Source organism: Micromonospora sp. NPDC005299 (genome assembly GCF_042872345.1).
Classification (GTDB): Bacteria; Actinomycetota; Actinomycetes; order Mycobacteriales; family Micromonosporaceae; genus Micromonospora.
Genome location: NZ_JBIAKG010000013.1, coordinates 1 through 89,034 on the forward strand (window position 1 = coordinate 1; position 89,034 = coordinate 89,034).

86 protein-coding genes are annotated in these 89,034 nt (G+C 73.0%); 52 read left to right on the plus strand and 34 right to left on the minus strand.

What is annotated here, in order from left to right; genetic code table 11:
• Positions 1 to 2,704 precede the first annotated feature (2,704 nt).
• The gene (locus tag ACFYPD_RS28620) at positions 2,705 to 3,661 is read left to right on the plus strand and encodes a sulfotransferase family protein (RefSeq protein WP_387120016.1); all 957 of its coding nucleotides are present in this window, start codon (positions 2,705 to 2,707) and stop codon (positions 3,659 to 3,661) included.
• 13 nt (positions 3,662 to 3,674) lie between these two features.
• Here ACFYPD_RS28620 and ACFYPD_RS28625 read toward each other — a convergent pair whose 3' ends face one another.
• The 3 genes from ACFYPD_RS28625 to ACFYPD_RS28635 all read right to left on the minus strand — a co-directional run bounded on the left by ACFYPD_RS28625 (position 3,675) and on the right by ACFYPD_RS28635 (position 5,238).
• Positions 3,675 to 3,872, minus strand: coding sequence for a hypothetical protein (locus ACFYPD_RS28625; protein WP_387120019.1), 198 nt, complete (start codon positions 3,870 to 3,872; stop codon positions 3,675 to 3,677).
• 68 nt (positions 3,873 to 3,940) lie between these two features.
• Positions 3,941 to 4,495, minus strand: a complete 555-nt coding sequence (locus ACFYPD_RS28630; protein ID WP_387120022.1) for a hypothetical protein — start codon at positions 4,493 to 4,495, stop codon at positions 3,941 to 3,943.
• Between the two features lie 83 nt (positions 4,496 to 4,578).
• On the minus strand, positions 4,579 to 5,238 hold the full coding sequence (locus tag ACFYPD_RS28635) for an HNH endonuclease family protein (protein ID WP_387120025.1): 660 nt from the start codon (positions 5,236 to 5,238) through the stop codon (positions 4,579 to 4,581).
• Between the two features lie 213 nt (positions 5,239 to 5,451).
• On the opposite strand from ACFYPD_RS28635, the gene ACFYPD_RS28640 reads away from it, so the two are divergent.
• Entirely contained in the window at positions 5,452 to 7,278 is a 1,827-nt protein-coding gene (locus tag ACFYPD_RS28640) for a glycoside hydrolase family 15 protein (RefSeq protein WP_387120028.1), read from the plus strand.
• A gap of 200 nt (positions 7,279 to 7,478) precedes the next feature.
• Entirely contained in the window at positions 7,479 to 7,658 is a 180-nt protein-coding gene (locus tag ACFYPD_RS28645; RefSeq protein ID WP_151462895.1) for a hypothetical protein, read from the plus strand.
• A 94-nt stretch (positions 7,659 to 7,752) separates the two neighbouring features.
• Here ACFYPD_RS28645 and ACFYPD_RS28650 read toward each other — a convergent pair whose 3' ends face one another.
• The 3 genes from ACFYPD_RS28650 to ACFYPD_RS28660 form a co-directional block, all read right to left on the minus strand.
• Positions 7,753 to 9,000, minus strand: coding sequence for an RNA polymerase sigma factor (locus ACFYPD_RS28650; protein ID WP_387120031.1), 1,248 nt, complete (start codon positions 8,998 to 9,000; stop codon positions 7,753 to 7,755).
• Between the two features lie 3 nt (positions 9,001 to 9,003).
• Positions 9,004 to 9,405 carry a YciI family protein gene (locus ACFYPD_RS28655; RefSeq protein ID WP_387120034.1) on the minus strand — a complete coding sequence of 134 codons (402 nt, stop codon included), beginning with the start codon at positions 9,403 to 9,405 and terminating at the stop codon, positions 9,004 to 9,006.
• An 89-nt stretch (positions 9,406 to 9,494) separates the two neighbouring features.
• On the minus strand, positions 9,495 to 10,310 hold the full coding sequence (locus tag ACFYPD_RS28660; RefSeq protein ID WP_387120037.1) for a class I SAM-dependent methyltransferase: 816 nt from the start codon (positions 10,308 to 10,310) through the stop codon (positions 9,495 to 9,497).
• Positions 10,311 to 10,361: 51 nt separating this feature from the next.
• Between ACFYPD_RS28660 and ACFYPD_RS28665 the strand changes: the two genes are divergently transcribed.
• From ACFYPD_RS28665 to ACFYPD_RS28675, 3 genes are all read left to right on the plus strand, one after another.
• Entirely contained in the window at positions 10,362 to 10,574 is a 213-nt protein-coding gene (locus ACFYPD_RS28665) for a hypothetical protein (RefSeq protein ID WP_387120040.1), read from the plus strand.
• A 139-nt stretch (positions 10,575 to 10,713) separates the two neighbouring features.
• Complete coding sequence (locus tag ACFYPD_RS28670; protein WP_387120494.1) at positions 10,714 to 11,493, plus strand: neutral zinc metallopeptidase; 780 nt, start codon at positions 10,714 to 10,716, stop codon at positions 11,491 to 11,493.
• A 114-nt stretch (positions 11,494 to 11,607) separates the two neighbouring features.
• On the plus strand, positions 11,608 to 12,255 hold the full coding sequence (locus tag ACFYPD_RS28675; RefSeq protein WP_387120043.1) for an HAD family hydrolase: 648 nt from the start codon (positions 11,608 to 11,610) through the stop codon (positions 12,253 to 12,255).
• A gap of 6 nt (positions 12,256 to 12,261) precedes the next feature.
• Here the strand turns inward: ACFYPD_RS28675 and ACFYPD_RS28680 are convergent, their stop codons facing one another.
• The 6 genes from ACFYPD_RS28680 to ACFYPD_RS28705 all read right to left on the minus strand — a co-directional run bounded on the left by ACFYPD_RS28680 (position 12,262) and on the right by ACFYPD_RS28705 (position 19,205).
• Positions 12,262 to 12,636, minus strand: a complete 375-nt coding sequence (locus ACFYPD_RS28680; protein ID WP_387120046.1) for a carboxymuconolactone decarboxylase family protein — start codon at positions 12,634 to 12,636, stop codon at positions 12,262 to 12,264.
• Between the two features lie 100 nt (positions 12,637 to 12,736).
• The gene (locus ACFYPD_RS28685) at positions 12,737 to 15,286 is read right to left on the minus strand and encodes an ABC transporter permease (RefSeq protein WP_387120049.1); all 2,550 of its coding nucleotides are present in this window, start codon (positions 15,284 to 15,286) and stop codon (positions 12,737 to 12,739) included.
• Positions 15,286 to 16,053 carry an ABC transporter ATP-binding protein gene (locus ACFYPD_RS28690; protein WP_151462883.1) on the minus strand — a complete coding sequence of 256 codons (768 nt, stop codon included), beginning with the start codon at positions 16,051 to 16,053 and terminating at the stop codon, positions 15,286 to 15,288. Before ACFYPD_RS28690 ends, ACFYPD_RS28685 begins: the two co-directional genes overlap by 1 nt.
• Positions 16,054 to 16,311: 258 nt before the next feature.
• A complete protein-coding gene (locus ACFYPD_RS28695) occupies positions 16,312 to 16,995 on the minus strand; it encodes a response regulator (protein ID WP_387120052.1) in 684 nt (227 codons plus the stop codon).
• A 28-nt stretch (positions 16,996 to 17,023) separates the two neighbouring features.
• Positions 17,024 to 18,217: a sensor histidine kinase gene (locus ACFYPD_RS28700; RefSeq protein ID WP_387120055.1), complete on the minus strand. Its 1,194-nt coding sequence runs from the start codon at positions 18,215 to 18,217 to the stop codon at positions 17,024 to 17,026.
• Between the two features lie 76 nt (positions 18,218 to 18,293).
• A complete protein-coding gene (locus ACFYPD_RS28705; protein WP_387120058.1) occupies positions 18,294 to 19,205 on the minus strand; it encodes a RecB family exonuclease in 912 nt (303 codons plus the stop codon).
• Positions 19,206 to 19,430: 225 nt separating this feature from the next.
• Here ACFYPD_RS28705 and ACFYPD_RS28710 point away from each other — a divergent pair, with 225 nt between their 5' ends.
• The 3 genes from ACFYPD_RS28710 to ACFYPD_RS28720 all read left to right on the plus strand — a co-directional run bounded on the left by ACFYPD_RS28710 (position 19,431) and on the right by ACFYPD_RS28720 (position 22,179).
• Positions 19,431 to 20,489, plus strand: a complete 1,059-nt coding sequence (locus tag ACFYPD_RS28710; protein ID WP_387120497.1) for a M50 family metallopeptidase — start codon at positions 19,431 to 19,433, stop codon at positions 20,487 to 20,489.
• Positions 20,486 to 21,442: a tRNA (adenine-N1)-methyltransferase gene (locus ACFYPD_RS28715; protein ID WP_387120061.1), complete on the plus strand. Its 957-nt coding sequence runs from the start codon at positions 20,486 to 20,488 to the stop codon at positions 21,440 to 21,442. The genes ACFYPD_RS28710 and ACFYPD_RS28715 overlap by 4 nt, the downstream gene beginning before the upstream one ends.
• Positions 21,443 to 21,606: 164 nt before the next feature.
• The gene (locus tag ACFYPD_RS28720; protein ID WP_387120063.1) at positions 21,607 to 22,179 is read left to right on the plus strand and encodes a hypothetical protein; all 573 of its coding nucleotides are present in this window, start codon (positions 21,607 to 21,609) and stop codon (positions 22,177 to 22,179) included.
• 50 nt (positions 22,180 to 22,229) lie between these two features.
• Here ACFYPD_RS28720 and ACFYPD_RS28725 read toward each other — a convergent pair whose 3' ends face one another.
• A complete protein-coding gene (locus ACFYPD_RS28725) occupies positions 22,230 to 22,523 on the minus strand; it encodes a ferredoxin (RefSeq protein WP_387120066.1) in 294 nt (97 codons plus the stop codon).
• 177 nt (positions 22,524 to 22,700) lie between these two features.
• On the opposite strand from ACFYPD_RS28725, the gene arc reads away from it, so the two are divergent.
• The 6 genes from arc (at position 22,701) to prcA (ending at position 28,816) form a co-directional block, all read left to right on the plus strand.
• The gene (gene arc, locus ACFYPD_RS28730) at positions 22,701 to 24,482 is read left to right on the plus strand and encodes a proteasome ATPase (RefSeq protein WP_387120069.1); all 1,782 of its coding nucleotides are present in this window, start codon (positions 22,701 to 22,703) and stop codon (positions 24,480 to 24,482) included.
• 170 nt (positions 24,483 to 24,652) lie between these two features.
• Positions 24,653 to 26,170, plus strand: coding sequence for a depupylase/deamidase Dop (gene dop, locus ACFYPD_RS28735; protein WP_387120072.1), 1,518 nt, complete (start codon positions 24,653 to 24,655; stop codon positions 26,168 to 26,170).
• 106 nt (positions 26,171 to 26,276) lie between these two features.
• On the plus strand, positions 26,277 to 26,483 hold the full coding sequence (locus tag ACFYPD_RS28740; protein ID WP_073836803.1) for a ubiquitin-like protein Pup: 207 nt from the start codon (positions 26,277 to 26,279) through the stop codon (positions 26,481 to 26,483).
• A 104-nt stretch (positions 26,484 to 26,587) separates the two neighbouring features.
• Positions 26,588 to 27,157, plus strand: a complete 570-nt coding sequence (locus tag ACFYPD_RS28745; protein ID WP_387120076.1) for an endonuclease VII domain-containing protein — start codon at positions 26,588 to 26,590, stop codon at positions 27,155 to 27,157.
• Positions 27,076 to 27,915: a proteasome subunit beta gene (prcB, locus tag ACFYPD_RS28750; RefSeq protein ID WP_387120079.1), complete on the plus strand. Its 840-nt coding sequence runs from the start codon at positions 27,076 to 27,078 to the stop codon at positions 27,913 to 27,915. The genes ACFYPD_RS28745 and prcB overlap by 82 nt, the downstream gene beginning before the upstream one ends.
• A gap of 64 nt (positions 27,916 to 27,979) precedes the next feature.
• On the plus strand, positions 27,980 to 28,816 hold the full coding sequence (prcA, locus tag ACFYPD_RS28755; RefSeq protein WP_387120081.1) for a proteasome subunit alpha: 837 nt from the start codon (positions 27,980 to 27,982) through the stop codon (positions 28,814 to 28,816).
• Between the two features lie 35 nt (positions 28,817 to 28,851).
• Here prcA and rfbB read toward each other — a convergent pair whose 3' ends face one another.
• Positions 28,852 to 29,829, minus strand: a complete 978-nt coding sequence (rfbB, locus tag ACFYPD_RS28760) for a dTDP-glucose 4,6-dehydratase (protein WP_387120084.1) — start codon at positions 29,827 to 29,829, stop codon at positions 28,852 to 28,854.
• A gap of 118 nt (positions 29,830 to 29,947) precedes the next feature.
• On the opposite strand from rfbB, the gene pafA reads away from it, so the two are divergent.
• From pafA to ACFYPD_RS28790, 6 genes are all read left to right on the plus strand, one after another.
• Entirely contained in the window at positions 29,948 to 31,306 is a 1,359-nt protein-coding gene (gene pafA, locus ACFYPD_RS28765; protein WP_151462864.1) for a Pup--protein ligase, read from the plus strand.
• Between the two features lie 64 nt (positions 31,307 to 31,370).
• Complete coding sequence (locus ACFYPD_RS28770; protein WP_387120087.1) at positions 31,371 to 31,592, plus strand: hypothetical protein; 222 nt, start codon at positions 31,371 to 31,373, stop codon at positions 31,590 to 31,592.
• A 103-nt stretch (positions 31,593 to 31,695) separates the two neighbouring features.
• On the plus strand, positions 31,696 to 32,817 hold the full coding sequence (locus ACFYPD_RS28775) for a winged helix DNA-binding domain-containing protein (RefSeq protein ID WP_387120090.1): 1,122 nt from the start codon (positions 31,696 to 31,698) through the stop codon (positions 32,815 to 32,817).
• 132 nt (positions 32,818 to 32,949) lie between these two features.
• Positions 32,950 to 33,567, plus strand: a complete 618-nt coding sequence (locus ACFYPD_RS28780; RefSeq protein WP_387120093.1) for an IS607 family transposase — start codon at positions 32,950 to 32,952, stop codon at positions 33,565 to 33,567.
• A gap of 95 nt (positions 33,568 to 33,662) precedes the next feature.
• Complete coding sequence (locus ACFYPD_RS28785; RefSeq protein WP_387120096.1) at positions 33,663 to 34,976, plus strand: RNA-guided endonuclease TnpB family protein; 1,314 nt, start codon at positions 33,663 to 33,665, stop codon at positions 34,974 to 34,976.
• 16 nt (positions 34,977 to 34,992) lie between these two features.
• Positions 34,993 to 35,541 (plus strand): carboxymuconolactone decarboxylase family protein, encoded by a 549-nt coding sequence (locus tag ACFYPD_RS28790; protein WP_387120500.1) that lies wholly within the window; start codon positions 34,993 to 34,995, stop codon positions 35,539 to 35,541.
• 6 nt (positions 35,542 to 35,547) lie between these two features.
• On the opposite strand, the gene ACFYPD_RS28795 is transcribed toward ACFYPD_RS28790, so the two are convergent.
• Together ACFYPD_RS28795 and ACFYPD_RS28800 are read right to left on the minus strand one after the other, a co-directional pair.
• On the minus strand, positions 35,548 to 36,633 hold the full coding sequence (locus ACFYPD_RS28795) for a DUF3866 family protein (protein ID WP_387120099.1): 1,086 nt from the start codon (positions 36,631 to 36,633) through the stop codon (positions 35,548 to 35,550).
• Between the two features lie 59 nt (positions 36,634 to 36,692).
• Complete coding sequence (locus ACFYPD_RS28800; RefSeq protein WP_387120101.1) at positions 36,693 to 37,700, minus strand: cation diffusion facilitator family transporter; 1,008 nt, start codon at positions 37,698 to 37,700, stop codon at positions 36,693 to 36,695.
• Between the two features lie 151 nt (positions 37,701 to 37,851).
• On the opposite strand from ACFYPD_RS28800, the gene ACFYPD_RS28805 reads away from it, so the two are divergent.
• The 5 genes from ACFYPD_RS28805 to tatC all read left to right on the plus strand — a co-directional run bounded on the left by ACFYPD_RS28805 (position 37,852) and on the right by tatC (position 41,607).
• Entirely contained in the window at positions 37,852 to 38,850 is a 999-nt protein-coding gene (locus tag ACFYPD_RS28805; protein ID WP_387120103.1) for a helix-turn-helix transcriptional regulator, read from the plus strand.
• Complete coding sequence (locus tag ACFYPD_RS28810) at positions 38,847 to 39,854, plus strand: helix-turn-helix transcriptional regulator (protein ID WP_387120106.1); 1,008 nt, start codon at positions 38,847 to 38,849, stop codon at positions 39,852 to 39,854. Before ACFYPD_RS28805 ends, ACFYPD_RS28810 begins: the two co-directional genes overlap by 4 nt.
• 10 nt (positions 39,855 to 39,864) lie before the next feature.
• Positions 39,865 to 40,113 (plus strand): hypothetical protein, encoded by a 249-nt coding sequence (locus ACFYPD_RS28815; RefSeq protein WP_387120110.1) that lies wholly within the window; start codon positions 39,865 to 39,867, stop codon positions 40,111 to 40,113.
• 217 nt (positions 40,114 to 40,330) lie between these two features.
• Complete coding sequence (gene tatA, locus ACFYPD_RS28820; protein WP_387120113.1) at positions 40,331 to 40,633, plus strand: Sec-independent protein translocase subunit TatA; 303 nt, start codon at positions 40,331 to 40,333, stop codon at positions 40,631 to 40,633.
• Positions 40,634 to 40,653: 20 nt separating this feature from the next.
• Complete coding sequence (gene tatC, locus ACFYPD_RS28825; RefSeq protein ID WP_387120116.1) at positions 40,654 to 41,607, plus strand: twin-arginine translocase subunit TatC; 954 nt, start codon at positions 40,654 to 40,656, stop codon at positions 41,605 to 41,607.
• A 76-nt stretch (positions 41,608 to 41,683) separates the two neighbouring features.
• Here the strand turns inward: tatC and ACFYPD_RS28830 are convergent, their stop codons facing one another.
• Positions 41,684 to 42,253, minus strand: coding sequence for a TOPRIM nucleotidyl transferase/hydrolase domain-containing protein (locus tag ACFYPD_RS28830; RefSeq protein WP_387120119.1), 570 nt, complete (start codon positions 42,251 to 42,253; stop codon positions 41,684 to 41,686).
• An 85-nt stretch (positions 42,254 to 42,338) separates the two neighbouring features.
• Between ACFYPD_RS28830 and ACFYPD_RS28835 the strand changes: the two genes are divergently transcribed.
• Complete coding sequence (locus tag ACFYPD_RS28835; protein ID WP_387120122.1) at positions 42,339 to 42,734, plus strand: hypothetical protein; 396 nt, start codon at positions 42,339 to 42,341, stop codon at positions 42,732 to 42,734.
• 27 nt (positions 42,735 to 42,761) lie between these two features.
• Here ACFYPD_RS28835 and ACFYPD_RS28840 read toward each other — a convergent pair whose 3' ends face one another.
• A complete protein-coding gene (locus ACFYPD_RS28840) occupies positions 42,762 to 43,646 on the minus strand; it encodes an ABC transporter substrate-binding protein (RefSeq protein ID WP_387120125.1) in 885 nt (294 codons plus the stop codon).
• 164 nt (positions 43,647 to 43,810) lie between these two features.
• Here ACFYPD_RS28840 and ACFYPD_RS28845 point away from each other — a divergent pair, with 164 nt between their 5' ends.
• From ACFYPD_RS28845 to ACFYPD_RS28860, 4 genes are all read left to right on the plus strand, one after another.
• Complete coding sequence (locus tag ACFYPD_RS28845) at positions 43,811 to 44,188, plus strand: SCP2 sterol-binding domain-containing protein (protein ID WP_387120128.1); 378 nt, start codon at positions 43,811 to 43,813, stop codon at positions 44,186 to 44,188.
• Positions 44,185 to 46,236: a glycogen debranching N-terminal domain-containing protein gene (locus ACFYPD_RS28850; RefSeq protein WP_387120130.1), complete on the plus strand. Its 2,052-nt coding sequence runs from the start codon at positions 44,185 to 44,187 to the stop codon at positions 46,234 to 46,236. Before ACFYPD_RS28845 ends, ACFYPD_RS28850 begins: the two co-directional genes overlap by 4 nt.
• A 163-nt stretch (positions 46,237 to 46,399) precedes the next feature.
• Positions 46,400 to 47,098: a hypothetical protein gene (locus tag ACFYPD_RS28855; protein ID WP_387120133.1), complete on the plus strand. Its 699-nt coding sequence runs from the start codon at positions 46,400 to 46,402 to the stop codon at positions 47,096 to 47,098.
• A gap of 138 nt (positions 47,099 to 47,236) precedes the next feature.
• Positions 47,237 to 48,280 carry a zinc-dependent alcohol dehydrogenase family protein gene (locus ACFYPD_RS28860; protein WP_387120136.1) on the plus strand — a complete coding sequence of 348 codons (1,044 nt, stop codon included), beginning with the start codon at positions 47,237 to 47,239 and terminating at the stop codon, positions 48,278 to 48,280.
• Positions 48,281 to 48,303: 23 nt separating this feature from the next.
• Here the strand turns inward: ACFYPD_RS28860 and ACFYPD_RS28865 are convergent, their stop codons facing one another.
• Positions 48,304 to 49,047 carry a hypothetical protein gene (locus ACFYPD_RS28865; protein ID WP_387120138.1) on the minus strand — a complete coding sequence of 248 codons (744 nt, stop codon included), beginning with the start codon at positions 49,045 to 49,047 and terminating at the stop codon, positions 48,304 to 48,306.
• A 95-nt stretch (positions 49,048 to 49,142) separates the two neighbouring features.
• Between ACFYPD_RS28865 and ACFYPD_RS28870 the strand changes: the two genes are divergently transcribed.
• A complete protein-coding gene (locus ACFYPD_RS28870) occupies positions 49,143 to 50,069 on the plus strand; it encodes a diacylglycerol kinase (RefSeq protein ID WP_387120140.1) in 927 nt (308 codons plus the stop codon).
• Here ACFYPD_RS28870 and ACFYPD_RS28875 read toward each other — a convergent pair.
• Both ACFYPD_RS28875 and ACFYPD_RS28880 read right to left on the minus strand, forming a co-directional pair.
• Positions 50,032 to 50,997, minus strand: a complete 966-nt coding sequence (locus ACFYPD_RS28875) for a DMT family transporter (RefSeq protein WP_387120143.1) — start codon at positions 50,995 to 50,997, stop codon at positions 50,032 to 50,034. The two genes, ACFYPD_RS28870 and ACFYPD_RS28875, sit on opposite strands and share 38 nt — an antisense overlap.
• Positions 50,998 to 51,082: 85 nt before the next feature.
• The gene (locus ACFYPD_RS28880) at positions 51,083 to 51,847 is read right to left on the minus strand and encodes an HAD family hydrolase (protein WP_387120146.1); all 765 of its coding nucleotides are present in this window, start codon (positions 51,845 to 51,847) and stop codon (positions 51,083 to 51,085) included.
• Positions 51,848 to 51,933: 86 nt separating this feature from the next.
• Here ACFYPD_RS28880 and ACFYPD_RS28885 point away from each other — a divergent pair, with 86 nt between their 5' ends.
• The gene (locus ACFYPD_RS28885) at positions 51,934 to 54,735 is read left to right on the plus strand and encodes a DEAD/DEAH box helicase (protein WP_387120149.1); all 2,802 of its coding nucleotides are present in this window, start codon (positions 51,934 to 51,936) and stop codon (positions 54,733 to 54,735) included.
• A gap of 33 nt (positions 54,736 to 54,768) precedes the next feature.
• Here the strand turns inward: ACFYPD_RS28885 and ACFYPD_RS28890 are convergent, their stop codons facing one another.
• Positions 54,769 to 55,692: a 5'-3' exonuclease H3TH domain-containing protein gene (locus ACFYPD_RS28890; protein ID WP_387120152.1), complete on the minus strand. Its 924-nt coding sequence runs from the start codon at positions 55,690 to 55,692 to the stop codon at positions 54,769 to 54,771.
• A gap of 90 nt (positions 55,693 to 55,782) precedes the next feature.
• Between ACFYPD_RS28890 and ACFYPD_RS28895 the strand changes: the two genes are divergently transcribed.
• Genes ACFYPD_RS28895 through ACFYPD_RS28905 form a run of 3 tightly spaced genes read left to right on the plus strand, consistent with a single transcriptional unit; the run spans position 55,783 to position 58,252 of the window.
• A complete protein-coding gene (locus ACFYPD_RS28895) occupies positions 55,783 to 56,244 on the plus strand; it encodes a MarR family winged helix-turn-helix transcriptional regulator (protein WP_387120155.1) in 462 nt (153 codons plus the stop codon).
• The gene (locus tag ACFYPD_RS28900; protein WP_387120503.1) at positions 56,241 to 57,119 is read left to right on the plus strand and encodes a haloalkane dehalogenase; all 879 of its coding nucleotides are present in this window, start codon (positions 56,241 to 56,243) and stop codon (positions 57,117 to 57,119) included. The genes ACFYPD_RS28895 and ACFYPD_RS28900 overlap by 4 nt, the downstream gene beginning before the upstream one ends.
• Positions 57,120 to 57,178: 59 nt before the next feature.
• Positions 57,179 to 58,252: a DUF4037 domain-containing protein gene (locus ACFYPD_RS28905; protein WP_387120157.1), complete on the plus strand. Its 1,074-nt coding sequence runs from the start codon at positions 57,179 to 57,181 to the stop codon at positions 58,250 to 58,252.
• A gap of 54 nt (positions 58,253 to 58,306) precedes the next feature.
• Here ACFYPD_RS28905 and ACFYPD_RS28910 read toward each other — a convergent pair whose 3' ends face one another.
• Positions 58,307 to 59,152: an MBL fold metallo-hydrolase gene (locus ACFYPD_RS28910; protein WP_387120160.1), complete on the minus strand. Its 846-nt coding sequence runs from the start codon at positions 59,150 to 59,152 to the stop codon at positions 58,307 to 58,309.
• 54 nt (positions 59,153 to 59,206) lie between these two features.
• On the opposite strand from ACFYPD_RS28910, the gene ACFYPD_RS28915 reads away from it, so the two are divergent.
• Positions 59,207 to 59,578: a winged helix-turn-helix transcriptional regulator gene (locus tag ACFYPD_RS28915; RefSeq protein ID WP_387120163.1), complete on the plus strand. Its 372-nt coding sequence runs from the start codon at positions 59,207 to 59,209 to the stop codon at positions 59,576 to 59,578.
• Positions 59,579 to 59,584: 6 nt separating this feature from the next.
• On the opposite strand, the gene ACFYPD_RS28920 is transcribed toward ACFYPD_RS28915, so the two are convergent.
• The gene (locus tag ACFYPD_RS28920; RefSeq protein WP_387120166.1) at positions 59,585 to 60,847 is read right to left on the minus strand and encodes an MFS transporter; all 1,263 of its coding nucleotides are present in this window, start codon (positions 60,845 to 60,847) and stop codon (positions 59,585 to 59,587) included.
• A gap of 83 nt (positions 60,848 to 60,930) precedes the next feature.
• Here ACFYPD_RS28920 and ACFYPD_RS28925 point away from each other — a divergent pair, with 83 nt between their 5' ends.
• Positions 60,931 to 61,821 carry a winged helix-turn-helix transcriptional regulator gene (locus ACFYPD_RS28925; protein WP_387120169.1) on the plus strand — a complete coding sequence of 297 codons (891 nt, stop codon included), beginning with the start codon at positions 60,931 to 60,933 and terminating at the stop codon, positions 61,819 to 61,821.
• On the opposite strand, the gene ACFYPD_RS28930 is transcribed toward ACFYPD_RS28925, so the two are convergent.
• The gene (locus ACFYPD_RS28930) at positions 61,818 to 62,381 is read right to left on the minus strand and encodes a GNAT family N-acetyltransferase (protein WP_387120171.1); all 564 of its coding nucleotides are present in this window, start codon (positions 62,379 to 62,381) and stop codon (positions 61,818 to 61,820) included. The two genes, ACFYPD_RS28925 and ACFYPD_RS28930, sit on opposite strands and share 4 nt — an antisense overlap.
• Positions 62,382 to 62,428: 47 nt before the next feature.
• Between ACFYPD_RS28930 and ACFYPD_RS28935 the strand changes: the two genes are divergently transcribed.
• The 5 genes from ACFYPD_RS28935 to ACFYPD_RS28955 all read left to right on the plus strand — a co-directional run bounded on the left by ACFYPD_RS28935 (position 62,429) and on the right by ACFYPD_RS28955 (position 68,180).
• A complete protein-coding gene (locus ACFYPD_RS28935; RefSeq protein WP_387120174.1) occupies positions 62,429 to 63,019 on the plus strand; it encodes a TetR/AcrR family transcriptional regulator in 591 nt (196 codons plus the stop codon).
• Positions 63,020 to 63,228: 209 nt separating this feature from the next.
• Positions 63,229 to 64,368 carry a PHB depolymerase family esterase gene (locus ACFYPD_RS28940; RefSeq protein ID WP_387120177.1) on the plus strand — a complete coding sequence of 380 codons (1,140 nt, stop codon included), beginning with the start codon at positions 63,229 to 63,231 and terminating at the stop codon, positions 64,366 to 64,368.
• A gap of 213 nt (positions 64,369 to 64,581) precedes the next feature.
• On the plus strand, positions 64,582 to 67,167 hold the full coding sequence (locus ACFYPD_RS28945; protein ID WP_387120180.1) for a discoidin domain-containing protein: 2,586 nt from the start codon (positions 64,582 to 64,584) through the stop codon (positions 67,165 to 67,167).
• A gap of 111 nt (positions 67,168 to 67,278) precedes the next feature.
• Entirely contained in the window at positions 67,279 to 67,401 is a 123-nt protein-coding gene (locus ACFYPD_RS28950) for a 50S ribosomal protein L36 (RefSeq protein ID WP_091265774.1), read from the plus strand.
• 5 nt (positions 67,402 to 67,406) lie between these two features.
• Entirely contained in the window at positions 67,407 to 68,180 is a 774-nt protein-coding gene (locus ACFYPD_RS28955) for an SDR family oxidoreductase (RefSeq protein WP_387120183.1), read from the plus strand.
• Here the strand turns inward: ACFYPD_RS28955 and ACFYPD_RS28960 are convergent.
• From ACFYPD_RS28960 to ACFYPD_RS28975, 4 genes are all read right to left on the minus strand, one after another.
• The gene (locus tag ACFYPD_RS28960) at positions 68,140 to 68,901 is read right to left on the minus strand and encodes a glycosyltransferase family 2 protein (RefSeq protein ID WP_387120186.1); all 762 of its coding nucleotides are present in this window, start codon (positions 68,899 to 68,901) and stop codon (positions 68,140 to 68,142) included. The genes ACFYPD_RS28955 and ACFYPD_RS28960 overlap by 41 nt on opposite strands.
• A 97-nt stretch (positions 68,902 to 68,998) precedes the next feature.
• A complete protein-coding gene (locus ACFYPD_RS28965) occupies positions 68,999 to 69,634 on the minus strand; it encodes a YdcF family protein (protein WP_387120189.1) in 636 nt (211 codons plus the stop codon).
• Between the two features lie 53 nt (positions 69,635 to 69,687).
• Positions 69,688 to 69,963, minus strand: a complete 276-nt coding sequence (locus tag ACFYPD_RS28970; RefSeq protein ID WP_387120192.1) for a DUF4873 domain-containing protein — start codon at positions 69,961 to 69,963, stop codon at positions 69,688 to 69,690.
• Positions 69,960 to 70,676, minus strand: a complete 717-nt coding sequence (locus ACFYPD_RS28975) for a TetR family transcriptional regulator (protein WP_387120195.1) — start codon at positions 70,674 to 70,676, stop codon at positions 69,960 to 69,962. Before ACFYPD_RS28975 ends, ACFYPD_RS28970 begins: the two co-directional genes overlap by 4 nt.
• A gap of 48 nt (positions 70,677 to 70,724) precedes the next feature.
• Between ACFYPD_RS28975 and ACFYPD_RS28980 the strand changes: the two genes are divergently transcribed.
• Positions 70,725 to 71,627, plus strand: coding sequence for a diiron oxygenase (locus tag ACFYPD_RS28980; protein WP_387120198.1), 903 nt, complete (start codon positions 70,725 to 70,727; stop codon positions 71,625 to 71,627).
• Between the two features lie 44 nt (positions 71,628 to 71,671).
• On the opposite strand, the gene ACFYPD_RS28985 is transcribed toward ACFYPD_RS28980, so the two are convergent.
• The 4 genes from ACFYPD_RS28985 to ACFYPD_RS29000 all read right to left on the minus strand — a co-directional run bounded on the left by ACFYPD_RS28985 (position 71,672) and on the right by ACFYPD_RS29000 (position 74,436).
• Positions 71,672 to 73,114, minus strand: a complete 1,443-nt coding sequence (locus tag ACFYPD_RS28985) for a cellulase family glycosylhydrolase (RefSeq protein WP_387120506.1) — start codon at positions 73,112 to 73,114, stop codon at positions 71,672 to 71,674.
• 130 nt (positions 73,115 to 73,244) lie between these two features.
• Positions 73,245 to 73,529, minus strand: coding sequence for a BON domain-containing protein (locus ACFYPD_RS28990; protein WP_387120509.1), 285 nt, complete (start codon positions 73,527 to 73,529; stop codon positions 73,245 to 73,247).
• Positions 73,529 to 74,125, minus strand: coding sequence for an STAS domain-containing protein (locus tag ACFYPD_RS28995; RefSeq protein ID WP_387120200.1), 597 nt, complete (start codon positions 74,123 to 74,125; stop codon positions 73,529 to 73,531). The genes ACFYPD_RS28990 and ACFYPD_RS28995 overlap by 1 nt, the downstream gene beginning before the upstream one ends.
• Positions 74,122 to 74,436, minus strand: coding sequence for a hypothetical protein (locus ACFYPD_RS29000; protein WP_387120203.1), 315 nt, complete (start codon positions 74,434 to 74,436; stop codon positions 74,122 to 74,124). The genes ACFYPD_RS28995 and ACFYPD_RS29000 overlap by 4 nt, the downstream gene beginning before the upstream one ends.
• Before the next feature lie 154 nt (positions 74,437 to 74,590).
• Between ACFYPD_RS29000 and ACFYPD_RS29005 the strand changes: the two genes are divergently transcribed.
• The 6 genes from ACFYPD_RS29005 (at position 74,591) to ACFYPD_RS29030 (ending at position 83,773) form a co-directional block, all read left to right on the plus strand.
• Positions 74,591 to 75,265 carry a response regulator transcription factor gene (locus tag ACFYPD_RS29005; RefSeq protein ID WP_387120206.1) on the plus strand — a complete coding sequence of 225 codons (675 nt, stop codon included), beginning with the start codon at positions 74,591 to 74,593 and terminating at the stop codon, positions 75,263 to 75,265.
• Complete coding sequence (locus ACFYPD_RS29010; protein ID WP_387120209.1) at positions 75,262 to 76,611, plus strand: sensor histidine kinase; 1,350 nt, start codon at positions 75,262 to 75,264, stop codon at positions 76,609 to 76,611. The genes ACFYPD_RS29005 and ACFYPD_RS29010 overlap by 4 nt, the downstream gene beginning before the upstream one ends.
• Positions 76,608 to 77,168 carry a GerMN domain-containing protein gene (locus ACFYPD_RS29015; protein WP_387120212.1) on the plus strand — a complete coding sequence of 187 codons (561 nt, stop codon included), beginning with the start codon at positions 76,608 to 76,610 and terminating at the stop codon, positions 77,166 to 77,168. The genes ACFYPD_RS29010 and ACFYPD_RS29015 overlap by 4 nt, the downstream gene beginning before the upstream one ends.
• A 155-nt stretch (positions 77,169 to 77,323) precedes the next feature.
• On the plus strand, positions 77,324 to 78,136 hold the full coding sequence (locus tag ACFYPD_RS29020) for a SigB/SigF/SigG family RNA polymerase sigma factor (RefSeq protein ID WP_387120214.1): 813 nt from the start codon (positions 77,324 to 77,326) through the stop codon (positions 78,134 to 78,136).
• A gap of 223 nt (positions 78,137 to 78,359) precedes the next feature.
• Positions 78,360 to 82,868 (plus strand): HAMP domain-containing protein, encoded by a 4,509-nt coding sequence (locus tag ACFYPD_RS29025; protein WP_387120217.1) that lies wholly within the window; start codon positions 78,360 to 78,362, stop codon positions 82,866 to 82,868.
• A 167-nt stretch (positions 82,869 to 83,035) separates the two neighbouring features.
• Positions 83,036 to 83,773, plus strand: a complete 738-nt coding sequence (locus ACFYPD_RS29030) for a VOC family protein (RefSeq protein ID WP_387120220.1) — start codon at positions 83,036 to 83,038, stop codon at positions 83,771 to 83,773.
• Between the two features lie 111 nt (positions 83,774 to 83,884).
• On the opposite strand, the gene ACFYPD_RS29035 is transcribed toward ACFYPD_RS29030, so the two are convergent.
• Positions 83,885 to 85,921, minus strand: a complete 2,037-nt coding sequence (locus ACFYPD_RS29035; RefSeq protein ID WP_387120223.1) for a glycosyl hydrolase family 28-related protein — start codon at positions 85,919 to 85,921, stop codon at positions 83,885 to 83,887.
• A gap of 249 nt (positions 85,922 to 86,170) precedes the next feature.
• Here ACFYPD_RS29035 and ACFYPD_RS29040 point away from each other — a divergent pair, with 249 nt between their 5' ends.
• Together ACFYPD_RS29040 and ACFYPD_RS29045 are read left to right on the plus strand one after the other, a co-directional pair.
• On the plus strand, positions 86,171 to 87,172 hold the full coding sequence (locus ACFYPD_RS29040; RefSeq protein ID WP_387120226.1) for a LacI family DNA-binding transcriptional regulator: 1,002 nt from the start codon (positions 86,171 to 86,173) through the stop codon (positions 87,170 to 87,172).
• A 346-nt stretch (positions 87,173 to 87,518) separates the two neighbouring features.
• The gene (locus tag ACFYPD_RS29045) at positions 87,519 to 88,898 is read left to right on the plus strand and encodes an ABC transporter substrate-binding protein (protein WP_387120230.1); all 1,380 of its coding nucleotides are present in this window, start codon (positions 87,519 to 87,521) and stop codon (positions 88,896 to 88,898) included.
• Positions 88,899 to 89,034 lie beyond the last annotated feature (136 nt).

Sequence of the window (89,034 nt, forward strand, 5' to 3'; positions counted from 1 at the left end):
CTGGGAGGTCCGCGACGACATCCACGAAGCCTTCCTCACCCTCGCCTGCGCCATCATCTGCTGGCGACGACTCCAACGCTCAAAGAGTTAGGAGCCCTTAGGCCCGTTCGGCCGGGCAGCTGGCCAAGCCGTAGCCGTCGACAGCGTCACGCAGGTCCTGGTACCGATGTGTCACGCAGGTCCCGAGACCGGACAGAGCAGGTGATGAGCAGGTGTGAAAACTTTCTGTACGGGTTCAAGGCGGCCGGCTTCGCAGGCCGCTCGCGCCGCCGAACCTGGGCCGGGCCGATGGCCCGCCGCCGCGCCTCTGGCCTTCGGCCGCCCGCGCGTCGGTGATAGCCCGCCGGCGGCGCGACATACGAAGAAGCCCCGGGCCGCCATGATCGATGCCAGTTCCGGGGCTTCACGTTGGTCGAGACACAGGCGGTGCCTCCGGCGGGGCGCTCGGGCGCTCTGGATGGTGGCGCCATCCCGACAACCTCCGTCCGGGCAAAGCCGAGCAGGTGGGGCCTGCCCGGTCAAGGTCGTTCAGACAGTGGGGTGCTCCACCTTGACCGGGCAGGCCCCACCCACTCCACAGGTGTGCGGACGAAGGCCGACGGGATGGCTAGGAGGCGGAAGTCGATGCTCGGGTTCGGTTCTTTGTTCAGAGCAGCGGCCGTCATGGTCGGCGGCCGACAGGGTGGCCATGGGTGGGTGGCTACGGCCGTCGAACGAGCGAGTTCTTTGGTAGGTCTATGCGATGACTTCTCATAAAGTCGAGCAGTCTATCGGTATCGATGTCCATCGAAAGCCCCTCCGGCGGGTCACACTCCGTATAGAACATCCCGAGGGGCGGAGATAGCACAACGATAGGAGAATCGGCGGGGGTCATCACGACCTGATCAATATTTCCCTGATCGTCATGTACAGCAAAAAGCCTCATCATGTTGTACTCCTCTAGATCCAAGTAACCAAGTAGTTTAGCCATACGCTTCGTACGGGCTGCGTCGGATGTGTATTGACGAGGACGTAATTAAGGTTAAGGTTTGGGTTTCCTGTTGGAGTGGCGTTGGTTACTACATTAACGTCCCTCGCGCTAACTGACATCACTGTAGGTGGTTGGGTTTCGAAGGCGTGAGGGGTGACAGATATCGTGACGGTTCCCCTTCCGCTCGCCAAGATTCCCGTGGAGATAGGAATCCTGTCCCCCGGATTAAGTGGAGTGACCCCCGCCCAGCGGCCTTGGTGCATGGCAAAATTTGGCATGCGACACCCACCCTTTCTCGTGTTGGATGTTCGAATTTAGTCCTGATCAGACGCACTTGCAGACGGGTAGCTTAACCAGCGACCCTGGCGTGCCGTGTGGAATCGACCGAGAATCTGAGGCGGCAGGGGCTTTCGGGTATCAGGTTGTGGAGGAAGCACCGCGGGCCGTGGTCGCGCGGCACGGCCGCTGGGGTGACGAACCGGATCCACGGTCGACTGCGTCCCGTACTGGCCGTGCGTCTAGCCTCGAGTGAGGATGAAGCTGGTGCCGACGATCGCCGGCTGTGCGACTGGCGGCCTGACCTCGGAGAAGCTTGACCGTCGGTAAAGATCATCGGGTACAGATCCACTACAACTGAGAGCAATCACTAGCGGTAGAGGCTGGCAAGTGTCGGCAGGTTCGACACTGGCCAGGGCGTCGATCGGCCCGACTGATGATGCTCTCTTGCTACCGTGGGTGTAAGGGTTTCAAATCCCCGGAGGGGTCCGCCGCCATGGATCGGCGTCCGCGCCGCCGCTAACGTGGCTCCCGTGACGAGGGAGGTTGAGCCGGAGGTGCAGCGGCTTCGGGACCAGGCGCTGACGAACGTTGGTCGCGCATCTGGCCGGACTCCGCTCCGATCCGCCGTGTACCACCTGACGAGAGGTCGGATCGACAGACGCCCACGGTATTCCGTCGGCCAGCTCCCGACCCTCGGGACGCCCTGGCAGGACACCGTCTCCGGCCGGTACTTCGGATGGCGCTGTAGGGAGGCGAACCTGAACGGCCGGTTGGCCTTTGTGGTCGAGTACATCGTGTGCCAGTACTGCCAGGCGGCCTGGGTGGACAAGCCGTACACGGCTGAGGAGTACCAACGGAAGGGGCTTGCCTCAACCGCCTTGAGGGCGCTTCGCGAAGAGAACCCGGGGCTGAGATGGTCCACGGGCAGCGGGCATATGAGAGACGCAAGAGCCTTCTGGGCAGCTGTCGGTATGGGCGTTCCTGGCGGGTACGAGGAGCGCGAATTGTGCGAGCACATCGACAGGCACGGGGGAGTGAAGCCACCCTGGTTGCTCAGGCGGCAGCGCCGACTCAGAGCGAGTGATCGCCGACTCCGTGGCTGATCGACCGAGCGTCCAGGCTGTCGGGAGGCACGGACTGTGGCACCAAGATCATGCCGTCGGCAGGCCGTCGAAGGTGGACCAGTAGCAACGAAGGCTGACCAACGTTGACTGCCTGAGTCCCAGGTCGGGAGGCGTGAAGCCCGCTTTGATCGCCTCTGCCTGACACCGAGATCAATGCAACGCCAAGTGATCACCGCGGGCGCTCTGACCTGCTTGACGATTTCCCAGCACATGCGTGAAGGCGGCCGTCCGGCACGCACTCGGCGCGGCGGGTGCGGGTCCGGAACGTAGCAGCGGTTGAAGGGGATAAATGGCTTGCACAGGCGCCGGGCTGAGAGTTTGACTGCTCGCCATGCCTTCCCCCTCACCGATCTTCGTTGCGGGTACGGGTCGTTCGGGAACCTCACGGATCGCCGACATCATCGGCGAACATCCGCTGATCCATCGGATTCCCATGGAGACCCGGTTTCTCATCGACCCGGGTGGCCTGCGGGACCTGGCCGACGCGCTCACCGATCGATACGACCCCACCGTCGGTGAGGACGCCCTGCACCGGCTGAGCGACTTTCTCACCGTACGAGTGCCCGGCCGGCGCGACGATCGCGGCAAAACCGTTCCCGAACTCGTCGGCGAGCGGCGCTACCGGGACGCGGTGCAACAGCTCTGGCCGCAGTTGATCGCGTTTACATACGACGAACCTGCGCCCGCGGAAGGCTTCGGGAACGCCGACCGGCCTGCCGGGCCGTTCGAGCCGCTGAGCCGTCGGCGGGTACTTCCCAGGTATTTCAGCGACCGGGGCGAACTGCTCGGGATCTTGCGGGGCCTGATCGACACCATGTTCGGCGGAGCAGCCGCCGACGCGGGCAAGCCGACCTGGTGTGAGAAGACAGCGTTCAACCTGCTGTGCATGGAGTTCCTCTGGGAACTGGTCCCCGAAGCGACCATCGTGCACATCAAGCGTCACCCGGTCTCAGTGCTCGCGTCCCACCTGGCCCAGCCCTGGGCACCGCCCACCGTCGACGGCGCGCTCGCCTACCTCAAGCCGGTCTACCACCGATGGCTCACCTGGAAGAACACGGTCGACCTGACGGGCCGGCGATACATCGAGGTGAAAGCAGAAGATTTCGCAGCCGACTGGCCCGGGCAGCGCCGCGCCCTGTTCGAACGGCTCGACGTCGACGACTTCGCCACCCCTTCAACGTTTCAGTCGCACAAGCTGACGAACCGCAACAACCAATTCGACCACGAAACCCGCGAGCTCATCGAAGAAGCACTCGGCAAGATCATCCCGGCCATGGGCTATGAGTGACGGCTCCGGCTCTTCACCTTGACGACGCCGCGGACAACTCGGAGTTGCGCCACCTCAACACCCATCCGCCCTCGGGTGTCCCGAAGCCCCCTCGAAGCAGGTCGTTGAAGGCATCCAGGGTGCCTCGCCAGGTGTAATGGCAGAGCAGCCGGGAGAACTCGCGAGCGAAGCCGTCGAAGTCGGAGAAGTGGGCGCCGTCGATCACCAGCACCGGAAGGTCATCGCTTGGTCGGGGTCATGATCCAGGTAGTGGGCCGCCTACCCGTGCGGGAGTCGGGGTCACTCGCGGGTGAGGCCGGGTGGTAGCGCGTCCTGGTCGGGTGTGACCCGGCGGGCGTTGGCCAGGGGGTCGTGCTGGAGGGCGTCGATCAGCCGGTCCGACCCGCCGACGCAGGTCCAGGCGTCGTCCCAGAGTGCGGAGACCAGCCAGGACCGGTCGGCCGGGAAGAAGAGGTCGGGCAGCCATCCGTCCCCTCGCATGTGGCCAGAGCGCCAGGTGAGGGCCTGCTCCGGTCCGGCCTCGACCAGCACGTACCGCCAGTCCCAGTAGAGCGGCACCGTCGGGGCGCGGGGGAAGACGATGTCGTGGGCGCCGGTGTCGAGGTAGCCCAGCCACCAGGGCTGCTCCGGGGTGTGCGCCCTGAGGTCGTCGACGAGGGCGCGTTCGTAGGCGGCGGCGGGGATGTCGTCGCTCCGCCAGGTGGTGGCGTAGGCGTCGAAGACGGGCGGGATGGCGGTGGTGATCGAGAGACCGGTGGTGGTGTGGCCGCTGATCCAGTCCACGTCGGCGGCGGTGCCGATCCGCCACTCCCGGCCGTGCTTCATCGCCCGCATGCTCCCATTCAAGCGCGGGACGTTGAGATCTTGGAGAGTTGCCGTTCGGTACGAACGTCAACTCCCCAAGACTCAGGCGAGCGTCAGTACGCGTAGGTGACGGAGACGGTGGTGGCGGGGCAGTTGTTCGCCCAGCTGGTCAGGGCGCTCTTCTCGGCGCTGTCCACGGTGAGCCGCCACCGCACCTTCACCGCGACCCACTCGCCGATATAGCGGCAGCGGGCGGAGGCGTACGACGGCAGCCAGGTGGCCGGGTCCTGGTCGCCCTTGGCCTGGTTGACGTTGTCGGTGACCGCCGCCAGCGCCCGGGCGTCGCCCAGGTCGTTGGCGTACGCCTGGCGGCGGCTGGTGGTCCAGTTGCGGGCGCCGGAGTCCCAGGCCTCGGCGAGCGGGACCATGTGGTCGATGTCCAGGTCGCCGGTGAGCGTCCAGTAGGCGTTGTCGTAGTAGGAGTACCAGCGGCCCCCGGAGAGGGTGCAGGTGCCGCTGATCGTGGGTTTGGTGGTGGCCTCGGCCTGGAGGACCTCGTTGCGGGTGTTGCAGCCGTCGCCGTCGGCGTCGATCCAGTGTGGGAAGAGGTCGCGGTCGTAGCCGGTGCGGACCTCCGTGGCGACGGGGAGGCCGGCGACGGCGGTGGTCAGGGAGGCGGAGTAGCCGGCGGCTGAGGTGGGCGGGGTGGGGCCGAGGGTGGCGGCCAGGATCGCGGCGAGGCTGATGGCCGTGGCGCGCAGCGTGCGGGTCATGGGACTCCATCCGAATGGGATTGGCAGGTGGTGGCACCCATATAGACAGAGATAGAAGTAACGGTCTAGATCAAGTTCCGTGAACAGTGGATGGCCGGAACCGGACGTACGCCGCTGCCGGGGCGGAACCGGACGCGCCGGCGGCCGCTCAGGTGTGTGCCGGCGGGGCAGGGGTAGACGCCGGGCAACGGCGAGACGAGGTGGGAGGTCCCGGTGGACTCGTACCCCGCGGTGGAGGACCACGGCCTGATCGGCGACCTGCAGACGGCGGCGCTGATCACGAAGGACGGCACGCTGGACTGGTTCTGCGCCCCCCGGTTCGACTCGCCGAGCATCTTCGGCGGCCTGCTCGACCGCCATCGCGGTGGCCACTTCCAGGTCTCGCCGGAGGGCGTCGACTACACCAGCAAACAGCTCTACCTCCCCGGAACCCCGATCCTCATCACCCGCTTCCTCAGCGCCGACGGAGTCGGCGAGCTGGTGGACTTCATGCCGGTGGCGGGCGACCGGGCCACCGACCACCACCGGCTGGTCCGCATGCTGCGGGTGGTGCGCGGCAGCATGCGGTTCCTGGTGGACTGCCGCCCCCGGTTCAACTACGGACGGGACCCGCACGAGCTGGAGGTGCACCCGGCCGGCACGGTCTTCCGCAGTCCCGGGCTCTCGCTCACCCTGAGCACCGTCCGCTACGCCGACCAGCTCGAGCAGAACGAGCGCCGGCGGAGCGAGGAGGGCGTCTGCGTCGTCGTCACCCTGGATGAGGGCGAGGCCGGCGGCGTGATCCTGGAGACGGACTCCCCGGAGCCGCCGCGTTCCTATTCGCCCGAGGAGGCGCGCGAGATGCTCGAACAGACGCGCGACTTCTGGCGGCGCTGGCTCAGCCGCTCGCACTACACCGGGCGATGGCGGGAGATGGTGGAGCGGTCGGCCATGACGCTCAAGCTCATGACGTACGCGCCGACCGGCGCGCTGATCGCCGCCCCCACCGCCGGGCTGCCCGAACGGGTGGGCGGCGAACGCAACTGGGACTACCGCTACACCTGGATCCGGGACGCGTCGTTCTCCGTGCACGCCCTGCTCAGCCTGGGCTTCACCGAGGAGGCCTGGCAGTACCAGCACTGGGTCGACGACCGGATCCGGGACGCCGAGGCGAGCGGCGTGCCGTTGCAGATCATGTACCGCGTAGACGGCTCACCCGACCTCACCGAGGAGGTGCTCGACCACCTCGAGGGCTACCGCGGGTCCGCGCCGGTGCGGATCGGCAACGGCGCGGCGAACCAACTGCAACTCGACATCTACGGCGAGATGCTCAACGCCGCGTACCTGGGCAACGATCACGGCCTGAAGGACTCGCACGAGGGCTGGCGGAACCTGGTCGGGATCCTGGACTGGCTCTGCGCGCACTGGGACCAGCCCGAGGACGGGATCTGGGAGACGCGGTCCGGCCGCCAGGACTTCACCTACGGGCGACTGATGTCGTGGGTGGCGCTCGACCGAGCGATCCGACTGGCCCACCGGCACGGCCGACCCGCCGACGTCGCCAGGTGGACGCAGGCCCGGGACCGGATCTACGAGCAGATCATGACGCGCGGCTACGACCCGCGACGGCGCGCCTTCGTGCAGCACTACGGCACCCACCTGCTCGACGCGTCGCTGCTCGCCATGCCGTCGCTCGGCTTCGTGGCGCCCACCGACCCGATGTGGCAGACGACGCTGCGGGCCATCGACGCCGAACTCGTCTCCGACAGCCTCGTCTACCGCTACGACCCGGCCGCCACGGCGGACGGCCTCTCCGGCAGGGAGAGCACCTTCACCATGTGCACCTTCTGGTACGTGCAGGCCCTGGCGGAGTCCGGCCGGCTCGACGACGCGCAGTTGACCTTCGAGAAGATGCTCACCTACAGCAGCCAGGTCGGCCTCTACTCCGAGGAGATCGCCCCGACCGGGGAGCAGGCCGGCAACCTCCCGCAGGCGTTCAGCCACCTCTCCCTCATCAGCACCGCGGCGAACCTCGACCGGCTCCTCGACGCCCGCGGCTGACCGCCGGGCGGGAGAAACCCGCTGTGTGGCCCGCCCGCGCCCGCTACGGTGACCGGAGTACGGGTTACCGGCCCGGCCCGGGCGGGTAAGCGCCCCCGACCCGCAGCGCGTGCCGCGGCCACCGTCCACGGGGGCGCAGCCCGGGAGATGCGGCTGTGACGTCCGAGGACGAGCATGGGGGTACGACGAAAGGGGCGGACATGACCGACGACATCGCTTCGAAGGTTCCGCCGGACCCGGCCCCCGTGCTGAGCGCGCCAGCGGGTCCACCACAGGTCGGGCCGCCGAGCAGCCTGGACCTGTGGGCCCGGGCGCAGACGCTGCACCGCTGCTTCGGTGACGACGACGGCGAACCGCACATCATGCGCGGCCTGGACTGAGGCCCCGCCACATCGCAGGCGCCCCGGCCCGGGGCGCCCGGATCCGCGCGTCTGGACAGTGGACGGACGTCGCCCCGGCCCCGGGGCCTCCCGTTCAACCGGCAGTGGGCGGGCCCAGCCGGGCCGCACGGGCGTGCAGGTAGCGCTGCTGGGCCAGGTTCATCGACCGGCGGGCCGCCGCCAGGTACGCCGCCCGGGCCGCGTCCGGCTCCCCGGCCAGCTCCAGCAGGTGCGCCCGGGCCGCGTGGCGGCGGTGGTCCTCGGCGACCCGGCGGTCGGTCCCCAGCGCGTCGAGCAGCGCCAGGCCGGCCCGCGGACCGCGCGCCATGGCCACCGCCACGGCGTGGTTCAGCCGGACCACCGGGTTGTCGTGCAGGGTCAGCAGCATCTCGTAGAGCGCGACGATCTGCGGCCAGTCCGTCGCCTCGACGCTGGGCGCCTCGTCGTGCAGCGCGGCGATCGCCGCCTGGAGCTGGTACGGCCCGACCACTCCCCGGGGCAGCGCGGCGGCGACCAGCGCCGTCCCCTCGGCGATCTGCCCGGCCCGCCAGCACCGCCGGTCCTGCTCGGCGATCGGCACGAGCGTCCCGTCCGGACCGGTACGCGCCGGCGTACGCGCGTCGGTGAGCAGCATCAGCGCCAGCAGCCCGGCGACCTCCGCGTCGTCGGTGAGCCGGTGCAGCAACCGGGCCAGCCGGATCGCCTCGGCGCACAGGTCGGGCCGGTGCAGCCGCTCCCCGGCGGTGCTCGCGTACCCCTCGTTGAAGATCAGGTAGAGCACGTGCAGCACGGCGTCGAGCCGGGCGGCCCGCTCCGGGCCGGCCGGCGGGGCGAACGGCAGCCCGCTGTCCCGGATGCGCTGCTTGGCCCGGGTGATCCGCCGGGTCATGGTCGCCTCCGGCACCAGGAACGCCCGGGCCACCTCGGCGGTGCTCAACCCGCCGACCGCGCGCAGCGTCAGCGCGATCTGCCCGGCCGGCGGCAGCGCCGGGTGGCAGCAGAGGAACAGCAGGACAAGGCTGTCGTCGGCGTCGTCCGGCACGCTGTCCGCGGGCGGCGCCAGCCAGCGGTCCGCCGGCGCCTCCCGGGCCACACCGTCCTCCCGGCGGCGCCGGGCCTGCTCGGCCCGCAGCAGGTCGGTCAGCCGGCGGGACGCCACGGTGATCAGCCACGCCTTCGGGTCGTCCGGCAGCCCGCCGTCCGGCCAGCGGGTGGCGGCGGTGAGCAGCGCCTCCTGGGTGGCGTCCTCGGCGGTGTCGAAATGCCCGTACCGGCGGACCAGCGCGCCGAGGACCTGCGGCGCCAGGGCACGCAGCAGATCCTCGACGCGCGCGACGGGCACCGGTCAGCCCTGGAGTTCCTCGATGCCGTCCACGACCGGCCGCACGTCGACGTACTCGCCCTCGGCGTCCGGGTTGACGAACCGGGCGGCGATCTCGGTGGCCCGGTCGAAGCTGGCGCACTCGACCATCGTGTAACCGGCCAGCACCTCCTGCGTCTCGGCGTACGGGCCGTCGGTCACCACGGGCGCGCCGCCGCGCAGCCGGACCCGGCGGGCGTGCACCGGCGCGGACAGCCCCTGCGCGTCGACGAGTTCGCCGCTCTCGGCCATGTCCTTGTGCACCGCCTCCATGTGGGCGTGCATCGCGGCGAGCTGCTCCGGGCTCATCGGTGGCCGGTCGCCGGGCCGCCCGGCCATGACGTCGTAGTCCCGCTGGCTGCCGTAGAGCATGATCAGGTATTTCATGGTGTCTCCTCTCGGCCGGCGCCCCGCGGCGCCGCTCACCCGGGACGTCGGAGCCGCGCAGCCGCCCCGGACACGAGCCTAGGGGCGGATCAGCCGACCCGGCCCGAGGCGAGCAGCGCGGCGGTGGGCAGCGCCAGGTTGCCGTCGGCGTGCCGGTAGGGGGCGGCGAGCCGGTCGTACTCCCCGCGGACCCGCTCGCGCACGGCCGTCGGCTGCCGTTGCAGCATCAGGCCGATGGTGCTGATGCCGGCCGCCGGGCCGGCCCACCAGTCCTCCGGGTCGGTGCGGTGCGCCCAGGTGAGTGTCTCGGAGCGGACGTCGGCCAGCCCGGCCGCGGCCAGCAGCCCGGCGAGGCCCGCCTCGGTGCGGGGGAAGTCCCGCTCGGGCGCGACCCGGGGCAGGTCGGGCGGTGTCGCGACGCCGGCCGCGGCGAGGGCCTCACCCCAGAGCCGTTGCAGCGGCGGGTGCGGGGACGGCCAGGCGGTCACCGCGACCCGGCCGCCGGGGCGGACCACCCGGCGCAGCTCGGCCAGGCCGGCGGCGGGGTCGCCGACGTGGTTGAGCACGAAGCTCGCCACCGCCGCGTCGAAGTCGCCGGGCGGGAACGGCAGCCGCGGCAGCGCGGCGGCGCGGACCTCGGCGCCCGGCGCGGCCCGCCGGGCCGCGTCGAGCATGCTCGGCTCCGCGTCGACCGCCACCACCTCGGCGCCGCGGCCCAGGGCCAGCGCGGCGACGGTGCCCGGCCCGGTGCCCACGTCGATCACCCGCCGTCCGGCCCGCACCCCCGCCGCGTCCAGCAGCGCGTCCGCCGGGTACGCGCAGAGCCGGCCGAAGCTGCGCGCGTACGCCTCGGCGCGGCCCGCCCACCGGGACCGTTCGTGCGCGTCGAAATCGGTGTCGATCACCGCCGCAGCGTAGCGGTGACCGGGGGTGCGGGGCGGGCCTACAGTGGCGGCATGACGACGTTGCTCGTGACGCTGGCGGTGGTGGCCGCGGTCGTGGCCGTGATGGTCGGGTTCGTCTCCTGGCGGGACCGGCGGCGGCGTGCCACCGAGGAGGATCCGGCGGCGGTCCGGGCGGCCCGGGGGGAGCGGCACCGGCGGGCGGCCGAGCGGGAGCACGTGCAGCACGACGGCTGGAACAACGGCGGCCACGGCTTCACCGGCTGACGCCGTACGGCGCGGCGCAGCACCGGCGCCCAGCGGCTTGTGACCCGGTGGCCGCCGTTCACCGCCCCGACTGAACGAAGGCCGGCGCGCGCACGTGATTCCCCGGTGGGCATCAACGGCGCACGGTCGGGGTACTGCGCTGACACAGCGGAGCAGCCGGGAGGCAACGGTGGGGGAGAAGGCGGGACGTCGGCGGCCGGGACCCCTCGCCGGGCTGCTGGTGGCCGTGGTGGTGGCGGCCGGCTGCATGGGCGGCGGGCTGGACCAGGGCGAGCCGGAGCAGCCCCGCCCGCGGCAGAGCGGCCGGCCGGCCTCCCCTGGAGCGGACTCGACCCGGGCGGACGGCACCACGAGCGTGGCCGAGTTCAAGCAGGACTTCTCCGACGCCGTGGGCATCGCCCAGCGCTACTGGACGGACCGGTTCCGGGCCTCGGGCAAGCAGTTCCAGCCGATCCGGCGGGTGGTGCCGTACACCAGGTCCGGTGAGGTGTCCTGCGGCGGCGAGGGGCTGCCCCGCAACAACGCGGTCTACTGCTCGGCGGGCGACTTCATCGCCTACGACGTGAACTGGTCGGTGGGGGCGTTCCGGCAGGTCGGCGACGCCTTCCTGTTCTACCTGCTCGGCCACGAGTACGCCCACGGCGTCCAGGTCCGCCTCGGCATCCGCTACAACTTCACCATCCAGCAGGAGTTGCAGGCGGACTGCATGGCGGGGGCGTACATCGGCGACAACGTGCGCTCGGGGACGCTGACCCTGGCCGAGGGCGACCTGGACGAGTTCCGGGAGGGGCTGCTGGCGGTCGGCGACGACCCGGACCAGCCCTGGTTCGCCGAGGGCTCGCACGGCACCGCCGAGCAGCGCACCGACTCGTTCTTCCGCGGCTACGAGAATTCCCTGGACGCCTGCGGCCTCGGCTGATGTCGCAGGTCACCCTCGCCGGGGACGATGACCGCCCGGCGCGGTCCGGCTGAGAGGATCGCCGGGTACGCGCATCCGAGGAGGCCCCCGCTGAGCAGCAGACACCCCGCCGCCGTGCTCTTCGACATGGACGGCACCCTGGTCGACAGCGAGAAGCTCTGGGACGTCGCGCTGCAGGAACTCGCGGCGTTCTACGGCGGTGAGCTCTCCGAGGCGGCTCGCAAGGCGATCATCGGCACCAGCATGGCCGCCTCGATGCGGATCGTGCACGACGACCTCGGCCAGCCGGAGCGGGACCCGCAGGCCAGCGCCGAGTGGATCAACGCCCGGATCCTGGAGCTGTTCCGCAGCGGGCTGCGCTGGCGGCCCGGGGCGATGGCCCTGCTGCGCGCGGTCCGCGCCGCGGACATCCCCACCGCCCTGGTCACCTCCAGCGGCCGTCCGCTGGTCGAGGTCGCCCTCGACACCCTGGGCCGGGACAGCTTCGACGCGGTGGTCTGCGGCGACGAGGTGGGCGCGGCCAAGCCGCACCCGGAGCCGTACCTGACCGCGGCGCGGCTGCTCGGTGTGCCGATCGAGCGGTGCGTGGCGATCGAGGACTCGCCGACCGGGGTGGCCAGCGCGCTGGCCGCCGGGGCCGCCGTGCTGGCCGTACCCGCCGAGGTGCCGCTGGCGCCCGCGGACGGCGTACACCAGGTGGAGAGCCTGACCGCGGCGGACCTGGAGCTGCTCTCCGCCCTGCTCGGCGAACGCCCCGCCTGACGTCGGTCAGTCGGCCTCGCCGAACACCTCCACGGCGATCTGGTAGCTGTCGAACGCCCGCGCGGCGCCGGCGTAGGCGGCCAGGTGGATGAACACCTCGACGATCTCCTCCCGCGTCACCCCGGAGTGCAGGGCGATCCGCAGTTGTCCGCGCAGCGGCTCGTGGGTGCCCAACGCCGCCGCGATCGCCACCGACACCAGGCAGCGGGAGCGCAGGTCCAGGCCCTCGCGGGGCCACACGTCACCGAAGGTGTGCAGGGTGGCCAGCCGCCGGAAGTCCGCGCCGACGGCGGGTTCTCCGGGACCGAGCGGCAGGGTGAGCGGCTGGCCGAGCAGCCCCTCGGCGTTCTCCAACGCCCGCGCGTAGGCGTCCTCCGTCACACCCTCACCCCCGTGGCCCGAGTCTGGCAGAGGGCGGGGAACCTCGACGGTGAAACGGCCCCTGCCACACGCGGTGGCAGGGGCCGTCGTGCGTGCCCGGTCAGTCGTGGGCGATGGCGCCCAGCACGTTGATCCGCGCGGCGCGGATCGCGGGCAGCACCGCGGCCACCACGCCGATGATCGCCGCCAGGACCAGGAAGGTCACCATCTGGCTCCAGGGCAGGACCAGGTCGGTGATGCCCTCGTCCTTGAGCGCCCGGACCACGGCCGCGCCGAGGCCGGTGCCGACGACGACGCCGAGCAACGCGCCGAAGATCGAGATCACCACCGCCTCCACGGTGATCATCCGCATGGTCTGTGCCCGGCGCAGGCCGATCGCCCGCAGCAGCCCCAGCTCCCGGGTGCGCTCCAGCACCGACAGGGCGAGGGTGTTGATGATTCCCAGCACCGCGATCACGATGGCCAGCGCCAGCAGGATCTGGATCATCCGCAGCGGCGTGTCCAGCTGGCTGGTCTGCTGCTTGATGAACGCGGCCCGGTCCGCCACCGACACCTCGGGGCTGTCGGCGAGCAGCCGCTCGATCTGCGGCTGTACCGCGGCGACCGAGGTGCCCGGGGCGAGCTGCACGAAGCCCTGGATGGGCTGCGGGATGGCGAAGTCGGTGGCCGCCTGCGGCGGCAGCACCACCGGGTTGGTCAGCTGGGAGCTCTCGTAGATGCCGCTGACCGTGTAGGTGCGGGCCTCGCCCCGGGACAGCTGCACGTTCACCGTCGAGCCGACCGACAGGTTGCGTGACTTGGCGGTGTCCGAGCTGAGCAGCATCTGGTCCGGGCTCAGCCGGCTGATGTCACCGGCGTTCGCCTTCGCCCCGAAGATCCGCTCCAGCGCGGCCACGTCGCTGGACGCGGCCACCCAGGTCCGCTGACCGTTCATCGTGGCCATGTCGCCGTACTCGCCGTCGACCAGTCGCACCCCGGGGATGGCGGCGGCCTTCTCCAGCACCGCCGGGTCGAAGCTCGCCGGGCGGGGGCCGCTCTGGGCGCCGGAGATCACCAGCTCCGCCTTGATGGTGTCCTCGGCCAGGGCGCTGATGCTGCCCTTGGCCGAGTCGAGGATCACCGTCACCCCGGTCACCAGCGCGATGCCGACCATCAGCGCGGCGGCCGTGATCGCGGTGCGGCGGGGGTTGCGACCGGAGTTGAGCTTGCCCAGCTTGCCCGGCACCGACCAGGCGAAGATCGTGCCCAGCAGGGCGACGACCGGCCGGCTGATCAGCGGGGTCAGCAGCGCCACGCCGATGAACGCGAACAGCACGCCGCCCAGGATGGTGGCGAGGGTGTTGTCGCCGGCGTGGCCGCCGAGCCCGAGGAAGAGCAGGCCCGCGCCGATCGCGGTGACCACGGAACCGCCGACGGTCACCTTGGTCAGCGGCCGGTCCGGCGTGGCGACGTCCTGCATGGCGGCGATCGGCGGGATGCGCGAGGCGCGCAGCGCGGGCAGCAGCGCCGCCACCACCGTGATCACCAGGCCCACCGCGAAGGCGCCGATGACCGCCGCGGGCGGCACGCCCAGCCCGGCCAGGGTGAGCCCGCCGGCGAGCTTGCCGAACAGGTACGCCAGCAGCGCGCCGACCCCGATGCCGGCCGCGAGCCCGAGCACCGAGGCGATCAGGCCGACCGCCACGGCCTCCAGCACCACCGAGCCGATGACCTGCCGCCCGCTCGCGCCGATGGCGCGCATGAGCGCCAGCTCGCGGGTGCGCTGGGCCACGATGATCGAGAAGGTGTTGAGGATCAGGAAGGTGCCGACCAGCAGCGCCACCGCGGCGAAGCCGAGAAGGATCTTGTTGAAGAAGGACAGGCCCTCCTTCAGGCCGGCGGACGCGTCGTCCGCGAGCTGCTTGCCGGTCTTCACCTCGTAGTCCGCGCCCAGCGAACGGGCCACCTGCTCGCGCAGCGCCTCGGGCGTGGTGCCGCCGGCGGCCTGCGCGGTCACGTTGGAGAACACGCCCGGCTTGCCGAGCATCAGCTGCTGGGCGACCGGGGTGGTGAACGCCACCTCGTTGACCCCGCCGACCGAATCCCGGCCGCCGCTGTAGCCGAAGACACCGACCAGGGTGAACTCCTTCTTCGGCGCCAGGGTCAGCACGCCGACCCGGTCACCGACCTTGACCTTGGCGGCGTCGGCGAGCGCGACGTTGACCACGATCTCGTCGTCGGCCTGCGGGGCGCGCCCCTCGCGCAGCCTCACCAGGTCGCTCTCGCCGAGCCAGTTCTCGCCCAGCTGCGGCGGGCCGAACGAGGTGACCACCTTGCCGTTGCTGCCGATCAGCCGGGCCCCGTCGGCGTTGACCACGCCCCGGACGTCGGCCACGCCCGGCACCGCCTTGACCCGGTCGACGACCGACGCGGGCACCGGGGCGGCCACCTGCTCGCCCTCGACCTCGGACAGGGCGACCTTCGGCTTCCCGGCCACGTTGACGTCGACGTCGGAGAACGCGTCGGAGAAGACCGCGTCGAAGGAGCGGCCGAGGGTGTCGGTCAGCACGAACGCGCCGGAGACGAACATGACGCCGAGCACCACCGCCAGGCCGGACAACAGCAGGCGCAGCTTGCGCGCCAGCAGGCTCTTCAGAGTGGCCCGGAACATCAGTTGCCCACCTCGGCCGGCGCGTCGAGCTTCTTCATGGTGTCCAGCACCGTGTCGGCGGTCGGCTCGATCAGTTCGGAGACGATCTCACCGTCGGCGAGGAAGACGACCCGGTCGGCGTACGCGGCGGCGGTCGGGTCGTGGGTGACCATGACGATGGTCTGGCCGTGCTCGCGGACCGAGTTGCGCAGGAAGTTGAGCACCTCGGCGCCGGAGCGGGAGTCCAGGTTGCCCGTCGGCTCGTCGGCGAAGATCACCTCGGGGCGGGCGACCAGGGCCCGGGCGCACGCCACCCGCTGCTGCTGGCCGCCGGAGAGCTGCGCCGGGCGGTGCCCGAGCCGCTCCCGCAGGCCCACCGTGTCGATCACGGTGTCGTACCAGGCCGGGTCGGGCTTGCGGCCGGCGATCGACAGCGGCAGCAGGATGTTCTCCTGAGCGGTCAGCGTGGGCAGCAGGTTGAACTGCTGGAAGATGAAACCCACCTTGTCGCGGCGCAGCTTCGTCAGGCCGGCGTCGCCCAGCCCGGTCACCGTGGTGTCACCGATCATGACGGTGCCCCGGGTCACCGAGTCCAGGCCCGCCAGGCAGTGCATCAGCGTCGACTTGCCCGAGCCGGACGGGCCCATGATCGCGGTGAACCGGCCCCGCTCGAACTCGGCGCTCACCCCCCGCAGCGCGATGACCTGCGCCTCGCCGCTGCCGTACACCTTCCACACGTCGCTGGCCCGGGCCGCGGCCTGCGCCTGCTGCCCTACCGTCGCGGTCACGTCATCTACCTCTTCCGTCAGCCTGCTGATCCGCACCGCCCCCGCTGGTCGGTGCGGCTGTTCCCATCCTCGGTGCCGCCGGGCGCGGATCCGTCCACCCCCGGGCGGACCCGTCGCCGGAATTTCCGTTGGGGTCACCCCCGAGGCCGGCTCAGGGTGATCCCTGACCGGCCGGCGCCGCCGACGCTAGGACCTCACGTCGCGTCATGGTCAACCCCGCCGCGCCGCCGATGGTCACGGTAGGTGACCGGTGCCACCTCACCCGCCGGGACGGACCAGGCCGGTCTCGTACGCCAGCACCACCGCCTGCACCCGGTCGCGCAGCCCCAGTTTGGTCAGCACGTGACCGACGTGGGTCTTCACGGTGGTCTCGCTCACCGACAGCTCCCGGGCGATCTCGGCGTTGGACAACCCGCGCGCCACCTGCACGAGGACCTCCCGCTCCCGCTCGGTCAACGCATTCAACGCCTTCGGCGGGGTGGCCGCCGGATCGGGCAGCACGTCGGCGAAGCGGTCCAGCAGCCGGCGCAGGATCCGCGGCGCCACCACCGCCTCCCCGGCCGCCACCGTCCGGATCGCGGTCACCAGGTCCTCGGCCGGCACGTCCTTGGCCAGGAAGCCGCTGGCCCCGGCGCGCAGCGCGCCGACCACGTACTCGTCCAGGTCGAAGGTGGTGAGGATGAGCACCCGCACCGGCAGGCGGGCGTCCACGATCGCGCGGGTGGCCGCCACCCCGTCCATCCGCGGCATCCGGATGTCCATCAGCACCACGTCCGGCAGCAGCCGCCGAGACAGCTCCACCGCCTCCACCCCGTCGCCGGCCTCGGCCACGATGTCCAGGTCGTCCTCGGTGCCCAGCACCATCCGGAAGCCGGTACGCAGCAGCGGCTGGTCGTCGGCGAGCAGGATCCGCACCGGTCGGCCGGCGGTGCTGTCGGTCATCGGTCTCCCTCGTTCGGCCGGGTGCCGGTCACGCCGGGACCGCCCCGGCCGACTCCAGCGGAATCCGCGCGTACACCCGGAAGCCGCCGCCCGGCCGCGGGCCGGTCCGCAGGACCCCACCGTAGAGGGCGACCCGCTCCCGCATGCCGACCAGACCGTGCCCGATCCGGTCGGCCGTCGGCGCCGGGCCGCGCCCGGTGTCGGTGACCTCCACCGCCAGGAAGCCGGGGGTGACCGTGAGCCGGACCAGCGCGGTGGCCCGGCCGGCGTGCTTGAGCGCGTTGGTCAGCGCCTCCTGCACGATCCGGTAGACGGTCAGCGCCACCCCGTCCTCCATCGGCCCGGGCGTGCCGTCGACCCGCAGCGTGACCGGCAGCCCGGCGTCGCGGACCTGCTCGATCAGGGCCTCGATGCCGGTCAGCCCCGGCTGCGGGGTCAGCTCGGCGGCCGGTTCGGCGTCGGTGCGCAGCACGTCCAGCAGCCGGCGCAGCTCCCGCAGGCTGGCCCGGCCGGTCTCCTCGACCGTGGCCATCGCCTCGTCCGCCGCGTCCGGGTCCCGGCGCAGCACCCGGCGCGCCCCGGTGGCCAGCACACCCATCACGCTGACATGGTGGGCCACCACGTCGTGCAGTTCCCGGGCGATCCGGCGCCGCTCGTCGGCGACCGCCTGTTCGGTCAGCGACCGCTGGGTGGCCTCGGCGACCCGGGCCCGCTCCCGCAGCATCCGGGTGGACTGCCGGCGGGCCTGCACCGCCCGACCCACCGCGAACGCCACCGAGGCGGTGAGCAGGTTGTTGAGCACCAGCACGCCGGGGCCCATGTCGAGCACCCCGTCCAGCGGCGCGACCACGTTCGCCAGCACCACCGGCACCCAGAGCAGCAGCGCGGCCAGGAAGGCCGAGCGCAGCGGCCGGTGCGCCGCCATGGTGTAGGTGAGAACGATAAAGGTCAGCCCCTGGGTGGTGGGCGCCAGCGCGAACAGCACCGGCACGGCCAGCGTGGCCACCGCCGCGCCCACCGCCGGCCACGGGGCGACCCGGCGGATCACCACCGGGGCGGCGCAGAGCACGCTCCAGCCCAGCGCCGCCCAGAGCTGCTCGGGCCGCAGCTCCCGCGGGGTCAGCAGCAGGAACGCCGCGTCCACGAGCGCCAGCGCGACAGCCGTGCCGGCGTCCACGGCCAGCGGCCGGTCCCGCGCCCACGCGCCTAGCCGGTTGGTCATGCCCCGACGCTAGCCGCCGCCCGGCGCGGGCCCTCGTCGCCGATGCCGAACCCGGCCTCCTCCGCGAGGAGGAGTCTCACTCGTCCGCGCCGGGGGCGGCCGGCCGGGACCGGGCGTCGGTCAGCGGGTCGGCCGGCCCGGCCACCGGGAACGGCGGCGGCGTGCCGCCGAAGCTCGGGCACAGCGCCTGGTGGCTGCACCAGTCGCAGAGCCGGCTCGGCCGGGGCCGGAAGTCCTGCCGGGCGGTGGCCTGCTCGATCGCCTGCCACAGCGCCACCACCGTGCGCTCGAAACGCAGCAGCTCCTCGGCGTCGGGGGAGTAGTCGCACACCTCGGCGTCCTTGAGGTAGAGCAGCCGCAGCACCCGCGGCACCACCCCCCGGGTCCGCCACAGCACCAGGGCGTAGAACTTCAGCTGGAACAGCGCCCGCGCCTCGAACGCCTCCCGCGGGGCGCCGCCGGTCTTGTAGTCGACCACCCGCAGCGCGCCGTCGGGCGCCACGTCGAGCCGGTCGAGGTAGCCCCGGATGAGCAGCTCGTCGTCGACCACCGCGGAGATCAGCGCCTCCCGCTCGGCCGGCTCCAGGCGGCGCGGGTCCTCCACCGCGAAGTAGCCCTCCAGCAGCGCCGCCGCCGAGCGCAGGAACCCGTCCACCGCGGCCGCGTCGCCCTCGGCGAACAGCGTGGCCAGCTCCGGCTGCTCGGTGACCAGCCGGTCCCACTGCGGGGCGACCAGGTCGCCGGCCGACTCCGGGGTGCGGGCCCCCGCCGGCAGGTCGAACAACCGCTCCAGCACGGCGTGCACCAGCGTGCCCCGGACCTGCTCCACGGTGGGTCGCTCGGGCAGTCGGTCGATGCTGCGGAACCGGTAGAGCAGCGGGCAGGTCTTGAAGTCGGCCGCCCGCGACGGCGACAGCGACGCCCGCACCCTGGCCGGTGTCTCCGCGCTCGGATCGTGCTGGGTGTCGATCACCGGTTCCGCCGTCATGCCCGGAAGGTTAGGGCACCGGTGTGACAGGGCGGCCGTCGCCGCACCGGGGCATGATCGGCGCCGCTGTGCCGTCCTTCGATCGCGACTGCGGGGCTCGCAGAACCGGCTCACTCCTCGCGCTCACGTAGCATCGGGCCGGTGGAGCAGCGGTCCCGCCCGTCGCGCCGGCCCGGGCTGACCCTCGGCCGGGTCTTCGGGGTGCCGCTGCGCGCCGACGCCTCGATGCTGCTGCTCACCGTGGTCGTCACGGTGCTCTACGCCGCGCTGGCCCGCCGCCAGCTCGACCTCGGCCACCTGGGCGGCTACCTGGTCGGCCTCGGCTTCGTGGTCTCCCTGCTCGGCTCGGTGCTGCTGCACGAGCTGGGGCACGCGCTGACCGCCCGGCACTACGGCATCGGTGTGCGGGGGATCACCCTGGAGCTGCTCGGCGGCTACACCGAGATGGACCGGGACGCCCCCAGCCCCAAGGTCGACCTGCTGGTCTCCCTCGCCGGCCCGGCCGTCTCGGCGGTGCTCGGCGCCGGTGCCGTCGCCGCCACCGTGGCCCTGCCCGCCGGCACCCTCGCCCACCAGCTCGCCTTCCAGCTCGCGGTCAGCAACGTCGTGGTCGCCGTCTTCAACAGCCTGCCCGGGCTGCCCCTGGACGGGGGCCGGGCGCTGCGCGCCGCGGTCTGGGCGGTCACCCGGGACCGGCACCGGGGCACCGAGGTGGCCGGCTGGATCGGCCGGGCCGTGGCGGTCGCCACCGTGGCCCTGGTCGTGCTGCTCACCCTGCGCCGGGCGCTCGCCCCGCTCGCCCTGCCGTTGATGCTGCTGGTCGCGGTGACCCTCTGGCGGGGCGCCGGCCAGTCCATCCGGATGGCCCGGATCGGCCGCCGCCTGCCGCTGGTCGACCTGGCCCGGCTGGCCCGCCCGCTGCTGCCGGTGCCCACCGGCACCCCGCTCGCCGAGGCGCAGCGCCGTCGCGCCGAGGGGGCCACGCCCGACGCCGCGCTCGCCGTGGTCGACTCCGCCGGCCGCCCGGTCGCCCTGGTCGACCCGGCCCGCGTCGCCGCCGTACCCGCGGAACGGCGGCCGTGGCTCGCGGTGGACGCGGTGGCCCGCGGCCTGGACAGCGTGCCCGCGCTGCCGGTCGGCGCGGACGGCGAGCGGGTGCTGGAGACCGTGCGGACCCACCCGGGCGCACAGTACGTCGTGACGGCAGGCGAAGATGTGGTCGGCGTCCTGCACATCGCGGATCTCGCCCAGCTCCTCGAACCCAAACGGAAGACGAACACGTGACCGCAGATACCTCCACCGTCCCGGCGCTGCCTCCCGTCCACCGGGGGCCGTTCCGCCCCGGCGACCGGGTCCAGCTGACCGACCCGAAGGGCCGGATGCACACCGTGACGCTGGAGCCCGGCAAGGAGTTCCACACCCACCGGGGGATCCTCAGCCACGACACGCTGATCGGCCTGCCCGACGGCAGCGTGGTCACCACCGCCGGCGGCGGCACCGCGTTCCTGGCCCTGCGGCCGCTCCTGTCCGACTACGTGCTCTCCATGCCGCGCGGCGCCCAGGTGATCTACCCGAAGGACTCGGCGCAGATCGTCGCCATGGGCGACATCTTCCCCGGCGCGAAGGTCCTGGAGGCCGGCGCCGGCTCCGGCGCGCTCTCCTGCTCGCTGCTGCGGGCCGTCGGCACCGACGGGGAGCTGCACTCCTTCGAGGTGCGCGACGACTTCGCCCAGATCGCCCGGCGCAACGTCGAGGCGTTCTTCAACGGCCCGCACCCCGCGTGGCGGCTGCACGTCGGCGACGTCGCCGACTGCACCGAGACCGGCTTCGACCGCATCATCCTGGACATGCTCACCCCCTGGGAGATGCTCGACATGGTCGAGCGGGCCCTCGTTCCGGGTGGCGTGCTGATCGGCTACGTGGCCACCACGCCGCAGCTCTCCGAGCTGGTGGAGGCGCTGCGCGAGCGGGGCGGCTGGACCGAGCCGCGCGCCTGGGAGTCCCTGGTCCGCGACTGGCACGCCGAGGGGCTCGCGGTCCGGCCCGACCACCGCATGATCGCGCACACCGCCTTCCTGGTCTCCGCGCGCAAGCTCGCCCCCGGGGTCACCGCCCCGCCGCGACGCCGCAAGCCCAGCAAGGGCGCCGAGGCGTACGCCCAGCGCCGCGACGCGCTGCGCGCTGCCGAGGCGGCCCGGCGGACGGCCGCCGAGGGCGAGGAGCCGGACCGGGCGTGACCCCGCGGCGCGGACGGGTATGAGCGGGCGGATCATGGGTCCCGGCGGGGACGACACCGAGCGGGTGGAGACGGTGGCATGAGCGAGCGGATCGGGGCACGCGGCGGGCGCCGCGCCCGCCCCGGCGGTCCGGACCGGCGGCGCACGGGCCGGGAGGCGGCGGCATGAGCAACCCGGACTACGGCAACGGCGACCTGCCCGCCGTGTTCCCCGACTGGTCGCCCTACACCGACCTGGAGTCGGCCGCCCGGGCCTACCTGCGCGACCCCGACATCGCCCTGGACGCCCTCGGCGGGGTGCTGCGCGGCGCCTCCGTGCTCGGCTTCACCCTGGAACGCTTCGTCAACGAGGTCAACGGGGTGTGGCAGGAGGTCGTCGTCTGCGACGGCAGCCGGCTGGTGCTCTGGCACGGCGAGGACGTCCCGCCGGGGGAGGGGCCGCCCGGCTCGATGACCTCCTCGCTGCGGGTGGTCCCGGTCTCCACGGTCACCGAGGTGGGCTGCCGACGGCGGCTCACCCGCGCCGAGACCGGCGAGGTCCGGGTCGACAGCATCGACGTCTACCTGCTGCTCAGCTCGCTGGACGAGGCGCCGCCCAGCGACGAGATGACCGGCGCGCCCCGGCACGACGCGCTGCGCTTCGGCAAGACCCTCGACGACGGCGGCGCCGGGCAGATCGCCCGGCTGGAGGAGTTCGCCCGGCTGGTCGCCTCGGTCGTCGGCCGCCCGATGCTCTGAGAGACACCGCGGGCCGGGGACCCCGTCCCCGGCCCGTCGGGTCCGTCAGCTCAGTCGTCGGCCTCCGGGCCGGCCACCTCCGCGCCGTCACCGGCGCGCACCACGTGGATGCACTCGCCCGGGCACTCCTTCGCGGAGTCGATCACCTCGAGGCGCAGGTGCTCCGGCACGTCCACCCGGGCGCCCGGGGCCTGGCGCAGCTCGCCGTCCGACCCCTTGACGTACGCGAGGCCGTCGACGTCGAACTCGAAGACCTCCGGCGCGTACTGCACGCACAGCCCGTCACCCGTGCACAGGTCCTGATCCACCCAGACCTGCAGCTGGTCCGTCGCGACGTCGGTCACGAAGCACCCCCCATGTTCTCCCGTCCCACGCTCCGACGGTACCCGAACGCCCGTACCCGCCCGACGACCAGCCCTTGGCGATCAAGCTTCGGTGACGAGCGCGTTGCGGAGGACCGAATCGGGCTCATAGCGGCTAGTGTTAGGTCAGAACGTTCAAGCCCCCCGGGGAGGTGGGACGTGGCACGCAGCGACGACGCGGACTCGCGCGCCGCACGGTGGGAGAAGGAGGCCCACGATCTCTCCACGCAGGTTGCGTTCCTTCAAGAGGAACTCGCCCTGGTGCGGCGCAAGTTGACCGAAAGCCCCCGACACGTCCGGCAGCTCGAGGAGCGGCTGGCGGCCACCCAGGCGCAGTTGGCGCGGCTGACCGAGAACAACGAACGGCTCGTGAGCACCCTCAAGGAGGCTCGCGCGCAGATCGTGACGCTCAAGGAGGAGATCGACCGCCTCGCCCAGCCGCCGAGCGGCTACGGCGTCTTCCTGGCGAAGCACGACGACGGCACGGTGGACGTCTTCACCGGCGGGCGCAAGCTCCGGGTGGCCGTCTCGCCCTCGCTCGAGGTCGAGGAGCTGCGGCGGGGCCAGGAGGTCCTGCTCAACGACGCCCTCAACATCGTCGACGCGTTCGGCTACGAGCGGGTCGGCGAGGTCGTGATGCTCAAGGAGATCCTCGCGGGTCCCGACGGCGCGCCGGGCGACCGGGCGCTGGTGGTCTCGCACTCCGACGAGGAGCGGATCGTGCACCTCGCCGAGACCCTGATCGGTTCGCCGATCCGGGCCGGCGACTCGCTCATGATCGAGCCCCGCTCGGCCTACGCGTACGAGCGGATCCCGAAGAGCGAGGTCGAGGAGCTCGTCCTGGAGGAGGTGCCCGACGTCGGCTACACCGACATCGGTGGCCTCCACTCGCAGATCGAGCAGATCCGCGACGCGGTCGAGCTGCCCTTCCTGCACGCCGACCTGTTCCGCGAGCACCAGCTCCGGCCGCCGAAGGGCATCCTGCTCTACGGGCCGCCCGGCTGCGGCAAGACGCTGATCGCCAAGGCGGTGGCCAACTCGCTGGCCAAGAAGATCGCCGAGCGGCGGGGCGAGGAGAAGCACACCAGCTTCTTCCTCAACATCAAGGGCCCCGAGCTGCTCAACAAGTACGTCGGCGAGACCGAGCGGCACATCCGGCTGATCTTCCAGCGGGCGCGGGAGAAGGCCGGCGAGGGCACCCCGGTGATCGTGTTCTTCGACGAGATGGACTCCGTCTTCCGCACCCGCGGCTCCGGTGTCTCCTCCGACGTGGAGAACACCATCGTCCCGCAGCTGCTCAGCGAGATCGACGGCGTGGAGGGCCTGGAGAACGTCATCGTCATCGGCGCCTCCAACCGGGAAGACATGATCGACCCGGCGATCCTGCGCCCCGGCCGGCTCGACGTGAAGATCAAGATCGAGCGGCCGGACGCCGAGGCGGCCAAGGACATCTTCTCCAAGTACATCCTCTCCGGGCTGCCGCTGCACGCCGACGACCTGGCCGAGCACGGCGGCGACCCACAGGCCACCGTGGCGGCGATGATCGACGCGGTCGTGCTGCGGATGTACTCGGAGACCGAGGAGAACCGCTTCCTCGAGGTCACCTACGCCAACGGCGACAAGGAAGTCCTCTACTTCAAGGACTTCAACTCCGGCGCGATGATCCAGAACATCGTCGACCGGGGCAAGAAGATGGCCATCAAGGAGTTCCTCACCTCCGGGCGCAAGGGTCTCCGGCTCCAGCACCTCCTCGACGCCTGCGTCGACGAGTTCCGCGAGAACGAGGACCTGCCCAACACCACCAACCCTGACGACTGGGCCCGCATCTCCGGCAAGAAGGGCGAGCGGATCGTCTACATCCGCACGCTCGTCTCCGGCGGCAAGGGCGCCGAGGCCGGCCGGTCCATCGAGACCGCCAGCAACACCGGCCAGTACCTGTAGTCCGACGGCACGACGGAGGCCCGCGGCGCACCGCGCCGCGGGCCTCCGCGCGTCCGCGCCGGGCGCCGCCACACCGGATGCCCCGGGCCGCCGCGCCCCCTTCCCGCGTGACGGCGACTACGCTCGACGTGACGGGGGGACCGGGACGGGCGAGCGGAGCGGGCAGGTCGATGAGCGTTAGACGGATCATGGGCACCGAGGTCGAGTACGGCATCTCCGTGCCCGGCCAGGCCGGAGCCAACCCGATGGTCACCTCCTCCCAGGTGGTCAACGCCTACGGGGCGCGGCCGGAACTCAACCGGGGCGGCCGGGCCCGCTGGGACTACGAGGAGGAGTCGCCGCTGCGCGACGCCCGCGGCTTCACCTACTCCGGGGCGGCCTACGACCCGGCCGAGGCGCTCGCCGACGAGGATCTCGGGCTGGCCAACGTCATACTCACCAACGGCGCCCGCCTCTACGTCGACCACGCGCACCCGGAATACTCCACGCCCGAGGTGACCAACCCCCTCGACGTGGTGCGCTGGGACAAGGCCGGTGAGCGGGTGATGGCCGAGGCGTCCAAGCGGGCCGCCACCATCCCGGGCACCCACCCGATCCACCTCTACAAGAACAACACCGACAACAAGGGCGCCAGCTACGGCTCCCACGAGAACTACCTGATGCGGCGGCAGACCCCGTTCGCCGACATCGTGGCGTACCTGACGCCGTTCTTCGTCACCCGGCAGATCGTCTGCGGCGCCGGCCGGGTCGGCATCGGCCAGGACGGCGGCCAGAGCGGCTTCCAGATCTCCCAGCGCGCCGACTTCTTCGAGGTCGAGGTGGGGTTGGAGACCACCCTCAAGCGGCCGATCATCAACACCCGCGACGAGCCGCACGCGGACGCCGACAAGTACCGCCGGCTGCACGTCATCATCGGCGACGCCAACCTCTCGGAGATCTCCACCTACCTGAAGGTCGGCACCACGGCGCTGATCCTCACCATGATCGAGGAGAAGGCGCTCGGCCCGGACCTGGGCATCGCCGACCCGGTCAGCGAGCTGCGGGCGGTCAGCCACGACCCGTCGCTCAAGCACCTCATGCGGATGCGCGACGGCCGCAAGCTGACCGCGCTGGACGTGCAGTGGGCGTACCTGGAGCGGGTCCGGTCCTTCGTGGACGACCGCTACGGCGCCGACGCGGACGCGCAGACCACCGACGTCCTCGACCGGTGGGAGAGCGTGCTGGACCGGCTCGGCCGCGACGCCTTCGAATGCGCCGACGAGCTGGACTGGGTGGCCAAGCTGCGGCTGCTGGAGGGCTACCGGGAGCGGGAGAAGCTCGGCTGGGGCTCGCACAAGCTCCAGCTGGTCGACCTGCAGTACTCGGACGTGCGGCCGGAGAAGGGGCTCTACCACCGGCTGGTGCAGCGGGGCTCGATGAAGACCCTGCTGACCGACGAGCAGACCCGCGCGGCGATGACCGAGCCGCCGGAGGACACCCGGGCCTACTTCCGTGGCCGCTGCCTCGCCCAGTACGCCTCCGAGGTGGTCGCCGCGAGCTGGGACTCGGTGATCTTCGACGTGGGCCGGGAGTCGCTGGTCCGGGTGCCGATGATGGAGCCCGAGCGGGGCACGCGTCAGCACGTCGGGTCGCTCTTCGACCGCTGCGATACCGCCAAGGACCTGCTGGAGATGCTGACCGGCGGCTGAGCCGGATGACGGAAGGCCCGTCCCGTGCCGGAACCCGGCGCGCGACGGGCTTTTCGTCGTCCGCGCGAGGTAAGTTGATCGCAGGCGATCGTGCAGGAGGCACACCATGGCGACCCAAGAAGGCGGCCAGACCCAGTCCGGCAAGTCCCACGAGGAGGTCGAGGAGGTCACCGCGCAGGCCAACCCCGAGGTTGCCGAGCGGCACGCCGAGATCACCGAGGACGTCGACGACCTGCTCGACGAGATCGACTCCGTCCTGGAGGAGAACGCAGAGGAGTTCGTGAGGGGGTATGTGCAGAAAGGGGGCCAGTGAGGCTTATGTCCGATTCGCCGGAGGCTTCCCACAAACTTTGCCCTCAGTGTGGCCGGTCGCTGCCGATATCGGCGTTCCACCGCAACCGGCGCCGTCCGGATGGTGTGGCGTTCTACTGTAAGACCTGCGCGGCGGCGCGCTCCGAGGCGAGCCGCCGCAAGCGCGGGATCACGCCGCAGAAGAAGGCCTCCGTGCCGGTCGCCGACGGCCTGAAGTGGTGTCCTGACTGTGAGCAGATCAAACCGGTTGAGGACTTCCCTCGCACCACCAGAGGGAGCGGGCGGCACAGCTACTGCAAGCCGTGCCACAACGCTCGCGGCAATGAGACCAAGCAACGGCTCTACGGCGGCAATCGTGAGTACCACCTGCGGCGGCGGTACGGGATCGGGCAGAAGGAGTTCGACGAGCTTCTCGCCGAGCAGGGTGGCGTGTGCGCGATCTGCGGGTCACCCGACCCGGAACACCTGGACCACGATCATCGCACCGGATGGGTGCGCGGGATACTCTGCTTCAACTGCAACGGTGGTCTTGGCCAGTTCAAGGACAGCCCCGAGAGTCTGGCCAGGGCGATCACGTACCTGAGAGGAACCACGTGGCAGCGGGTTTTGATCCATCCGGGCGTCTTCCAGATGTGTTCACCAACGCGGGGACGTCCTCCTTCACAGCGTTCCTGAGCAAGGTGGCTCCCGAGATGCTGCCCGGCCGTCGGCCGCTGCCGCCCGGCATGGCCGCCGACATGGCGCCGCACGCGACGACCATCGTGGCCATCTCGGCCAGCGGTGGCGTGGTGATGGCCGGCGACCGGCGCGCCACGATGGGCAACCTGATCGCCCAGCGCGACATCGAGAAGGTTCACCCGGCCGACGCGTACTCGCTGGTCGGCATCGCGGGCACCGCGGGCATCGGCATCGAGCTGATGCGACTGTTCCAGGTGGAGCTGGAGCACTACGAGAAGATCGAGGGCGCGATGCTCTCGCTCGACGGCAAGGCCAACCGGCTGGCCTCCATGATCCGGGGCAACCTGGGCGCCGCGATGCAGGGCCTCGCCGTGATCCCGCTCTTCGCCGGCTTCGACCTGGCCGCCGCCGACCCGGTCCGGGCCGGGCGGATCTTCAGCTTTGACGTGACCGGCGGTCCCTACGAGGAGACCGGCTACGACGCGATCGGCTCCGGCTCCTTGTTCGCCAAGTCCGCACTGAAGAAGCGGTTCCGGGCGGGCCTGTCGATCGACGACGCGACGCGGCTGGCCGTGGAGGCGCTCTACGACGCGGCCGACGACGACACCGCGACCGGTGGCCCGGACCTGACCCGGCGGATCTACCCGGTGGTGATGACCGCGACCGCCGAGGGCACCCGCCGGCTCACCGACGCCGAGACGGCGGCGATCGCGGAGGGCGTGGTGTCCGCCCGGATGGAGAACCCGGGCGGCTGACCCCGCTCCCACCGCACCTGAGTCAGCAGTCCCGCAGTACAGCGCCCGAAGGAGAACCGCCGCCGTGGCCATGCAGTTCTACGCCTCGCCCGAGCAGATCATGCGCGACCGCTCCGAGCTGGCCCGCAAGGGCATCGCCCGGGGCCGCAGCGCGGTGGTCCTGAGCTACGAGGGCGGGGTGCTCTTCGTCGCGGAGAACCTGTCCAGCACCCTGCACAAGGTCAGTGAGATCTACGACCGCATCGGCTTCGCCGCGGTGGGCCGGTACAACGAGTTCGAGAACCTGCGCCGGGCCGGGGTGCGGATGGCCGACCTGAACGGCCTGAGCTACGACCGGCGGGACGTCACCGGGCTGGGCCTGGCGAACGCGTTCGCGCAGACGCTGGGCGCGATCTTCACGGAGCAGTCGAAGCCGTTCGAGGTGGAGATCTGCGTCGCCGAGGTGGGTGCCACGCCGGACGACGACGCGCTCTACCGGCTGACCTACGACGGGTCGGTCAACGACGAGCCGGGCCGGATGGCGATGGGCGGCCAGGCCGAGGCGATCACCGGGGTGCTGAAGAACGAGCACCGGCCGGAGATGTCGCTGGCGGAGGCGGTCCGCGCCGCGATGAAGGCGCTGAGCAGCGTCGGCGGCGAGGGCGGGGCGGCCCGCACGATCGCGGCGAACCAGCTGGAGGTGGCGGTCCTGGACCGGCGCCGGGTGGGGCGGACGTTCCGGCGGATCACCGGCGCCGCGTTGACCGCGCTGCTGGAGGGCGACGAGAGCGCTGACGCGGCGCCGGCGGCGGGGCGGGCGAAGACCCCGACGGTGCCGACCGCGGAGGCGAAGAAGCCGACCACGTCGGCGGGCTCGGCGGACCTGGAGGGCCAGCCGCAGGAGGAGCAGCCCGAGGAGTGACGCCGGCCGGCTGCCGGGCCCCGAGCCCGGCCCCGTCAGCGGTGCGGCTTCAGCGTGGTCCACCAGGCGCGGTTGGCCCGGTACCAGTCGACGGTGGCGGCCAGCCCGTGGTCGAGGTCGACCGTGGGGGTCCAGCCGAGTTCGCGCCGGGTGGTGGCGCAGTCCAGGGCGTACCGGCGGTCGTGGCCCTTGCGGTCGGCGACCGGCCGGACCCGCTCCCAGCCGGCGCCGCAGGCGGCGAGCAGCCGGCCGGTGAGGTCCCGGTTGGTGAGTTCGGCGCCGCCGCCCAGGTGGTAGATGCCGCCGGGCCGCCCGCGGGTCTGGGCGAGCGCGACGCCGTGGCAGTGGTCGTCGACGTGCAGCCAGTCCCGGACGTTGCCGCCGTCGCCGTAGAGGGGCACGTCGTGCCCGTCGAGCAGGTTGGTGACGAACAGCGGGATGATCTTCTCTGGGTACTGGTAGGGCCCGTAGGTGTTGGCGCCGCGGGTGACCACGACGTCGAGTCCGTGGGTGCGGTGGTAGGCCAGCGCGAGCAGGTCCCCGGCGGCCTTGCTGGCCGAGTACGGGGAGCTGGGGTCCAGCGGGGCCTGTTCGGTCCAGGCGCCGGTGGTGATGGAGCCGTACACCTCGTCGGTGGAGACGTGGACGAAGCGGCGCACGCCGTGGCGCAGGGCGGCGTCGAGCAGGGTCTGGGTGCCGACCACGTTGGTGGTGACGAAGTCGGCGGCGGCGGCGATGGAGCGGTCCACGTGCGACTCGGCGGCGAAGTGCACGACGACGTCGTGGCCGGCGACGGTGGCGTCGACCAGGGCGGCGTCGCGGATGTCGCCGCGGACGACCCGCAGCCTCGGGTCGGCGCGGACGGGGTCGAGGGCGCCCTCGGTGGCGGCGTAGGTGTAGGCGTCGAGCACGGTGACGGCGTCGGCGGCGAGGTCCGGCTCGGCGCCGGTGAGCAGCCGCCGGACGTACGCCGAGCCGATGAAGCCGGCGCCGCCGGTGACGAGGATTCTCACGGCAGGGACCGTACCCGGCGGTGGGATGTGCGAACGCGGGGAATGCCCGGCCCGGTGCGGATGAGACCGCTGGGTTGAGCGCTGCCCATCTGGGGCCCCGGGCGGCTAATGTCACATCATGGAGCGGCGAATCTTCGGCCTCGAAACCGAGTACGGCGTCACCTGCACCTATCGCGGGCAACGCCGACTGTCCCCCGACGAGGTCGCGCGGTACCTGTTCCGGCGGGTGGTGTCGTGGGGCCGGTCGAGCAACGTCTTCCTGCGCAACGGAGCCCGCCTCTACCTGGACGTGGGCTCGCATCCGGAGTACGCGACGCCGGAGTGCGACTCGGTGACCGACCTGGTGGCCCATGACCGGGCGGGGGAGCGGATCCTGGAGGGGCTGCTCGTCGACGCCGAGAAGCGGCTGCACGACGAGGGCATCGCGGGTGAGATCTACCTGTTCAAGAACAACACCGACTCGGCCGGCAACTCGTACGGCTGCCACGAGAACTACCTGGTGTCCCGGCACGGCGAGTTCGGCCGGCTGGCCGACGTGCTGATCCCGTTCCTGGTCACCCGGCAGTTGATCTGCGGCGCGGGCAAGGTGCTGCAGACGCCGCGCGGCGCGGTCTACTGCCTGTCGCAGCGGGCCGAGCACATCTGGGAGGGCGTCTCCTCGGCGACCACCCGCAGCCGGCCCATCATCAACACGCGGGACGAGCCGCACGCCGACGCCGAGCGCTACCGGCGGCTGCACGTCATCGTCGGCGACTCGAACATGAACGAGGTCACCACGCTGCTGAAGGTCGGCACGGCCGACATCGTGCTGCGGATGATCGAGGCCGGGGTGGTGATGCGGGACCTGACGCTGGAGAACCCGATCCGGGCGATCCGCGAGGTGTCCCACGACATCACCGGCCGGCGCAAGGTGCGGCTGGCCTCCGGCAAGGAGGTCTCGGCGTTGGACATCCAGCAGGAATACCTGGCCAAGGCGACCGAGTTCGTGGAGCGCCGCGGCGGCGACCAGACCGCGAAGCGGGTCGTCGAGCTGTGGGGGCGGGTGCTGCGGGCGGTGGAGACCGGCGACCTGGACCCGGTGGCCCGCGAGATCGACTGGGTGACGAAGCTGCGGCTGATCGAGCGCTACCAGCGCAAGCACGACCTGCCGCTGTCGCACCCGCGGGTGGCGCAGATGGACCTGGCCTACCACGACCTGCGGCGCGGCCGGGGCCTGTACGGGCTGCTGGAGCGGCGCGGCGAGGTGGACCGGGTGGCCACCGACCCGGAGATCTTCGAGGCGAAGGAGACCCCGCCGCAGACCACCCGGGCGCGGCTGCGCGGCGAGTTCATCCGGCACGCCCAGGAGAAGCGGCGGGACTTCACCGTGGACTGGGTGCACCTGAAGCTGAACGACCAGGCGCAGCGCACGGTGCTGTGCAAGGACCCGTTCCGGGCGTACGACGAGCGGGTGGAGCGGCTGATCGCGAGCATGTGACCGGCGGGTGGGCGGCCGGTGCGGGGGCGCCGGCCGCCGGGCCCACGGGTACGCTGGCGTCGCGATGAACACTTCCGAACCTGCCGGCCGCCCGGGCCGCGACACGTCCGCCGGCCGCGACCGCGGCACCGAGAAGCTCAACTGGGTCGAGCGGCGCCGGGAGAAGATCCGCGCCGAGGTCGAGCGCAACCGCCGCGGCGAGTTCACCGTGCCGACCTGGGTGCTGGCCGCGGCGCTGGTCGTGATCGTCGTCGCCTGGCTGGCGTTGATCTTCTTCGCCGGCTGAGCCGGGGGCCACGGCCGGCGATCCGGTCGGGGGTGGGCGCTAGCCTCCTCGCGAACGGGAGCCGGTTCCCCGCCCTCCCGTCCGCCGGCGGGAGGAGTCGCGAGTGCCGAGGCGGAGCATGTCGGCCGGAGTGCCGCTGCTGTCCCGCCGGGCGCTGAACCGGGCCACCCTTGCCCGGCAGCTTCTGTTGGACCGGGCCCGCGTGCCGGCGATGGACGCAGTGCGCCGGCTGGTGGGGTTGCAGGGCCAGGTGCCGACCGCGCCCTACGTGGGGTTGTGGTCCCGGGTCGCCGGGTTCCGCCGCGACGACCTGACCGGGTTGCTGTCGCGACGCGAGGTGGTCCGGGCGACCACCCTGCGCGGGACGTTGCACGTGATCGCGTCCGACGACTACCGGTGGCTGCGTCCGCTGCTGCAACCGCTGATGGCGCGCCTGCAACGGCAGTTCATGGGCCGGGCGACGGGGGGCGTCGATCCCGCCGAGCTGGTGGCGTACGCCGCGGAACTGCTGGCGCGGGAGCCGCTGAGCCGCACCCGACTTCGGGAGCTGCTGGCGCGGCGCTGGCCGGACCCGGACCGTTCCGCCCTGCTGCACTCGGTGCAGTACCTGCTGCCGCTGGTGCATCTGCCGCCGGCCGGCACGTGGGGCGGTCGGGTGGACGGGCCGTGCGGGCTGGCCGAGGGCTGGCTCGACAGGCCGCTGGATGCGGCGGATCCCCTCGTCCTGGTCCGCCGCTACCTGGCCGCGTTCGCGCCGGCGGGCGTGCCGGACGTGCAGGCCTGGTCCGGGCTGACCCGGTTGGCCGAGGTCGTGGAGCCGCTCCGGGGCGAGCTGCGGGTGTTCCGCGACGAGCAGGGGCGGGAACTGTTCGACCTGCCGGACGCGGAGCGACCCGACCCGGACGCGCCGGTCCCGCCGCGGCTGCTCCCGGAGTACGACAACCTCCTGCTGTCCCACGCCGACCGCACCCGGGTGCTCGGTGACGCGGAGCGCCGGCGGGTGATCAGCCCGGCGGTGGCTGCCACCGTACTGGTGGACGGGTTCGTGGCCGGCACGTGGACGCTCGCGCGGCGGGGAGATGCGGCAACGCTGGAGGTGCGGCCGTTCCGCCCGCTCGCCGCGGCGGACCGGGACGCGCTGGCCGAAGAGGCGGAAAAGCTGCTCGCCTTCGCCGCTCCGGAGCTGCCGGACCGGAGGGTCCGGGTCTCCGAGCCGGGGCCTTGACGAGTCACCGCCCCCATGCTCGTCTATGGCTCGCGGGGAAGCCGAGACATGCCGCCGGGTTCCCCGGCCGACGACCAGGGAGCAGCTACTAGTGGTTGCTTTCCTTTCTAGAGCTGTCCACACTGGATTGCCGTGGGTGGTGTGTATCGGATCGGCGAGTTCGCCAAGCGGGTGGGCCGTTCGGTGAGCACGGTGCGCCGGTGGGAGGCGGAGGGCCGGATCACGGTCCGTCGTCTGCCGTCTGGGCAGCGGTATTTCGACGATTCGGATGTGCGCAGGGTGCTGCAGCCGGGCTTCGACGTCGACCGGCGGAAGGTTGTGGTGTACTGCCGGGTCTCGTCCCCGGGTCAGAAGGCCGACATGGCCTCGCAGGTGGCGGCGATGCAGCAGTTCTGCCTCGCTCGTGGTCTGGCCGTGGACGAGTGGATCAGCGAGGTCGGCGGCGGGATGGACCTTCGCCGCGAGAAGTTCCTGGCGTTGATGGACGCCGTCGACCGGGGTGAGGTCGCCACGCTGGTGGTGGCGCACCAGGACCGGTTGACCCGGTTCGGGTTCGGCTTGCTGGAGCACGTGGCGGCACGCGGCGGCTGCGAGATCGTCGTGGCCAACCAGGAGTCCCTGTCCCCGCAGCAGGAGTTGGTCGAGGACCTCCTGGCCGTCGTGCACACCTTCTCGGACCGGCTGGGCGGTTTGCGCCGCTACGAGAAGGAGTTAGAGAAGGCGGACTTGACCATGGAGGGCGACCGGTGAAGGTCACCCGGATCGCCTACTCGACCCGACTGAACCCGGGTAAGTACGCCGCCCTGGCGGAGCAGGCCCGCAGGTCGGGCCGGGTGCGCAGCGAGGTGTGGCAGCGCTACGGCTCCATCAACGGGGCCGGCCTGCGGGACCGGCAGGTGCGCGACCGGTGGCTGGCCGACGGCACGCATGTGCAGTTCGCCGTGTTGGCCAATGCGTGGAAGGAAACCGTCCGCGACGCCATGGCCGACATCGGGGCGAACCTGGCGGCGGCCAAGGTGCAGGTGCGGCGGGCGATCAGCCGACGCACCACCGACCCGGCTGAGCGTAGGCGGATGTTCACCGCGCTGAAGGCCGACCAGTGGGCTGAGGATCCGTTCCTGTCTCGGCAGATGCGCAAGCATTGGAGGCGGGGCCGCAACCGTACGCACGATCAGATCGTGGTGCGCGCCGACAGGTACCACAGCGCCGTCGATGGGCGGGGACGGTTGTGGCTGGCGATTCCCGGTCTCGAGCCCCGCAAGATGGTCAGGATCCCGCTGTCCACGACCGTCGCCCCGACCGGGACGCTGCGGCTGATCTTGCGCGGCGGCCGCGTCGAGGTGCACTACCAGATCGACGCGGCGCAGATGCGGTCGTCGCAGCGAGCATGCGGCGAGGCGACGACCGGCGTGGACAAGGGCTACACCGAAGCCCTCACCGACTCCAACGGCCAGCCCCACGGCTTAAAGCTCGGCGTGCTGCTGTCCAGCGAGTCGGACCGGTTGAAGGAACGAAACCGGCGTCGGGCGAAGCTCCGCTCAATCGCCAACAACGCCGCGCTGCGTGGCGACTGCGCGAAAGCGCACCGGATCAAGGCCAATAACCTCGGCACGATCAAGCGGGACCGGCGGGCCGCCCGACATCGAGCGCGGGTGCGTACGGAGGTCTTCACCGCGGTGCACGAGGTCGTGGACAAGGCCGCCACCGTGATCGCCGAGGATCTCACCAAACGCTTCACCGGCCGCAAAACCCTTCCTAAGAACATCAACCGGCGTCTCGCCGCGTGGACCAAAGGAGTCACCGCCGAGGCCCTGAAAAGCGTGTCGGAGCGCAGAGGTTCTGCGCTCGTACATGTCAACGCCGCCTACACCTCACAAACCTGTCACCGCTGCGGCCGGCTCGGCCGACGCAGCGGGGACCGGTTTCACTGCACTCCGTGCGGGGTGGTGTGGCAGGCCGACGTGAACGCCGCGATCAACATCCTGCACCGAGCCGGCGACCCCGACATCGCCCTGCACACCCCACACCACAAGGTGAAGCAGATCCTGCAGGACCGGACCGATCGCCACCGGACCAAACTGCCGGTCCAGGACTCCAACCCAGCCACCACCGGGCGGAGAGCGAACCATCCGAACCGCTCAACTATGAGCAACAAGTAGGAAGCAGCGTGACGTCATCGCACACATCGACCTCGGTCTGGACGAGCAGGCCCACCCCGGCATCAACGGGCTGGCCCGCTACCGCCCGGAGACCGCCAAGCCACTGCTCGACCTCGCCGACACGTTGCTGCACGCCCCGCATCCCACGTTGACGGCGGGGGAGCGGGAACTCATCGCCGCGTACGTCTCCGACCTGAACGCCTGCACGTTCTGCTGCTCGTCGCACTCGGCGTTCGCCGCCGCCCAGCTGCCGGCCGGGATGCCGCTGGTGGAGCAGGTCCGCCGGGACCTGGACGGAGCGCCGGTCGGGGAGAAGCTACGGGCGCTGCTGCGCATCGCCGGGGCGGTGCAGCGCGGCGGCCGGAAGGTCACCACCGGGCTGGTCGAGGCCGCCCGCGCCGAGGGCGCCACCGACCTGGAGATTCACGACACCGTGCTGATCGCCGCCGCGTTCTGCATGTACAACCGCTACGTCGACGGCCTGGGCACGGTGGCGCCGGCCGACCCGGCGGGCTACACCCGGGCCGCGGGGCACATCGTCGCGCACGGCTACGGGGCGCGCTGAGCCGTCTCAGCCGAGCAGGCGGGCCGCGTGGCGGCCGGCGGCGGCCGCGGCCAGGAAGTAGGCATGGTCGCCGTCGAGCCCGCGCCCCATCGTCGACAGGCCGACCGGGCTGGCCCGCAGCGCCGCGTCCAGGCCGCCGGTGGGCACGGTGACGATCCGGTGCCGTGCCGCGAGCGGGGCCAGCGCGGCGCCCACGTCGGCCGCGAGGGTCGGGTCGAGGCCGTCCGGCACGACCAGCTCCGCGGCGGCCAGAGCGACCCGGCCGTACGCGGTGAGGCTGTGGTGGGAGACGCCGCGGTGCCGGGGGCGGGGGTCGGCGTCGGAGATCCGCAGCGAGCCGACCGGCCGCCCGCCCAGCGTGGCGACCGCGTTGACCGCCTCGCCGACGGCCACCCCGGAGAAGCCCCAGCGGGTGCCGGTGCCGAGGTTGCCGGGCCCCTGGGCGACGATCGTGACGTCGGCGCCCAGCACGTGCCGCGCGGCGAGCAGGCCGCTATGCAGGGTGCTCGCCTCCAGGTCGCCGCCGAACGCCTGGCCCACGCTGACCGTGCCGGCCAGGTGCCCGGCGAGCCCGGCGAGGGTGCGGGAGAACCAGGCCGGCAGCGCCCCGCCGTCGGTGAGCAGGTAGGCCACCCGGGCGTCCGGGGCGTCGGCGTGGACGCCGGCCAGGATCGCCGGCAGCGCGGAGTGCAGGTCCGCGGTGACCACCGGCATCCCGTCGACGGACTCCGCGGCGGCCAGCCGCGCGTGGTGCGGAGAGGCCTCCTCGTCGACGCCGAGCAGGATCGGCTGCAGCGGGGTGTAGCGGGCCTTGACCAGGTGCCCGGCGTCGCGGGTGTCGGCGGCCTGCGGCGGGTCGGCGGGGAGCCGGTCGGGCAGGGCGACGACGAGGGCGTAGCCGCCGGTGCCGAGGCCCATCAGCAGGGCGCCGGCGTTGAGCAGCACCCGGTCGCCGGGCTCCGGGTCGCCGACCAGCGCCGGGTAGGCCAGGGCGCGCATCCGGCCGCCGTCGGGCAGGTCGACGTCGAGTTCGGCGGCGCCGGCCCACCGTCGCCGTACCGCCGTGACCGTGCCGGACCGCCATCGCACCATGCCGGCACGCTATCGGCCGGTGCCGGGACCGGCGGCGGCCGGGTCGGGCCGCCCGCGGGTCAGGGCACCCCGCCCGACTCCTGGTCCACCGCCCGCTCGTCCTCGTCCTGGGTGGTCCGGGCCCGATGCCCGGCGCTGCCGCGCATCGACCTGGTCGGGTCGAGGAAGACGTACCCGATCTCCGGGAACCGGTCGGTGAGCCGCCGCTCGGCCTCGTCGGCGGCGGCCTCGATGTCGGCGCCGGTGGCGTCGTCGTGGAAGTCGACCTTGGCGGCGACCAGGATGTCCTCCGGGCCGAGGAACATGGTCATCAGGGTGTCGATCCGGTCCACCGCGGGCAGCCCGGCCAGTTCGTGCTCGATCTGCCGGTGCACCCGGTCGGACACGGCCCGGCCGACCAGCAGCGAGATGTTGCTGCGGGCCAGGATGCCGGCGACCACCAGCAGCAGCACGCCGATGAGGATCGAGGCGACGCCGTCGTAGAGTTCGTCGCCGGTCAGGTGCGACAGCGTGAGCCCGGCGGCGGCGAGCAGCAGGCCGATCAGGGCGGCGCTGTCCTCCAGGAAGACCGCCTTGACCGTGGTGTCGGCGGTCAGCCGCAGGTAGCGGCGCGGGGTGGCCCGCCAGCGCCGGGACTCGTTGCGGACCTGCCGGACCGCCCGGGCCAGCGACACCGACTCGATGGCGAAGGAGATCGCCAGCACGAGGTACGAGGTCAGGTAGTTGCCGGTGTGCTCGTGCACGAGGATCGTGGTGACGCCGTGGGTGATGGCGAAGCCGGCGCCGACCACGAAGGTGAACAGCGCGGCGAGGAACGCCCAGACGTAGCTCTCCTTGCCGTACCCGAAGGGGTGCCGGGTGTCGGCGGGCCGTGCCCCGCGGCGCAGCGCCAGGTAGAGCAGCACCTCGGTGGTGGTGTCGGCAACCGAGTGGGCGGCCTCGGAGAGCATCGCCGCGGAGCCGGAGACCAGGCCCGCGACGAGCTTGGCGACCGCGATGGCGAGATTCGCCACGCCGGCCACCACGACCGTGCCGACGCTCTCGCTCTTGACCCCCGCCTCCGCCATGGGCTCACCCTATGGCCGCCGCCAGCCCGCCGCCCGGAGAGCGAGGCGGGCCCGGGGCGGTGTGGTGCGGATCGCCTCCGCGGCGGGACTCCCGCGCGCCGTGCCCGCGCGGGTGCCCGCTGCGGACGTGCGGGCTGCTAGCGTTCTCCACGTGTCGCGGACCCGTACCGAACGCCTGGTCAACCTGGTGATCTGCCTGCTGTCCACGCGACGGTTCCTGACCGCCGCGCAGATCGCCGCGACCGTGCCCGGCTACGAGCACGATCCGGACGACGCCAAGGACCACGAGGCCTTCCAGCGCAAGTTCGAGCGGGACAAGGCCGAGCTGCGGGAACTCGGGGTGCCGCTGGAGACCGGCACGGCCAGTGTCTTCGACGCCGAGCCGGGCTACCGGATCGCGCCCCGCGAGTACGCCCTGCCCGACATCCCTCTCGAACCGGACGAGGCCGCCGCCGTGGGCATCGCGGCACGGCTGTGGCAGCACGCCGGCCTGGCCGCCGCCGCCTCGTCGGGGCTGGCGAAGCTGCGCGCCGCCGGCATCGACGTGGACCCGCAGGCCACGCTGGGTCTGGAGCCGATGGTCACGGTCGACCCGGCGTTCGCTCCGCTGACCGCGGCCGCGCGCGACCGGCGCGAGGTCAACTTCGACTACCGGGTGCCCGACCGGGACGCCCCGACCCGCCGCCGGGTCCAGCCGTGGGGCGTGGTCTGCTGGCGCGGCCGCTGGTACGTGGTCGGCCACGACCTGGACCGGGCGGCGACCCGCTGCTTCCGGCTCTCCCGCGTGGTGGGCGCGGTCCGGGTGACCGGCCGGCCCGAGGCGTACGAGCCGCCCGCCGGGGTGGACCTGATCAGTCACGTGGCCCGCTGGTCGGGGCCGGTGGAGCGGACCGGCCGGGCCAGCGTGCTGGTCGCTCCCGGCCGTGCCGCGGGGCTGCGCCGCTGGGCGGTGGAGACCGACACCGGGCCGGACGGTGACCGCCTGGTCCTGCCCTACGCCGACGCCGACTACCTCGCCGGCCAGATCGTCGGGTACGGCCCGGACGTGCGGGTGCTGGAGCCGCCGGAGGTCCGCGAGGCGGTCATCCAGCGGCTGAAGGAGATCGCGGCCCGCCACGACGACCTGGCCGTGGCCGGGGGTGCCCGGTGACCCGCCCGGCGGCCCGCGGCGGTCGCGCCTCGGCGGACCGGCTGGCCCGGCTGCTCAACCTGGTGCCCTACCTGCTGGCCCGCCCCGGCATCGAGATCGCCGAGGCGGCGCACGACCTGGGGGTGACCGAGAAGCAGCTCCGCGAGGACCTGGAGCTGCTCTGGGTGTGCGGGCTGCCCGGTTACGGCCCCGGTGACCTGATCGACATGGCGTTCGACGGCGACCGCGTGACCATCACCTACGACGCCGGCATCGACCGCCCGCTGCGGCTCACCCCGGACGAGGCCCTGGCTCTGGTGGTGGCGCTGCGGATGCTCGCCGAGACGCCCGGGATCGCCAACCGGGAGGCGGTCGAGCGGGCCCTCGCCAAGATCGAGAGCGCCGCCGGTGACCTGGCCGGCGCCCCGGTCGAGGTGCGGCTGCCCGGCGACACGGCCCGGGCCCGCGAGCTGCGCGCCGCCGTGGAGCGCGGCCGGGCGCTGCGGATCACCTACTACACGGCCGCCCGGGACGAGACCACCGAGCGCACCATCGACCCGCTGCGGATGCTGATGGTCGGCGGCCGGGCGTACGTGGAGGCGTGGTGCCGCCGGGCCGAGGGGGTCCGGCTGTTCCGGGCCGACCGGATCGACGCGGTCACCGAGCTGGCCGAGCAGGCGGTGGTCCCGCCGCAGGCCCGCCCGCACGACCTCAGCGACGGGGTGTTCCGCCCCTCGCCGGACCTGCCGCTGATCTCTCTGCGGGTCGGCCGGGGCGAGCGGTGGATCACCGAGTACTACCCGTGCGAGCGGGTCGAGGCCGACGGCGAGCAGTGGCTGGTGTCGCTGCGGGTCACCGACCTGGGCTGGGCCCGCCGGTTCGTGCTCGGGCTCGGGCCCGACGTGACGGTGGTCGCGCCGACCGAGCTGGCCGAGCAGGTGCGGGCCCAGGCGGTCGCCGCGCTCGACGCGTACGCCACCCCGGTCGACCGCGCCGACCCGGCGGTGGCCGGCGTCACCCAGTAGGCTGACCGCCGTGGTGACGTGGATCGTGCTCGGGGTCGTGCTGTTTGCGCTGATCGTGCTGGCCCTGGCGGTCCAGCCGGTGCTGGCGCGCCTGCCCCGGCTGCGCCGCACGGCGCTGGCCCTGCAACGGCGCCAGGCCGACGCGGAGGCGCTGCGGTCCGCCGCCGAGGAACTCCAGGCCCGGGCCGAGTCGCTCCAGGAGCGGGTGGCCGTCGCGCAGGACCGGATGACGTTGATCAAGGCTCGGCGCGGAAAGTGATCGACGGCGGTCGGTCCGCTGCTCGGTAGCTGCGCGTTCGCGGCCGAATCCGCGCACGATTGCGCCCCCGTGGGTGGTTGACGGGACACTCCGGGTTGGCCGAGACTTCACCGACCAGGCCCGCAACCGGGGCCTGGCAGGGTGGCAACGGTCTTCGAGGCACGTACGATGGGCTGCGACCACCCCCCTCACCGACACAGAGCGACTGGAGCTTCCCATGGGTGCCCTCAAGCCGTGGCACATCGCCGTACTCGTGGTCGTGCTGATCCTGCTCTTCGGCGCGAAGCGGCTCCCCGACGCGGCCCGCTCGCTGGGCCGTTCGCTGCGGATCATCAAGGCCGAGACCAAGAGCCTGCACGACGATGACCGTGACCTGGCCGAGAAGGCCGACGCGCAGACCGCCTACCAGCCGCTCCCGCCGCAGCAGCAGGTCGCGCAGCCGCAGCAGCAGTTCGCCCCGCAGCCGCAGCAGCCGGTCGCCCCGCCGGTCGACCCGGTGCAGCGCGTCCGCGAGAACTGATCCGAGAGGGCCCCACCACCGTGGCCTTCGGGTTGAAGAAGCGCGGCCCGAGCACGTTCGAGCGGGCCGCCGACGGCTCGATGACGCTCATTGAGCACGTCCGTGAGCTGCGTAACCGGCTGTTCCGCGCGTCGCTGGCCGTCGTCGGCGGCCTGATCGTCGGCTTCTGGCTCGCAGATCCGGTCTTCCTGCTGTTGAAGCGGCCGTACTGCCGACTGCCCGACACGACGAACGCGCTGGGCCAGTGTCAGGACCTGCTGGCGCTCGCACCGACGACCGGGTTCGTGCTGAAGCTGAAACTCGCGCTCTGGCTCGGCCTGATCATCGGTGGGCCGGTCTGGCTCTACCAGCTCTGGGCCTTCATCGCCCCGGGTCTGCACCGTCACGAGCGCAAGTGGGCCTACGTCTTCGTGGCGATCGCCGCGCCGCTGTTCGCCGCCGGCGCGGTGCTGGCCTACTTCGTGGTCGACAAGGGCCTCAGCTTCCTGATGGAATCCGGAGTGGGCGGGCTGTCGAACCAGTTCGAGGTCACCGCGTACATCGGATTCATCACGAACATGATCCTGCTGTTCGGGGTGGCGTTCGAGTTCCCGCTGATCCTGCTCATGCTCAACTTCACCGGCGTGGCCACCGCCCGCCGTCTGTTGAGCTGGTGGCGCGTGGTGATCTTCGTGTCCTTCGCGTTCGCCGCGATCGCCACGCCGGACCCGGGTCCGTTCGGCATGACGTTGCTGGCCACCGCGCTGTCGCTGCTCTACTTCGTCGCGGTCGGGGTGGCCTTCGTCAACGACAAGCGGCGGGGGCGCGGCCGGGAGCTCTACTCGGGCGTCGCCGACGACGAGGTGTCGCCGCTGGACCTGTCCGTCGAGCCGGTCGGGGCCGCCGGCGGGGTCGAGGCGACCGCCCCGATCGGGACGCCCGAGCCGATCGCCACCCCGGCGCCGATCGAGCGCCGCTACGACGACATGACCTGACCGGCGCCGCCGGGCAGCACTTCACGCGAACGCCGTTCCCACTCGGGGGCGGCGTTCGCGTGTGTCACCGGGCGGATCAGAGCAGCGCCAGCAGCTGGTCCAGCGGCGCCGGGGTGCGGGCCGGGTCGAGGGCGTCGGCGAGCAGCGTCGCGTACTGGCTCTTGCGGCCGGACCGGGTGCCGATGAACCGGTGCAGCTGTCCGGCGAGCGGCCGCCCCTGCTGGGCGGGCTGCCGCTGGAAGCGCCGCAGCGACCGCAGGTCCCCGGCGGCCTCGACGAGCTGCTCGACCCGGGCCGTCCCGAGCGCGCGGATCAGTTCGTCCTCCAGGTCGGCGCGGCAGGCGTGGAAGCCGAGCCGGGCGATCCCGGCGGGGGACAGGGCGGTGCCGCGGGCCGCCAGGACCCGCCGGACGTATCCCTCCTCGCCGACGTCGTAGAGGCCGGTGACCCGGCGGCCGGCGAACAGGTCGAGGAAGTGCCGGAGGTTGGTCACGCCGCCCATCGGCACCACGGCCACCCCGGTCAGGGTGCGGCCCTGCCGGCGCGCCACCGCCTCGATGGCGCAGCGGTCACTGGCCCCCTCGACCAGCACCACGGTGCCGGCGGCCAGGCCCGCCGCGTCGGCCAGGGCGCTGCGCAGGTCCACGTCGCCACCCTGCCCGCCCGGGCAGCGGGCGGCAACCGGGTTTCCGACCCACCGGGAGCCCCGATGGGTCGGCATACTGGCGGCCGTGATCGACAACGACCGGGCGGGCCGCCCGGACCTGCCCTCGGCGCTGCGCTTCCTGACCGAACTGGTCGCCTGGGTCGCCACCCCGTGGGCCCTCGCCCCGCACTCCGCCGTGCTGGCGGTCGCCTCGGTGGTGCTGCTGATCGGCCTGCCCACCGTGTTCGCCACCCCCGGCGACAAGCGGCAGGTGATCGTGCCGGTGCCCGGGCTGGTCACCGTCGCGCTGGTGCTGCTGCAACTGGTCGCCGCCGTGCTCGGGGCCTGGGCGGCCTGGCCGCGGCCGGTCGCGGTCGCGGTGACCGTGCTGGCCGCGACCACGGTGGTGACCGAACTGCCCCGCTGGCGTCGGCTGGCGCCGCTGGCCCGCGACGGCCACCCGGCCCGCCGAACCGCCTGACCCCGCCCGCGGTTGCCGGCCGCCCGGTCAGGCCACCCGGCGGGCCGCGTCCGGCGGCGGGGCCGGGACGGCGTCCGGGTGCAGGATCGCCGCGATCGCCTCGGCGCCGTCGACCAGGCGCGGGCCGGCCCGCACGACCAGCCCGTCCGCGTCCAGCGCCCACACCTCCGCGCCGGGGAAGTGCGCGGCCACCCCGGCGGCCTGCGCGGCGGCCCCGTCCAGGTGGAATCCGCACGGCGTGACCAGCACCACCTCGGGCTGGGCGGCCCGGAGCGCCGCCCAGGTGGTCGGTGTGGAGTGGGCCCCGGGGTGGGTCGCCACCGGCTCGCCACCGGCGGCCTCGACCAGGTCGGGGATCCAGTGCCCGGCGCCGAACGGCGGATCCACCCATTCCACGACCGCGACCCGCCGCCGGGGTCGGCCGGCCACCGCCGCGCGGAGCGCCGCGAGCCGCGCCCGCAGCCCGTCCACCAGGGCCTCCGCCCGGTCCGGCACCCGGGCCGCCGCGCCCACCGCCAGGATCGTGCCCAGCACGTCCGCCAGGGTGTACGGGTCGAGCGACAGCACCTCCGCCCGGCAGCCGAGGTGGGCGACGGCGTCCGCCACCCGGCCCGACGGCAGGGCACAGACCTGGCACAGGTCCTGGGTGAGGATCAGGTCCGGGTTCAGCCCGGCCAGCGCCCCGGCGTGCAGGGTGTACAGGTCCGCGCCGGCGGTGAGCTGGCCCTTGACGTAGGCGTCGATCTCGCCGGGGCTCATGGCCCGGGTGTCCCGGCCGCCCACCACGACCGTGGTGCCGGCCCGGTACGCGGGCGGCACCGCGCACTCGAAGGTGACCCCGACCAGGTCGTCGCCGAGCCCCAGCGCGTAGACGATCTCGGTGGCCGAGGGGAGCAGGGAGACCAGGCGCATCCCGCCATCCTGCCGGCCTCCGCACTTCCCCCGATCCCCGGGTCCGTGCCGGGCTCCGGCGTTAGTCTGGGGCGGCGCCCGAGGCGGTGCGGACGCATCCGTCGTCGCGGCCGTCCGAGCATCGGTGCCGGCGGCGCGACGGCCCTCTTCCGGGAGGCGGTGCGGTGTCCGATCCGATCGAGGCGTTCTTCGCGCAGCTCAACCGGCAGGCACCCGAGCGGTTGCAGCGCCGCACCGCCGGCACGATCCGGTTCGAGCTGGAGGGGACCGACGGGCTCGACGTCTGGCACCTGACCATCAACCACGGGCGGCTCGCGGTGGAACGCCGCGCCCGGTTCGCCGACACGGTGATCCGGACCCGGCGGGACTTCTTCCTCCGGATGGTCCGGGGGGAGGCCAAGCCGCTCCCCGCCTGGCTGCGCAACGACATCACCGCCGAGGGGAATTTCCGGTTCGTGGTGCTGCTGGAGCGGCTCTTCACGGCGCCGCCCGGAGCGCGGCATCCGCGGGCCCGCGCCGCGGAGCGCGGGGAGCCCGGATGAACCCGAACCTGGTCCGCGTGCTGGACGGCAACGTCTTCGTGCTCAGCGAGGACAACGGTGACATCGAGGCGACCGCGGCCAATCCGGTCGGCTTCTTCGACTTCGACACCCGGTTCCTGTCGGTCTGGCGCCTCACCCTGGACGGCGAGCGGTTGACGTCGCTCTCCATCGCCGAGCGGGATCACCTCCAGCTCCGGTTCTTCCTGGTCCCGGGCGCCCCGACGCATTACGTGGACGCCAAGTCGTCGCTGATCCGGGAGCGGGCGATCACCGGCGGCGCCTTCGAGGAGCGGGTGACGGTGTTCAACCACCACCACGAGCCGGAGGAGTTCACCGTCCGGCTCGACGTGGGCAGCGACTTCGCGCCCGTCCTGCGTGCCGTCACGGAGCGCACGCCGCCGGGGCGGCTCTACCAGCGGATCGAGGAGCGCGGACTGTGCCTCGGCTACCAGCGGGAGAGGTTCCAGCGGGAGACGGTGGTGACCAGCAGCGAACCGGTGCGGGTGGACGAGCAGGGTTTCACCTGGACGGTGTGGCTGGCGCCCAAGCAGGCCTGGACGACGACGCTGCGGGTGCGGGGGTTGGTGCTGCGCCCGGACGGTTTGGACGTCCGGGACCGGTTGGAGCGGCGGCCTCGGGCCGGCGCCGAGGAACGGCAGGACGACCTGACCGGGTGGCTGTCCCGGACGCCGCAGCTCAGTTGCGACTGGGAGGCGCTGACCGAGATCTACCGGCGCAGCCTGGTGGACCTGGCGGCGCTGCGCTATTCGCCGCTGACCCTGCCCGACCAGGTGATGCCCGCCGCGGGCCTGCCGTGGGCGGCCACCATCACCGGCCGGGACAGCATCCTGACCAGCTTCATGGCGTTGCCGGTCGCGCCGGAGCTGGCCTCGGCGACCGTGCGGATGCTCAGCATCGACCAGGGCACCGTGCTCGACGACTTCCGCGACGAGGAGCCCGGCAAGATCCTCCGGGAGTTCCGCTACGGGGAGATGGTGGCCTTCGAGGAGAGCCCCCAGTCCCCGTACTACGGCACTGCCGACGCCACCCCGCTCTACGTGATCCTGCTCGACGAGTACGAGCGGTGGAGCGGCGACGTCGACCTGGTGCGGGAGTTCGAGGACGAGGCCCGGGCGGCCCTGCGGTGGATCGACGAGTACGGCGACCTGCTCGGCGACGGCTACGTCCGGTACCTGCGGCGCAATGAGCGCTCCGGGGTGGCGAACCAGGGCTGGAAGGACTCGCCGGAGGCGATCTGCTTCGCCGACGGACGGCTGCCCGACCCGCCGCTGGCCACCTGCGAACTCCAGGGGTACGCGTACGACGCGAAGCTGCGCGGCGCGCGGATGGCCCGGGAGTTCTGGGGCGACCCGGCGTACGCCGACCGGTTGGAGCGGGAGGCCGCGGCGCTGCGGGAACGCTTCGACCGGGACTTCTGGATCGCCGACCGGGGCTACTACGCGCTAGCCCTGGACGGCGACGGCGGGCAGGTCGACGCGCTGGCGTCCAACATGGGCCATCTGCTGTGGAGCGGCATCGTGCCGCCGGAGCGGGCGGCGCAGGTGGCCGCCCACCTGGTCGGGCCCCGGCTCTTCTCCGGCTGGGGCATCCGCAGCCTGGCCACGGAGCAGGAACGGTACAACCCGCTCGGCTACCACGTCGGTTCGGTGTGGCCGTTCGACAACGCACTGATCACCTGGGGGCTGCGCCGGTACGGCTTCGCCGAGGAGGCGGGGCGGATCGCCGAGGCCATGGTGGACGTCTCCCGGTACTTCCACGGCCGGCTGCCCGAGGCGTTCGCCGGCTATCCCCGCGAGCTGACCGAGTATCCGGTGAACTTTCCGACCGCGAACAACCCGCAGGCGATGGCGACGGCCGCCCCGTTCCTGCTGCTGCGTGCCCTGCTCGGACTGGAGGCGGCCGGCGAGCACCTGCTGATGACGCCGCGGGTGCCGGCCCGGTTCGGCCGGGTGGAAATGCTCGACGTGCCGGGTCGGTGGGGGCGGCGGGACGTGATCGGCAGCGGGCTGGCGCACCTCGGCCGCTGACCCGCCTCAGCGGGTGGCCGAGGTCGGGCCAACCTGTCCCCTTGCCAGGACGGCCGGCCCGCTTAGACTCTCCTGACTCCGCCGAAGTCCCCCCGGGCGGTGTGCCGGGGTGGTTGTCGGCGTCCGTCCTGGTCAGCACGCTGACCTCCGCCCCGGAGAGCCGATGAAGAGCCGTACCGCCGCCGTCGTGGCCGCGATTTGCGCCACCGCCGCCCTCACCGCCTGCGGTGACGACGACCCCGCCCCCACGGGTGTCGAGGTCCCGGTGACCGCCACCGACACCAGTTGCGAGGTCGCCACCACCCTCTTCAATCCGGGCGCGGTCACCTTCGCGGTGACCAACCGGGGGCAGCAGGCCACCGGGGTCTACCTGTACGGCCGTGAGGGGGACGGGTTCACCAAGGTGGTCGCTGAGGCGGCGGACGTCGCGCCGGGGAAGACCGGGGACCTGCGCGCCACCCTCGCCACCGGCTCGTACGAGGTCGCCTGCAAGCCCGGCCGGCAGGGCGACGGCGTGCGAAGCCGGATCACCGTCTCCGACGACGGCACCGTGGCCAGCGCCGCGGCCGAGACGGCGTACGACCGGGAGGTCGCCGTCGAGCTGACAGCGGCCGCGATCACCGGCGCCGACGGGCTGCTCGCCGAGCCCGGCGAGAAGATCCAGTTCCGGGTGACCAACAAGACCACCGGCGCCCGCACGCTGGACGTGCTCAAGCCGGACGGCAAGCGGGCCGCCCAGGTCAAGGCGGAGCCGAACGGCACGGCGCAGGTGGTCGTGACGTTCGGCGGCGTCGGCACCTGGACGCTGAAGGTCAAGGGCGACGGCGCCGCCGCCGTGACCAGGCGGCTCGTGGTGCGCTGACCGGTGAGCCCCGCCACGCGGCTGGCGGAACGGGTTCGCGGCGTCTCCCGGGCGGTCTAGTGTTCGCCCGGGGCCGCCGGCCCCGCCGCCGGCCGCACCGGCTCGGCACCGCTCCGCTCACCGGGAGGACCCCCGCCCATGCGCGCCACCGTGATTCACGGCCCGAACGACATCCGGGTCGAGGAGGTGCCGGACGCCGCCGTCCGCAACCCCACCGACGCCGTCGTCCGCACCGTGCTGGCCTGCATCTGTGGCAGCGACCTGTGGGCGTACCGGGGGGTGGTCCAGCGGCAGCCGGGGCAGCGCATCGGGCACGAGTTCCTCGGCGTGGTGGAGGCCGTCGGCGCCGAGGTCGGCTCGGTGCGGGTCGGCGACTTGGTGGTGGCGCCGTTCGTCTGGTCCGACGGGACCTGCGACTTCTGCCGCGAGGGGCTGCACACCTCCTGCCCGCACGGCGGTTTCTGGGGTTCCGTCGGCTCCGACGGCGGCCAGGGCGAGGCCGTCCGGGTGCCGCACGCCGACGGCACCCTGGTGAAGCTGCCCGCCGAGGCGGCCGGCGACCAGCGGCTGCTCACCGCGCTGCTGGCGCTCTCCGACGTGCTGGCCACCGGGCACCACGCGGCGCTCGCCGCCCGGGTCCGCCCCGGCGCCACCGTCGCCGTGGTGGGTGACGGCGCGGTCGGGCTCTGCGGGGTGCTCGCCGCGAAGCGGCTCGGCGCGGAGCAGATCATCGCGCTGGGCCGACACGCCGCCCGCACCGACATCGCCCGCGCCTTCGGGGCCACCGACGTGGTCGCCCAGCGGGGTGAGGAGGCGATCGCGGCGGTGCGGGAGCTGACCAAGGGGCAGGGCGCCCACGCCGTGTTGGAGGCGGTCGGCACCGAAGAGTCGATGCGGACCGCGATCTCCATCGCCCGTGACGGCGGTGCGGTCGGCTACGTCGGCGTGCCGCACGGCGGCAGCGCCGGGGTGGACATCCGGCAGATGTTCGACCGCAACGTGACCCTCGCCGGCGGCGTCGCGCCGGCCCGTGCGTACATCCCGGAGCTGCTGGCCGACGTGCTGGACGGCGCCATCGACCCGTCTCCGGTCTTCGACCGGTCGGTGACCCTCGACGGGGTGCCGGACGGCTACCGGGCGATGGACGAGCGGACCGCGCTGAAGGTGCGCATCACCTTCTGACCGGCGCGCCTCCCGCGGGGGCGTCAGCGCTGGTAGTGGCCGAACTGGCTGCTCAACGCCAGCCCGGTCGAGCAGCGCAGCTCCCCGGGGGCGAGCTGGGTGTGCGACGGCCGCCACGTCTCGACGCCCTGTGCGGTGACCCGGGCCAGCAGGCAGTCGTACTGGGCGGCGCGCAGGGCCACCGCGACGGTGCCGCCGGCGGCGGCGACCTCCCGCTGCACGGCGGGATCCAGCCCGAGGGCGTCCACCGCGGCGCGGACGGCGGCCTCGTCCGGGCCGGCGGCCCCGAGGGCCCGCTTCAGGCGGGCGTCCACGCCGCTCAGCGAGGGGTCCGGCCGGATCGGCAGCGGGTCGCCCGCCGGGCAGTCGATGCCGTCGTCGCGGCTGTCCCGCTCGGGGCCCAGCCGAAACCGGAAGCAGACCTCCTCGTCCCCCTCGACCACCGTGCCGTTGCCGTTGACCCCCTGGCCGTGCCCGGTGACCCGGAGGACCAGCGTGACCCCGGTCTGCCAGTGCGTCTCGCCCTGGACCTGGAGCACGGCCACCGCGGGCTCCTGCGCGGCGGTGTGCGCGTAATCCGTTGCCCGGTAGAGGTGGTCGCGCTCGAAGCGTGCCTGGACCCGGTCGACGGTCTTGGTCGCGTCGGCCACCGCGCTGTCGTGCCAGGCCGGCTCGACCGGGCGCTGCGCCCACCAGAGCCCGGCGGCCAGCAGGAGCGGGGCGAGCGCGATCGGGGCGGCGACGGCGAGCAGGGTTCGGGTGCGCATCACGGGGAGTATGCCGGGCGCTCACCCGCGCCGCCGCCCCGTCGATCGCGAACAGGGGTGTCTCCCCTGGTGAGCGGGGTGGCTCGTGTCGTACCGTGCTCGCCGTGACCGCGCACGATCTTGTCCCGCCCGGCCCGGTGGCCGTGCTCGCCAACCCGACGGCCGGCCGGGGACGGCACCGTGGCCTGCTGCCCCAGCTGCTGGAGCGGCTGGGCGGCGCCGGCCGGCCGGTCGAGCTGCTGCGGGCGCGTACCCCGGAGGAGGCGGAGGCGGCGTGCCACGCGGCGGTCGCGGACGGCGCCGGGGCGCTGGTCGCCGTCGGCGGGGACGGCACGGTGCACCGGGCGTTGCAGGCGGTCGGCGGCACGACGGTGCCGTTCGGCCCGGTGCCCGCCGGCACCGGCAACGACTTCGCCGTCGACACCGGCTTCCCGGCCGACCCTCTCGCCGCGGTGGAGGTGATCGCCGACGCGCTGCGCGCCGGCCGCACCCGCCCCGTCGACCTGGCCCGGCTGACCACCCCCGGCGGCGGCGACCGGTGGTACGGCGCCGTGCTTGCCGCCGGCTTCGACGCGATCGTCAACGAGCGGGCCAACCGGATGCGCTGGCCGCGCGGCCCGCGCCGCTACGACCTGGCCATCCTGGTCGAGCTGGCCCGGCTGCGGCCGCGCCGCTACCGGCTGCGCCTCGACGGCGCCGAGCACGAGGTGGACGCCGTGCTGGTGGCGGTCGGCAACACGGCCAGCTACGGCGGCGGCATGCGGATCTGCCCCGACGCGGATCCGAACGACGGCCTGCTGGACGTCGTGGTGGGCGGTCGCTTCGACCGGCGAACGCTGATGCGGGTCAAGCCCCGGATCTACCAGGGCACCCACGTCACGCACCCGCTGGTCCGCAGCTACCGGGCCCGGACCGTCGAGCTGGACGCCGAGGGCATCACGACGTACGCCGACGGGGAGCGGGCCTTCGACCTCCCGGTGCGGGTCAGCGCGGTGCCGGCGGCGGTGCGGCTGCTGCGCTGACCAGCGCGCCGCCCTCGGCGCCCGCCACGTCGGGCGGCGGCGCGGTTGCCGGGGCGCCGGCGCGTACCGCGCCGATGCTCGCGGCGATCACCAGGCCGATGGCGAGCACCTCCACCGGGTGCAGCGCCTGGTCGAGCACCAGCCACCCGGCCAGCGCGGCGATGGCCGGCCCGAGGCTCATCAGCACGGCGAAGGTCGCCGTGGGCAGCCGCCGCAGCGCCAGCAGCTCCAGGGTGTACGGGAGCACCGAGGCGAGCAGGGCCAGCCCGGTGCCGAGCCCGAGCACCGCCGGGTGCCAGAGCCGGCCGCCCGAGCCCACCAGCCCGATCGGGAGGGTGACCAGCGCGGCGACCGCGAGCGCGAGCGCCAGCCCGTCGGCCCGGGGGAACCGCCCACCGACCCGGGCCGAGCAGACGATGTACGCCGCCCACAGCGCGCCCGCGACCAGCGCCAGCGCGGCGCCGACCGGGTCCAGCCGGTCGAACCCGCCCTGCCCGAGCAGGGCCACCCCGGCCAGCGCCAGCCCGGCCCAGCACCAGGCGGCCAGCCGCCGGGCGGTGACCACGGACAGCGCCAGCGGGCCGAGCACCTCCAAAGTCACCGCCGGTCCCAGCGGGATCCGCTCGATCGCCTGGTAGAAGATCGAGTTCATGCCGGCCAGGGCCAGCCCGAAGGCGAGCACGGCCGCCCAGTCGCCCCGGGCGTGCCCGCGCAGCCGGGGGCGGCACACGGCCAGCATCAGCAGCGCGCCGATGGTCAGCCGCAGGGTGACCGCCCCGGCCACCCCGGTACGCGGAAACAGCAGCGCGGCCACGGCCGAGCCGAACTGCACCGACAGCGCCCCGCCGAGCACCAACCCGACCGCGCCGAGCCGGCCGCCGGAGAGTCGTCCGGTGACCCGGGCACGAAAGGAGCGGTCGGCCGTCATGCCGTTACGCTAGCGCCGCTGGTCAGCTCCGGCGCCGCCGGGCGGCCGACCGCCCGGCACGCGGCATCCGACGCGAGCGGTGCGGTCAGTTCCGAAGCGCGAGGTCGAGCACGGCGCCCAGGCCGTTCGGTCGGCCGGGGTCGGCGCCGGGCAGCACCAGCACCTCGCAGCCCGCCGCCACGGCCCCCGCGTCGGCGGGGCTGTCGCCCACCATGAGCGCCCGCTCCGGGTCGACGCCGAGCATCCCGCAGGCCCGCAGGAAGATCCCCGGGTCCGGCTTGCAGCGTCCCACCTCGTACGACAGGGCCCAGGCGTCGATCAGCCCGTCCAGCTTCCACGCGGCGAACAGCGGCCGGAGGTCGAAGCCGATGTTGCTGACCAGCGCCACCTTCACGCCGGCCTCCCGGAGCGCGAGCAGCACCGGCTCGGTGTCCGGGTACGGCACCCAGCCCTCGGGGATCAGCACCCGCTCGTAGAGCGCGTCGGCGAACCCGTCGATGCCGGCCTCGACCGTCTCGGCCAGCCCGGTGTAGGCGCCCCGGTGGGCGTGCGGGTAGAGATCCCGGTCGGCCCAGAGCTCGGCCAGCCGGGGCGGCACCCGGGCCGGCTGCGGTCCGCCGGCGCGGCCGGCGGTGAGCAGCCGGTCGGCCAGCGCGGTGGCCCGCACCCGCTCCAGCTCGACCCCGCAGGCCGCCGCGGCGGCGAGCACCCACTCGCGGGGCTCCTCCACCTGCGCGAGGGTGCCGTGGAAGTCGAAGAGCACCGCCTCGACGGGGCGACGGGACGGGCTCGGGCGGACGGCGTCGTCCGCGCCGCTCGAGACTCGGGGCGGTTCGGCATGATCCGGCACGTCGTGCACCCTACCGACCCGCTCCGACCCACCTGCCGGACGGCCTTGGCCGGTGGTCGTCGTCCCCAGCGATTAATCTTGGGGACATGTCGAGCCCCGCCGAGCGGTACGCCGCGGCGCGCCGCCGGGCCGCGCAGGCCTCCGCCTTCCCGGCCCTGGACGAATTCGCTCTCGATCTGGGGTTCGACCTGGACGACTTCCAGCGGGAGGCGTGCGAGGCCCTGGAACGGGGAAGCGGCGTGCTGGTGTGCGCGCCGACCGGCGCCGGCAAGACCGTGGTGGGCGAGTTCGCCGTACACCTGGCACTGCGCGGCACGCCCGGGAAGCCGGCGGCGGCCGACGGCGGCGGGGGTCCGACCATCCGGCGCAAGTGCTTCTACACCACGCCGATCAAGGCGCTCTCGAACCAGAAGTACCACGACCTGGTCGACCGCTACGGCGCCGAGCAGGTCGGCCTGCTCACCGGCGACAACGCGATCAACGGCGACGCGCCCGTGGTGGTGATGACCACCGAGGTGCTGCGCAACATGCTCTACGCCGGCTCGGCCACCCTGGAGGGCCTGGCCTACGTGGTGATGGACGAGGTGCACTACCTCGCCGACCGGTTCCGCGGCGGCGTCTGGGAAGAGGTGATCATCCACCTGCCCGCCTCGGTCACCCTGGTCTCGCTCTCCGCCACCGTCTCCAACGCCGAGGAGTTCGCCGACTGGCTGGTCACCGTGCGCGGGGAGACCGCCGTGGTGGTCAGCGAGCACCGCCCGGTGCCGCTCTGGCAGCACATGCTGGTCGGCAGGCGGATGTTCGACCTGTTCCACGACGCCGACGCGGCCCGCAAGCACGACGTCCACCCCGAGCTGCTGCGCTACACCCGGGACACCGTGCGCCGGCTGGAGCTGGGGGAGGGGCGCAGCGCCGGCCCCGGCGCGGGCCGGCGCGGACCCCGCTGGCGCGGCCCGATGCGCCCCGACATCGTCGAGCGGCTGGACCGGGAGAACCTGCTCCCGGCGATCCTGTTCATCTTCAGCCGGGCCGGCTGCCAGGCCGCCGTGCAGCAGTGCCTCGCCGCCGGGCTGCGGCTCACCTCGCCCGAGGAGCGCACCGAGATCCGCCAGGTGGTCGAGTCGCGGATCACCGCCATCCCGGGCGAGGACCTGACCGTGCTGGGCTACTGGGAGTGGCTCGACGGGCTGGAGCGGGGGCTCGCCTCCCACCACGCCGGCATGCTGCCCGCGTTCAAGGAGGTCGTCGAGGAGCTGTTCGTGCGCGGCCTGGTCAAGGCCGTCTTCGCCACCGAGACCCTCGCCCTGGGCATCAACATGCCGGCCCGCTGCGTGGTGCTGGAGCGCCTGGTCAAGTTCAACGGCGAGGCGCACGTCGACCTCACCCCGGGCGAATACACGCAGCTCACCGGACGGGCCGGCCGGCGCGGCATCGACGTCGAGGGGCACGCCGTGGTGGTCTGGTCGCCGGAGACCGACCCCCGCCACGTCGCCGGCCTCGCCTCCACCCGCACCTACCCGCTGCGGTCCAGCTTCCGGCCCTCCTACAACATGGCCGTCAACCTGGTCGGCACCGTCGGCGCGGAGCCGGCCCGGGCCCTGCTGGAGTCGTCCTTCGCGCAGTTCCAGGCCGACCGGTCGGTGGTCGGCCTGGCCCGGCAGGTGCAGCGCAACACCGAGACCATCGAGGCGTACGGCGCCGAGGCATCCTGCCACCAGGGCGACTTCGACGAATACTTCGCCCTGCGGGTGGCCATCGCCGACCGGGAGCGCGCCATGGCCCGGCAGGGCCAGACCCAGCGGAAGGCGGCGGCCGTCGCCTCGCTGGAGCGGCTGCGGGTGGGCGACGTGATCCGGGTGCCCTCCGGCCGGCGGGCCGGGCTGGCGGTGGTGCTCGATCCGGCCACCGGCGGTTTCGGCGAGCCCCGCCCGCTGGTGCTGACGCAGGACCGGTGGGCCGGGCGGGTCAGCCCGGGCGACTTCACCACCCCGGCGGAGGTGCTCGCCCGGATCCGGGTGCCCAAGCACTTCAACCCCCGCTCGCCGGCGGCCCGACGCGACCTGGCCGCCGAGGTCAGCGGCACCGGGCTGGACCGGCACGGCGGCCGGCGGGGCGGGCGGTCCCGGCAGACGGTCGGCGAGGACCACCAGCTCAGCCAGCTCCGCACCGAGCTGCGCCGGCACCCCTGCCACGCCTGCCCCGACCGCGAGGAACACGCTCGCTGGGCCGAGCGGCGGCGCCGCCTGGAGCGCGACACCGAGGAGCTGCGCCAGCGGGTGGCCGGGCGCACCGGTTCGCTGGCGCGCACCTTCGACCGGATCGTCGCGCTGCTCACCGCGCGCGGCTACCTCTCCGCCGACGGCGAGGTCACCGACGCCGGCCGGATGCTCGGCCGGATCTGGACCGAGGCCGACCTCCTGGTGGCCGAGTGCCTGCGCCGCAAGGTGTGGGACGGGCTCTCCCCGGCCGAGCTGGCCGCCGCCGTCTCGGTGGTGGTCTTCGAGGCGCGCCGCGACGTCGACGAGCGGGCGTCCATGCCGCGCGGCGCGGTCGTCGACGCGGTCGACGAGACGCTGAAGCTGTGGGGCGACATCGAGGCGGACGAGGCCTCCCGCGGCCTGGCGGTCACCCGCGAGCCGGACCTCGGCTTCGCCTGGCCGATCTACCGCTGGGCGCGCGGCGAGGCCCTCGCCAAGGTGCTCGCCAGCGGCCACCAGATCGACGGCGAGATGCCGGCCGGCGACTTCGTCCGCTGGAGCCGCCAGGTGGTCGACCTGCTCGGCCAGCTCGCCGACTCCGGTGGCGCCTCCACCGAGCTGCGTTCCACCGCCCGGCAGGCGATCGCGGCGGTCAACCGGGGGGTCCTGGCCTACCACGCCGCCGCCTGATCCGGCCGGGCCCGACCTGGCCCGGGCGGGCCGTCAGGACCGGGGCATCGCGAGCGCGTCCACGAGGCGCCGGCACGAGCCGGCCAGGTTCCACCGCTGCGCCAGGTCCAGCAACCGGTCCGGGTCCGCCGGCGCCGTCGGCAACGCGGTGGCCAGCTTCGGCAGCGGTACGTCGAGGGCGACCCGGACCACCTTCGGCGCGACGGCCAGGTAGTCCCGCGCGGCGTTGAGCTTGGTGCGCAGCCCGGGGGCGAAGCCGGAGCCCGGGTCGTCCAGCGCGGCGAGGATGCCGGGCAGGCCGTCGTAGCGCTCGATCAGGCGGGCCGCGGTCTTCTCGCCCACCCCGGGCACGCCGGGCAGGCCGTCGCTCGGGTCGCCGCGCAGCGCGGCGAAGTCGGCGTAGCGGTCGGCGGGGACGCCGTAGCGGGCGCGGACCGCGGCGTCGTCGCAGTCGTCGAGCTTGGCCACGCCGCGCCCGACGTAGAGCAGCCGCACCTGGCGGTCGTCGTCGACGAGCTGGAACAGGTCACGGTCGCCGGAGACCACCTCCGCCGGGCCGGGCTGGGTCACCGAGAGGGTGCCGAGCACGTCGTCGGCCTCGTAGCCGGTGGCGCCGACCGCGGTGATGCCGAGCGCGTCGAGCACCTCCAGGATCATCGGCACCTGCGGGGAGAGGGTGTCCGGCACCACCTCGCCGCCCTCCGGCGCCACCCGGTGCGCCTTGTACGACGGCAGCAGCTCCACCCGCCACGCCGGTCGCCAGTCGTGGTCGAGCGCGCAGACCATCCGGTCGGGCCGACGGGTGCGGACCAGCTGGGCCAGCATGTCGAGGAAGCCACGGACGGCGTTGACCGGCTGGCCGTCGTCCGTCTTCGCCGCGGACTCGGGGATGCCGAAGTAGGCGCGGAAGTAGAGGCTCGGGGAGTCGATCAGCAGGATCGGGGATCGGTGTGCCACGGCGACAGCCTGGCACAGCCCACCGACGAGGTGGGGGACGCGACGGCAAAACACCATCCATGTACATCATGTACATGTACTGTTTCGAGCATGGACGGAACGCCGATCGGTCCCAGCCCCGGCCACCTGGTCTGGCGGCTGGCGATGCGCTGGCGGGTGGCGGTCGACCGGGCGCTCGCCCCGCTCGGCCTCACCCACGCGCAGTACGTGCTGCTCTCCTCGCTGCACGGGATGCGCCGCGCCGGCCTGCACCCGAGCCAGCGCGAGCTGGCCGACCACACCGGCCTGGAGCCGCTCTACGTGTCGAAGCTGGCCCGGGCCCTGGAGGCCGACGGGCTGGTCCGGCGCGAGCGCGACGCGGCCGACACCCGCGCGGTCCGGCTCACCCTGACCGACCGGGGTCGCGAGGTGGTCCGCCCGGCGATCGACACCGTCCAGGCACTGCTCGGTCAGCTGCTCGCCCCGCTCGGCGGCCGGGACGACCCGCGTACGGCGGGGTTCGTCCGCGACCTGACCACGCTGCTGGACACCCCGCTCGACCCACCCGACTGACGAAGGAGTGCCGGGAGATGCCCGAGACGCAGGTGCTCGACTCGACCATCCACCACGAGGAGACCGGCGCCGGGCCGGCGTTCGTCTTCCTGCACGGCAACCCCGGCTCGTCGCACACCTGGCGCCACGTGCTGCCTGAGATCGGCGCGGGCCGGCTGCTCGCGCCCGACCTCATCGGCATGGGCCGCTCGGGCAAGCCCGACTCCCCGTACCTCTTCGCCGACCACGCCCGCTATCTCGACGCCTGGTTCGACGCCCTCGACCTGGACCGGGTGGTCCTGGTCGGCCACGACTGGGGCGGCGCGCTCGCCCTCGACCGGGCGGCCCGGCACCCCGAGCGGGTGCGGGGCGTGGCGTTGCTGGAGACCATGGTCAAGCCGATGGCGTGGAGCGACCTCTCGCCGCAGGCCCGGGCCCGCTCCGAGGCGATCCGCACGCCGGGCGTGGGCGAGCAGCTCGTGCTCGACCAGGACCTGTTGGTCCGGCAGGCGTTCACCGGCGGGGTGCTCCAGCCGGTCGGCGAGGAGGACCTGAAGACCTACCTGGCGCCGTACCCGACCCGGGAGAGCCGTCGGCCGCTGCTGGCCTGGGCACGTCAGATGCCGCTCGGCGGCGAGCCGGCGGAGCTGGTCGCCCGGATCGAGGCGTACGACCGGTGGCTGGCCGCCAGCGATCAGGTGCCCAAGCTGCTGCTGACCTTCGAGGGCTCACCGACCCTGCTGATCACCCCGGAGCTGGCCGACTGGTGCGCGCGGAACATGGCGGCCCTGGAGACGGTCGCCTGCGGGCCGGCCGGGCACCACGCCCCGGAGGACCGCCCCGCCGAGATCGCCGCCGCCATCTCGGCGTGGGCGGACCGCCACCGGCTCCGCTGACCCGCCCCGGAGGCCGAAACCGGGCGGCGCGGCCGGCGTCGGGTGCGCAGACTGGCGGGGTGACGTTCGTACCCGGGCTGACCCTGGCCCACCGGTTTCACGACGAGGTGGTCGCCCCGCTGCTGGCCCGCCGGCTGCCCCGCCTGCGCTACGCGGCCGGGCTGCTCGACGGCGGCTCCGAGCTGCTCGGCCTGGACACGCCCCGGTCGACCGACCACGACTGGGGGCCGCGCACCCAGCTCTTCGTCGACGCCGCGGCCGAGGTGGCGTCGGTGCGGGCGGTCCTCGACGCGGAGCTGCCGACCGAGTTCCTCGGCTGGCCGACCCGGTTCACCGGCGGCCCGACGGTCCGGCTCGGCGTGGCCCGGGCCGACGGCGAGCGGCTCGGGGTGAGCGTCGACGAGCTGGGGGCGTGGCTGCGCGACCGGCTGGGCGGGGACCCGCAGGCCGGGATGACGGTGGCGGACTGGCTGGCCGCGCCCACCCAGCGGCTCGCCGAGCTGACCGGCGGGGCGGTGTTCCACGACGGGCTGGGCGGGGCGCTCACCGCGGTGCGTGCCCGCCTGGCGTGGTATCCGGACGACGTCTGGCGGCACGTGCTGGCGGCCGGGTGGCAGCGGGTCGGGCAGGCCGAGCACCTGGCCGGCCGCTGCGCCGAGGTCGGCGACGAGCTGGGCAGCCGGGTGGTGACCGCCGGGCTGGCCCGCGACCTGATGCGCCTCGGCCTGCTGCTGCACCGCCGCTGGCCCCCGTACGCGAAATGGCTCGGCACGGTCTTCGCGGCGCTGCCGTCGGCGGGGCCGGTGGTGGACGCGCTGACCGTCGCCCTCGGAGCGGACGGGTGGTCCCGGCGGCAGGCCGGGCTGGTCCGCGCGCTGGAGACGGTGGCGGCCTGGACCAACGACACCGGGCTGGCCGCGCCGGTCGACCCGGCCGCCCGGCCGTTCCACGACCGGCCGTTCCTGGTCCTGCACGCCGAGCGGTTCACCGCCGCGCTGCGCGCCGCGATCACGGACCCGGCGCTGCGCGCCCGCCCGCCGGTCGGCGCGGTGGATCAGTACCTCGACAACGTCGACGTGCTCACCCGCCCGGAGCGGGCCCGGCGGGTCGCCGCGGCCGTCCTGCCGGACTGAGCGCCGACGGTCCCGCCGGCGGCGGACGCGCGCCGGGTCCGCCGGCCGCCGGCGTCAGGCGCGGCTCGCCGGAGCCTCCTGCCGGTGCCGCGCGAACTCCCACGGGTCGTGCGCGGAGACGACGTCGACCTGGTCCGGCTGCCCGGCGAGGAGGGCCTGGAGCCGTCCCACGTTGCGCAGCCGCAGCGGACGGTCCGTCTCGACGGACGCCTGCAGGGCGTCGAACGCCGACGGGGTCGGCGGCAGCCCCGGCTGGACCTCCCCGTGGTAGAAGTAGGCGTCGCCGGCGTGGACCAGCCACGCCGAGCCGGCGCCGGTGGGGCGTCGCACCGCCACGGCGACGTGTCCCGGGGTGTGCCCGGCCAGCGGCACCAGCAGGATCTCCGGCGGCAGGCCGTCGAGCTGCTGGACCCCGTCGAATCCCAGCCAGCGCTCTCCGTCGTCGCTGGAGTAGGTGACCCAGCTCGGGTCGTGCGCCCAGTGCGCCGGCAGGTAGCGGTCGTGGCCGGTGACCGTGGCGGCGCGGTGTTCGGCCTCGTGCAGGTGCACCCGCGCGTGCGGGAAGTCGGCCAGCCCGCCGGTGTGGTCCCGGTGCAGGTGGGTCACCACGACGTGGCGTACGTCGGTCGGGTCGTACCCGAGCCGCTGGAGCTGGCGGACGGCGGTCTCCTCCGGGTCGAGGACGGGCTGGGCCCAGGCGAGGAAGTCGGGGCCGAGCCGCCCCTGCGGGTCCTGGACGTCGAGCGTGCCGTAACCGGTCTCGACGAGCACCAGGCCCGCGGAGTCGGTCTCGACGAGCAGGCAGTGGCAGACTGCGGGCATCGGCCGGAGCGTGCCGTCCGGATCGGACGGCGGGGCGACCTCCCGCATGGAGCCGCAGTTGAGATGGTGGATGCGCATGGTTCCCCCTGAGCTGGCGACGAACGGCCGTGCCGAACGCTAGGAGGCGGTCTCGTGACTCACCAAACGGTTGGCCACGACGGGGTGGACCTGCGCCGGCTCTGCTCCGGCAGGGACGCCCGCCCCGATCCGTCGTGTCCGGTGGAGGTCACCCTGGCCGCGCTGCGCGGCCGCTGGACCGCCCTGGTGATCGGCGCGGTCGCCCGGGGTCCGCACTCGTTCAGCGACCTCGCCCACGCGCTGCCGACCCTGTCGGACAAGGTGCTGACCGATCGCCTGGTCCAGCTGGCCGCGGCCGGTGTGGTCGCTCGCCACCGAACCCCGTCCTGGCCGCCCCGGGTGACCTACACGCTCACCGAGCGTGGCCGGGACCTGCTGCCGGTTCTCCGGGCGCTGTGGGACTGGGGTGCGGCGGAGGCCGGCTAGCCGGGCTCAGCGGGCGGCGACGCTTTCCCGGTCGGCCGGCTCGTCGACCCGCAGGTCGGTCAGCTCGCGCAGGTGGCGCACCGGGGACACCAGCAGGGCCAGGGGAGCCAGCACGGTGGCCGCGGCGAAGCAGAACAGGGTGACCCGGCCTCCGACGGCGCCGGCGAGCGCACCGGCGAGCAGCCCGCCCACCGGGATGGCGCCCCAGGAGACGAAGCGGACCGTGGCCATCACTCGGGAGAGCAGGTCGGGTGGGCTGGCGGTCTGCCGGTAGGTGCGGGTGGTCACGCTGAGCACCACCACGCCACCGGCGAAGACCACGTTGCCGGCGGCGAAGGCGAGGTACGCCGGCCAGCCGGCGCCCAGCGGCACCAGGAACGCGCCGCCGACGGCCACCACGCAGGCGACCAGCAGCGACCGGGCGGTGCCCCACCGTCGGGTGATCCACGGGGTCAGGGTCGCGCCGACCAGCGAGCCGACCCCCTCGACCGCGAGCAGCACGCCGACCAGGGCGGCCGGGGCGTGCAGCTCGCGAACCAGGTAGAGGGGGTAGACGGCGAGCTGCGCCCCGCAGACGAAGTTGACCGCGGTGGCCGTCCACATGGTCGGGCCCATCACCGGGTGGCGGGTGACGTACCGCCAGCCCTCGCCGATCATGGCGCGGACCGGGGGCCAGCGGTCCGGGGCGTCGACCCGGCGGGCGGGCAGCGACCCGAGCAGCGCCGCGGAGACCAGGTAGCTGACCGTGTCGACCAGCACGGCCGGCACCGCGCCGAGGGCCTGCACCGCGAGGCCGCCCAGGGACGGGCCGCTGAGCTGGGTGGCGGCGTGGGTGGCCGAGGTGAGGCTGTTGCGGGTGTGCAGTTGGTCGCGGCCGACGATGGCCGGCAGGAAGGTGGCGTTGGCGACGTCGAACAGCACGTTGGCGAAGCCGACCACCAGCGCCACGATCACCAGCTGGGCCACGGTGAGCCGCCCCCACCACCAGGCGAGCGGCACCGAGGCCACCGCGGCGGCCCGGGCCAGGTCGGCGCCGACCTGCGCCCCGCGCAGCGGCAGCCGTTGGACGATGACGCCGGCCGGCAGCCCGATCACCAGCCAGGCGACATAGCTCGCGGCGGCCACCAGGCCCATCTCGAACGCGGACGCGTCCAGCACGGTCAGCGCGGTGAGCGGCAACGCGATCGCACCGACCGCCGACCCCACCGAACTGGTGGTGCCGGCGGTCCACCAGCGCCAGAACACCCCGGCCCCCTGCTCGACGGACATGCCGTCAACCCCCGATCCGAGCCAGTGAGTTCCAATCTGAAACGGACTATATTCGGGGCTGCGGATCGAGTGGGAGGTGGGATGTGAGACGGGCGGACCTCGGCGATGCCGACTGCGGCATCGCGCAGGCGCTCGGTGTGCTGGGCGACTGGTGGACCGTGCTGATCGTGCGCGAGATCGCCGGCGGCGTCACCCGGTTCGACGGGCTGCAGCGCGAGCTGGGCGTCAGCCGGCGGGCCCTCACCGAGCGGCTCGGCGGGCTGGTCGCGCACGGCGTGCTGCGCCGCGACCCCTACTCGGCGCACCCGCCGCGCCACGACTACCTGCTCACCGGAAAGGGGGAGGCCCTGCTGCCGGTGCTGGTCGCCCTCCAGGACTGGGGCACCCGGCACGTGATGGGCGACGGCGCGCTGACCGTCACGGCCGACGAGGACTCGGCCGAGGCACGCCGGGCGCACCGGCTGGTCGCCCGCCGCGTACCCCCGATGAGCCTGCCCCGGCACGACGGCGGCGCGGAGCCGCCGGCGGTGCCCGGGCGGTGGACCGTGCTCTACTTCTTCCCGGGGGCGTTCGCGCCGGGCGCGCCGGCCCTCCCGCCGGGGTGGGGCGAGATCCCCGGCGCCGCCGGGTGCACCCTGGAGTCGCGGACGTACGCCGACCGGCACCCGCTGTTCCGGGCGGCCGGGGCCGAGGTGCGGGGGGCGAGCACCCAGCGCCCGGACCAGCTCGCCGCCTTCGCCGCGCACGCCCGGTTGCCGTTCCCGCTGTTGTCCGACGAGGACGGTCGGCTCGCCGCCGGCCTGCTGCTGCCGACCTTCCGGGCCGGCGGCGTGGCCCGGTTGAAGCGGCTCACCCTGCTGCTGGACCCGGAGGCGGTGGTGCGGGCGGTGCAGTTCCCGGTCACCGACCCGGCCGGCTCGGTGGACGGGATGCTCGCCGAGGTGCGCCGCCGCACCGCCGCCCAGGCGGCCTAGGCGCGGGCCGCCGTCCCGGCGGGCAGCCACTCGGCGGCCAGCAGCGACCAGACCTCGATGTCGAGCCGCTCGCCGAGGAACGGAAACGCGCCACGCAGCACGCCCTCCCAGGTCATGCCCAGCCGCCGCGCCACCGCCCGGCTGCGCGCGTTGTGCGGCACGGTCCGCCATTCCACCCGGGCCAGGCCGCGCTCGCCGAGCGCCCAGTCGATCATCCGCTGGGCGGCCCGGGTCACCAGCCCGTGCCCCTCGGCCTCCGGCGCGAGCCAGACCCCGATCTCGCAGGCCCCGGCGGCGGCGTCGAAGGTGCGGAACAGGGTGCCGCCGACCAGTTCCCCGTCCAGCCGGATGCCGTGGATGGAGCCGGCGTCGCGGGCCTGGGCGTCGGCGTAGCGCTGGAGGAAGGCGCGGGCGGTGTCGGCGTCGGTGATCGTGTGCGCCCAGGGCAGCCAGGGCGCGAGGTGGGTGCGGGTGCGCGCGACGAAGTCGGCGAACTCGGCCGCCTGCCACGGGGCGAGCGGGTGCAGGGTGGCCCGGTCGGTGAGGGGAAGGGAGAACATGTCGCTCCAAAGTGCGTACCGAACGTTTGTTATGTACTGTAGCCCCCGTGCCGGCACGAGGTGACCACGACGCCCGCCGCGCCGACGTCTCGGCGGCGGTCTGGCGGGTGCTGGCCGTCCGCGGTTTCGGCGGGCTGACCCTGCGGGCCGTCGCCGCCGAGATGGGGGTCTCCACCGGCCTGCTGACCCACTACTTCCCGAACAAGCGGGCCCTGGTGCGGCACGCCGTCGACGTGGCCGAACGGCACACCGACGCGCGCGACCGCCACGCCGCGGCGGGGGAGGGCCGGCCCGCGCTGCGCGCCGCCCTGCTCGACGTGCTCCCGCTGACCGACGAGGCGACGGTGATGAGCCGGGTCTGGGTCAGCTACTGGGACGGCGCGCTGGCCGACGAGGAGTTCGCCGCCGATCAGCGCCGCCGCTACGACCGGTGGCGGGCGCGGCTGCGCGCTCAGGTGGATGCCGCGCTCCGCGGGGCGCCGGCCGGACCGGGCACCGACCCCGACGACCTGGTGGCCACCTGCGCAGCCTTCGCGCACGGCCTGGTCGTCCAGGCACTCTTCGACCCGGCCGCCTTTCCGGCACGCCGGCAGGTGGCCCTGCTCGACCGCTTCCTCGCCGACCTGTTCCCGGCCTGACCGGACCCCGACCGGCGGCCGCCCCGGGAGGACTTCCGGAAGCTGTTGTCGGCCATCCGGCCGGGCCCTAGACTCCGATTCGGACCGCTCGATTTGCGGTCGTCTATCTCGTCTCCGAGGGTCCGGGCCGCCGTCGAAGGCGCCTCGCCGGCGAGCACGCCGCGGGCGCACCCGCCCTGCGCGGCGTCCCCACCACCTCAGGAGATGCCATGCTGCCCAGAAGGAGAAGACTCAGACTGCTCGGCGCCGCCGTGGCCGCCGCCGGGCTGGCCGCCCTCGCGGCGCTCACCGCTCCCGGCCCCGCCACGGCCGCCGCGCTGACCCGCAGCAGCCAGTGCTTCGACGTCTCCTCGCCGCAGGCGCTGCGCCGCGACGGCGGCAGCGACCCGGTCGGCATCAAGTCGATGGTCGACCACGTGCGGCAGCGTTACCTCGTCGACCCGAACCGGATCTTCGCCACCGGCGTCTCCTCCGGCGCCATGATGACCAACGTGCTGCTCGGGCTCTACCCGGACGTGTTCAGCGCGGGCGCGGCCTTCGCCGGGGTGCCCTTCGGCTGTTTCGCCACCAGCAACGGCTCGGAGTGGAACAGCGAGTGCGCCAACGGCCAGGTCGTGAAGCCCCCGCAGCAGTGGGGTGACCTGGTCCGCAACGCGTACCCGGGGTACAGCGGTCGGCGGCCCCGGATGCAGCTCTGGCACGGGACCAGCGACGAGACCCTGCGCTACCCGAACTTCACCGAAGAGATCAAGCAGTGGACCGACGTGAACGGGTTGAGCCAGACGCCCGCGTACACCGACAGCCCGCAGGCCGGCTACACCCGCACCCGCTACGGCGGCACCGGCGGCACCGCGACGGTCGAGGCGATCAGCATGCAGGGCGTCTCGCACAACCTGCCGGTCGACGCGGCCCAGGCTGTGCGGTTCTTCGGGCTGGACACCACGACGCCGCCGACCAGTCCGCCGCCCACCAGCCCGCCGCCGACGAGCCCCCCGCCCACGACGCCACCGCCGAGCACGCCGCCGCCGTCCGGCGGGTGCCGGGTCGCGTACGGGGTGAACGCGTGGAACACCGGCCTCACGGCGTCCGTGACGATCACCAACACGGCCGCCACGGCGGTCAACGGCTGGGCCCTCGCCTTCACCCTGCCCGGCGGGCAGAGCATCACCAGCGGCTGGAACGCCACGTACGCCCCGGCCAGCGGGGCGGTGACCGCCCGCAACGTCTCCTACAACGGCACCATCGCCCCGAACGGCTCGGTGAGCATCGGCTTCCAGGCCACCCATACGGGCAACACGGGCCGGCCGAGCTCCTTCACTCTCAACGGCACCCCCTGCACAGTCACCTGAGCTCTGGGCGGCGGCCGTCGGGAGGGCCCTTCCGACGGCCGCCCCGCGCTTAGTTCCGGACTTTTCACAAGGCGCGAAAAAAGCCTCGCGCGAGGCTTCGAAGAATTGACATGCATCCCTGTCCGGAGGAAGGGTCCAGCGGAACGGCGACCGCAACATGTTGGTAACCCGTTCGTCGTTCCGCTCCCCACCACCCCCGCCACGGAGACGCCCATGTCACCCGTCCCGCCGCACCACAGCCCACCCCGCCCGCCGCTGCGCCGACTGCTCGGGGTCCTGGCCGCGCTGCTCGCCACCGTGGCGCTGGTGGCCCCGCCGTCCCCGGTCCGGGCGGCCGACCCGCTGCTCTCCCAGGGGCGGCCCACCACCGCCTCCTCGGTGGAGAACGCCGGCAGCCCGGCCAGCAACGCCACCGACGGCAACACCGGCACCCGGTGGTCCAGCGCCTTCAGCGATCCCCAGTGGATCCAGGTCGACCTGGGCGCCACCGCCACCGTCTCCCGGGTCACCCTGGTCTGGGAGGCCGCGTACGCGCGGGCGTACCAGGTCCAGACCTCGACCGACGGCACCGCCTGGACCACCGTCTTCAGCACGGCGGCCGGTGACGGCGGCACCGACGACCTCACGGTCAGCGGCACCGGTCGCTACGTGCGGATGACCGGTACCGCCCGGGCCACCGCCTACGGCTACTCGCTGTGGGAGTTCCAGGTCTACGGAGCCACCGACGGCGGCGCCGGCTGCGACACCGCGACCAACGCGGCGCAGGGTTGGCCGGCCACCGCCTCGTCGACCGAGAACGCCGGCACCCCCGCCGCCGCGGCGGTGGACGGCAGCGCGACCACCCGCTGGGCCAGCGCCGCCAGCGATCCGCAGTGGCTCCAGGTCGACCTCGGCAGCGTCCGTACCCTCTGCCGGGTCGTGCTGAGCTGGGAGGCCGCCTACGGTCGGGCGTACCAGATCCAGACTTCGACCGACGGCGCCGCCTGGACCACCGTGTACGCCACCACCACCGGGGACGGGGGGACCGACACCCTCACCGTCAGCGGCTCCGGCCGTTACGTGAGGATGTACGGCACCGCCCGCGCCACCGGCTGGGGATACTCGCTCTGGGAGCTCACCGTGAACACCACCGGCGGCGGCACCATCCCGGGCGGTGGCTCGCTCGGGCCGAACGTCATCACCTTCGACCCGTCGATGTCCAGCGCGAGCATCCAGAGCCAGCTCGACTCGGTCTTCCGCACCCAGGAGTCGAACCAGTTCGGCACCCAGCGGTACGCCCTGATGTTCAAGCCGGGGGACTACTCGGGCATCAACGCGCAGATCGGCTTCTACACCTCGATCATGGGGCTCGGCCGGAACCCCGGTGACGTCCGGATCCACGGTGACGTCACCGTCGACGCCGGCTGGTTCAACGGCAACGCCACCCAGAACTTCTGGCGGTCGGCGTCGAACATGCAGGTGTTCCCGTCGGCCGGGTTCACCCGGTGGGCGGTCTCGCAGGCCGCGCCGTTCCGCCGGATGGACATCCAGGGCGACCTCAACCTGGCCCCGAACGGCTATGGCTGGGCCAGCGGCGGCTACATCGCGGACAGCCGGGTCACCGGCGTGGTCCAGCCGTACTCGCAGCAGCAGTGGTACACGCGGGACACCAACGTGGGCGGTTACCTCAACGCCGTGTGGAACATGACCAACTCCGGGGTGGTCGGTGCGCCGGCCACCAGCTTCCCCAACCCGGCGTACACGACCCTGGCGCAGACCCCGGTCAGCCGCGACATCCCGTACCTCTACCTGGACGGCGGCGGCAACTACCAGGTCTTCGTCCCGTCGACCCGGACCAACGCCAGCGGCGCGTCCTGGCTGGGCGGCGCCACACCCGGCACCTCGGTGCCGCTGAGCCAGTTCTACGTCGCCAAGCCGGGCGACTCGGCCGCCACCATCAACGCGGCCCTGGCGCAGGGCCTGAACCTGCTGTTCACCCCCGGGGTCTACCCGGTAAGCCAGACCATCACGGTCACCCGTCCCGGCACCGTGGTGCTCGGCGTGGGCTACCCGACGCTGATCCCGCAGAACGGGGTCACCGCCATGTCCGTCGGCGACGTGGACGGGGTCCGGCTGGCCGGGCTGCTCTTCGACGCCGGCCCGGTCAACTCGCCGGTGCTGCTCCAGGTCAGCCCGGCCGGCGCGACCGCGAGCCACGCCGCCAACCCGACCTCGATCCAGGACGTCTTCTTCCGCATCGGCGGCGCCGGCGCGGGCAAGGCCACCACGAGCCTGGTGGTCAACCAGAACGACGCGTTGATCGACCACATCTGGGCCTGGCGTGCCGACCACGGCAGCGGCGTCGGCTGGACCGTGAACACCGCCGACACGGGCTTGATCGTCAACGGCAACAACGTGACAGCGCTCGGGCTGTTCGTCGAGCACTATCAGAAGTACGAGGTGATCTGGAACGGCAACAACGGGCGGACGATCTTCTTCCAGAACGAGTTGCCGTACGATCCGCCGAGCGCGTCGGCCTGGATGAACGGCTCGCGGGTCGGCTACGCCGCCGTCAAGGTGGCCGACGGGGTCAGCTCGTTCGAGGGTTGGGGGATGGGCAGCTACTGCTACTTCAGCGTCGACCCGACCATCGCGGCGTACCACGGCTTCGAGGCGCCGACCAGGGCCGGCGTGCGGTTCCACAGCCTGCTCACCGTCTCGCTGGGTGGCAACGGGTCGATCACCCACGTCATCAACGACACCGGTGGCACGGCCCAGGGCACGAACACCGTCCCGGTGAACGTGGTCAGCTACCCCTGACCGGGCCCGGGGGCGGCATGGCACCCTGCCGCCCCCGGCTCCCGCGCATGACGGTGGCCCCGGCGGGTACCCGACCCCGCACGGGGAAACCAGCGGGAACGGAGGAACGGGATGAAGGTCCGAAGCTCCCTGCGCGCGCTGAAGCGCAAGGCCAACTCGATCGTGGTACGCCGCCGCGGCAAGGTGTTCGTGCTCAACAAGGCGGACCCCCGGCAGAAGGCCCGACAGGGCTGACCGAGGTGGCCGACATCCTCATCACCGGGGCCGGCAGCGGCCTCGGCCGGGGCGCCGCGCTCGGGCTGGCCCGGGCCGGCCACCACGTCATCGCCGGCACCGAGATCTGGCCGCAGGTACGCGAGCTGCGCGCCGAGGCGGAGCGCGCCGGGGTGACCCTCGACGTCGTCAAGCTGGACGTGACGGACGCGGCCGACCGCGCCGCCGCCCGGCGGCACCGGGTGGACATCCTGGTGCTCAACGCCGGCGTCCAGGAGGCGGGGGCGGTGGTGGAGATCCCGATGGACCGCGTCCGTCGGTCCTTCGAGGTGAACGTCTTCGCGCACCTGCACCTCGTGCAGGACCTCGTGCCGCCGATGCTGGCGCGGGGCGCCGGCAAGGTCGTCTGGGTGTCCTCGGCGGTCGGCATCCGGACCCGGCCGTTCATCGGCGTCTACGCCGCCACGAAGCACGCCATCGAGGCGCTGGCCTGGGCCATGAAGGGCGAGCTGGAACCGCGCGGCGTCCGGGTGGCCGTGGTCAACCCCGGCCCCTATCGGACCGGCTACAACGACACCGGGGTCGAGGCGATGTTCCAGTGGTGGGACTCCTCGACCGCCCTGCTGGACCGGCCCGACTTCGCCGACTACCTGGAGCACCAGCGCGACCCGCGGGAGATGGTCGACGAGATGGTCCGGGTGATCCCGGCCGACCGGCATCCCTTCCGGACGGCCTGGCCGCAGGAGATGCGACAACAGCTCAGGGAGTTCGAGTCGCAGGTCTGGGACGAGACGACCTGACCGCGGCCGGCCCGTCGCCGGCGCGACGACCCGGCGCGAGCAACCGGGCGGCGGCGAACCATACCAGCGGCCGGTAGATCCGGGCCGAGTCGGTCAGCGAGGAGAAGTGCGACGAGGCGTTGCCGGCCTGGTAGTGGGTGGCGATGGGAACCTGCGCGATCGACAGTCCGGCCCGGGCCGCGTGGAGCAGCACGTTCATCTCGTACTCGAACCGCTCTCCCGGAACGGTCCGCAGCCAGCCGAGCAGCCCGGCCGGGTACGCCCGGAGTCCGGTCTGGGTGTCCCGCACGGGGACGCCGGTGGCGAGCCGGAACGCGGCCCGGGTCGTCGCGTTGCCGAACCGGCTGCGCAGCGGCACCTCGCCGTCGAACCGGCGGACGCCCAGCGCCAGCGCGCCGGTGTCGCGCATCCGGTCGGCGACCCGGACGACGTCGGGGATCAGGTGCTGCCCGTCGGCGTCCACGCACACCACGTCGTGACCCGGGTGGTGGCCGGCGACGTACCGGAAGCCGGTCTTGAGCACGATGCCCTTGCCCCGGTTGACTCGACGTCGCAGCACGGTGGCGCCCCGGTCGCGGGCCGCCGCGAGCACTCCGGCCGCGGTCGGGCCGCTGCCGTCGTCGACGACCACCACGTGCGTCTCGGGCAGCGCGGCGGCCAGGTCGACGATGAGCCGCGGCAGGCGGTCCCCGGGTCGGTACACCGGCACCAGCACGATCACGGAACCTCCCGGGTGGACCCGTCGCCCGCCGGCCCCGCCGTCGGAGCCGATCGACGACCGTCCTTACCCGTGCCGCCGGCCGGCGAATCCCTCCCGGTCAGCGGCCGAACAGATCCGCGACGCGCTGCGCCGAGCGGGCCAGGCCGTGTTCCCGCCGCAGCAGCGCCTCCGGGCTGCGCAGGCCGAGATAGCACACGCGGCTGGCGGCCCGGGCCACCCGCTCGCGGCCGGCGGGCACCGGGTCGGGCTCGGCCACGGGCACGTCCAGCAGCGTCGCGCCGGACAGCCCGAGCACCTTGCCGGCGAGGAACCGGATGCGGGGCAGGTGCCACGGGTGGGAGACCAGCCCGAGCGGCCGGGCCGGGGTGAAGACCTCGCCGGCGAGCAGTCCGTCCTGGACGGTGTGTGCCAGGTTCTGCAGGGTGGTCCGGGACCGGGTCTCGGCGTGCAGCCGGGCGTATCCGTCGAGCCCGGCGGCGCGGGCCAGGGCCAGCATCAGCTCGCCCTCCCGGTACCCGGTGGGCGGGCCCGGCGCCCCGGCGGGCCCGTGCGGCCAGCCGCCGGTGAACACCACCCGTGCCCCGGCGGCCCGCCGGAACTCGGCCGCGTGCGCGCGGACGTACCCGATGGCCGCGCCGGCCCGGGCGGCGCTCCCGGCGCTGAGCCGGTAGCCGTCGTCGCCCGCGACCACCCCGCGTCCGAACACCAGCAGGACGGTGGCGGTCGGCGTCATCCGAACCACGGTACGCCGGCCGGCGGTCGGTCCTCGCCCGCGTCGCGCGGCGGTCAGTCCTCCTCGGAGTCGGGCGGCCACGGCGGGGCGCCCACGCCGGTGATCCGCACCCCGCCCCACGGGTCGGCCTCGGCGAGCCGGCCCCGGGCGACCCGCTCGCCGACCCGGACCTCGACGTCGCGCCGGCCGGAGCGGAGCAGCCGCAGCATGCGCGGCTCCGGCTCGATGCGCCCGGCCCAGTGGTAGCGCCCGTCGACCGGCTCCCAGCGCCCGCTGGCGTGCAGCCGGACCGGGGTGCCGGCGACCTCCGCCGGACCCTGCCAGCTCACCGCTCGATCCGCTCGTGCGCGCGGGTCAGCTCGGGGGGCAGGTCGGCGCCGCGCCGGACGCCCTCGATGCCGCTCCAGAGCAGGGTGGTCAGGTAGTCGGTGAGTGCGGCCCGGCGGATCGGCTGGCCGTGCGTGGCCCACCAGTCGCCGACCGCCTGGACGAACCCGACCAGCCCGTACGCCCAGGGTTCGGCGGGGCCGGCGTCGAGCCCGAGCGCGCGCAGCCGGTCGCCGATGACCCGGGCCAGGCCGGTGGCCACCTGCCGGCTGGTGCCGGTGACCACCTGCTGGATGCCGGGATGCCCGGCCTCGTGCAGCAGGAACCGGTAGAGCGTCGGCTCGGACTCGATGATGCTCAGGTAGGCGTCGATGGTCGCCTCGACCAGCGCGCGTTCCTCGCGGACCTGTTCGACGGCGGGGGCGATGGCGTCGACGACCCGGGCCGCCACCACTTCGCTGACGGCCAGCCAGAGTTGGGCCTTGTCGGCGAAGTAGCGGTAGAGCACCGGCTTGCTGACCCCGGCCGTGGCGGCCACCTGGTCCATGTCGACGGTCGGCCCGTGCCGCAGCAGCGCCTGCACGGCGGCCCCGATCAGCTCCTGCCGGCGCTGCTCGCGGTGGTCGGCCCAGCGGTCGCGCCGGCCGGTGCGCGGGGGTGCGGGCGGCTTCGACGGTGCGTCGGAGCCATTGACATCGGTGGAGGTGCGTCGCATGCTACCACTCGTAACAGTTACTCGAAGTTACGTCAATATGGAGGGGCCATGGAGGGGACGTCGGCCGGTTTCCCGCGCGAGGCGGTGGCCACCCGCCTGCTCGCCGCCTCGGTGCGCACGAGCTACGACCCCGTCGTCGACATCGACTGGTCGGCGCCGCACACGCCCGGGGCCTACTGGATGCCACCGCGGCGCAGCAGCCTCTACGGCACGGCGCTGTGGGAGGGGCTGAGCGATGAACGGCGGATCGAGCTGACCAAGCACGAGGTGGCCAGCGCGGCCAGCGCCGGGCTGTGGTTCGAGACGATCCTCATGCAGATGCTCATCCGGCACTACTACGACGCCGACCCGACCACCCGGCACGCCCAGTACGCGCTCACCGAGGTCGCCGACGAGTGCCGGCACTCCATCATGTTCGGTCGGCTCATCGAGGCCATCGGCTGCCCGGTCTACCGGGCCGACCCGGTCGACCACCTGCTCGGGCGTTGGCTCAAGGCCACCGCCACCGGCCCGCAGATGTACGCGGCCATCCTCATCGCCGAGGAGATGCTCGACGCGTTCCAGCGGGAGGCCATGGCCGACGAGTCGATCCAGCCGCTGATCCGGATGGTGTCGAGGATCCACGTGGTCGAGGAGGCCCGGCACGTGCGTTTCGCCCGGGACGAGCTGGCCCGTCAGGTCGAGGCCGCCGGCCCGGTCGCCCTGGGCTACGCGCGGCTGGTGATCGGGCGGGCCGCGTACTCGATCACCCGCCGGCTGGTCAATCCACGGGCGTACGCGGCGGTCGGCATCCCGCCGGCGGTCGGGGTGGCCGCGGCCCGGGCCAACCCGCACTGGCGGGCCACCCTGCGCTGGTCCGCCCAGCGCATCGCCGAGCACCTCAGCGAGCTGGGCCTGATCACCGGGCCGGGCCGGCTGCTCTGGCGCCGCGCCGGCCTGCTGGCGGACTGACCGACGGCGGCCCGCCCGGGGAGGGCCACCGCCGGTCGCGCCGGTCAGGACGTGGGGAAGTTGTCCGGGGTGCGGATGCGGTTGCGCATGAAGTTCCCGGAGTCGGTGAGCACCGCAGTGCCGGCATAGGTGCCGCCCGCGCAGGTGCCCGGCCGGAAGGCCGCACTGCCCTCGCTCGCGTCCGAGTACGTCCAGTTCGCGTAGCTGATCTTCAGTCGGTCCAGCAGGTCGAGCCAGGCGGTGCTGCTGGCCGTGTCGACCGCGCCGTCACCGGTGTAGGTCACCGTGCCGAACTCGGTGACGAACAGCGGCAGCCGGGCGGCGGCCCGCTGCACCTCGTTGCGGTAGGTGTCCTTGTGCGATGCCGCGTAGAAGTGGAACGTGTACATGATGTTGTCGGCCCGGACCGGGTTGTTGACGATCTCGTCGGAGTTGCCGCCCTCGGAGACGCCCAGCGACGACCAGCCCCGGGTGCCGACGATGACCACGGCGTCCGGGTCGTTCGCCCGGATCACCGGGATGACCTGCTCGGCGTAGTTCCGGATGGTCGACCAGCTCACGCCGTTCGGCTCGTTGGTGATCTCGTAGATCACGTTGTTCTTCGCGGCGTTGCGGGCCGAGACCGCGGCGAAGAAGGTCTTCGCCCGGTCCAGGTTGTACATCGGATCACCCGGGGTCAGCGTGTGGAAGTCGATCAGCGCGTACAGGCCGCGCGAGGCCGCCTTGTCCACCAGGTTGTTGACCTGGTTGGTGAAGCCGGTCGGGTTGGTCTCGTACCCCTGCTCCTGCACGTACATGGAGATGCGGAACAGATCGGCCTGCCAGCCGTTGGCCAGCGCGTCGAGCGAGGCGTCGTTGTAGCAGTTGGCGAACCACTGCAACCCGTGGGAACTCATGCCGCGCAACTGGATCGGCCGGCCGTACTGGTTGCAGAGGTTGACCCCGCACACCCGCAACTGGCCGTTGATCGCCACCGGGGTCGTGCCGGTGGGCGGGGGCGTCGTCGGCGGCGGCGTGGTCGGCGGGGGAGTGGTGGTCGGGGGAGTGGTGGTCGGGGTGGTCGCGCCGGTGCAGGCCGTGCCGTTGAGGGTGAACGCGGTCGGGGCGGGGTTGGCGCCGGTCCAGGAGCCGTTGAAGCCGACGGTGGTGCTCGCGCCGGTGGCCAGGGAGCCGTTGTAGCTCATGCTGCGCGCGGTGACCGCGCTGCCGCTCTGCTGCCAGGTCGCCGACCAGCCCTGGGTGACCCGCTGTCCGGCGTCGGGGAAGCTGAAGCCCAGGGTCCAGCCCTTGACCGGGTCGCCGAGGTTCTTCACGGTGACGGTGGCGGTGAAGCCGCCCTGCCAGGAGTTGGTGGTGTAGGTGACGGCGCAGCCGGTCGCCGCCATCGCGTTCGTCGAGGGCAGGACGGCGGTCGCGGCCAGGGCCAGCGCACCGACGGCGCCGCCCACGAGGAGGTGCCGCCGGGACGGGCGGGGGATCGAGAACATGCGGGGTCGTCCCATCTGGTGGGTGTGGTTGGACGATGCCCGTCGTGAACTCGCCCGGAAAGTCCGACGCGGCAGATTCGGGAGCGCTCCCACGCCGAGGGTAGAGGCGGACGTCGATCCGCGCAACCACTCAGCGGCCGCGGCGCCGCGCGGGGCGCAGCCGGAGGGCGTTGCAGACGTCGAACACCCCGGACACGTCCCAGGCCAGCTCGCCGGCCGCCCGCCGGGTCTCCGGATCGGTCACCACCCCGGCCAGGATCACCACCCGGTTCTGCGCCATGACCGTGATCTGCTGCCGCCGGGTGGTCCAGTCGATGCTCAACCGCTGCGCCACCAGGGCGGCGAGCCGCACGTCCGCGCCGTCGGGCGCGGGCCCGTCCGAGGCGAACGGGAAGTCGGGGTACGGCCAGGGCATCACGAGCTGCGGGCTCCTTCCGCTCGTTCCCGGCGCTCCACCGGCGTCTCCGGTCGGCGCGTCGACGCCGCCCCGACCGACCCGCCCAACGCCCGGGCACGGCTGTCGAAGACCGCGAAGACCCCGTCCAGCCGCATGGTGTGCAGCACGGTGCGCACGAACCGGGACGGCGCCACCAGGCACAGCCGCCGCCCGTCCCGCCGGGTCTCCTGGTGGGCCCGGACCAGCAGCCCGAGCCCGGCCGAGTCGATCACCTCGACCTCGGTGAGGTCGACCAGCAACCGGTCGCCCGCCGTGACGGCCTCCGCCAGCGCCCGGCGTACCCGCTCGGCGGAGTCGGCCTCGGGAACGGCCGGCGCCCCGCCGACCTCGTCCAGGTCGTCGACGCCGAGGCCGCCGTCGTCCACGGTGGCCCGGGCGCTGCACCGCGGGCAGTGGTGCGGCCCGGAGGCGAAGGGCGAGCCGACCCAGCCGTTCTCGAACACCAGCGTCCAGACCACCTCGGCGTCCGGCAGGATGCAGCCGGTGCCCGTGACGCTGTCACCGCAGCCGTCGCAGATGAGCAGCATCAGGTGCTCCGAGGGTACGACCGTCACGATCCCTCCTTCCGCCGCGCGCCCGCTCGGGGCGGCGGTTCCTTCCCGGGCGCCGGGCGCCCGGCGGCCAGCACCGCGAGGACGACCGCGACGGCGGCGAACCCGGACTGCACGACCAGCGGCCACACCGCCGGCCCGCCGGGACCGGTGTGCACCAGGCCCACGACGATCGCGCCGAGCAGCGCGGCGGCAACCCCGAGTGCGAGGGTCAGCCAGACCGGCGCGGCCGTGCGTCCCGGCACGACCAGGCGACCCACCGCGCCGACGGCGAGCCCGACGGCGAGCGCCCCGACCAGCGTGCTGCCGTTCACGGTTCCTCCCTTGCCGACCCCGCTGTCCGGTCCGGCTCCCACCCTGCGCAGTGATCGTGGAGGGCGTCGCGCGGTTGTATGACAGTTCCATGACAAAAGCCGGGAACGGCTGACGCGGTTGGGCGCCCCGGGGGCGGGCGGTCATGATGCGGATATGACGGCCGTACTGGTGATCGAGGACGACGACCGCATCCGGCTCGCACTGCTGCTCGCCCTGGAGGAGGAGGGCTATTCCGCGTCCGGGGCGGCGACCGCGGAGGAGGGGCTGCGCCGGCAGCGGGAGGACCCGGCCGATCACGTGCTGGTCGATCTCATGCTGCCCGGCCTCGACGGGTTCGAGTGCATCCGCCGGCTGCGCCGCGACGACGACGTCCCGATCGTCGTGGTCAGCGCCCGCGACGACACCCACGACATCGTCGCCGCGCTGGAGGCCGGAGCCGACGACTACGTGGTCAAGCCCGTGGCGATCAAGGAGCTGTCCGCCCGGCTGCGGGCCCTGCGCCGGCGTGGCCGGGTCGTGGCGGACGCCGTCCCCGCCCAGGTCTTCGGCAACCTGGAGATCAGCGCCGAGGCCGGCGAGGTCCGCCGCGCGGGCCGGCCCGTCGCGGTGACCCGGACCGAGTTCCGGCTGCTCTGCGAGCTGGCCGAGCACGCCGGGCGGGTGCTGTCCCGGCAGCAGTTGCTGCGCCGGGTCTGGGGGTACGAGACCGGCGACGAGCGGCTGGTCGACGTGCACGTGGGCCGGCTGCGGCAGAAGATCGAGCCGGACCCGGCCAACCCCCGGCACCTGGTCACCCTCCGCGGCCTCGGCTACAAGCTCCAGCGATGACCCGCCTCGGACTGCGCGCCCGGGTCACCGCCGCCTTCGCCGTCGGCGCGTTGCTGCTCGCCGCCGTGATGGCCCTCTTCTCGTACGACCTGACCCGCCGCTCGCTGCTCGACGAGCGGGAGCGCACCGCCGTCCGGGCCGCCTACTACGACGCCGCGGTGGTCCGGTCCGGGCTGGACACCGGGACCCCGGACGTGGTGGCGGTGCTGCGCTCCCTGGACACCGGCAGCAGCCGCCGCCCGCTGCTGCACCTGCGCGACGGCTGGTACGCCCGCACCGCCGACGTCGGAGCCGGCTCGGTCCCGGTGGAGCTGCAACGCCTGGTCGCCGCCGGTCAGCCGGCCGTGCAGCGGGTCCGCCTGGACGGGCAGCCGACCCTGCTCGTCGGCGTCCCGCTCGCCGGCGAGCAGGGCTACTACGAGCTGACCTCGTTGCGCGAGGTCGAGGGCACCTTCCAGGTGGTCGGGCTGGCGCTGACCGCGGTGGCCATCATGGTCGCCGGGGCCGGCGCCGCTCTCGGCTGGTACGCGACCCGGCACAGCGTCCGGCCGCTCACGGCGGTCGCCGACGCCGCCGAGCGGATCGCCGCCGGCGACTTCGCCACCCGGCTCGACCCCGCCACCGACCCGGACCTCACCCGGCTCTCCACCTCGTTCAACCACATGGTCGACCAGTTGGTGCGGCGCATCGAGCGGGACCGCCGGTTCGCCGCCGACGTCAGCCACGAGCTGCGCTCCCCGTTGCAGACGCTGGCCGCCGCCGCGAGCGTGCTGACCCGCCGCCGGGAGCATCAGGACGCGCGTACCGCGACCGCGGCGGGACTGGTCGCCGACGAGGTGGCCCGGTTCCAGCGCCTGGTGGACGACCTGATCCAGTTGGCCCGCACCGAGCAGCCCGCGCACCGCGACACGGTCGACGTGGCCGCGCTGGCCCGCGCCGCCTGCCGGGAGCGGGCGCTGCCGGAGAGCCTCGTCGAGGTGGTCGCCGGCGCCCCGACGCGGTGGCGGGTCGACCGGCGCCGGGTCGAGCAGATCCTGCTGAACCTGCTCGACAACGCCGTGCGCTACGGCGGCGGCCCGGTCGCCGTACGCCTCGGGATGCGTGACGGGATCGGCGTGCTGGAGGTCGACGACGAGGGACCGGGCGTGCCGGAGGCCGACCGGGAAGTCATCTTCGACCGTTTCGTCCGGGGCCGGGCCGCGCACGCCCGGGCCGGCACCTACGGCACGGGCCTCGGTCTCGCCCTGGTGGCCCAGCACGCCGCCGCGCACGGGGGGCACGCGGCCGTGGTGGACCGGGACCGGGGCGCCCGGTTCCGGGTCGAGCTGCCGGGGGCCGGCGGATGACCCGGCGCCTGCTCCCGGTGCTGCTCGCCGCGGCGCTGCTCGGCGGCTGCGGGGTGCCGGTCGACGATGAGCCCCGCCCGGTGCGGCCGCCGCCCGGCGGTTTCCCGACCCCGGCGGGCACGGCGACGGCCGAGCCGGACGGGCGGGTGGACGAGCCGCTCTGCTTCGTCCGGGGCGACGGGCTGGCGGCGGTCACCCGCCGGGTGGACGGCCTGCCCGGCGTGGACACCCACCTGCAGCACCTGCTGGCCGGGCCGGACGGCGCGGAGCGGGACCGTGGGCTCGCCACCGCCCTGCCGGGCACGGTGGCGGTGGCCGGGGGCACCCTGGCCGGCACCGTGGCCACCGTCGACGTGCGGCAGGCCGGCGAGGAGACCGGCCGCAACGACGAGGTTCTCGCCTTCGGGCAGATCGTCTGCACGTTGACCCAGCGCCCCGACGTGGACAGCGTCGCGTTCCGCCGGGACGGGCAGCCCTTGGAGGTGCCCCGGGCCGACGGCAACGTGTCCTCGCTGCCCCTCACCGCCGCCGACTACCGGCCGCTGCTGCGCCGTTGACGGCCAGGAGTGGTGCCGATCACCGCGTATTTGTCCGATCCTGGGGGAAATCGCCATCGTCCTTTCGGTTGATTCGGCGGCGACCTTTGGTCTAGGGTGACTGGCACGACCGGTGCTCAGGAGGCACCCGTTCTCCTCAGGACAGGAAGGGCAGCATGACCACGATGACCATCGCGCCGACGACGACCGGCGAGGTGCACCGCACGGCGGTGACCGGCGAGGAGACCCGCGCCAGCGAGCTGATCACCGCCCTGGCCGCGCTGCCCGAGGGCCACCCGCAGCGGCCCGCGCTGCGCAACCAGGTCATCGAGGCGTGGCTGCCGCTGGCCAACCACCTCGCCGCCCGCTACAGCGGCCGCGGGGAGCCGGCCGGCGACCTGGCCCAGACGGCGGCCCTCGGCCTGATCAAGGCGGTGGACCGGTTCGACGCCTCCCGGGGCGTGGACTTCGCCGGCTTCGCCATCCCGACCATCCTGGGTGAGATCAAGCGGCACTTCCGCGACCGCACCTGGAACATCCGGGTGCCGCGCCGCCTTCAGGAGCTGCGGCTGCGCATCTCCGAGGCGAACAGCACGCTGACCCAGACCCTCAACCGGGCCCCGACGGTCGCCGACATCGCCAGCCACCTCGACGTCACCGAGGAAGAGGTGCTGGAGGGCCTGGAAGGCGCCCGCGCCTACAACGCCGTCTCGCTCTCCACCCCGATCGGTGACGGCGACAGCGCCACCGAGCTGGGCGACACCCTCGGCACCGAGGACAACGAGTACGAGCTGGCCGAGCTGCGCGCCTCCCTCGGCCCGGCGCTCGCCACCCTCGACGAGCGCGAGCAGAAGATCCTCACCCTGCGCTTCTACGGCAACCTGACGCAGAGCGAGATCGCCGCCCGGGTCGGCGTGTCCCAGATGCACGTCTCCCGGCTGCTCGCCCGCGCGCTGACCAAGCTGCGCGGCCAGCTCACCGAGGCCTGATCCGTTCGGGCGGCACGCCGCCCGGCTGTTCACCGAACCCGGTTCCCGCGAGCGCTGCCGCCTCGCCCCGGGCCCACGCACCGCCACCGACTCCCCTCGGTGGCGGTGCGTCTTCCTCGCCACCCGCCTCGCCCGTCCAGCGGGCCGGGGCGGGTCTGTGCATACTTGCGCGGATGCAATCGTTGCCGGGGCGCTCCACCCGGCTGTCTCAGAGGCGGTAGTGGTGGTCGACCAGACGATCCCGCGGCGACGCGAAACCTCCCCGGCGGCCGGCGCCCCGGTGGCCGACCCGGGCCTCCGGCAGCTGTTGGCCGGCCTCACGGCGGTCCGCGACGGCGACTTCGGCACCCGGCTGCCGGAGGACGCCGACGGGCTGCTCGGCGAGATCGCCACCGTCTTCAACGGCATGGTCGACCAGCTCTCCCTGTTCACCTCCGAGGTCACCCGGGTGGCCCGGGAGGTCGGCACCGAGGGTCAGCTCGGCGGCCAGGCCGACGTGCCGGGCGTCTCCGGCACCTGGAAGGACCTGACCGACTCGGTCAACGCGATGGCCGGCAACCTGACCGACCAGGTGCGCGACATCGCCGAGGTGGCCACGGCGGTGGCCCGGGGCGACCTGTCGCAGAAGATCACCGTCGACGTGCGCGGCGAGATCCTGGAGCTGAAGGTCACCATCAACACGATGGTGGACCAGCTCTCCTCGTTCGCCGACGAGGTGACCCGGGTGGCCCGGGAGGTCGGCAGCGAGGGCCGCCTGGGCGGTCAGGCCGAGGTGCCCGGCGTCGCCGGCACCTGGCGCGACCTGACCGACTCGGTGAACTTCATGGCCGGCAACCTGACCAGCCAGGTCCGCAACATCGCCCAGGTGACCACGGCGGTGGCCCGGGGCGACCTGTCGCAGAAGATCACCGTCGACGCCCGGGGCGAGATCCTGGAGCTCAAGAGCACCATCAACACGATGGTGGACCAGCTCTCCTCGTTCGCGGACGAGGTGACCCGGGTGGCCCGGGAGGTCGGCACCGACGGCCGGCTCGGCGGTCAGGCCCAGGTCAGCGGCGTCGCCGGCACCTGGCGCGACCTGACCGACTCGGTGAACTCGATGGCGGTCAACCTCACCGACCAGGTGCGCAGCATCGCCCAGGTGGCCACGGCGGTGGCCCGCGGCGACCTCTCGCAGAAGATCACCGTTACCGCGCACGGCGAGATCCTGGAGCTGAAGAACACCATCAACACGATGGTGGACCAGCTCTCCTCGTTCGCCGACGAGGTGACCCGGGTGGCCCGGGAGGTCGGCACCGAGGGCCGCCTCGGCGGCCAGGCCGACGTCAAGGGCGTCTCGGGCACCTGGAAGGACCTCACCGAGTCGGTGAACGTCATGGCGGACAACCTCACCGCCCAGGTCCGCAGCATCGCCGAGGTCACCACCGCGGTCGCCAAGGGCGACCTCACGCAGAAGATCCGGGTCGACGCCCGGGGCGAGATCCTCGCCCTGAAGGAGACCATCAACACGATGGTCGACCAGCTCTCCGCGTTCGCCGACGAGGTGACCCGGGTGGCCCGGGAGGTGGGCACCGAGGGCCGGCTCGGCGGTCAGGCCCGGGTCTCCAACGTGGCCGGCACGTGGAAGGACCTGACCGACAACGTCAACGAGATGGCGAACAACCTGACCAACCAGGTGCGCTCCATCGCGCTGGTCGCCACCGCGGTCGCCCAGGGCGACCTGAGCCGGCAGATCACCGTCGAGGCCAAGGGCGAGGTCGCCGTGCTCGCCCAGACCATCAACACGATGGTCGGCACGCTCAGCGCGTTCGCCGACGAGGTGACCCGGGTGGCCCGCGAGGTCGGCACCGAGGGGCAGCTGGGCGGTCAGGCCCGGGTGCCGAACGTCGCCGGCACGTGGAAGGACCTGACCGACAACGTCAACTCGATGGCGAACAACCTCACCGGCCAGGTGCGCAACATCGCCCAGGTGACCACCGCGGTGGCGCAGGGCGACCTGACCAAGAAGATCGACGTGGACGCCCGCGGCGAGATCCTCGAACTCAAGACCACCATCAACACGATGGTCGACCAGCTTTCCAGCTTCGCGGCAGAGGTCACCCGGGTCGCTCGGGAGGTCGGCAGCGAGGGCCGCCTCGGCGGTCAGGCCGAGGTGGAGGGCGTCTCCGGCACCTGGAAGCGGCTTACCGAGAACGTCAACGAGCTGGCCGGGAACCTGACCCGGCAGGTGCGCGCCATCGCCGAGGTGACCAGCGCCGTCGCCACCGGCGACCTGACCCGCTCGATCACGGTCGACGCCTCCGGCGAGGTCGCCGAGCTGAAGGACAACATCAACTCCATGGTGGAGTCGCTGCGCGAAACCACCCGGACCAACCAGGAACAGGACTGGCTCAAGACCAACCTGGCCCGCATCTCCGGCATCATGCAGGGCCACCGGGACCTGGAGGTGGTCGCCGGGCTGGTGATGAACGAGCTGGCCCCGCTGGTCTCCGCGCAGCTCGGCACGTTCCTGCTGGTCGACGAGGCCGTCGACGGCCCCGGCATGCGGGTGGTCGGTGGCTACGGCCACGACGCCACCCGCCGCCGCTACGCCCTCGGCGACTCGCTGGTCGGGCAGGCCGCGTTGAGCAAGCGGGCCATCGTGGTGGACACCGTGCCGGCCGACTACGTCACCGTCTCGTCCAGCCTCGGCGCGGCCGTGCCGCTGCACCTGGTGGTGCTGCCGATCCTCTTCGAGGACCAGGTCCTCGGCGTCATCGAGCTGGCCAGCATGGGCCGATTCACCGAGATCCAGCGCGACTTCCTCGAACAGCTCACCGAGACCATCGGTGTCAACGTCAACACCATCGTCGCCAACGCCCGCACCGACGTGCTGCTGACCGAGTCGCAGCGGCTGGCGGCCGAGCTCCAGGCCCGCTCCGAGGAGTTGCAGGCCCGCTCCGAGGAACTCCAGAGCTCCAACGCCGAGCTGGAGGAGAAGGCCGCCCTGCTGGCCCGGCAGAACCACGACATCGAGACGAAGAACTCCGAGATCGAGCAGGCCCGCCAAGAGCTGGAGGCCCGCGCCCAGCAGCTCGCGCTCGCCTCGAAGTACAAGTCCGAGTTCCTCGCCAACATGAGCCACGAGCTGCGTACGCCGCTGAACTCGCTGCTCATCCTGGCCCAGCTGCTGGCCCAGAACCCCAACCGCAACCTCACCCCGAAGCAGGTCGAGTACGCCACCGTCATCCACTCGGCCGGCGCCGACCTGCTCCAGCTCATCAACGACATCCTCGACCTGTCCAAGGTCGAGGCCGGCAAGATGGACATCAACCCGGAGACGTTCGAGCTGTCCACCCTGCGCGACTACGTCGACGCCACCTTCCGCCCGCTCACCACGCCGCGCGGGCTGGAGCTGGACCTGGTCACCGGCCCGGACGTGCCGGCCCGGCTGCACACCGACGAGCAGCGCCTGCGGCAGGTGCTGCGCAACCTGGTCTCCAACGCGGTCAAGTTCACCGAGAAGGGCCGGGTGCAGCTGCGCATCGAGCGGGCCCGCCCGGACGAGTTGCCGGCCGGGATGCCGCCGGCGGAGACGGTCATCGCGTTCCGCGTCGTCGACACCGGTATCGGCATCGCCGAGCAGCACCTGACCGCCATCTTCGACGCATTCCAGCAGGCCGACGGCACCACCAGCCGGCGCTACGGCGGCACCGGCCTGGGCCTGTCCATCAGCCGGGAGATCGCCCGGCTGCTCGGCGGGCAGATCACCGCGGAGAGCGTCCTCGGCCAGGGCAGCACCTTCACCCTGTACCTGCCCGCCACCGCCGCCACGCCGCTGCCCGACACCGGCCTCGGCGTCCCGACCGCCGCCACGGCGGCTCCGCTCGAGTCGGAGGCCCGGCGCTGGGTGGAGCAGCAGCAGCGGAGGGTGCTGGTGCTCGAACCGCACGAGAAGGGCCTGCTCACCCTGCTGGCTCGCGGGGTGGCCGCGGAGACCGGCGGCCCGGTCGAGGTGTCGACCGCGGTGGACGTGGAGGCGGCGGTCGGCACGCTGGCCCGGCACCGCCACCACCTGCTCGTGGTGCAGCTCGACCCGGCCGACGAGCACGGCACCGCGCTGCTCAAGGCCCTGCACGAGCACCCCGGCCTGCGAGGGCTGCCGGTGCTCGCGTACCACGGGCAGCCGCTCGCGGCCGGGCAGGACAGCCTGCTCCAGGGCATGGCCGCGGACCGCCCGCTGGAGATCCTCGGCAGCCTCGACGAGCTGCGGGAGCGGATCGTCCTGCACCTGACGGCGGACGCCCCGGAACGGGTGCCGTCGTACACGCCGCCGGCCGCCGACCGCAGCCCGGTCGGTGACCCGGTGGTCCGGGAGCTGTCCGGCCGCAAGGTGCTCGTGGTGGACGACGACGCCCGCAACGTCTTCGCCCTGACCAACATCCTCGAACTGCACGGCATGGACGTGGTCTACGCGGAGAACGGGCGCATGGGCATCGAGACGCTGATGCGGCACGACGACATCGACCTGGTGCTGATGGACGTGATGATGCCCGAGATGGACGGGTACGCGGCCACCGCGGCGATCCGTGCCATGCCCCGCTACGCGGACCTGCCGATCATCGCGGTGACCGCGAAGGCGATGCGCGGGGACCGGGAGAAGAGCATCTCCTCCGGCGCCAGCGACTACGTGACCAAGCCGGTCGACGCGGAGGACCTGCTCACCTGCATCCACCGCTGGCTGACGAGCTGACGCTGAGTCCGCGGGACTGTGTGGATCGTTTGAGGGGGGATGGGATCACGGGGCTGCGTTCTGGGCCAGGGATACGACCGCAGCGATGCGGGCCCGGCCGATGGGCATGGGCTCTTCGTGTCGTTCGGGCCCACCGCCGGCTCGACACAGGCCCTAGCATCGCCGGCATGGCAACGCGGCTAGTTCAAATCAACATGAAGGCTCGGGACGACTCCGCGCTGGGCGGTTTCTGGGCAGAGACGCTCGGCTGGGCAGTCTCCAGCGAGGGACCCGGCGTGACCAACCTCGAACCCGAGGGCTTCGTCTACCCCGACCCCGTCGCTGTCTGCCTCGACCTCATCGCCTCCCCGGAACCCAAGACGGTGAAGAACCGCGTGCACGTCGACCTCGCCACCACCTCGGCGGCCCACCAGGCGGAGCTGGTCACGCGCCTGAAGGATCTCGGCGCAACACCCGCCGACGTAGGCCAGGGCGACGTCCCATGGACGGTCATGGCCGACCCGGAGGGCAACGAGTTCTGCGTGCTGGACCCCCGACCGCTCTACCGAGACACCGGGCCGATCGCCGCGGTAGTGGTCGACTGCGCGGATCCGCGAGCCATGGCCCGCTTCTGGGGCACGGCCATGGACTGGACCCTGCACGAGGTGACCGACCACAACGCGGTACTGCGCTGCGCCAGGGGCGTCGGCCCATATCTGCAGTTCCTCCGCACACCCGACGTGAAGACCGTGTGGAACCGCGTCCATCTCGACATCCGCCCATACCCAGGCGACGACCTGCAGGCCGAGGCGGCCAGACTGCGGACTCTCGGCGCCACCGCCATCGACCTGGGCCCGAGCGATGTCCCGTGGACGGTCCTCGCCGACCCGGAAGGCAACGAGTTCTGCCTCCTCACCCCAGCCTGACCCGAACCCTCGTCAGCCGCTCACCACGGCCACCAGCCCGGACTTGCGACGCCGGACGGAAAGCGGCCCGGCGGGCAGGTTGCCCGCCGGGCCGCTCCGGAACGGATCAGCTCACCAGGTGGTGGGGGCCGGCGGCGGCACCACCGGCGGGCGGTCGTCGCAGGTGATGGTGTTCGGCAGCAGCCAGGCGGCGAGCCAGCCGCCGTCGTTGCCGCCGAGGTCGGTGAGGCTGAACTCCGACCCGGCCGGGGTGAAGTGGAACGACCCGCAGTTGTTCACCCCGACCGCGCCGACGTTGCGCGCGTCCACGTCGGCGAAGGAGGCCGAGCCGGCGGTCCGGGCGCTCACCACCGAGGTGCCGGTGCCGTCGACCCGGATCTCCCGGAAGTGGACATTGCTGATCGATACGGCGTCCTTCACGGGCCAGTCGCTGACCAGCATGATCGCGTTGTAGGTGTTGTCGAGGTAGCGGTCGCCGACCACCTGGATGTCGGCGTCGATGCTGCGGTCCAGCGCGTAGAACCAGATCGCGCCGAGGCCGATGTTCCAGTTCAGGTCGTACGTGCCGGCCCGGACCGTGGTGTTGCCGGTGATCCGCAGCTGGCCGGTGAAGGGCTCGGCGCCGAACCGGGAGCCGACGTGGATGGCGCTGCCCTCGCGGACCGGGTCGGCGATCAGGTTGTGCGAGACGGTGAGGTCGCTGCCGCCGTAGAGGGCGATGCCGTTGGCCAGCACCGGAGACTGCACGGTGTTGTGGTCGAAGGTGTTGTGCGCGTTGCCGGTCCGCTCCGACCACATGGCCAGGGCGTCGTCGCCGGTGTTGCGGATGAAGCTGTGCGAGATCGAGGAGTGGGTGACGCCGGTGTGGAAGTTGAGTCCGTCGGCGATCTGGTCGGCGATGACCGTGTTGGTGACCCGCAGGTCGGTCATCGGGCCGTCGAACCACAGGCCGACCTTGGTGTGGTGCAGGTACAGGCCGTCGACGGTGGAGTGGTTGAGCGCCCCGCCGATGGCGTTGACCTGGTCGGTGTCGATGCGCTCGCGCACGTCGCCCTCGATGGCGAAGCCGGAGAGGTGGACGTCGCTGCTGCCGCCGTCGGCGGCGTCGCGGCCGTAGAAGCCGACGCCGGTGTGCACCGAGCCGTCGGGGGCCGGCGTGCCGAGGGCGACCTCGCGGCCCTTCACGACGGTGTACCAACTGCCGGCGCCCGCGATCGTCACGTCGTCCACGCTGATGTGCCGGTTCACCTGGTACGTCCCCGGCGGCAGGTACAGCGTGCGGTCCACCCGGCGGGCGTACGCGACGGCCCGGTCGAACGCGTCGGCGGACTCCCGGCGGCCGGTCGGGTCGGCGCCGAAGGCCAGCACGTTCACCGCGTGGGGCAGTATCCGGGGCGGGGCGACGAGGTGCGCGTCGAGCAGGTCGATCACGGTCCACGCCGCGGCCGTGCCGGTCGGTGCGGTCAGCCGGACCACCTCGCCGGCGCGGTGGGTGCGACCCAGCAGCAGGCGCTGCTCGTCGTAGAAGTGGTGCGGCCGGAACGGCTTGGTGATGGTGGGCGCGGGTGTGGTGGCCGCCGGCACGCAGGAGCACTCGGTGATCCACCAGTCCGGGTGGAGCAGGTCGGCCCCGGGGTCGTTGGTGAACGGGTACTGGTTGTAGAGCCAGGCGTACTGCGAGGTGAGCGTCATGGTGCGGGCCGGTCCGCGCCCGACGGTGACCCGAAGCGGCGCGGTGATGCCGCCGCCGCCGGGCGCGTCGGGGATGCTGTACCGGACGGTGAGCGCGTTGGCCGCCCTCGGGAGGGTGAACTCGACGTACTGGCCGGGGGAGAGGCGGACCGCCCGCCGCCCGGACGCCTCGCCGGCGAGGGTGTAGGCGGCGCGGTCCGGGCCGATGACCGTACCGGTGGTCCGGGCGTGCTCGGCCTCCTGCTCGACGAAGTCCACGGTGGCGCCCCGGCCGGCGACCAGCGTCGGGTCGAGCCCGGCGCGGGTGACCACCGGGGTCGGGCCGGCGTGGCCGGCGGCCAGGGCGGCGCTCCCGGACGGCACGGCCAGGGCGACGGCGGTGGCCGCCGCCGCCAGGATCCTGGCGATCGGCGCGGCCGGGCGTCGGCCCACCGCGCCTTCCACGCTCCGCTGCATCGGACTACCCACTTTCACCGGGGACGGGGGAGACGGTGGTGGCGTCGGCGCGGCTGGGACGCGTCCGCCGAAAGGTGCCTCATGTTATTCCTGGGGTTTGTCGATATTCAAGCGTCTGTTTGTTCGAATCTTTCGACGGTCCGGGACGTCCGTCGAGCCGCCGCAGTGGGTGCCGGGCGACCCGGGCCAGGCAACCGCGCCTCCGGCCCTTGTTCATTTCTTGCAAGAACACGACGTACGATTGCCGCCGTGACGAAACGCTTGACGGAGGTGGCCCGCAAGGCGGGCGTCAGCGAGGCCACCGTGAGCCGGGTGCTCAACGGGCGCGGGGGCGTGTCCGAGGCGACCCGGACGGCCGTGCTGACCGCGCTCGACGTGCTCGGCTACGAGCGTCCGACCAAGCTGCGCGGTGAGCGGGCCCGGCTGGTCGGCCTGGTCCTGCCCGAGCTGCAGAACCCGATCTTCCCGGCGCTCGCCGAGGTGGTGACCGGCTCCCTCGCGCAGCGGGGCTTCACTCCCGCGCTGTGTGCCCGCACGATCGGCGGGGTGTCCGAGTCCGACTACGTCGAGATGCTCCTCGACCACCAGGTCTCCGGCGTGATCTTCGCGGGTGGGTCGTACGCCCTCGCCGACGCCACGCACGAGCACTACCGCCGGCTGACCGACCGGGGCCTGCCCGTGGTGCTGGTCAACGCCGGCGTCGACGAGTTGAGCTTCCCCCGGGTCTCCACCGACGACGCGGTGGCCGTCGAGCAGGCGTACGGGCACCTGCGGTCGCTCGGACACGAACGGATCGGCATGGTGCTCGGCCCGGAGGGGCACGTCCCGTCCCGGCGCAAGCTGGCCGCGATGATCCCGGCTGCGGGCTGGGCCGACGACACCACGTACGTCGAGCGCTCCAGCTTCTCGATGGAAGGGGCGCGGGTCGCGGCGAGCAAGCTGATCGAGCGGGGCGCCACCGGCATCATCTGCGCCAGCGACGTGCTGGCCCTGGGCACCATCCGGGCCGCGCGGCGGCTGGGCCGTGCGGTGCCCACCGACGTGTCCGTGGTGGGCTTCGACGACTCCGCGTTCATGACGTGCACCGACCCGCCGTTGACCACCGTGCGGCAGCCCATCGAGACCATGGGACAGGCCGCCGTGGACCTGCTGGTCACCCAGATCGAGGGGGCCGGCGTGCTGCACGACGAGCTGCTGTTCGAGCCCGAACTCGTGGTGCGCGGTTCCACCGCGCCGGCACCCGGCCGCTGACCACCGCCCCGGACGCCGACCGGGCGTCCGGCCCCGAACCGCCTTCCTGACCTCCGAACGACGCTCCGGCCGTCGACCGCTGCCCGCGGTCGGCGGCCGTTTCGTCGTTGCCCGTCGAGGTCGGGACCGAAAAGGACGAAAGCCGGAACCCGGGCGGTGGGCAGAGGACTGTCAACATCTGCCGTCACAAAGTCGTGTCCTTTCAGTTCACGATCGAAACCTTGCCGCAAAGAGTCGGCCTCGCTACAGTGACTCCACTCACACCCGGCCCCGACGTCGGGCGGTGGCGAGCACGGCAGATCAAGCGAAGGCCATGGATACACCCGTTCCCCGAAGGGATGGACAGATGTCCGTACCGCAGTACCGGAAGGCTGCGGCGATAGCGCTCGCGGCCGGCCTGGGGCTCAGCCTGGTGGCTTGCTCCACGAAGAGCGACGACGCGGCGAAGGACGCCAGCGGCAAGGTCACCATCACCGTCGACTGCCAGCCGGTCGGCGCCCAGAAAGAGCTGTTGAAGAACTGGAACGACGACGTGGTCGAGTTCCAGCGACAGAACAGGAACATCGTCATCAAGAGCGTCAGCGTCGGCGAGCAGTGCAACAACCCGCCGGACTTCACGGCCCGCCTCGCCGGCGGCACCGTGACCGACGTGTTCTACGGGTACATGACCGATCTCCAGCAGGTGCTCGACTCCGGTCAGGCCATGGACGTCACGGAGTACGTCAACAAGGACGCGATCCCGACCTGGGACAGCGTCGACCCGGCGCTCAAGGGCGTCTTCACCGACGGCGGCAAGCTCTACGCCGTCCCGGTGAAGAACTACTCGATGGGTCTGGTCTACAACAAGGTCCTGTTCCAGCGGGCCGGGCTCGACGTGAACAACCCGCCCAAGACGTGGGCCGAGGTCCGGGCGGCGGCCAAGAAGATCTCCGCGCTCGGCAACGGCATCGCCGGCTACTCCGAGTACAGCGCCGGCAACACCGGAGGCTGGCACTTCACCTCCCTGCTCTACTCGCAGGGCGGTCAGGTGCTGAGCGAGGACGGCAAGAAGGCCGACTTCAACAACGCGATGGGCAAGCAGGTCCTGCAGAACCTCAAGGACATGCGGTACGGCGACAACAGCATGGGCAGCCGCCAGCTGCTCCAGTGGGGTGACCTGCTGACCAACGCCGGTGCCGGCAAGGTCGGCATGTTCATCGGCGCCCCGGACGCCACCCAGGCGATCGTCAGCCAGTTCCAGGGCAAGTTCCAGGACTGGGCGATGGGCCCGCTGCCCGGCCAGGACGGCCCGGCGAAGGCGACGCTCGGTGGCGGCGAGGGCTACTTCTTCAAGAAGGGCCTGACCCCCGACCAGGTCAAGGCCGGTCTGAAGTGGATCGCCTACCAGAAGTTGACGCCGGGCAAGGGCCAGTTCGACTACGTCCGGGCCAAGCCGCAGAACTACCCGGTCGGCCTGCCCCAGCCGCTGCTCTTCGCCAACGGCAGCGACGCCCAGAAGAAGGAGCTGGAGCTGCGCAAGGCGAACGCGAACGTCGACACCGCGAACTTCGCGATCTTCGAGGCGAACCCGGTCCCGATCAAGGGCGAGCCCCGCAACGCGCAGGCGATCTACGCGGTGCTCGACGCGGCGATGTCCGGGGTCCTCACGAACCCGAACGCGAACATCGACGCGCTGCTCAAAACGGCCGAAGACAAGGTCAACCAGCTGCTGGCCGCCGGCAGCTGAGCCGACGGGTGTGGGGGCCGGGCACCGGCCCCCCCACCCCCCCCCCCCCCCGCCCGCCCCCCCTTTGCCCAGGCGACGCCCTGGCGGTACACACCCGCCCCGGGACCACCCCCCCACCGGGTCGCCCCCCGCCGCC

Bases quoted from the DNA above. Each gene is read 5' to 3' on its own strand.
- ACFYPD_RS28620 (WP_387120016.1), top strand. From the start codon at position 2,705: ATGCCTTCCCCCTCACCGATCTTCGTTGCGGGTACGGGTCGTTCGGGA.
- ACFYPD_RS28630 (WP_387120022.1), bottom strand. From the start codon at position 4,495: ATGCGGGCGATGAAGCACGGCCGGGAGTGGCGGATCGGCACCGCCGCC.
- ACFYPD_RS28635 (WP_387120025.1), bottom strand. From the start codon at position 5,238: ATGACCCGCACGCTGCGCGCCACGGCCATCAGCCTCGCCGCGATCCTG.
- ACFYPD_RS28645 (WP_151462895.1), top strand. From the start codon at position 7,479: ATGACCGACGACATCGCTTCGAAGGTTCCGCCGGACCCGGCCCCCGTG.
- ACFYPD_RS28655 (WP_387120034.1), bottom strand. From the start codon at position 9,405: ATGAAATACCTGATCATGCTCTACGGCAGCCAGCGGGACTACGACGTC.
- ACFYPD_RS28665 (WP_387120040.1), top strand. From the start codon at position 10,362: ATGACGACGTTGCTCGTGACGCTGGCGGTGGTGGCCGCGGTCGTGGCC.
- ACFYPD_RS28685 (WP_387120049.1), bottom strand. From the start codon at position 15,286: ATGTTCCGGGCCACTCTGAAGAGCCTGCTGGCGCGCAAGCTGCGCCTG.
- ACFYPD_RS28695 (WP_387120052.1), bottom strand. From the start codon at position 16,995: ATGACCGACAGCACCGCCGGCCGACCGGTGCGGATCCTGCTCGCCGAC.
- ACFYPD_RS28700 (WP_387120055.1), bottom strand. From the start codon at position 18,217: ATGACCAACCGGCTAGGCGCGTGGGCGCGGGACCGGCCGCTGGCCGTG.
- ACFYPD_RS28705 (WP_387120058.1), bottom strand. From the start codon at position 19,205: ATGACGGCGGAACCGGTGATCGACACCCAGCACGATCCGAGCGCGGAG.
- ACFYPD_RS28710 (WP_387120497.1), top strand. From the start codon at position 19,431: ATGCTGCTGCTCACCGTGGTCGTCACGGTGCTCTACGCCGCGCTGGCC.
- ACFYPD_RS28720 (WP_387120063.1), top strand. From the start codon at position 21,607: ATGAGCAACCCGGACTACGGCAACGGCGACCTGCCCGCCGTGTTCCCC.
- dop (WP_387120072.1), top strand. From the start codon at position 24,653: ATGAGCGTTAGACGGATCATGGGCACCGAGGTCGAGTACGGCATCTCC.
- ACFYPD_RS28740 (WP_073836803.1), top strand. From the start codon at position 26,277: ATGGCGACCCAAGAAGGCGGCCAGACCCAGTCCGGCAAGTCCCACGAG.
- pafA (WP_151462864.1), top strand. From the start codon at position 29,948: ATGGAGCGGCGAATCTTCGGCCTCGAAACCGAGTACGGCGTCACCTGC.
- ACFYPD_RS28770 (WP_387120087.1), top strand. From the start codon at position 31,371: ATGAACACTTCCGAACCTGCCGGCCGCCCGGGCCGCGACACGTCCGCC.
- ACFYPD_RS28795 (WP_387120099.1), bottom strand. From the start codon at position 36,633: ATGGTGCGATGGCGGTCCGGCACGGTCACGGCGGTACGGCGACGGTGG.
- ACFYPD_RS28800 (WP_387120101.1), bottom strand. From the start codon at position 37,700: ATGGCGGAGGCGGGGGTCAAGAGCGAGAGCGTCGGCACGGTCGTGGTG.
- tatA (WP_387120113.1), top strand. From the start codon at position 40,331: ATGGGTGCCCTCAAGCCGTGGCACATCGCCGTACTCGTGGTCGTGCTG.
- ACFYPD_RS28840 (WP_387120125.1), bottom strand. From the start codon at position 43,646: ATGCGCCTGGTCTCCCTGCTCCCCTCGGCCACCGAGATCGTCTACGCG.
- ACFYPD_RS28850 (WP_387120130.1), top strand. From the start codon at position 44,185: ATGAACCCGAACCTGGTCCGCGTGCTGGACGGCAACGTCTTCGTGCTC.
- ACFYPD_RS28855 (WP_387120133.1), top strand. From the start codon at position 46,400: ATGAAGAGCCGTACCGCCGCCGTCGTGGCCGCGATTTGCGCCACCGCC.
- ACFYPD_RS28860 (WP_387120136.1), top strand. From the start codon at position 47,237: ATGCGCGCCACCGTGATTCACGGCCCGAACGACATCCGGGTCGAGGAG.
- ACFYPD_RS28865 (WP_387120138.1), bottom strand. From the start codon at position 49,047: ATGCGCACCCGAACCCTGCTCGCCGTCGCCGCCCCGATCGCGCTCGCC.
- ACFYPD_RS28875 (WP_387120143.1), bottom strand. From the start codon at position 50,997: ATGACGGCCGACCGCTCCTTTCGTGCCCGGGTCACCGGACGACTCTCC.
- ACFYPD_RS28885 (WP_387120149.1), top strand. From the start codon at position 51,934: ATGTCGAGCCCCGCCGAGCGGTACGCCGCGGCGCGCCGCCGGGCCGCG.
- ACFYPD_RS28895 (WP_387120155.1), top strand. From the start codon at position 55,783: ATGGACGGAACGCCGATCGGTCCCAGCCCCGGCCACCTGGTCTGGCGG.
- ACFYPD_RS28910 (WP_387120160.1), bottom strand. From the start codon at position 59,152: ATGCGCATCCACCATCTCAACTGCGGCTCCATGCGGGAGGTCGCCCCG.
- ACFYPD_RS28920 (WP_387120166.1), bottom strand. From the start codon at position 60,847: ATGTCCGTCGAGCAGGGGGCCGGGGTGTTCTGGCGCTGGTGGACCGCC.
- ACFYPD_RS28930 (WP_387120171.1), bottom strand. From the start codon at position 62,381: ATGTTCTCCCTTCCCCTCACCGACCGGGCCACCCTGCACCCGCTCGCC.
- ACFYPD_RS28940 (WP_387120177.1), top strand. From the start codon at position 63,229: ATGCTGCCCAGAAGGAGAAGACTCAGACTGCTCGGCGCCGCCGTGGCC.
- ACFYPD_RS28945 (WP_387120180.1), top strand. From the start codon at position 64,582: ATGTCACCCGTCCCGCCGCACCACAGCCCACCCCGCCCGCCGCTGCGC.
- ACFYPD_RS28950 (WP_091265774.1), top strand. From the start codon at position 67,279: ATGAAGGTCCGAAGCTCCCTGCGCGCGCTGAAGCGCAAGGCCAACTCG.
- ACFYPD_RS28965 (WP_387120189.1), bottom strand. From the start codon at position 69,634: ATGACGCCGACCGCCACCGTCCTGCTGGTGTTCGGACGCGGGGTGGTC.
- ACFYPD_RS28975 (WP_387120195.1), bottom strand. From the start codon at position 70,676: ATGCGACGCACCTCCACCGATGTCAATGGCTCCGACGCACCGTCGAAG.
- ACFYPD_RS28980 (WP_387120198.1), top strand. From the start codon at position 70,725: ATGGAGGGGACGTCGGCCGGTTTCCCGCGCGAGGCGGTGGCCACCCGC.
- ACFYPD_RS28985 (WP_387120506.1), bottom strand. From the start codon at position 73,114: ATGTTCTCGATCCCCCGCCCGTCCCGGCGGCACCTCCTCGTGGGCGGC.
- ACFYPD_RS28990 (WP_387120509.1), bottom strand. From the start codon at position 73,529: ATGCCCTGGCCGTACCCCGACTTCCCGTTCGCCTCGGACGGGCCCGCG.
- ACFYPD_RS29005 (WP_387120206.1), top strand. From the start codon at position 74,591: ATGACGGCCGTACTGGTGATCGAGGACGACGACCGCATCCGGCTCGCA.
- ACFYPD_RS29010 (WP_387120209.1), top strand. From the start codon at position 75,262: ATGACCCGCCTCGGACTGCGCGCCCGGGTCACCGCCGCCTTCGCCGTC.
- ACFYPD_RS29015 (WP_387120212.1), top strand. From the start codon at position 76,608: ATGACCCGGCGCCTGCTCCCGGTGCTGCTCGCCGCGGCGCTGCTCGGC.
- ACFYPD_RS29020 (WP_387120214.1), top strand. From the start codon at position 77,324: ATGACCACGATGACCATCGCGCCGACGACGACCGGCGAGGTGCACCGC.
- ACFYPD_RS29030 (WP_387120220.1), top strand. From the start codon at position 83,036: ATGGCAACGCGGCTAGTTCAAATCAACATGAAGGCTCGGGACGACTCC.
- ACFYPD_RS29035 (WP_387120223.1), bottom strand. From the start codon at position 85,921: ATGCAGCGGAGCGTGGAAGGCGCGGTGGGCCGACGCCCGGCCGCGCCG.
- ACFYPD_RS29045 (WP_387120230.1), top strand. From the start codon at position 87,519: ATGTCCGTACCGCAGTACCGGAAGGCTGCGGCGATAGCGCTCGCGGCC.